The sequence below is a fragment of the Sphaerotilus mobilis genome, from assembly GCF_004216565.1.
In the GTDB taxonomy this organism is placed as follows: Bacteria; Pseudomonadota; Gammaproteobacteria; order Burkholderiales; family Burkholderiaceae_C; genus Sphaerotilus; species Sphaerotilus mobilis.
On the sequence record NZ_SGWV01000011.1, the window covers coordinates 225,833 to 340,316 of the forward strand.

Here is a 114,484-nt window from a genome sequence, read left to right on the forward strand (position 1 = left end):
TGGCGTTGCCAGGCGCTGCCGTCGAGCTTGAGGCGGCCGGCCTGCCACAAGGCGCCGGCCTGCCAGCCGCCGTAGTTGCCCACGCTCGTGCCAGCCTTGCCGGCCTGCTGACGCCAGCCCAGCACGTCCAGGCCGCCGTTGGCCGCGTCGCGGGCCAGCGTGAAGGTCAGGCCGGTCGATCCGGCGGCGCGCAGGCCCGCCGGGCCGTTGTCGGCGCTGACGAGCGCGTCCAGCGGTGCGGCTTGGGCCGCGCCGCTGAGCGCGAACGACGCCAAGGTCGCACAGGTCGCACAGGTCACACAGGTCGAGACAGCCGCCAGGACCGCGCCGACCGTGCGCAGGCGGGCGTTCAGAACGTCAGGCGGCCGGTGACCGCCGTGCCGCGCACACGCTCGGCGATGCCGCTGGCGCCCGGGATGGACACGGCGACATTGCCGCGCGGGAAGGGCGTGCCATCGGCCAGGCGCAGGTCGACCTCGCTGACCACCAGCGTGACCTCGAAGGTGCCGGTGCCCGAGAGCATCTGGTCGATCAGGGCGGTGTTGGCCGGGAACTTGCCCTTCATGCCGGCGGCCAGCCGGCTCAGGTCCAGCGAGGCGCCGCCCTCGGGGTTGCTCAGCAGGCTGGTGTCCATGTCCTCGAAACCGTTGCGGCCGGTGCCAAATTCGACCCCGCTGGACGAGCGGGCGTAGAAGTACAGCTCGGAGTTGCGCGACAGCGTCAGGCGGACCTGGCCGGTGCCGGCGTCGCGGCTCAGGCGCAGGTCGTCCAGCAGGAACTGCAGCGTGCGGCCATTGGGTGCCGCGACGTCGCGCACCGACAGGCCGACCGCGACCTTGCGGCCATTGCCGGGCAGGGCGCGCACGTCGGCCGTCAGCGGCAGGCGCAGGGCGGTCAGGTCTGCAAGGCGCAGGCCGCGCAGGTCGACGCCGCTGGCGAACTGGCTCAGCGTGATGCTGCGCGAGCCGCCTTCGAGCGTCGGGCCGACCAGCTCGAAGGTGTCGTCCCGTGCGGCGATGTGGCGGGCCCGGCCCATGCCGTCGTCGTCGCGGCACTCGTTGCGGGCGCCGTCGTAGGCGGCGTCGTCGTCCAGGTCGGTGCCGCTGACGATGGACGTCACGACGCCGTTGTTGAAGTCGTCGCGGATGTCGTCGTAGCGGGTCTTGGCGGCGATGCGCGCGGTGATGCGCTGCAGGCCTTCGGCCAGCAGGTCGGCCGCGCGTGTCTTCGCGGTGCCGGTCAGCGTGCCGACGGGCAGCGTGTCCAGCGCGGCGACGGCGGCCGCGCGGATGGCGGCGTTGCGGGCCACCGCGTCAGTGGCGAGGTCCGTGCCGGCCGGCGTGTCCTGCACATTCGCGACCAGGGCACTCACAGCGGCACTGAAGGCCGTGGCGGGGTCACCGCCCAGCGACTCCACCGCATCGGCGATCTCGTTGAGGATCTTGGCGATGGCGGCGGCCTTGGGGCCGCGTGTGTTGTCGGTGGGCTCGAAGCTGTGGGCGTCCACGCCGGACAGGCCGAGCTTGGCCAGCACGGCGGGGAAGGCGGTGTCGTCCAGGCCGCTGGCGAGTTGCAGGGTCGTGAAGGGCGAGACCACCGAGCCGCCGCGGCGGGCCTTGAACGAGCCCTTGGGCGCGCGCAGCGTGGTGCGGTCGTAGCCGGTGCCGGCCACCGAGGTCAGCGTGCCGCTGCTGCAGCCGGCGATGTCGTAGCGGCCGTTGTCGTCGGTCGTCGCGCTGGCCTCGCCGCTGTCGAGCTGGCTGTCGCCGTCGAGGTCGCAGAACACCGTGGCGCCGATCACCAGGTCGTCGATCAGCACACCCTGGGCGGACGCGCCGGTCCCGCCGGTGCCGATGCCACCACCGCCGCCACAGGCGGCGAGCCCGAAGGCGAGCAGGAGTGACAGGGCCAGCGGGCGCAGTTGGGGACGGGTCATGCAGGAAGCTCCAGGTTCGGGGGGGATGGCCGGCACTCTACGAAGCCGGGCCGAGGCTGTCGTGTGAAGGAAGGGCGCAATTCCGGCCTTGCTCGGGCGATGTGCAAGCAGATTTGTCGGACCTGAATGCCCGCTGCTGGTGCGGAAATTGCAAAGGTCATCGATCCGCCCCGTCGATCCGATCCCGCCCGCCCGCCAGCCCTGCCGCCGCCGATGTCCGCACCGCCCCTTGCCGACCTGGATGACGCCGCCGCCCCGCCGCAGCGCGTCATCAAGGTCCGGCGCGACTACAACAGCTGGGTCGCCAGCGAGACGCTGGAGGACTACGCGCTGCGCTTCACGCCGCGCAGCGCCCGGCGCTGGGGCATCGGCCGGGTCGCCAACACCGCCTTCGGGGGCGCGTCATCCTTTCTGGTGCTGGAGGCGGTCGGCGCGACCCTGCTGGTGCAGCACGGCTTCGTCAACGCGGCGCTGGCCATCCTGGCGACCGCGCTGGTGATCGCGCTGGCCGGCATCCCCATCAGCGTCTACGCCGCCCGCCACGGCCTGGACATGGACCTGCTGACCCGCGGCGCGGGCTTTGGCTACATCGGCTCGACGTTGACCTCGTTGATCTATGCGAGCTTCACCTTCATCTTCTTTGCGCTCGAAGCGGCCGTCATGGCCTATGCGCTCGAACTGGCCTTCGACATCCCGCCGGCCTGGGGCTACCTGATCTGCGCGCTGGTGGTGATCCCGCTGGTCACGCACGGCGTCACGCTGATCAGCCGGCTGCAGGTCTGGAGCCAGCCGATCTGGTTGCTGATGCTGCTGCTGCCCTATGCCTACGTGTTCGCGCGCAACCCCGGCCTGCTTGACGAGCTGCGCGCCTACGGCGGAGAGCGCGGCCTGACCCACTTCGACGGCCTGGCCTTCGGCTCGGCCATGACGGTGGGCATCGCGCTGATCACGCAGATGGGCGAGCAGGCCGACTACCTGCGCTTCATGCCCGAGCGCACGCGCGAGAACCGCGTCCGCTGGTGGGCCGGCACGCTGGTCGGCGGCATCGGCTGGATCGTGCCGGGCGTGCTCAAGATGCTGGGCGGTGCGCTGCTGGCCAGCCTGGCGATCGGCCATTCGGTGCCGACCGAACGGGCGGTCGACCCCAACCAGATGTACCTGGCGGCCTATGAATACGTCTTCCCGAACTACGCCTGGGCGGTGGCCGCCACGGCGCTGTTCGTGGTGGTGTCGCAGCTCAAGATCAACGTCACCAACGCCTATGCCGGCTCGCTGGCCTGGAGCAACTTCTTCTCGCGCGTGGCGCACAGCCACCCGGGGCGGGTGGTCTGGATGCTGTTCAACATCCTGATCGCGCTGGTGCTGATGGAGCTGGACGTCTTCCAGGCGCTCGGCGGCGTGCTGGGGCTCTACAGCAACCTCGCCATCAGCTGGCTGATGGCGGTGGTCGCCGACCTCGTCATCAACAAGCCGCTGGGCCTGTCGCCGCGCGGCATCGAGTTCCGGCGGGCCTACCTCTACGACATCAACCCGGTGGGCGTCGGTGCGATGGTGCTGGCCTCGCTGCTGTCGGTGGCGGCCTACCTGGGTCTTTTCGGGCCCTGGGCGCAGGCCTGGTCGGCGGCGATCGCGCTGGTGACCGCCTGCCTCGCCTCACCGCTGATCGCCTGGGCGACCGGCGGTCGTTATTACATCGCCCGGCCGCAGCCCGCCTCGTGTGCCGGGGCCTGCGGCGGCGAGGCCTGTCCGGCCGGGTCTTACCAGCGACTCGCCAGCATCGCCCGCTGCAGCATTTGCGAGCGTGAATACGAGGGCGACGACATGGCCGCCTGCCCGGCCTATGGCGGGCCGATCTGCTCGCTGTGCTGCACGCTGGACGCGCGCTGCAACGACCTGTGCAAGCCCCACGCCCGCCTGTCGGTGCAATGGAGCGCGGCCCTGCGGCGCCTGCTGCCGCGCAGCATCTGGCCCTATCTGGACAAAGGCCTGGGCCATTTCGTGCTGCTGATGGTGGTCGTCGTGCCGCTGCTCGGGCTGATGTTCGGCGTGCTGTACCACCAGGAGCTGCGCTCGCTGGAGGCTCAGGGCCTGAGCCTGTCGACCGACCTCTGGACGGGTCTGCGCGACGGTCTGCGGGCCGGCTACGTCAAGGCCTATGCCGCCCTGCTGCTGGCCGCTGGCGTGGTGGCCTGGTGGCTGGTGCTGGCGCACCAGAGCCGCGTGGTGGCGCAGGAAGAATCGAACCGCCAGACCGAGGCCCTGCACCAGCAGACCGTGGCGCTGCAGCGCGAGATCGCCTCGCACCGCCAGACCGATCTGGCCTTGCAGGACGCCAAGGCCGTGGCCGATGCGGCGCGCGCCCAGGCCGAGGCCGCCAACGGTGCCAAGACCCGCTACATCACCGCCATCAGCCATGAGCTGCGCACGCCGCTGAACTCCATCCTCGGCTATGCCCAGTTGCTCGAAGAGGACGAGGCCATGCCGGCGCACCGGCGTCAGGCGGTGGGCGTGATCCGGCGTGGTGGCGACCATCTGCTGTCGCTGATCGAGGGCACGCTGGACCTCGCCCGCATCGAAGGCGGCAAGCTCGCGCTGCAGTCCCGGCCGATGCGCTTTGCCGACACGCTGGGCGAGATCGCCCGGCTGTTCGAGCTGCAGGCCGCCTCCAAGGGCATCGCCTTCCGCAGCGAGTTCGACGCCCACCTGCCGGCCGTCGTGCGGGCCGACGAGCGACGGCTGCGCCAGATCCTCATCAACCTGGTCGGCAATGCCGTCAAGTTCACGAGCCGCGGCCAGGTCGTGCTGCGGGTCCAGCATGCCCGCGAGATCGCCCGCTTCGAGATCATCGACTCCGGCCCCGGCATGGACGCGGCCGAGCTGGAGCGGGTCTTCGAGCCCTTCGAGCGTGGCTCGGCGGCGGGTGCCACCTCGGGCAGTGGCACCGGCCTGGGCCTGACCATCAGCCGCATGCTGACCGCCTTGATGGGCGGCGAGATGACGGTGCAGAGCACACCCGGCGTGGGCACCACCTTCCGGCTGACCCTGTTCCTGCCGGCGCTGGCCGACGATGCCGCGCTGCCGCGCGAGCAGGTGCCACAGCGCATCGGCCAGCGCGGCCGGCCGCGCCGCATCCTGGTGGTCGACAACGAGGAGGCCGACCGCGGCCTGCTGCTGTCGATGCTGGCGCCGCTGGGCTTCGATCTGCGCCAGGCCGCCAGTGGCGAGGACGCGCTGGCGCTGCTGGCCACGCTGGCGCCGCATGAGCGGCCCGAGGCCGTTTTCATGGACCTCGCCATGCCTGGCATCGACGGCTGGGAGACGCTGCGCCGGCTGCAGCGCGACTGGCCGGTGGGCACGCCGCTGCCGGCTCGCGCCATCGTCTCGGCCAATGCCTTTGACCAGGCGCTGGACAACGACGTGGGCATCACGCCGGCCGACTTCTTCGTCAAGCCGGTGCGCCTGCACGAGCTGCTCGACTGGCTGGGTCGCCAGCTGGCGATCGACTGGGTCGACGCACCCAAGCCGACCGGCACACCGGTCTTGGCTGGCTCATCGACAGAGCCCGCTGCCGCTGCGCCGGCCTTGGCGCCCGACGCCGACCTGAGCACCTTGCGTGAAGCCTTGACGCTGGGCTACCAGCGTGGCGTGCTGCGCGCGCTCGATGCCCTGCAGCAGGCCCAGCCGCAGGCCGCGCCGCTGATCGAGCGCTGGCGCAGCCTGACCCGCAGCTTCCAGCTCGACACGCTGGTGCGAGAGGTGTCGTCCACCACCCCCAACCTGGAAGACGCCCGCCGTGCTTGACCGCAACGCCAGCGACATCGTGCTGATCGTCGACGACGTGCCCGACAACCTCGCCGTGCTGCACGATGCGCTTGACGAGTCCGGCTACACCGTGCTGGTGGCGACCAATGGCGCGGACGCCATCGCGCGCGCCGTGCAGGCGCGTCCGCATGTCGTGCTGCTCGATGCGGTCATGCCTGGCATGGACGGCTTCGAGGTCGCCCGCCGCCTCAAGGCCGATGCGGCGACCGCCCACATCCCCATCGTCTTCATGACCGGTCTGACCGAGACCGAACATGTGGTGGCCGCGTTTGCGGCCGGTGGCTGCGACTACGTCACCAAGCCGATTCGAGCCCGCGAGGTGCTGGCCCGCATCGCCGCCCACCTGCACACTGCGCGCGAACAGCGGCTGGCGCGCAATGCGCTCGATGCCTTCGGTCATGCCAGCCTGGTGGTGCGCCTGGTCGACGGCCGCATCCTCTGGCAGACCGCGCTGGCGCGGCAGATGCTGGCCGATGCGGCCGATGTGGCCGATCCCGCCAGCGGCGAGGCGCGCCGTGCACCCGTCGACCTGCTGGCCTGGCTGCAGCGCGAGGCTCATCGGGTGAGCCAGACCGATGCGGCCGGCAACGTCCCGCAGGCCCTCCCGCTGGATCTTGAACTCGGTGCCCGACGGCTGCGCTGCAGCCTGCAGGAGGCCACCGGCGACGGCGAGTGGCTGGTGGTGCTGCGCGAGTCCGACGACGCCGCCGCGCTGGAGGCGCTGGTGCTGGCCTTTCGCGTCACCCGGCGCGAGGCCGAGGTGCTGCTGTGGCTCTGCCGGGGCAAGACCAACCGCGACATCGGCGAGATCCTCGGCGCCAGCGCGGCGACGGTGAAGAAGCACCTGGAACACGTCTACGAGAAGCTGGGCGTGGAGACCCGCAACGCCGCAGCGGCGGTGGCGATCGGCAAGGTGCCGCAGCTGGGGCGGTGAACGGCCGTCGCCCGATGGCGACGGATCACCCGCTCACCCGCTCACCCACTCACCCACTCACCCACTCACCCACTCACCCACTCACCCACTCACCCGCCGCGAGGCTTTGCGCCGGGCTGTGCGGCGTGTTTGGCGGCGTGTCGGGCGGCGTGTCGGGATGCGCCCACCTACGCCATCCGGCGTATGGGCGCCAAGCGTGACGCTGAGCACACTTCATCTCAGTCGCCGAAGACCTCGGTGCACGGATTCCTTCCCCAGCCCTCAACGCCCTCAACGACCCGGAGCTACTCCCATGCAAACCACCCGTCGCACGTTCGCCAAGACGCTCAGCGCTGTGTCGCTCGGCGTCGCCGCCCTGAGCCTGCCGCTGTTCGCGCAGGCCGCCGACACCATCAAGGTCGGCATCCTGCACTCGCTGTCGGGCACGATGGCCATTTCCGAGACGGTCCTCAAGGACGTCGCCCTGATGACCATCGACGAGATCAACGCCAAGGGTGGCGTGCTCGGCAAGAAGCTCGAACCCGTCATCGTCGACCCGGCCTCGAACTGGCCGCTGTTCGCCGAGAAGGCCAAGCAGCTGATCGACCAGGACAAGGTCGCCGCCGTGTTCGGCTGCTGGACCTCGGTGTCGCGCAAGTCGGTGCTGCCGGTCTTCGAAGAGAAGAACTCGCTGCTGTTCTACCCCGTCCAGTACGAAGGTGAAGAGCTGTCCAAGAACGTGTTCTACACCGGTGCCGCGCCCAACCAGCAGGCCATTCCGGCGGTCGAATACCTGATGAGCAAGGACGGCGGTTCGGCCAAGCGCTTCGTGCTGCTGGGCACCGACTACGTCTACCCGCGCACGACCAACAAGATCCTGCGCGCCTTCCTGAAGGCCAAGGGCATCCCCGAGTCCGACATCATCGAGGAGTACACCCCCTTCGGCCATGCCGACTACCAGTCGATCATCGCCAAGATCAAGAAGTTCGCCTCCGAAGGCAAGAAGACCGCCGTCGTCTCGACCATCAACGGCGACTCGAACGTGCCCTTCTACAAGGAACTGGGCAACCAGGGCCTGAAGGCGACCGACGTGCCGGTGGTGGCCTTCTCGGTGGGTGAGGAAGAGCTGCGCGGCGTCGACACCAAGCCGCTGGTCGGCCACCTGGCCGCCTGGAACTACTTCATGAGCGTCAAGAGCCCGGCCAACACCGAGTTCGTCAAGAAGTGGAGCGAGTACGCCAAGGCCAAGGGCATCGCCGGCCACAAAGACAAGCCGCTGACCAATGACCCGATGGAGGCCACCTACATCGGCCTGCACATGTGGGCCCAGGCCGTCGCCAAGGCCAAGACGACCGACACCGACAAGGTCATCGCCGCGATGGCTGGCCAGACCTTCCAGGCGCCGGGCGGCTTCGTCTCGACGATGGACAAGGAAAACCACCACCTGCACAAGCCGGTGTTCATCGGCGAGGTGAAGGCCGACGGCCAGTTCAACGTCGTGTGGAAGACCAAGGGCCCGGTCCAGGCCGATCCGTGGAGCGACTTCATTGCCGAGAACAAGGGCAAGAAGAACGTGCCGGAAAAGAAGTAACCCCCCCTACCGCAGCGCAGCTGCGGCCCCCCCAAGGGGGGGCGGGATGAGTGGACCGGCGGAGCCGGATCCACCATCCCCGCTGGTGGAGCGCCAGGGCCTTTGGGCCCGGCGCCTTTTTTCGGTTGTTCGATTTTGCGCTGGGTGGATGGCGCTCAAGGTTGATTCATGGTGCTGCGCAAGCTGTTGTCGGTGGCTCAGGTGCTGAGCCTGTGGCTGGTGCTGTCGGGAGGCTCGCATGCCTTGACGGCGCAGCAGGCTTTGACGATCGCGGCGGGGGAGACCGATGAGCGGATCGCGGCACTGAATGCGGCGGCTGGCGAGGGTGATCCGGCGCTGGCGGCGTTTGTGCAAGCGATGCTGGACGATGGCGTCAAGGTCGATGCGCAGCAGGCCTATGTCGTGCGCGAGGGCAAGACCTTCGTGGCTGGCACCGACACCGAGGCGACGCCGCCGGTCGATGCCGAGGATGTCGTCAACAACAACCGCATGCGTGGCGCGCTGGAAGCGGCGCTGGGCGTGCTCAAGCTGGTCTCGCCGGACGTGACGGTGCGCGCCGCTGCGCTGACGGAACTGGCCCGCAACCCGCTGGACGAGGCGCAGCTGCCGATGATCGAGAAGGCCTATGCGGCCGAGACCGATGCGGCGCTGAAGGCCCGTCTGGAGAACCTGCGTGCGACGCTGCTGGTCAGCGTCGCCGATCCGGCCCGCCGGCTGGAGGCCGCGACCGCGCTGGGTGCCAGCGCCGAGTCGGGCGTCAAGAGCCTGTTGCAGGAACGCCTGGCCGCCGGGGTCGAGACCGATCCCGCCGTGCGTGTGGCGCTGCTGAAGTCGCTCGCATCGGTCGAGTCCCGGCTGGCCTGGGGCGAACGGCTGGGCGTCGTCTTCACTGGCATCAGCCTGGGCTCGATCCTGCTGCTGGTGGCCCTGGGTCTGGCCATCACCTATGGCCTGATGGGCGTCATCAACATGGCCCACGGCGAGCTGATGATGATCGGCGCCTATGCCACCTATGTGGTGCAGAACGCCTTCCGGGCCTGGCTGCCCGATCTCTTCGATGCCTATGTGCTGGTCGCCATTCCGGTGTCCTTCCTGAGCGCCGCGCTGGTCGGTGCGGTGCTCGAGCGCAGCGTCATCCGCTGGCTATATGGCCGGCCGCTGGAGACACTGCTGGCGACCTGGGGCATCAGCCTGATGCTGATGCAGGCGGTGCGTTCGCTGTTCGGGGCGCAGAACGTCGCGGTCGAGAACCCGGCCTGGCTGTCGGGCGGCGTGCAGGTGGCGTCCAACCTGATCCTGCCCTTCAACCGCCTGGCCATCGTCGCCTTCGCGTTCCTGGTGCTGGGCGGCGTGGCGCTGATGATCTCGCGCACCCGGCTCGGCCTGTTCGTGCGCGGCGTGACGCAGAACCGCCGCATGGCGTCCTGCATGGGCGTCAACACCGCCCGCATCGACACCTATGCCTTCTCGCTCGGCGCGGGCATCGCCGGTCTGGCCGGCTGCGCGCTGAGCCAGGTCGGCAACGTCGGCCCGGACCTGGGTCAGGGCTACATCGTCGACGCCTTCATGGTGGTCGTCACCGGCGGTGTCGGCCAGCTCGCCGGCACGGTCTATGCGGCCCTGGGCCTGGGTGTGCTCAACAAGTTCCTCGAAGGATTTGCCGGCGCGGTGCTGGCCAAGATCATGGTGCTGGTGTGCATCGTGGTGTTCATCCAGAAGCGTCCGCAAGGCCTGTTCGCGATGAAGGGGCGGTCGGCCGAGGCGTGACATGACCCACCCCCTACGCGCCGCGCGCGCCCCCTCAAGGGGGCACCACCGGTGGCCCGGCGAAGCCGGATCCACGGTGGTTGCTGGACAAGAACGAGGACTGTGAGCCGGGATCGGCCATGCGAGACGGAGTGAATGACGTGACGACGATGACTTTGGGATTGCCCAGCCCGCGACGCGGCCTGCTGCTGGGCGTGCGCGGCTGGACCGCCGTGCTGACCGCGCTGATCGTCGTGGTCGTGCTGGTGCCGCTGCTCAATCTGGTGGTGCCCGAAGGCAGCCTGTTCCACCTGAGCGAGTTCCACGTCCAGCTGGTCGGCAAGATCATGTGCTACGCCATCTGCGCGCTGGCGATGGACCTGATCTGGGGCTACACCGGCATCCTGTCGCTGGGCCATGGCCTGTTCTTCGCGCTCGGCGGCTACGGCATGGGCATGTACCTGATGCGCCAGATCGGCCGCGACGGCAACTACCAGAGCGACCTGCCGGACTTCATGGTCTTCCTCGACTGGAAGGCGCTGCCCTGGCACTGGACCTTCAGCGACAGCTTCCTCGCCCAGCTCATCTTGCTGCTGCTGGTGCCGGGCCTGCTGGCCTTCGTGTTCGGCTTCTTCGCCTTCCGCTCGCGCATCAAGGGCGTGTACTTCTCGATCATCACGCAGGCGATGACCTTCGCCGCGATGCTGCTGTTCTTCCGCAACGAGACCGGCTTCGGTGGCAACAACGGCTTCACCGACTTCAAGCGCATCCTGGGCGTGCCCATCGCGCTGCCGGGCACGCGGGTCTTCCTGTTCGTGCTGACGGGGCTGACGCTGATCGGCTTCTTCCTGATGGCGCGCGCCATCGTCAACAGCAAGTACGGCCGGGTGCTGCAGGCCATCCGCGACGCCGAGTCGCGGGTGATGTTCACCGGCTACGACCCGCTGGCCTACAAGCTGGGCATCTGGACCTTGAGCGCGGTGATGTGCGCGGTGGCCGGTGCGCTCTATGTGCCGCAGGTCGGCATCATCAACCCCGGCGAGATGAGCCCGGCCGCATCGATCGAGATCGCGATCTGGGCGGCGGTCGGTGGCCGCGCGACGCTGATCGGCCCGATCGTCGGCGCCTTCTTCGTCAACGGCGCGAAGAGCTGGTTCACGCAGGTCTTCCCCGAGTTCTGGCTCTACTTCCTGGGCGCGCTGTTCATCGCGGTGACGCTGTTCCTGCCACAGGGCATCGTCGGCCTGTTCAACAAGATCAAGGAGCGCCGCGCATGACGCCGGACCTGATGGAGGACCGCGCGCTGGCGCGTGTCGAACACGCGGCCAAGCTCGCCTCGACCAGCGGCAAGACCGAGTCCGGTGGCCGCAGTGCCTCGTATGGTCGTCTGCACCGCGCCGGCTCGGTGGACTTCACGCACGGCGTGGCGCTCTACCTGGACGACATCACGGTCAGCTTCGACGGCTTCAAGGCCCTCAACAACCTGAGCCTGAGCATCAACGTCGGCGAGCTGCGCTGCATCATCGGCCCGAACGGCGCGGGCAAGACGACCATGATGGACGTCATCACCGGCAAGACCCGGCCGGACGCGGGCCGCGCGTCCTTTGGCTCGACCATCGACCTGCTGCGTCTGCGCGAGAACGAAATCGCCCAGATCGGCATCGGCCGCAAGTTCCAGAAGCCCACGGTCTACGAGGAGCTCAGCGTGTTCGAGAACCTCGAACTCGCCCTGGCCGCAGACCGTCGCGCCCGCGCCAGCCTGTTCCACCGCCTGAGCGGCGAGCAGCTCGACCGCATCGGCGAGGTCATCACGCTGATCCACCTGAAGACCGAGGCCCAGCGCACCGCCGGCCTGTTGAGCCACGGCCAGAAGCAGTGGCTGGAGATCGGCATGCTGCTGATGCAGGACCCCAAGCTGCTGCTGCTCGACGAGCCGGTCGCTGGCATGACCGACGAGGAGACCGAGCGCACCGCCGAGCTCTTCCTGTCGCTCGAAGGCCAGCATTCGCTGGTGGTGGTCGAACACGACATGAAGTTCGTCGACCAGCTCACCGAAGGTCGCAAGACGGTGACGGTGCTGCATGAGGGCAGCGTGCTGGCCGAGGGCAAGTTGGCGGACGTGCAGGCCAATGAGAAGGTCGTCGAGGTCTACCTCGGCCGATGAGAGAACACACATGCTGAAGGTCGAAGGACTCAACCAGTACTACGGCGGCTCGCACATCCTGCGCGGGCTGGGCTTCGAGGCGAAGCTGGGCGAGGTCACCGTCGTGCTCGGCCGCAACGGTGTCGGCAAGACGACCTTGCTCAAGAGCCTGATGGGCGTCGTGCCGATCAAGACGGGCTCGGTGTCGCTCGACGGCGCCGACATCTCGCGCGACACGCCCTACGAGCGGGTGCGCAAGGGCGTTGGCTACGTGCCGCAAGGCCGCGAGATCTTCGGCCGGCTGACGGTCGAAGACAACCTGCGCATGGGCCTGGCCTACAAGAGCGGCAGCACGCCGATCCCGGCCGAGCTGTTCGAGCTGTTTCCCGTGCTCAAGCAGATGATCCACCGCCGTGGCGGTGACCTGTCGGGCGGCCAGCAGCAGCAGCTGGCCATTGCGCGGGCGCTGGCGGCGGGGCCCAAGCTGCTGATCCTCGACGAGCCGACCGAGGGCATCCAGCCCAGCATCATCAAGGACATCGGCCGCGTCATCCGCATGCTGGCCGACCGTAAAACCATGGCCATCGTGCTGGTCGAACAGTTCTACGACTTCGCCGCCGAACTGGCCGACCAGTACCTGGTGATGGAACGCGGCGAGATCATCGCCAGCGGCCGTGGCCACGAGATGGAAGCCAAGGGTGTGCGCCAGCTGATGTCGATCTGACGTCCCTTTGACGTCGCTTTGACGTCGATCCGATCGGCCTTCCTGCGCGTTCGGGGTGTGTCAGCTGACAGGCGGCGCGTAGACTCGCGCGCCTCATGAGCCCAGCGACAGCACCCCCTTCCACCGCCCCGGCACCTGCTGCCCTGGCGCCCCGCGTGATCGTCGTCGGCGCTGGCCCGGCCGGCCTGATGGCCGCCGAGGTCCTGGCCGCCGCCGGCCTGCAGGTTGACGTCTACGACGCCATGCCCTCGGTTGGCCGCAAGTTCCTGCTGGCCGGCAAGGGCGGTCTCAACCTGACCCACGCCGAACCGGCCGCTCACTTCATCGCCCGCTACGGCGCCCACGCCGACCAGGTCGAGCCCTGGCTGCAGGCCTTCGATGCCGACGCCATCCGCGCCTGGGCCGCCGGCCTGGGCATCAAGACCTTCGTGGGCAGCTCCGGCAAGGTCTTCCCGGCGGAGATGAAGGCCGCGCCGCTGCTGCGCGCCTGGCTGCACCGGTTGCGCCTGGCGGGTGTGCGCTTCCACATGCGGCAACGCTGGCAGGGCGAGCTGAAGGCACGTGAGCCACAAGCTGGCGGCGGCTGGACGCTGGCCTTCCAGGGCCCGGACGCCCTCACCACCGTCGACGCGGATGCCGTCCTGCTCGCCCTGGGCGGCGCGAGCTGGGCACGGCTCGGCAGCGACGGCGCCTGGCTGCCGTGGCTGCAGGCGTCCGGCGTGGCCTGCGCACCGCTGCTGCCGTCCAACTGCGGCTTCGACATCGGCTGGAGCGCCCACCTGGCCGAACGCCATGCCGGCACGCCGCTGAAGAACGTGGTGCTGCGTGTGCCCGGTCCGGACGACGACAGCCCGGCCTTCGAGCGGATGGGCGAGGCGGTCATCTCGGCCACCGGCCTCGAAGGCTCGCTGGTGTACGCCGCCAGCAGCCTGCTGCGCGATCGCATCGGTGCCCACGGCCATGGCGACTTCAACCTGGACCTGCTGCCACACCGCCGCGAGGCCGACCTGGCCCAGGCGCTGGCCAAGGGGCGGGGCAGCCGCTCCTGGCCCAACCACCTCAAGGAACAGACGGGCCTGAGTGGCGCCCCTGCCGCCTTGCTGCGCGAGGGCCTGGACGCGGCCGGCTGGGCCGCGCTGTGCGCCGACCCGGCGGCGGTGGCACAGCGCATCAAGCGCCTGCCGCTGCGGGCCGTGGCGACCCGCCCGATCGACGAGGCCATCAGCACGGCCGGTGGCGTGCGGGTGGGGCCCGATGCCGACCACGGCGCCGATCCCACCCTGATGCTGCGCGCGCTGCCCGGCGTCTACGTGGCCGGCGAGATGCTCGACTGGGAAGCGCCCACCGGCGGCTACCTGCTGAGCGCCTGCCTCGCCAGCGGCCGCTGGGCTGCCACGCATCTGTCGCAACGCCTGGCGCAACGCCAGTCGCCTGCGCCCTGACCTCCCCCAATGAGAAAGGCCTCCCGAAGGAGGCCTTTCACCACGCGGGGACCGGTGTCGATCAGGCCGTGCGGGCGCGGCGGCGACGCGACATGAAGCCGATGGCACCCAGGCCGGCCAGCAGCATGGCGTAGGACTCGGGTTCCGGGACGGCGGTGGTGATGGTGTTGGACATCACGCTGACGTTGTCGACCCAGGGGTTGAAGCCCTTGTATTCGATGCCGGCCATGCCTTCGAAGGCGACGCGGACGCGGGCGCCGTTGGCGTCGAAGCTGTAGATCGCCTGACCGCCGTTGCCGCTCAGCAGGCCGGGGGCAGAGTTGGACCACAAGGTGTCGGAGACGGCCCAGTCCCAGCCGATGCCCTGGGTGAAGGTCTGGAAGCCGAACTTCAGCAGTTCGACGTTGCCGACGGCGCCGGTACGCAGCGTGCGGTCGATGCCGTAGACGAAGTCCAGGTCGAGCAAGGTGCCCAAGGCGAAGGTGCCCAGGTTCTGCGAGAGGAAGCTGACGCCGGTGCCGGTGCCAGCCGTGCCGACGTCGAAGCGGGCGGCTAAGTTGGTCGCGCTGCGATTGAAGACCGAGATGTTGCTGTCGTTCCAGCCGCGCAGCGGGTCCGAGTTGGTGGTGCTCGGCGCGAACGTGCGGTTACCGACTTCCTGGTTCTGGTTGACGACGACCTGTGCCGATGCCGTCGTGGCCGACGAAGCCAAACCGATCAGCGCAATGGCCAGGGCCAGCGCGCGGTGCTTGATGTGAACTGCCATGTTGATGATCCTTGATTGCTGTTGGAGTCGGTCCGCGGGGACCGGCCTGTCGGGTTGTCGACAGGTTCCTGAAGAAACTGAAGGTCATCGTAGGAAGGCAGGTCTGGACCGACCATCACCTGAACAGGGTGTGCGCCGGCCGAGGTGGCCGGAAAACGAGACTTCCTGGGCACCGGACACACCATGAAAAACGGCGCCTCAGGCGCCGTTCAGCTTGGATCAGGTGGCGCGTGTCGCGCCGGGCCTCCGATCAGTCGTGCGACTGCTTGCGGCGGCGGGTCATGAAGCCGATCGCGCCGATGCCAGCCAGCATCATGGCGTAGGTGCTGGGCTCGGGCACGGGTGCGGTCTGGCCCTGCACCTGCAAGGTGGACACCGCGACGCTCTGCGCCGCCGCGCTCTCGCGGCCATAGACCAGCAACACCCGGTTGTAGGTCAGGCCCGTCAAGGCCGGATTGGCCGTCATCGTGAAGGATCGCGGCAACGAGCTCTGCGTGCCGCCGATGTTGAAGCTCATGCTCCCCACATAGGTGCCGTCCTTGGCCTTGTCATTGCCCGTGGCGACGGGCGTGGCGCTGTTGCCGTTGTAGAACTCCAGCCAGCCGTCCTGCGAGTCGCTCTGGCCACCGTTGAAGACGACGGTGACCGAGCTGAGCACGAAGCTGTCACGCGAGTAGAGGAAGGCGTAAGTGCCGTTGTCCGCTTCACCCGTTCCCAGCACGAAACGGCGCGGCGCGCTCGTCGTGGCTTGGACGGCGTGCCAGTTCGGGTTGTTGAAGCTGCCAAAAAACACCTGATCGACGATGGCCTGGCTGACCACCCCGGTCGCAAAGGTCTCGGCCGACACCGTGGCAGCCTGGCTGGCACCCGCACCGAACAAGGCCCCGGCGATCAGAAGTCCGGCGCCGGCGCGCTGCAGGGCCGTGGACATCCGGCGGGTGGTGTGCGGGGTGGTGGCGATCATGGTGTTCTCGTGGTTCTGCAGGTCATTTGCAAGTGCCGGTCGGTCTTGTTTCGGCCCTGCATCGGAAGAGGTCGGGTGGCCGGTCGGGCTGTCGGAACACTTCCTGGTCCCCGAGATTGCCTGCCACCGTGAAGCAACGATACACCTGATTACGGGGGTGATTTCCCATTTTTAAGGGGTGGTCAGACAGCAAAATGAATGCTTAATGAACCCGAAACCCGCAATGGGGCTACTCGCCCGTAGGGGCCGGGGGGGTGGGGGATCAGCACCGAGCGTGCGGGGCAAATCCCCCGATTGCGACTTTCAGCACAGATTCAGGTGGACCACACCCGTGGCGGGCTGGCGACGCGACCCCAGGCCAGCTCGCGCCAGATCGCCCAGACGGCTGCCAGCCGCTTCATCGCCGGCTCGACCCTGGGTGCGAGCACCCGCAAGACCAGGCAGGACGGCTGGGCAGCGCTGACGCCCGCTTGCAGCGCCAGGCCGGGCTCGTCCGGCCACTCGGCCAGACGGGTGCGGGCGGCGTCCAGCGCCTGATCGATCAGCGCCTTCGGGAAGGCCGTGCCAGACGCCAGCCAGAAGGTGCCCAGCACCCGCTGGCCGGCCCAGCCCAGGGGGCTGTCCAGCAGCGCGTGGTCGTCGGCCGACAGGCGGGCCTGTTCCAGCCAGACGCCGGGCAACTCGATGCGCTGCTCATAACTGCCGCGTCGCCAGGCCAGGTCAGCGGCCGGCAGGCCCAGGGCGAGCAGGTCCCAGCCCATCATCTGGGCGCCGGGGGCCAGTTCGAAGCGCATCTGGTTGTGGGCGATGCAGGCGTCGTAGGCGATGGTTTCGAGCGGCAACCATTCCAGCCGGGCGCCGTCGGCCAGCCGGGCCACCACACGCTGGGTCGCCGGCTCGCCGCCGCTGCGGTAGTAGCGGGTCGCGCCGGGCGTGGTGATCAGCGCGTGGCTGCCTTCGGCCAGGTCCAGGGCGACGTCCAGCGTGTCGCCACCGACCAGGCCACCGGGCGGGTGGACCAGCACGTGGTGGCAGACGGCGTCGCCCTCGGGATAGAGCCGCTGCAGCACCCGCAGCGGGCCGTCGTGGCGGTCGTGGGCCATCGTGCGCGGGGCGCTCGCGTGGGGGTCGAGGCGGTAATCGAGCCTCAGGTGGCCATGCCAGCTCATCGGAAGACTTTCACAGGACGGCGCACGCCGGGTGGCCGCGCGGGCCGGCAGTGTAGGCAGCCGGTGAGCGGTCGCGGGTCTGTAATCGAGTTACGGAACTCATGACGTCATGGTTACAAGGGCCTGTGGACAAGCCCCGTTCCAGGCCTGTGGATCAAACTTGTCCACAGGCTGTGTGTATCCCCATCGGACAGGGACAAGCATGTGGACAGCACCCGGTACAGCGTGCGGGAAGGCCGATCAACACGGGGCCGATAACGGATTGCCTCCGTTTTGAGCAGCACCCGCCGAGGGCGCTGAAAAAACGGTATGCGTCCATTTGTCAATGACTTGCACAAGTCAGTTCGAGCGATTGAAACCCGTGGGCCTGTGGACGACCGACGGGCCGGCCCGAGGCCGATCCGCCCTCCACACCGGGCAGGGACAAGCCTGGGGACAAGCGCAGGGTGGCGCGTGCAAGTGCTTGTCCGGCATGGGTTTTCCCTGGGTTGCCCGGGAAAGAGGCAGGTCCGGCACCGCACCGCGAAAATCTGCAAATGCGGCAAAAGTCAAGCGTGTCGGCCGCCGGTCAACCGGCCTTCACGGCCTTCAGAACGTCGGCAGCGTCGCCAGCACCGGCACCGTGGTGTCGGGCAGATCAACGCTCAGCAGGCGCTCACGTTCATCCCAGCCGCGCAGCTTGCCGGGGTTGAGAAGGCCCTGCGGATCGAAGCGCGCCTTGGTGGCGACGATCTCGGCGTTGATCGCCCCCTGCTTGCCGTCCTCGACCCGCCAGACATGCGGGTTGGCGATGCCCACGCCGTGGTCGCGGTGGACCTGCATGACGGCATCGAGCTGCGCGTCGTCGCGGTAGCGCAGCATCTGCAGGCCCGAGCAGGTCGGCAGGCCGTCGCGGTTGCGGATGAACTCCAGGTGCACCAGCAGCTCGTCGCCGAAGTGGCGCCGCAGCGCCCGCACTTGGTCCAGATGCCCGCCGGCCGGGAAGCCGCTCTGGATGTAGGTGATGGCCTTGTCGACCTTCAGCGCATGCAGCGTGGTGTGGTTCCAGGTCGTTTCGACCAGCGTGCGCTTGCTGGCGACAACCTCAGCGGCGCTCTGGCGCCAGCGGATGACGCCACCGTGCGCGGCGGCCAGTTCCTGCAAGGCCTGCTCACCCCACTCGGCCACCAGCACCGGTACGGCATGGCAGCCGGCCGGCAGGGCGCTGGACAGGTAGGGCAGGGCCTGGGCCAGCAGGGCGCAGACGGCGCTGTCGAACAGCGTGACGCTCTTCTTGACGATGCCCGGCTGGGCCGCGAAGGTGTCGGCGAAGACCAGCGCGGCGTCGAAGTCGTCGAAGCTGACGATGGCCTCCAGCCACGGGTGAGCCGGCGCCAGCGCCACCTCCAGCTCCAGCACGATGCCGTTGGTGCCGTAGACGTGGTGCAGCAGCAGGGCCTCGGGGGCGCGCAGCTCGATCAGGCGCGGCGTGGGCTCGATGGTGAGTGTGCGCACACCCAGCACGTTGCCGGTGGCCGCCAGCGGGCCGTGGTTGATCGAGCCGACACCGCCGAAGCCGCCGCCGTAGAGCCCGCCCAGCGTGGCCGAGCGGAAGGTGCTGGGCACGCAGCGCAGCTCCCAGCCGGACGGCCGCAGCTGGTCGTCCATCGCCCCCATGCGGATGCCGGCCTGGGCCCGGGCGACGCCGCCGCGCTGCCACAGCAGGGCGTTGAAGCCCGAGAGGTCCAGCAGCACGCCGCCACGCACCGGCGTGCACTGGCCGTAGTTGCCCGTCGCGCTGCCGCGCGGCGTCAGGGCCACGCCGTGGCGGGCACAGGCAGCGACCACGGCGACCACGCCCGCCTCGTCGGTCGGTCGGGCGACGGCTTCTGCGGTCTTGCCGGCCAGCTCGCGCGTCAGCACCGGGCTGAACCAGGCGAAGTCACGCGACAGGCGCTCGCGCCGGCCGGCGTCGGTCACCCAGTCGATGCCGGGGGTTTCGGCGATGACGGCCGACAGCGCGGCGGGGAGGTCGGTGGCAAGCTCGTTCATGGGTGCGTGTCCTTGGCGTTTCATGTCGGCCGGTTCAAGCCAGCCGTGTCTTGAGCGCGGCGACTTCGGCGGCGGCCTGCGCGCGCAGCTCGGCCAGGTCCAGGCCAGGGATGGCGCCGTCCTCGACCACCACCCGACCGCCGACCAGCACCGCGCGGGCACGGCCCCGGCCGCTGACGACCGGCGCGACGGCCGGGTCGTGCAGGCCGAAGTGGGCGGGCTCGTCAAGGTCGTAGATGACCAGGTCGGCGGCCTGCCCCGGCCGCAGCGTGCCGACCGCGTCCAGGCCCAGCACCCGCGCACCGCCGGCCGTGCCGACGTGGATGACGTCGGCCACCGGCAGCGCGCCCGCGCCGTGCAGGGCGCGGTGGATCAGCCAGCAGGCATGGGCCTCGCTGAGCATGTCGGCCGCCTCGTTGGAGGCCGCGCCGTCGACCGCCAGCGAGACCGGCACGCCGGCCGCCAACGCCGCCACCAGCGGTGCGACGCCGGAGCCCAGCCGGCCGTTGCTCTGCGGGCAATGGGCGATGCCGGTGCCGGTCTCGGCGCAGCGCTGCACCTCGGCCGGGCTGAGGTGGACCATGTGGGCATACCAGACGTCCGGTCCGACCCAGCCGTGGCGCTCGACGAACTCAAGCGGCGTGCAGGCGTGCACCTCGCGGCAGTAGCGCACGTAGTCAACCGTCTCCGACAGGTGGCTGTGCAGCTGCACGCCCAGCGCACGGGCCTCGCGGGCGATCACGTCCAGCTCGTCGGGCAGCACCGACCAGGTCGGCGTGGTGGGGGCGCAGACCACCCGCCGCATCGCGTCCGGGGCCGGGTCGTGGAAGCGTTGCACGTCACGCGCCAGGCCGGTCAGCAGCTGGTCCAGCGTCTCGGGTTGGACCTGCGGTGACGGCGTGGTGTCGACCATGCGGCTGACGGTCTGCCCGCCGCGTGCCAGCACCATCCGCACGCCCAGGCGTTCGGCCTCGTCGAACACCGCCGCGCTCGGGTCCCAGGGCATGCCCGGCCAGAGGTGGTACTGGTGGTCCGAGACGGTGGTGCAGCCCGACAGCAGCAGCTCGACCAGGCCGACCCGCGCGGCCAACCGCAGCGTGTGTTCTTGGTCGAAGCCGCGCCGCCAGCGCACCGGCACGGCGCTGAGCCAGCCCATCAGGTCCAGGTCCAGACCCTCGGGGATGCCCTTGAGCAGGCTCTGGAACAGGTGGTGGTGGGTGTTGACCCAGCCGGGCATGACGACGCCGCCGCGGGCGTCCAGCACCCGCTCACCGGGCTCGGGCGACAGATGCCCGGTGGCGGCGATGCGGCCGGCGCGGATGCGGATGTCCTGCCCGCCTGCCAGACGCGCCTCGGCGCCGCGCAGGCCGGTCCAGACGGCGCAGGCGCCGGTGATGAGCAGGTCGTGACCGGCGGTCATGTCTGCCCCTGTTCGCTCTCGTGCCAGCCGCCCAGCACCGCGCGGGTCAGCAGGGCCAGCGCGACGAAGAGCAGCACGCCGGTCACGCTGATCAGGAAGAGCGCGGCGAACATGCGCGGGATGTTGAGCTGGTAGCCCGACTGCAGGATCTGGTAGGCCAGACCCGTGCCGGTGCCGCCGGTGCCGGCGACGAACTCGGCCACCACCGCACCGATCAGCGCCAGGCCGGCGCTGATGCGCAGCCCGGCGAAGAAGTAGGGCAGCGCGCTCGGGATGCGCAGGCGCACCAGCGTCTGCCAGCGGCTGGCCCGGTTGAGCTGGAAATAGGCCGCCAGCCCCGGGTTGACGCTGCGCAGGCCCAGCGTGGTGTTGGCGATGACCGGGAACAGGGCGACCAGCGTGGCGCAGATCACCAGCGAGGCGGTCGGGTCCTTGACCCAGATGATGATCAGCGGCGCGATCGCCACGATGGGCGTGACCTGCAGCAGCACCGCATAGGGAAACAGCGCCGTCTCGATCCAGCGGCTCTGCACGAACAGGAAGGCCACCGCGACCCCCACCACGCAGGACGCCAGGAAGGCCAGCAGCGTGATCTTCAGCGTGGTCCACAGCGCGCCGGTCAGCAAGGCGAAGTCCTCGACCAGCGTGGCCGCGATGCGGGTCGGCGAGGGCACCAGGTAGGCCGGTACGTTGGCCATCACCACCCAGGCCTGCCACAGCGCCAGCAGCACCAGCGCGACCAGCAGCGGCAGCAGCGCGCGCTGCACCGCCGGCAGCGCCAGCCAAGGCGTGCGGCGGGTCGGGCGCGGACGGCGCTTCGGGGCGGTGACGAAGCCGGTGGTGCGGATCGGGGTGGGCGGCGCCTCGACCGTGCCCAGGTCCTTCATGTCGATGTGGGCGGTGGCGGTGTTCATGCGGGGCGTCCTTCGGTGGCGAGACGGTCCTCGTCCTGACTGGCTCGCAGCAGGCTGTCTTGCAGGTGGGCCGCGATCTGGGCGTAGCGCTGGCTGACCCGCCAGGCGGGGCCGCGCGGGTAGGGCTGGTCGATCTCGACCTGTTCGACCACACGCCCGGGCCGCGCGGCCATCACCACCACCCGGCTGGACAGGAAGACCGCCTCGTGGATCGAGTGGGTCACGAACACGACGGTCAGCTTCTGGCGTTGCCAGAGTTCGAGCAGGTCGCCGTCCAGCCGATTGCGGGTGATCTCGTCGAGCGCGCCGAAGGGCTCGTCCATCAACAGCAGCTGCGGTTCGGTGACAAGGCCGCGCGCGATCGACACCCGCATCTGCATGCCGCCGGACAGCTCGCGCGGGCGTTGGCCGGCAAAGCGTGTCAAGCCGACCAGGCTCAGCGCCTGAGCCACCTTGGGGTCGGCCTCCGCCGGCGCCACGCCCTGCAGGTCCAGCGGCAGGCGCACATTGCGGGCGACCGTCGTCCAGGGCATCAGCGTGGCCTCCTGGAACACGAAGGCCAGGCGCTTGCCGACGCTGGCGAGCTGCTCGACCGGCCGGTGCCACAACTGGATGCGGCCATCGGTGGGCGCCAGCAGGCCGGCGATCATCTTCAGCAGCGTGCTCTTGCCGCAGCCTGAAGGGCCCAGCAGCGTGACGAACTCGCCTTCGCGGATCGACAGGTCAACCGGCAACAGCGCCCGCGTGCCATTGGGGTAGACCTGCTCGGCCGACATGATGTCGATGGCCGGGACCGTGGGCGGGTCCGCGTCGGTGGCGGTCATGCGGTGTTCTCCGTGAGCGTGGTGCGGCGGTACATCTCGACGATGTGCTCGCCAGCGGTGATGGGGGCATGGCGCGCCGGGTTGTCGGCGCTGCAGCAGGTCGGCAGCACCTCGACGCGGGCGTGGTAGTCGATGTCGAAGAAGTAGGCGATCGAGTGCCGGTCCCGGCCGCTCTGGGCGTTGACCACCCGGTGCAGCGTGGAGCGGTAGGCGTCGTTGGTCCAGCGCTGCATCAGGTCGCCCAGGTTGACGACGAAGCTGCCCTCGATCGGCCGCGCGTCCAGCCAGCGGCCGAGTTCGTCGCGCACCTGCAGGCCGCCGGCATCGTCTTGCGCCAGCAGCGTGATGCCGCCCCAGTCGGTGTGTGCGCCCGAGCCGATCTGGTCATCGAGCTGGCTGGCCTGCTGCGGCGGGTAGTGCAGCAGCCGCAGGATCGGCATGGGGTCGTGCAGGAAGGGCTCGAAATGCGTGCGCGGCAGGCCCAGGCCGAGGGCGATCAGGCCCATCAGGTGACGGCCCAGCCGCTCCATCGCGGCCGCATAGGTCTCGCAGGCCTGCCGAAAGCCGGGCGCATGGGCCTCGTCCGGCCACAGGTTGGGGCCGTGGTTGGGCGTGCCGGCGCGCACCAGCGGGTCGTCCAGGCCACGTTCGGCGCCGAGGTAATAGCTCTCCTTGAGATCGGCGGGCCGACCGGCTTCGAGCGCCTGCCAGCCGATCGGGTCATAGCCGCGCTTGAGGCCGCCGGAGCGTTCGATGTGGCAGGCGTTCTTGATGGCCTCGGGCAGCTCGAAGTAGCGCCGATTGACCATGAACAGGTGGCTGATCAGGGCCAGCGGCACGCCGTGGCCGACCACGTAGAAGAAGCCGTGGCGGCGGCAGGCCGCGTCGATCTGGCGGGCCACGGCGCGCGGGCCGTCGGGATCGGTGCCGAAGCTCGGCGCAAGGTCGATGACGGGCAGGTTGGCTTGCATGCGGGTCTCCGTGTGGCCTGGGCGCGCGGCTTCTCGGGGAGGTCGCAGGCGCCCAGGCTGATAGGGCATGGCGACCTCAGGGCATGATCTTCAGGTCCTTGACGAACTCGGTGGTGTAGACCGTCTTGAGGTCGACCTTCGAGGCATCCAGCAGCTTGTTGGCGACCATCATGTCGTAGGTCTTTTTCATGCGCTCGTCGGTCATGATGCCGATGCCGAGCTTGGCGGCGTCCCCGCCCATGACCATGCCGGTCTCCTTCATCTTGGCGATGCCGTTGGCGATGACGTCGTCGGTCATGTTCGGGTTGTCCTTCTTGATCAGCGCATTGGCCGGTGACGGGTCCCCCGTGAGGTAGGACTTCCAGCCTTCCATCGTCGCCTTGACGAAGGCGGCCACCACGGCCTTGCGCTCCTTGACGGTCTTCTCCATGCAGACCACCGAGGTCGAGTAGGGCGGCCAGCCGAAGTCCGACAGCAGGAAGACGCTGGGCTTGAACTTGCCTTCCTTCTCGATCTTGAAGGGCTCGCTGGAGAGGTAGCCCTGCTGCGCGATCTCCTTGTCGGCCATGAAGGGCTGCACGTTGAAGGTGTAGGGCTTGGCCATGTCGTCGGTGTAGCCGTAGGTGGTCTTCAGCCACGGCCAGAAGGTCGAATGGGCCGACGAGGAGATCAGCACCGTCTTGCCCTTGAGGTCCTCCAGCTTCTTGACATGGGGGTGCGCCAGCAGCACCTGCGGGTCCTTCTGGAACGAGGCCGCGACCGTCATGGCCGGCACGCCCTGCTCGCGCGCCTTCATGGTCTGCGTGTCGTAGCCCATGTAGCAATCGGCCGCGCCGGCGGCGATCAGCTGCAGGCCGTTGACCTGCGGGCCGCCCATCTTCACGGTCACGTCCAGGCCGGCCTTCTTGTAGAGGCCGGTGGCGAGTGCCTGGTAGAAGCCGCCGTGTTCGGCCTGTGCGTACCAGTTGGTCAGGTAGGTGAACTTCTCCTGCGCCTGGGCTTGCGTGTGCGTGGCAAGGGCCACAGCACCGATCAGCATGAGACGGCCGAGGGTGCGCGACGAACGAAGGAACGTGGGCATGGCGAGGCTCCGGGGTTGAGGTTGGGGACGGTGAATGTGTGGGTCTGCGGGGATGTGTGCGTGAGCGTGTTCTGGGGGAGCGCGCATCAATCGACCTCCCGCGCTGGCCAGTCCAGCCGGTGCAGGTCGGTGATGGCAGCGGCCCAGCTGTCGGCCAGCGAGTCGAGGATGGCGAGGCCCTGCTCGCGCGTGGCCGGGTGCGGGTCGCCGATGACGCCGCTCGGGCCGAAGTCGCGGGCGACCCAGGCGGCGGTGGGCCGGCCGTCGGGTGACAGCGAACGCGGGAACTCGCGCGGGTAGTGCGCCACCGCCCGGTCCATGTGGACCGTCTCGGGCGCCAGCGCCAGGATCAGCGCGGTCTCGGCATGGCCAGCGTGCATGGCCAGGCGGCGCTCGCGTTCATCGAGGTAGCGGTGGGCCACATTCGGCACGCGCCAGGTGAAGTGCGGCACGACCACGAAGTCGCCGTGGCGCAGCCGCAGCGCACGGGCTGCCATGTCCATCACCTGCGGCTGGCCGCCGTGGGCATTGACGATCAGCAGCTTGCGAAAGCCCGCCCGCCAGACCGACTCGCCGATGTCCTCGACCAGGGCCTGCAGCGTCGCGCCACTGGTCGTCAGCGTGCCCGGGAAGTGTGTGTGTTCATCGGACTTGCCGTAGGTCAGCGGGGGCAGCGCATAGGCCGGCACGGCCGCATCCAGCCGCTGCAGCGCCGCGCCAACGACACCGGCGGCGATCAGCGCATCGACCGCGCAGGGCAGGTGCGGGCCATGCTGCTCGATGGTGCCCGCGGCCAGCACGATCACCGTGTTGGCACGGTCGGGCAGGGCCTCGATGGCCGTCCAGCTCAGATAGGGCAGGAAGCGGTGCGGGGGGATGTCGCCATGCAGCATCGGGTCACTCCTGGGTGGGGCTATGCATCGGGCGTGCCGAGCCAGACGGTGGCCTCGACCTCGACCAGGATGTCCGGCGACGGCAGCATCGCGCTGACCTCCACCACGGTCGACGCGGGCGGCAGGCCGGGGAAGAAGAGCTTGCGCACGCGGCTGTAGTTCGGGAAGTGGTCCAGGTCGCGGAAGTACTGCACCAGCTTGACGACCTGGTCCATGCGCGCACCGGCGCTCTCCACCGTGGCGCGGATGCGGTCCAGCACATACCAACTCTGCGCCAGGATCGGCCCCTCGCGCCAGTCGGTCGAAAACTCGTGGCTGCGCCCGAGCAGCGCCTGGGCCTCGGGCGGGATGTCGTCATAGCCGCGCACGATGCGGCCGGCGGCCGGATCGACCGCGATCACGCCCGACAGCAGCAGCCAGTCGCCACAACGCCGATAGGCGCTGTAGCGGGCCAAGGGTTGGGCGATGTCCTGCGTGTTCATCGGCATCCTCCTCAGGCGCGCACCCGCGACAGCGTGTGGCGCACACGCGCCAGGAAACGGCTGCGGTCCGCGTGACTGGCATAGTTCATCGCATGCAGCTGCAGCCAGGTGGTGCGGCAGCCACGGGCATACAGCGGCTTCAGGCCGCGCAGGAACAGGCGCCGGCCCGGGTCGCCGATCCAGCGCAGCCACCACCACGGCGAGCCCGAGGTCGTGATGCCGCAGAACCAGCGGATGTTGGTCAGCGCGCCGACGATCGGCCGGTGCCGCGAGCCGCCCAGGCCGAAGCTCACGCCCGGCAGGAAGACCCGGTCCAGCCAGCCCTTGAGCAGGGCCGGCGGGCCGTACATCCAGGTCGGGTAGACGACCACCCAGCCCTCGGCCCAACGCAGCGCGTCCACATGGGGCTGCACCGCCGCGATGTTGCGGTCGGTGTCGACCAGGTAGCTGCGCTTCTCATCCGGGCTCAGCACCGGGTCGAACTGGCCTTGCGCATGCAGGGCGTAGAGGTCGACCTCGCGCAGCTCGTGGCCAGCCTCGCGCAGGGCGTCCGCTGCCGTCTGCCGCAGCGCGGCGCTGTAGCTGTTTGGATCGGGGTGGCACCAGAGCAGCAGGATCTTCACGGTGGACGTGCGTCGGTTCTTGATCAGGTCGATGCCGCACCCGCGCGCTGCGCGGCCACTGCCGCGACGGGTCACGCCGGGTGCAACACCAGAACTTGGCGTGGCTCACGCGATGAGCCACACCGGCTGGTCAAGAGCAATTTCCTGCCACCCGAGGCGGGTGGCTGAACGCTTCTACTCTTGTGCGAGATCAATGCATGGGCCGTGCCAGCCGTGTATCGCGGGGATCGTGGCCTTCATGCACCGGCGACAGGCGCGGTGCACCGGGACACATCGCCGCGACCAACCTCAGCGGTGCACCTCGGACTCGCCGTGGCGCGCCAGCAGTTCCATCAGGTGCTTGCGGATCAGCATGCCGGGCCGGTCGCTGTCCATCGAGAACTCGACGCCGCGCCGGCGTGTGTCGACCAGCGCGTCCGGATCGGTCGACTCCAGGATGGCCTTGTCCTCGCGCGTGATCTCGGCATCGAAGTCGATCAGCAGTTGCGCCGGGCAGTCTTCCTCGGTGTCGTTGCGGAACAGCCATTGGCAGAGCTGGATGTGGCCGTCGTCGATGGGCGTGAAGCAGTTGATGATGACGTGGCGCACCCCGCCGGGGTACTCGATGTCCAGCCGGCGCGAGAAGGGCAGGTAGTAGGCATTGCGCATGTGGCGCGTGGTGATGGGCTCGCTCACGCCGCTGATGCGCTGAAAGGCGGGCGGGTTGACGGCGGCGATCACCGTCTCGGCATGGAAGCCGGCCTCGGTCGTCACCAGCTCGTAGCGGCTCGGCGCCGGCTGGGCCGCGACGCCGAAGGTCGCGCGGTGCACGAAGCTGAAGTGCGAGTTGTCGAAGCTGTTCTCCAGCGCCCGCAGCGGGCTGCAGGCCCAGGTCTCGTGGAACTGGAAGATGGTGCGCCAGCCCGGCGCGCCGAACTCGGGGATGTCGGGGATGTCGGCCAGCGGCGCCTCGTCCGGGCCGACCAGCGCGACCCAGGCATAGCCGTGGCGGGCCACGCAGCGATACGCGGGCGTGCAGTAGTCGGGCGGGATGGCCCGCTCGGGCGGGTACTGCGGGATCTCGATGACACGACCGCTGCGGTCATAGCGCCAGCCGTGATAGCCGCACTGGATCGTGCCGCCCTTGCACCAGCCCAGGGACAGCTTGGCGGTGCGGTGGCAGCAGCGGTCCTTCAGCGCGGCGGGTTGGCCGTGTTCATCGAGGAAGAGCACGATCGCCTCGCCCAGCAGCGTGAACGGACGCGGTCCGTCGGCCAGGTCGGTCAAGGGCATCACGGCGTGCCAGAAGCGGCGGAAGACGGCTTGTTGCGCGGTCAGCATGGGGTCTCCTTCCGGTCGGGTGGACCAGCGTGGTGAAGGGAACCGAGCAATTTCCGGCCGCACGCAGCACCGGCCTCGGGCCAGGTGCGGGGGTGAACGCTTCTACTCGACGTGCAGCGGTCTTTGCAGGTCGCGTGCCAGGCATGAAAAAAGCCGCCCGAAGGGGCGGCTTTCGCATCAGGCTCATCGACTGAGCCACCCGCAGCGCGGGCGGCTGGTCGTGGGCTGATTACATCGGCTTGATGTTCGCGGCTTGCAGGCCCTTCGGGCCTTGCTTGACTTCGAACTCGACCTTCTGGTTTTCCTGCAGGCTGCGGAAGCCGCCGCCGTTGCGGATTTCGCTGTGGTGGGCGAACAGGTCCTTGGAGCCGTCAGCCGGCGTGATGAAGCCGAAGCCCTTGCCGTCGTCGAACCACTTGACCGTGCCTTGTTGAGTCGTGCTCATGGGAGTTTCCTTTGTGTGTGTCGGAAAAAACAAAAACACCCGCCGGCAAACGCCTGCGGGGACAGCAACACTCAAGAAACGTCAAACCGGGAGTTGGAAGACTTGGCCGGCGGTGATCGGTGCAACCTGCGAGAGGTTGTGAACCACTGCGGAAGAGGAGCAAGACCTTGAAGAAACGGCCTTGGTGCATGTCTGTGGCTGCAGGATAGCCTGTTTGTGCGGGGTAGCACCCATTTATTTATGGCGAGCACACATCAGTGGGTGATGCGGCCTCAGCGCAGGCGCCAGAAATCACGGTGCAGCGCGGCGATCTCGTCTTCGACCTCGGGCACCGGGCCCCAGACGCCGATGGCCTTCTGGCCGCGTGCGAAGACATCGCGGCAGGGCAGGTCCAGCGTCGGGTTCTCGGCGTGGTTGCCGGTCAGGTGGAGCAGGCGGGCCTCGGACATGCCGTAGACCAGCCGGCCGATGTGGGCCCAGTACTGCGTGCCGGCACACATGCAGCAGGGCTCGACGGTGGTCACCAGCGTGCTGCGCCAGAGCGTGTGGGCATCGAAGCGGCGGGCCGCCTCGCGCGCCAGCACCGCCTCGGCATGGTTGACGCTGTCGACGTTGCCCTGCGTGAGCAGCACCGTCTCGCCGTCCGGCCCGATCAACAGCGCACCGAAGGGGTGATGGCCTTGTGCCAGTGCCTGTGCGGCGATGTCGTTGGCGGCGCGCAGCCAGCGCGCCAGCTGGGCTGGAGTAGGAGCGGGCGTAGGGGCGGCAGTAGGGTCGTCGGGTGTCGTCATGGCAACAGTCTGCCGTCTCGCTCGTCGCGCTTCAATGCCCCTGCGACCCCCGATGTGCCCAGCCCGTCGTGCGGCGCTCGACCACCGAGAACAGCTCGTACATGGCCATGGCCATGGCACCGACCACCACCAGGCCGGCGAAGGCCAGGCCCATCTGCATGGAACTGCCGGCGCTGATCAGGAGGTAGCCGATGCCCTCGTTGGCAGCGGTCATCTCCGAGACCGTGGTGCCGACGAAGGCGAGCGTGATGGCGACCTTCAGCGAGCCGTAGAAGTAGGGCATCGAGCGCGGCAGGCCGACCTTGATCAGCACGTCCCAGCGCTTGGCGCCCAGCACGCGCAGCACGTCTTCCAACTCGGGCTCCAGCGTTGCCAGACCGGTGGCGATGTTGACCATGATGGGGAAGAAGCTGATCAGGAAGGCGGTCAGCACGGCCGGGCCAACCCCGATGCCGAACCACACCACCAGGATGGGCACGAAGGCGGCCTTGGGCAGGGCGTTGAAGGCCGTCATCAACGGGTAGACGGCGGTGTAGGCCATGCGCGAGCTGCCGATCAGGAAGCCCAACAGCACGCCCACGACGATGGACAGGCCGAAGCCGGCCATCGTCACCCAGAAGGTGCGCCAGGCGTGGCCGGCGATGGTCTTGCCGTGTTCGGCGATCGCCTGCGCGATCGCCCAGGGGCTGGGGAAGATGAACTCCGACACGCCCAGGCCGCTGCACAGCAGCTGCCAGATCAGCAGCGTGGCGACCAGCAGGAGCCAGGGCGAGGCTTGTTCGAGGCGGCGTGCGCGTGTCGTCTGCAGGCTGCTCATGGCGTGGCCTCCGTGCGGTTCTGGCGGATCGCGCCGATGTGGCCGCGCAGCTCATGCACGATGGCGGTGAACTCGGGTGTGTAGGTCAGCTCCAGGTCACGCGGACGCGGCAGGTCGATCTCGCGGCGGACCACGAAGCGGCCGGGGCTCTTGCTCATGACGTAGACCGTGTCGGCGAGGAAGACGCTCTCGCGCAGGTCGTGCGTGACCAGGATGACGTTGAACTTCTGCGTCGCCTGCAGGTCGCGCAGCACGCACCACAGCTCTTCGCGGGTGAAGGCATCGAGCGCGCCGAAGGGCTCGTCGAGCAGCAGCATCTTGGGCTCGTGGATCAGCGCGCGGCAGATCGACGCGCGCTGCTGCATGCCGCCGGAGAGCTGCCACGGGAACTTGTCCTCATAGCCGCCCAGGCCGACGCGCTGCAGCAGCGCGCGGGCTTTTTGCTCGTATTCATCGCGCTTCTGGCGAAACGAGCTGCGCCAGGGTTCGACGATCTCCAGCGGCAGCATGACGTTGGCCACCGTCGTGCGCCAGGGCAGCAGGCTGGGCGCCTGGAAGGACATGCCGGTGATCTTCAGCGGACCGTCGACCTCGCGGCCGTCGATCACGACCGTGCCGCGACTGGGCCGCCTGAGGCCCGTCGCCAGCTTCATGAAGGTCGACTTGCCACAGCCCGACGGGCCGACGATGGCGATGAACTCGCCCTCGTGGACCTTCAGGTTGATGTCCTCGACGGCGTAGTGGCCGGCGGCTTCCAACTCGTCGTTGTAGGCGAGCCAGACGCCATCAAAGTCGACGAAGGCGCTCACTTCTTCTTGGCCCCGAAGATGTCGCGCTCGGCCGCGCTCGGCAGGAAACTGCCGTTCCAGATCGCGGCAACGTTGACCCGTTCCTTGGTGGCAAACGCGTCCGAGACCTGACTGGCCATCAGCGCCAGGCGCGGGCCCTTGACCTCGCCGAAGCCTTCGGCGCGCGCGTCCGGCGTCAGCACGGTGGCGTCCAGCGCCAGCTGCAAGCGGCGGGTCTCCAGCGCGGCATTGACGATGCCATCGCGTTCCTTGACGGTGGCGACCGCTGCAGCCGGGTCGGCGATGACGTCCTTCAGGCCCTTGGTGAAGGCGCGCAGGAAGGCCTTCACCGCGTCCGGGTTCTTCTTGAGGAAGTCCTCGCCGACGATGATCGCGTTGCCGTAGAGCTTCACGCCGTGCTGCGGGTAGGGCAGCACCACGATGTCCTCGGTCTTGACGCCGCGGGCTTCGAGGTTGAGCAGCGAGGTGAAGGAAAAGCCGGTGATCGCGTCGATGTCGCCGCGCACCAGCATGGTCTCGCGCAGCGGCGGGTCCATCGCGGTCCAGGCCACGTTGGTGATCTTGTTCTCGGCCGCGAAGATCGGCCAGGCCTTGCGGCCGGCGTCGAAGACCGGCGCACCGAGCTTCTTGCCGCTGAGGTCCGAGGGCTTGCTGATGCCGCTCTTCTTCAGGGCCAGCACCGCCGCCGGCGTGTTGTTGTAGACCATCATGACGGCGACCGGCTTGTTGGGCACCGTCGGGTTGTTGGCGTGGAACTCCATCAATGCGGCCAGGTCCGCAAAGCCCATGTCATAGGCACCCGAGGCCACGCGGGTGACGGTGCCGCCCGAGCCGTTGCCGGCGTCGACGGTGACGGTGAGCTTCTCGGCCTTGTAATAGCCCTTGGTGGCCGGCACCAGGAACAGTGCGGCCGGACCCTCGAAGCGCCAGTCGAGCTGGAACTTGATGGCGGTCTCTTGCGCCAGCGCCGGGCTGACGGCGGCCAGTGCCATCGATGCGCCGGCGGCGAGGCTGCAGATCAGGCGGATGGACAGGTCCAGTGCGCGGCGGCGGGGCAGGGCTTGCGAGCGGTCATCGTGGTGCATGGTGGCGTCCTGGCTGGGGGTTTGGAGTGAGCCCAGTCCAGGGTGCAAGAACCATGCGCACGGTCGACGCGCCAAAGCGGTGCGTCTGGGCGTGCCTTGAGGCACGCCCCGCGCCAGATCAGCGCAGCAGGTCCAGCAAGGTGCGCGCGACGACCTTCGTGGCACGTCGCAGGTCGTCCAGCACGATGTGCTCATCGGCCCGCTTGGCGTTGGACTCGCGCACGGTGCGCGGGCCGGCGCCGTAGATCACCGCCGGGATGCCGCGCTCGCAGTACAGCCGCACATCGGTGTAGAGCGGCGTGCCGGACTCGGGGATGGGCTCGCCGAAGACCTCCTCGCCGTGGCGCTGCAGGGCCTCGACCAGCGGCCGGTTGCCGGCCAGCGGCTTGAGCGCGTGCGCCATCAGCATGCGCTTGATGTCGACCGTGACGCCGGGCACCGTGGCCGCTGCCGCGCGGATGACGGCGTGCAGCGTGGCCTCGACCTCGTGCGGGTTCTCCTCGGGGATCATGCGGCGATCGAGCTTGATCACGACCTTGCCGGGGATCACGTTGGTGTTGGTGCCGCCCTGGATCAGGCCGACGTTGAGGTAGGGGTGGGTGATGCCCTTGACCGACGAGCGCACCTGCTTGTAGAGCACGTTCTGCGCATACAGCGCGTTGAGCACGGCGGTGGCGCCCTGCAGCGCGTCGACGCCGCTGTCGGGAATGGCGGCATGGGCCATCACGCCGTGCACCGTCACCTCCATCTGCAGACAGCCGTTGTGGGCCGTCACGACCTGGTAGCTGAAGCCGGCGGCGATCTCGAAGTCGGGCTTGGTGAGGCCGTGGTCCAGCAGCCAGCCGGGGCCCAGCTCGCCGCCGAATTCCTCGTCGTAGGTGAAGTGCAGCTCTACGCCGCCCTTGAGCGGGTTCTGGCTCGACGGGCTCATCGACTGAGCCAGTGCCTCGACCGCCCGCACCGCGTAGGTGAAGGTCGAGAAGTCGCACTTGCTGACCGCTGCGGCGCGGCCATAGAGCTTGCCGTCGGCGACGTCGCCGCTGTAGGGGCCATGTGTCCAGCCTTCGCCCGGCGGGACCACGTCGCCGTGGGCGTTCAGGGCGATCACCGGGCCGCCCTCGGCATAGCGGCGGCGCACGATCAGGTTGGTGATGGATTCGAGCCCGGCGGCGCGCACGGCCTCGGCCGGCACGGCGTGTTTCTCGGCGACCAGGCCCATGGCGGCGAGCAGCTCGGCGGTGCGTTCCGCGTGGGGCGCGTTGTTGCCGGGCGGCGTGTCGGTCGGCACGCGCACGAGTTCCTGCAGGAAGCGCACCTGCTCGTCGAAGTGCTCGTCGATCCAGCGGTCGAGGGCGGCGTAGGAAGGGGTGGCGCTGGCGGTGGGAACAGCGTGGTCAGGCGAGTCGCTCATGTCGGGCTTTCCGGGCGGTTGAGGCGGTCGGTTGAGGCGGGGGGATGTGGTTCGATCTCAGGCGAGGTGTTCGAGCAGGTGCAAGAAGGCCCGCACGCTCAGATCGATGTCGTCGTTGGTGCTCGATTCGAGCGGGTTGTGGCTGATGCCCGCGTTCAGGCCGCGCACGAACAACATGGCCTGTGGCATGACCTCGTGCAGCTTCATCGCGTCGTGGCCGGCCCCGCTGGGCATGCGGTGCAGCGGCAGGCCGAGGGCGGCAACGGCGGCTTCCCAGCGCGCCTGCCACGCCGGTGCGCTCGGGGCGGCCGAGGCGCGCATGGTTTCTTCCAGCGTGAACTGCAGGCCACGTCGCTCGCAGATGCGGGCCAGTTCGGCGCGCACGTCGTCGGCCAGCGCGTCGCGGGCGGCGTTGGTGGTGGCGCGCAGGTCCAGGCTGAACGCGCAGCGACCGGGCACGACGTTGATCGAGCCTGCCGGCACGGCCAGCATGCCGATGGTGCCGACCACGTCGGGGACCGAGGCGGCGCGGCGCTCGACATAGAGCGCCAGTTCGGCGACCGCCACGGCGGCGTCGCGGCGCCGGTCCATCGGCGTGGTGCCGGCGTGGCTGGCCATGCCGATGACCTCGCCGGTGTAGCGCACGCTGCCGTTGATCGAGCGCACGATGCCCAGCGGCAGGTCCAGCTCGCTGAGCACCGGGCCCTGCTCGATGTGGACCTCGACGAAGCCGAGGTAGCGCGTCGGGTCGCGCGCCACCTTGCCGATGTCGTCGACGCACAGGCCGGCGTGCTGCATGGCCTGGCGCATCGTGATGCCGTCGGCATCGGTCTGGTCCAGCCATGTGCTGTCGAAGTGGCCGGTGACGGCGCTGGAGCCCAGGAAGGTGGCCTTGTAGCGCTGGCCTTCCTCTTCGGCGAAGCCGATCACTTCGAGCCCGTGGGGCAGGCGCCGACCGGCGCGGTGCAGCTCGCGCACGCAGGCCATGGCCACCAGGATGCCGAGCCGGCCGTCGTACTTGCCGCCGTTGCGCACGGTGTCGTAGTGGCTGCCGGTCAGCAGGCGTGGCGCTGAAGGATCGCTGCCGTGGTAGATGCCGACGACGTTGCCGACCGCATCGATCGAGACCTCGTCGAAGCCGCAGTCCTCGCGCATGCCGTGCGCCAGGCGCTGGGCGCAGGCGCGGTGGGCATCGGTCAGGTAGGTGACGGTCAGGGCGCCGTCGACGTCGCTGTGCTGTGCCAGCTTCTCGGCCCAGTCCCACACCAGGTTGCCCAGCGTGGGCTCGACGCCGAACTTGTCGTTCAGGCGGATCTCGGCGATGCGGTGGATGTTGCGCAGCGCCTCGGCACGTTCGATGTCGACCGGGTGGCGCAGGCGGCGCTCGAAGGTCGCGATGATCTCGTGGCGGTTCAGCCCCAGGCCACGCGGACCGCGCACCGCGAGGATGAAGGGAAAGCCGAACCTCGCGTTGTAGTCGGCATTGAGCTGCTGGATGTGGGCGAACTCGGCCGGCGTGCAGTCGGTCAGGCCGGCCTTGCCCTGTTCGTTCGTCGACTCGGCCGTCAGGCTCTTGCTGACCATGGCCTTGCCGGCGAGCTCCGGGTGGGCTCGGATCAGCCGCAACTGGGCCTCGACGCCGGCTTGTGCGAGCACCGTGACCATGGCGTGCTTGAGGGCCCCCAGCGACACGAAGGGCCGCTGCGCCCAGGCCGCTTCGGCGATCCAGGGCGAGTGTTCGTAGGTGCCGTCCAGTGCCTGCGTGAAGTCGGCCTGCGACAGGCCGTTGAGGTGATCGAGGGTCAGCATGTCGAAGCGGTCCTCATTCCCAGATGAACGCGGTGGACGCGTCGAAAGGGTGGGTCTGGCGCCAGTGATTGGCGATGTCGATGCGGCGCGTGACCCAGACGCGGTCGTGCGCCTGCACATGGTCCAAGAAGCGCTGCAGCGCTTTCATGCGGCCGGGCCGGCCCAGCAGGCGGCAGTGCATGCCGATCGACATCATCGACGGCCGTTCGTCGCCTTCGGCCCAGTGCACGTCGAAGGCGTCCTTGAGGTATTGGAAGAACTCGTCGCCATGCGAATAGCCCTGCGGCAGCGCGAAGCGCATGTCGTTGCAGTCCAGCGTGTAGGGCACGACCAGGTGCGGGGCCAGCGCGCCGTCGGTCTTGCGCACCTGCAGCCAGAAGGGCAGGTCGTCGCCGTAGTAGTCGCTGTCGTAGGCGAAGCCGCCGTGATCGGCCACCAGGCGGCGGGTGCGGGGGCTGTCGCGGCCGGTGTACCAGCCCAGCGGACGCTCGCCGGTCAGGCGCTCGATGATGTCCATGCCGGTGCGCAGGTGGGCGCGTTCGGTCTCGGCGTCGACGTTCTGGTAGTGGATCCAGCGCCAGCCGTGGCAGGCGATCTCGTGGCCGAGTTCGACGAAGGCCTGGGTCACGTCGGGGCAGCGTTCCAGCGCCATCGACACGCCGAAGATGGTCAGCGGCAGGCCACGCCGCTCGAACTCGCGCAGGATGCGCCAGACGCCCACGCGCGAGCCGTATTCGTAGATGCCCTCCATCGACAGGTGACGGTCCGGGAAGGCTGGCGGGTTGAACATCTCGGAGAGGAACTGCTCGCTGCCGGCGTCGCCGTGCAGCACGCTGTTCTCGCCACCTTCCTCGTAGTTCAGGACGAACTGGACGGCCACGCGGGCCTGGCCCGGCCATTGCGCATGGGGCGGGTGGCGGCCGTGGCCGCGCAGGTCGCGGGGATAGCGCGGGAGGCTGGCGGGGGTCGGTTCGGTCATGGTGTCGGCGGGGTTGGGAGGGAAGGGGGGCGCAAGGCGCTGGCCAGATCGGGCACGCGCGGGTTCAGGCGCAGGTTGCGCTCGACGTTGCCCAGGTGCTGCTGCATCAGGCGCACGGCGGCGCGGACGTCGCGCTTCTCGAGCGCATCGACGATCTCGACGTGCTCGGCCTGCGAGTGCTCGGCCGAATGGGCGCTCTGGTACATCAGCGAGATCAGCGAGGAGCGCGACAGCAGGTCGGCCAGCAACTGGGCCAGCACCTCGTTGCCGAGCAGCCGGGCCAGCTTGACGTGGAAGTCGGCCAGCAGCCGGGTGCGGCCGGAGACGTCGGTGCGCACGACCGCATTCGCCTCGTCGCGCAGGTGGCGGCGCAGCTCGGCGATCTGGGCGTCGGTGATGACGGCGCACAGCTCGCGCACCATCGCCGCTTCCAGCATGCCGCGCACCGCGAAGACCTGCTGGGCCTCCTCGACGCTGGGCTGGGCGACGTGCGCACCGCGCGCCGGCTCGAGCGTCACCAGATGGTCGCGGCTGAGCTGGTTGAGGGCCTGGCGCACAAGGGTGCGCGAGACCTGGAAGATGTCGGCGATCTGCTGTTCGGCCAGCTTGGTGCCGGGCATCAGGCGGCGCTCGATGATGGCCGTGGTGATGGACTCGACGATGCGGTCGGTGACGCTGGCCGAGCCTGGCTTCCCATCGGTCTGGGCTGCTTCGGCGAGGCCCTCGTCGACCTCGGCGGCGCTGCTGCTGCGGGGCTTGCGGACGGCGGGCATCGACGTGGCTTCCGGGGTCTGGTGGGTTGACGTGTGTGCTCAAGTGTATACACTTTTGTACACCGCGCAAGCGTTCCAACCCGACAGGACACCCGATGGGAAAACTCACCACCCACGTGCTCGACACCGCCCACGGCTGCCCCGCCGCCGGCATGGCCGTGACGCTCTTCCGCCTGGACGATGACGGCCGGGCGCAGCCGCTCAAGGCCATCACGCTGAACCACGACGGCCGTGCCGACGGCCCGCTGCTCGAAGGCGACACGCTGCAGGTCGGCCGCTACCGCCTGGTCTTCGCCGTCTCGGCCTACTTCGCCGCGCGCGGCACGGTGCAGGCCGATCCGCCCTTCCTCGGCGAGGTCCCGCTGGACTTCGGCATCGCCGACACGGCGGCGCACTACCACGTGCCGCTGCTGGCGAGCCCGTGGAGCTACAGCACCTATCGGGGCAGTTGATCAGGCGGCGACCGGCGCCGTCAGACGAGCCACGCCGCTGCGATGCTGGCGCAGCCAGTCGACGAAGTCGGTCGACGACAGCGGTCGGCTGTAGAGATAGCCCTGGGCCTGGTCGCAGCCGAAGGCGCGCAGGCGCTGGCTGACGGCCTCGGTCTCGATGCCCTCGGCGACCACGCTCAGGCCCATGTGATGGGCCATGTCGATGGTCGAGCGCACGATGGTGACGTCGGCCTCGTCGCGGTCCAGGCTGCTGATGAAGGAGCGGTCGATCTTCAGCTCCTGCACCGGCAGCTTCTTCAGGTAGGCCAGCGAGGAATAGCCGGTGCCGAAGTCGTCGATCGCCAGGCGCACGCCCAGGCGGTTCAGGGCCTGCAGGCAGTCCATCGCCAGCAGCGGGTCGTCCATGATGGCGCTCTCCGTGACCTCCAGGCAGAGGTGGCCGGCCGCCACGCCGGCATGGCGCAAGGCGCGTTCGACCTGGGCCGGGAAGTCCGGCTGCATCAGGTCACGGGTCGACACGTTGACGTTCAGCGACAGGCCCGCCCAGCCCTCGCGGTGCCACTGCGCCAGTTGCAGCAAGGCATGGCCCAGCACCCAGCGGGTGATGGCCTTGATCGCGCCGGTCTGTTCGGCAAACGGGATGAAGCGGTCCGGCGGCACGATGCCGCGCTGCGGATGACGCCAGCGCACCAGCACCTCGGCGGCGTCGCAACGGCCATCGTCCAGGCGCAGCTTGGGCTGGAAGAGCAGGAAGAACTCGTCGGCCTCGGCCGCCCGGCGCAGGTCGCTCAACAGCGTCAGACCGTGTTCGATGTGGCGCTCCATGCCGGGCTCGAACAGACGCACGCCATGGTTGGCCGACTTGGCCTCGTTCATGGCCAGGTCGGCGCGCGCCATCAACTGGGCCGGGTTGAGCCCCTCGCGGTCGGCACAGGCGATGCCGATGCTGGCGCTGACATCGACGCGCTGGCCCTGGACCGGCACGGGCGCCTCCAGCGCGGCCAGCACACGACGGCCCAGCGCCAGGGCGGCCTGCGGGTCGCGGGTGGGCAGCAGCACGCCGAACTCGTCGCCGCCGAGGCGGGCGATCGCGTCGGTGGTGCGCGAGAGCGTGTCGCGCAGCCGGATGGCAACCTCCGCGAGCACCTCGTCGCCAAGCCGGTGGCCCAGCACCTCATTGACCTGCTTGAAGCGGTCGAGGTTGAGCACCAGCACCGACAGCGCATTGCCCTGCTGGCTGGACTGCTGCAGGGCGGTCTCCAGCCGGTTGCTGAACAGCGTGCGGTTGGCCAGGCCGGTCAGCTCGTCGCGGAAGGCCAGCTCGGCGATGCGGGCCTCGCGGCGCGCCAGGCTCAGGCGCATCTGGTCCATCGCGGCGGTCAGGCGACCGACCTCGTCATCGGCCGCTGGCGGCAAGGCGGTGTCGAGCCGACCGGCCGAGATCGCATCGGCCAGCGCGACGACCTCGCGCAGCGGCCGGGCGATCGAGCGGGTGATCAACAAGGCCGAGGCCAGCGCGAGCAGCACGGCCGCCGCGCCGATCGCCAGCAGGCGCAGCCGCACGGCCTCGTGCAGCGCGCGCAGCCGGGCGATGTCGTCCCCGGCGCGGCGGGCGCGCTGCTCGATCAGGTCCTCCAGCGCGAGTTGCAGTTCGTGTAGCGCCGGCATGGTCCGGTGGACCATCACCGGGCGGGCATGGGCGGTGTCGACCGCCAGGCTGGCGAGCGCCTCGTCGAAGGCCTCGATGTAGTGGCTGCGGGCCTGCACGACACGGCCGAGCCCATCGCCCTGCAGGCCACTGGCGAGGCTGCCGTCGAGCAGTGCGTCATAGGCGACCTGTTGGGCGCGGGCACTCGCGTCGACATGCTGACGCAGCGCGGCGCGGGCCTCAGGCTGGTCGACGACAAAGAGCGCGTAGAGGTGCTCGGCGCCGATCTGCGCGGTGTTCTGGGTCCGCTGGGCCAGCATGACCTGGTGCAGCGTGTCCTGGGTGATGGTGTCGACCGCCCGCTGCGTGGCGGTGGTCTGCGCCAGCGCCTGCGCCAGCACGATGCCCAGCACCAGCAGCACGAGCGCGAATGCCGCGCCCAGGCGTGCGGCAATGGGGATGCGCCGGATCTGGCGGATGAGGAGGGGCTCGACGGGCGACACGTGACGGGGTGGAAGGCCGTGGAGACCTTGCGCAGGCTGTGGTTGACCTGTGCTTATCGGCCGCGTCGTGTCGACCTGAACCTTGACATCGATCCAGTTGGTGCGGAGCCGGCGGCCTTGCCAGATCGGTCACGCTCGCAGGTCCGCAAGCCGCTCGCGATGCGAGCGCAGCGGCCAGGGTGGGACGCGATTTCCAGGTCCGAAAACGGCGAGCCTGCGGCTGGGCGCTGAGTATGATCGTGTCGCATGGACCCCCGGATCGAGCCACCTCAACGCGCCCAAGCCATCGATCGGCTCGATCCCGAGGCCTGTCACGCCGCCTTGCTGGCGCGTGATGCGCGCTTCGACGGGCAGTTCTTCGTCGCGGTGCGATCGACCGGCATCTATTGCCGACCGGTCTGCCGGGTCCGCTCGCCACGGCCTGAGAACTGCCGCTACTACCGCCATGCGGCTGCGGCAGAGGCGGCCGGCTTCCGACCCTGTCTGCGCTGCCGGCCGGAACTGGCGCCGGGGCTGGCCGCGCTGGACATGCCGTCGCAGCTGGCCTGGGCCGCAGCCCGGCGCATCGAGGCCGGTGAACTGGATGACGGCGACCTGCCGCAGCTCGCCGCCCGGCTGGGCATCACCGACCGGCATCTGCGGCGGGTCTTCCAGGCGACCTGGGGCGTCAGCCCGATCGACTATGCCCAGACGCAGCGCCTGCTTCATGCCAAGCGCCTGCTGGCCGACACCGACCTGCCGATCGGCGAGGTCGCGCTGGCGGCGGGCTTTGGCAGCCTGCGGCGCTTCAATGACCTGTTCCGACAGCGCTACCGCCTCGCGCCGCAGGACCTGCGCAAGCGCCGTGACCGTGCTGCCCGCGACGTTGAGGTCGACACCCCACACGACGGCCCACACGACGGCCCACGCGACACCCCCGGCCGCTGGAGCTTCGAACTGGCCTGGCGTCCGCCGTGTGACTGGTCCGGCTGGCTGGACGACCAGGCGCTGCGCGCGGTGCCGGGGCTGGAATGGCTGGACGGCGAGCGCCCGGCGCTGGCTGCAGGCGATCGCCGTGTCTATGCCCGCACGCTGCGCCTGACGGCGCGGGGTGGTGAACACCTCGGCTGGATCGCCCTGCAGCGCGCCGCGCCGGACCGTGAGGCGCTGCGCCTGACGCTGTCGCCCAGCCTGGCCGGCGCCTTGCCGCAGGCGCTGGCCGCTGCGCGCCGGCTGGCCGATCTGGGCGGCGACCCGCGGGCGGTGGCCGCCGTGCTGGGCGACCTGTGCGCCGCCGCGCCCGGCTTGCGCCTGCCCGGCGCGGCCGATCCGTTCGAGATGGCCGTGCGCGCGGTGCTGGGCCAGCAGGTCAGCGTGGCGGCGGCGCGCACCGTCGCGTCCCGGCTGGCACGGGCCTTCGGCGATGCGATCGAGACGCCCTGGCCGGCGCTGGACCGGGTCTTCCCGTCGGCACAGCGGCTGGCGGCCTGCACGCTCGACGACATCGCCGGGCTGGGCATCGTGGCCCAGCGTGCACGCGCCGTGCTGGCGCTGGCCCAGGCCGTGGCCGATGAGCGCATCAGCCTGGCGCCGAGCGCCGACCTTGCGGCGACACTCGCCGCCCTGCAGGCCTTGCCCGGCATCGGCGCCTGGACGGCACAGACCATCGCGCTGCAGGCGCTCGGCTGGCCGGATGCCTGGCCCAGCGGCGACCGGGTGCTGTTGCAGGCGCTGGCGCAGCGCGGCGACCTGCAGCCCGAAGACCCGGCGCGGTTCAGCCCCCGCGATGTGCGCGCCGCCGACGCCCGGGCCGAGGCCTGGCGACCCTGGCGCGGCTACGCCACCTTGCACCTCTGGCGACAGGCGCTGGCTTCCCGCAGTGCCCCGCCGAGCGAACCGACCGCATCACCCGATGCTCAGGACACCCGATGAACACGCATGAATTCCTCGACGTGGCCGCCACGTCAGCCGTCCGCTGGACCCGTCACGAGATCGCGCTGGGTCCGTTGGTGCTGGCCGCCAACGAGGCCGGGCTGGCCGGCATCTGGTTCGAGGGCCAGCGCCATTTCGACGGCCCCTTGGCCGGCTGGCGGCGCGACGATGCAGACGCCCTGCTGCATGAGACCGCCCGCCAGCTCGACGCCTGGTGTGCCGGCCGGAGACGCGATTTCGCGCTGCCGCTGGCCCCTGTCGGCACCCCTTTCCAGCGCGCCGTCTGGCGTGGTCTGTGCGAGATCGACCATGGCCAGCGCCTGAGCTATGGCGAGCTGGCGGCGCGGCTGGGCAAGCCGCAGGCCTCGCGGGCGGTCGGCGCGGCGACCGGGCGCAACCCGATCTCGCTGGTGATCCCCTGCCATCGCCTGGTCGGCGGCCAGGGCGCGCTGACCGGCTATGCCGGCGGGCTGCACCGCAAGGTCGCGCTGCTGGCCTTCGAGGCCGGGCAGGCCGACCTGCTGCTCGATCCGTTGGACGAGGTGGCGGGCCAGGCGGTGCCGGCATGACGGCGGTGGCGCGCATGACGCCGCGCGACATCGCCGAGATGGTGCTGCTGGCGGCGCTCTGGGGCGCGTCCTACCTGTTCATGCGCCATGCCGCGCCGGCCTTCGGCGCGGTGCCGCTGATCTGGCTGCGGGTGACGCTGGCCGCGTTGGTGCTGGTGCCGCTGCTGTGCTGGCATGGCGAATGGGCCGAGCTGCGGCGCGAGATCCGGCCGGTGGCCGTCGTCGGCATCCTCAACTCGGGCCTGCCCTTCGTGCTGATCGCCTGGGCGACGCTGTCGGTGACGGCCGGCTTCGCGGCCATCGTCAATGCGTCGACGCCCATCTTCACCGCGCTGGTCGGGGCGCTCTGGCTGGGCGACCGGCTGGACCGCAGCCGCAGCCTGGGTCTGGCGATCGGCTTTGGCGGGGTGTTGATGCTGTCGGCCGACAAGGCCGACTTCCGTCCTGGTGGCAGTGGCTGGGCGGTGGTGGCGCTGATGTCGGCTGCGCTGTGTTACGGCTTCGCGGCCAACATCGCCAAGCGTCACCTGGCCGGCGTCAGCGCGCGGGTCGGCGCCGGTGGCACGCAGGCGGTCTCGGGGGTGCTGCTGGCACCGCTGGCCTGGTGGCTGTGGCCCGAGACGCCGCCGCCGACCAGTGCCTGGGGCGCGGCGGTGTCGCTCGCCTTGCTGTGCACCGCCGCAGCCAACCTGCTGTTCTTCAGGTTGCTGGGCCGGCTCGGGGCGTCGCGGACGGTCACCGTCACCTTCATGATCCCGGTGTTCGGCAGCCTGTGGGGCGCGCTGTTCCTGGGCGAGTCGGTGACCGGCGCGATGTGGCGAGGCGGTGCGGTGATCCTGCTGGGCACCGCGCTGGCCACCGGCATCTTGCGGCTGCGCTGGCCGGCTCCGTCACGCTGAACCTGGTCCAGGCCCAGGCCCAGGCCTTGTGCTTGGCCGTGACGCGGCTGCTCAGAGCGCCGGGCGCACGCGCACGTTGTCCATCGCCAGCTGGTCCCAGTCGCCACCCTTGCCGGTTTTGGCGAACACGATCGCGACATAGTCGACCGGGCCGGTGTAGCTCGGGCGGATCAGCGTCTTCGCGCCGCTGAATCGCATCTTGCCGCGCTTGTCGGTGCGGCCGTCGTAGACCACCTTGCCCTTGAGTTGCAGCACGTAGTGGAAGGTTCCGCCGGCATCGACGCCACGGCGGCTCCAGAAATCGGCGCCGTCAAACAGGAAGGCGCTGCCGTCGGCCTTGCGCAGCGTGGCGGCACCGCCCGACAGGGCCAGGAAGACCTCGCTCGGCGCGCTGGCCAGCGTCATGAAGTGCCAGTTGCTGTTGGCGTACGACAGGCCCGCGTGGGGCGACGGCATCGGCGTTCCACCGGTGGATGCGCCAAGCTCGTTGTAGTTGATCGCCGTTTGGGCCGACGCCTGCCCGGTCAGACCGAACATCGCCACGCCCAGCCCGATGGCCAACACGGTGGCACGGCCACGTCCCGTCCAGGTGCGATGAGCGGTGTCGATCAGGCGGTGGTTCGGTTGGGCGGGGTGGTGACGGGTCATCTGCAAGGCTCCTGGCTCGACGGGTGGGTGGTGACATGCGCTGCGGCTGATTCCGGATGGCGCGAAACCAGTCTAAGGATCGGCAAGGTGCGGTCGCCGTGCAGATGGCACGGTCTGCCCATCACATTCGTCACAAGTGGGTAAATTCCCCCATGTTTGAGGGGGCGCGCAAAAAAGCCCGGCCGGACAGGCAGGCCACCCGAAGGTCGCCGCCGTCCGGCCGGGCCGGTTGGGCGAGGTCGGCGGTCGTGCGACCGCCGAACCGATCAGCCGCGCTGGACGTCGTCCGTGCCACGGCCGCGGTTGCGGCGCAGCAGGTCGTCTTCGGTGGTGCTGGGCGTGTCGTCGGCGCTGCCGTTCGGGCGCTGACCGCCCTTGTCGTCGCCTGCGGCGTCATCGGTGCCGCGACCTTGACGGACATGGCCCGGGGCGTCGTCGGTGCCACGACCCTGGCGGACATGGCCCGGGGCGTCATCGGTGCCGCGACCTTGGCGAACGTGGCCCGGGGCGTCATCGGTGCCACGACCTTGGCGGACATGGCCGGGAGCGTCGTCCGAACCACGGCCCTTGCTCGTGCGGCCGGCGCTGTCGTCGCTGCTGGACGAGGAACTGCTGGAGGACGAGCCGCTCGACGACGAGCTGCCCGACGACGAGCTGGAGCCGCTCGACGAGGAGCTGGAACCGCTCGACGAAGAGCCCGACGACGACGAACCCGACGACTTGCCGCTGGACGACGAACCGCTGTTCGACGACGAGCTCTTGGACGAGCCGCCCGACGAGGAAGTGCCGCTCTTGCTGGCCAGCAGCATGACCGGACGCTCGGCATCGGCGCTGCCGACGACGACCGGGGCGGCGCTGAAGCTCAGCGGGCCGGCCGGCAGGTGGGCCGCTTGGGCGACGGAACTGGCGAAGCCGAGGGCGGCCAGGGCAAGGGCGATGGGCAGGTGGCGGGTGGTCATGGTCATGGTGTTTCTCCGTTAGAGATGGGAACGTTTCCCATGTGTTGAAGTATAGAGAGGTCTTCAGGCTTGTGAAGCCTTCTTCAGGAAAAGTTCTGATGGCTGAATTGGGTGTGAACCTTCAGGGTCGAGGCGTGGGCAAGGCCCAGGGCGAGGCCTGAAATGGGAAAGGGCCGCAGATGCGGCCCTTTCGGGGGGAGATCGGAGCGACGACGCGTCGGTGCCGGTCCTTGGCTCAGGTCACGGGCGCCGGGTTGAACAACACCAGCGCGTTGTGCAGCTTCCAGCGCTCGGCCCAGGTGGGGCGGCCGCTGGCGGTGGCGAGGATCTGCTCGAACAGCGCCTCGCCGGTCGACTCGACGGTGGCCTCGCCGCTGGCGATGGCGCCGGCGTCCAGGTCCATCAGGTCGTGCCAGCGGCGTGCCAGCTCGCTGCGGGTCGCCACCTTGATGACCGGGCAGGCCGCCAGGCCGTAGGGCGTGCCGCGGCCGGTGGTGAAGACGTGCACGTTCATGCCGGCGGCCAGTTGCAGCGTGCCGCAGATGAAGTCGCTGGCTGGCGTGGCGGCGTAGACCAGGCCGCGCTGGTCGGCGGCCAGCTTCTCGCCGGGTGCGAGCACCGACGAGATTGGCGCGCGCCCGCTCTTGATCACCGAGCCCATGGCCTTCTCGACGATGTTGGACAGCCCGCCGGCCTTGTTGCCCGGCGTGGTGTTGGCGCTGCGGTCGACCCGGCCGCGATCGAGGTAGCGGTCGTACCAGGACAGCTCGCGCACGATGGCCTCGGCCACCTGCGTCGTGGCGGCGCGGGCGGTCAGCTGCTCGACGGCGTCGCGCACCTCGGTGTTCTCGCTGAACATGACCGTCGCACCGGCACGCACCAGCAGGTCGGCGGCATGGCCGACCGCCGGGTTGGCGGTGACACCGGAAAACGCGTCGCTGCCGCCGCACTGCACGCCGACCACCAGCGCACTGGCCGGCACGGTCTGGCGGCGGCGCTGGTTCAGCCGTTCGAGATGCGGCCGGGCGCGCGCCACGATGGCGTCGACCATGCTCATGTAGCCGACGTGGGCAGCATCCTGCAGGCAGACGGTGTCGGGGCCGCTGGCCGGCAGGCCTTCGGGCTGGATGCCGAAGGAGCCCGGCGGCAGCAGGCGATCGGGCTGCAGCTTCTCGCAACCGAGGCTGACGACCAGCACCTCGCCGCCGAAGTTCGGGTTCAGGCTGATGTGGCGCAGCGTGCGGATGGGGATGACGGCATCGGGCGCGTCGATCGCGACGCCGCAGCCGTAGCTGTGCTCCAGGCCGACGACGCCGTCGACGTTCGGGTAGAGCGGCAGCAACTCGGCCTCGATGCGCCGCACCGCATGGCTGACCACACCGGCGACGCACTGCACCGTCGTCGTCACCGCCAGCAGGTTGCGGGTGCCGACGCTGCCATCGGCGTTGACATAGCCCTCGAAGCTGCGGCCTTCCAGCGGCGGCATGTCGGGCCGCGGTGCGCTGGCCAAGGGCAGGCCGTCAAAGCCGCGGGCCTCGGGCATGCGCAGCAGGCGCTCATGGACCCAGCTGCCAGCGGCGATGTCGCGCAGCGCGTAGCCGATCGCCACGCCGTAGCGACGCACCGCCGCACCTTCGGCGAGGTCGACCAGCGCCACCTTGTGGCCCTGCGGCACGGTGTCCTTGAGCGTCAGGCCCGCGCCGGGCACACCCGCAGGCAGGACGGTGCCGGCGCGCAGGCCGCCGTCGTTGGCGACGATGGCGACGTCGTCGTCCGGGTGGATGCGCAGGGTCAGCGGCGCGCGGGTCTCGGTCATGGCGGGGACTTCCTGGGCGGCCTCAGACGGCGCCAGCGGTGTTCACGTAAAGGGCGTAGAGCGAATGGCTGGCCGCCATGAACAGGCGGTTGTGGCGCGCGCCGCCGAAGCAGACGTTGGCGCAGCGTTCGGGCAGGTGGATGTGGCCGATGGCCGTGCCATCGCTGGCGTAGACCCGCACGCCGTCCAGCGTGGTGGCATCCGAGGCCGGCGCGCCGGTGCTGCCGTAGCCGCACCAGAGGTTGCCGTCGCGGTCGACCGCCATGCCGTCCAGCGCGCCGTGATCGCTCGCCTCGATCAGCAGGTGACGCGGGCCGAGCGTGCCGTCGGCCTGGTGCGCATAGGCCCAGATGCGGCGTGGCGTGGCCCGGCTCTCGATCACGTAGAGCAGCGATTCGTCCGGCGAGAAGGCCAGGCCGTTGGGCGCCGCCAGGTCGTCGATGACGCAGCGCAGCGCCCCCGTCTGCGGGTCGATGCGGTAGACCGCATGCGGCCGCTCGGGCGTGGCGCGTTCGCCTTCCCAGTCGCTCTCGATGCCAAAGCTCGGATCGGTGAACCAGATGCTGCTGTCGCGGGCCACGGTGATGTCGTTGGGCGAGTTCAGCCGCGCGCCCTCGAAACGCTCGGCCAGCACGCTGATGCGGCCGTCGTGTTCGGTGCGGGTGATGCGCCGGCCCAGGTGTTCGCAGCTGACGAGCCGGCCTTGACGGTCCCGCGCATGGCCATTGGCATGGCCGGCCGGTTGGCGGAACACGCTGGTGCCGCCGGTGGTCTCGTCCCAGCGCAGGATGCGGTCGTTGGGGATGTCGCTGAGCAGCAGGTAGCGCCCGTCGCCGAACCACACCGGGCCTTCGGCCCAGCGCAGCCCGCTGGCCAGTTGCTCGACGCCGGCACTGAACAGCCGCAGCGGTCGCATGCGTGGATCGAGGATCTCGATGGCCGGATCGGGGTAGCGCGCGCTGGGCTGGAAGGGGATGGCCGGGCCGGTGGTTGCTGGCATGTCAGGTCACTTCAGGTCGATTCGTGTCGGTTCACTTCAGCAGCAGGTTGGGCAGCCACATCGCGAAGCCGGGCACATAGGTCACCAGCATCAGCGCGGCGACCAGGGCGCCGTAGAAGGGCCAGATGGTCTTCATGACCTCGCCAACCGAAATCTCGCCGATGGTGCAGCCGACGAACTGTGTTGTGCCGACCGGCGGCGTGTTCAGGCCCAGCGCGCAGTTGATCAGCATGACGATGCCGAACTGCTCGGTGCTCATGCCGTACTGCTGGCAGATGGGCAGGAAGATGGGCGTGCAGATCAGGATGGTCGCGGCCATGTCCAGAAAGGTGCCCAGCACGAACAGGATGATGTTGACCCACAGGAAGATCACCCACGGTTCACTGCTCAGGCCCGACAGCATCTTGCCGGTCAACTCAGCCACGCCGTACAGGCCGATGAGGTAGCCGAACATCGAGCTGATGCCGATCAACAGCAGCACCGTGCCGGTCGTCTTGACCGCCTTGGCGGCGGCCTTCAGGAACTGCTCGCGCGTCAGCCGGCGGTAGACCACGGCCGACAGGAACAGCGCCCACAGCACCGCCACCGAGGCCGACTCGGTCGCCGTGAAGGCGCCCGACAGGATGCCCACGACGATGATGGCCACGATGGCCAGGCCCGGCAGCGACTGCAGGAAGCTCTGGCCGACGATGGCCCAGCCCGGGAAGGTGCCGGCTGGGTAGCCGCGCTTGACCGCCACGGCATAGGCGGCGACCAGGTTGCAGACCGTCAGGATGGCCGCCGGCACCAGGCCGGCGAGGATCAGCGCGGCGATGCTGACCTTGCCGCTGGCGGCCAGCGTGAAGATGATGAGGTTGTGCGAGGTCGGCATCAGCGCACCGACGAGCGAGGCGTGGGTCGTCACGTTGACCGCGTAGTCAGCGTGATAGCCCTCCTTCTTCATCTGCGGGATCAGCACCGCGCCCATCGCCGAGACGTCGGCCACCGGCGAGCCGGAGACGCCGCCGAACAGCGTGCAGGCCAGCACGTTGCTCATGCCCAGTCCCCCGCGCACATGGCCGGCCAGGGCCTTGGCGAAGGCGACGATGCGGTCGGCGATGCCGCCGTACATCATGATCTCGCCGGCAAAGATGAAGAAGGGGATCGCCAGGAAAGAGAACGGGTTCATCCCGGAAATCATCTGCTGGAAGCCCACCGCCAGCGGCAGGCCTTCGTAGAGCAGCGTGGCCAGCGAGGACAGGCCAATCGAGAACGCCACCGGGACGCCCAGCAGCAGGAGGAGCGTGAAGCTCACGCAAAGGATGGTCAGGGCCATGGTGTCGTGTGTCTCTTGGTCGTCGTCGTCGGCGGCGGCGGCGAGGCGTCAATGCCAGGCGGGCTCGACCTCGGTGCCGCGCAGCAGGGCCAGGATGTGCTCGAAGGAAAACAGCGCCACCAGGGCGCCGGCGACGGCCGGCGGCGCGTACTTGAAGGCCTCGGACAGGCCCAGCGTGGGGATCTTGTAGTCCCACACGCTGAGCGCCAGCAGGCTGCAGTTCCAGGCCATCACCAAGCCGAAGAGCAGCACCAGCGCATGGATCAGCAGTTCCATGCGCAGGCGCACCCGCTCGGGCACCAGCACCAGCATCGACTCCAGGCCGATGTGGCCCGCATCGCGCACGCCCACGGCCATGCCGAGCATGGTCACGTAGAGGACCAGCAGCACCGCGCCGCTCTCGGCCCAGGTCGGCGTGTCGTTGAAGACGTAGCGGCCGATGACTTGGTAGAGCACGGCGACGATCAGCAGCACCAGCCCGGCCACGCCGAAGCCCATGCACAGCCGCGCGAGGGCGGCGCAAAAGCGTGTGTACATCGTGGGATTGCGCACGTGGTTGTCCGGGCCGTCGGCTTACTTGACCTCGCCGATGCGGCGGACCATGTCCTGCAGCTTCGGGTCCTTCAGGAACTTGTCGTAGACCGGCCGGGCAGCGGCCTGGAAGCTGGCCTTGTCGACGTCGATCACCTGCGCGCCACCGGCCTTGACCAGGGCCAGCGACTTTTCCTCGCGCTCGTCCCACAGCTTGCGCATGTAGACCACGCTCTCCTTGGCGGCGGCGCGGATCTGCTTCTGCTCGTCGGCCGACAGCGTGTCCCAGGTGCGCTTGGAGAACAGCAGGATCTCCGGTGCCATCGAATGTTCGGTCTTGTTGTAGTACTTGGCGACCTCGAAGTGGCGGGTGCTCTCGTAACTCGGGTAGTTGTTCTCGGCGGCATCAACCAGGCCGGTCTTCAGCGCGGTGTAGACCTCGCCGAAGGGCATCGGCGTGGCGTTGGCGCCCATCGCCTCCATCAGCGAGACCCACAGGTCCGACTGCTGCACGCGGATCTTCATGCCCTTGGTGTCGGCCACGGTCTTGACAGGCTTCTTGACCGAGTAGATCGAGCGCGCTCCGGAGTCGTAGAAGGCCAGGCCGATGAAGCCCTGGGCTTCGCAGTCCTTGAGGATCTCGTCGCCGATCGCGCCGTCCAGCACCTTGCGCATGTGCTCGGTCGAGCGGAACAGGAAGGGCATGGTCGGCACCATGGTGGCCGGGCAGATGTTGTTCATCGGCGCGACGTTGACGCGGGTCATCGCCAGCGCGCCGAGCTTGGTCTGCTCGATGGTGTCCTTCTCGCCGCCCAGGGCCGACTTGGAGAACACCTTGATGCTGTGCTTGCCGCCACTGCTCTTGGCCAACAGCTCGCCCATGTGGCGCACCGCCTGCACGGTCGGGTAGTCATCGGGGTGGATGTCCGACGAGCGGAATTCGGTCGCCTGGGCCGACAGGCCGGTGGCGGCCAGCAGCGCGGCGGCGGCCAGGCGGGTCAGGGTGCGGGTCGGGATGCTGAGGCGTGTCATGTCGGTGTCTCCTGGGTGTGGGTCTGGGGGGCGGTCAAGGAAAGGGGTAAAGGGACGGAAGGGGTGTGGGGACGTGGACGGACGGGTGGGGGATCGGGCCGTCAGTCGAACGGCCCGGTGCGCACGAAGGGGCCGCCTTGGTAGAGGACGGCCGGGTCGTTGCGATCGAGCACCGCTTCGGCCGCCTCGACGGCCGGGCGGAAGGGCTCGGAACTGTCCTGCGGCCGCCAGCCCAGATGGCGCGCCGAGGTGTTGTCCCACCAGGTGGTGGTGTTGTCGCCCATGCCGTAGACGACGGTGTGGCCGACCACCGGTGCGGTCAGGCTGGCCATCACCAGGCGTTCGAGGTCGTCGAAGCTCATCCAGGTGGCCAGCATGCGGCGGTTCTTCGGTGCGGGAAACGACGAGCCGATGCGCACGCTGACGGTCTCGATGCCGTGGCGGTCGAAGTAGAGCTGGGCCAGGTTTTCGCCAAAGGCCTTGGACAGGCCGTAGAGGCCGTCCGGGCGGACCGGGTCCTTCGGCGAAATCACCTCGTCCTGCCGGTAGAAGCCGGTGACGTGGTTGGAGCTGGCGAAGACGATGCGGCGCACGCCGTGGCGGCGGGCCGCTTCGTAGAGGTTGTAGGCGCCGACGATGTTGGCCTGCAGGATGGGCTGCCACGGCTGCTCGGTCGACACGCCGCCGAGGTGCACGACCGCGTCGACCCCGGCCAGCAGCGCATGCACGGCGGCGGCGTCCTCCAGCGCGGCGCGCTGCAGTTCCTCACCGGCGGCGGCGGTGCCGAGATCGGCGACGTCCGACAGCCGCAGCGTGTCGCAATAGGCTTTCAGGCGCGGGCGCAGCGCCTGGCCGAGGCCACCGGCAGCGCCGGTGAGCAGCAGGCGGCCAAAACGCAGAGGGGTCGGGTGTGCGGGCATGGTGCGGGTCGGTGCTTCTGGACGTCGCGACGGGGACGTCGTGGGGGCTGGAGCCGAGGGGCTGGACTTGATAAAGTCCGAGCTCATTGCTTGTGCGTCATCGGTTGTCGTACAACATGGAGCGGAATGTAGCCCCAGGCTTGCCGCGATGACCTAGGGAAACCACCAAGACCATGCCCACCGACCTCACCCCCGCCAGCACCGATCTGGCGCGCCGGCGCAAGCCCCGTTCGCTGGCGCTGGAACTGGTCGAGTCGCTCGGCGACCGCATCCGCGAAGGCCGCCTGGCGACCGGCGACAAGCTGCCGACCGAGGCGGCCATCATGGCGGAGTTCGCCGTCAGCCGGACCGTCGTGCGCGAGGCCATCTCCAAGCTGCAGGCCGCCGGGCTGGTCGAGACGCGGCACGGCATCGGCACCTTCGTGACCGGTGTGGGCGAGGCGCCCGGTTTCCGCATCGCGCCCGAGCAGTTCAACACCCTGCGCGACGTCATCGCGGTGCTGGAGTTGCGCATCGGCATCGAGACCGAAGCCGCCGCGCTGGCCGCGATGCGCCGCAGCGACGGCAATCTGGCCCAGATGCGGCTGGCGCTGGACGCCGTTGCGCTGGCCGTCGAGCAGGGCCGCGATGCGGTCGCCGCCGACTTCCAGTTCCACCTCGAAATCGCCCGCGCGACCCAGAACAGCCACTACACCGAGCTGATGGGCACGCTCGGCAGCGGCATCATTCCGCGCGCCCGGCTGGAGGCCGTCGAGTCGCTGGACGACGAGCGCCGGCAGTATCTGCGGCGGGTCAATGGCGAGCACGAGAGCATCTACGACGCCATCGTCAACCAGGATGCGGACGCGGCCCGCGCGGCGATGCGCACCCACCTGGCCAACAGCCGCGAGCGGCGTCGACGGGCCCAGGCCGAGGCCGGCTGAGGCGGCGCGGGGACGTCGCGAGGGCCGGGCGTCCGGCGCGGAGGCGGTTGCGTTGGGCATCCGTTTGGTTGTACGATGACCTACAACATAACGGCGATGACCCACGGGTCGATCCGCTGCTGACCTTCACGCCCCACCCACGCCAGGAGACCCGATCCATGTCGCCCCAAGAGCTCAAGCACGTCATGCAGGCTGGCCTGCTGTCTTTCCCGCTGACCGACTTCGATGCCCAGTTGCGCTTCGCGCCGCGGCCCTATGCCGAGCGGCTGGAGTGGCTGCAGCCCTATGGCGCGACGGTGCTGTTCGCGGCCGGGGGCACGGGCGAGTTCTTCTCGCTGACGCCGGCCGAATACAGCGAGGTCATGAAGGTCGCGCTCGACACCTGCCGGGGCCGCACCCCCATCGTCGGCGGGGCCGGTGGTGGCACGACGCTGGCGATCCAGTACGCGCAGGAGGCCGAGCGCCTGGGCGCACAGGGCGTGCTGCTGCTGCCGCACTACCTGACCGAGGCCAGCCAGGAGGGTCTGGTGGCACACGTCGAGGCGGTCTGCGCCAGCGTGAAGATCGGCGTCATCGTCTACAACCGCGGCGCCTGCCGCCTGACGCCGGCCAGCCTGTTGACGCTGGCCGAGCGCTGCCCGAACCTGGTCGGCTTCAAGGACGGGCTGGGCGACATCGAGCGCTTCGTCTCGATCCGCCAGACGCTCGGCGACCGGTTTGCCTACCTGGGCGGTCTGCCCACGGCCGAGGTCTTCGCCGGTGCCTACAAGGCGATGGGCTGCCCGGTCTATTCGTCGGCGGTCTTCAACTTCATCCCGCGCACGGCCATGGACTTCTACAACGCCCATGCCGCCGGGGATGACGCCACCTGCAACCGGCTGATCCGCGACTTCTTCCTGCCCTACATCGCGCTGCGCAACCAGGGCGAGGGCTATGCCGTGTCCATCGTCAAGGCCGGCGCGACGCTGGCCGGCCACGGCGCCGGTCCCGTGCGCCCGCCGCTGTCGGACCTGAAGCCGGCCGAGGTCGAGCAACTGGCCGCGCTGATGGCCCGGCTTGGCCCGCAGTGATCGCCGTGATTGCAGCGCCACGACATTCAGCAGGACCGTCCCGATGATCCAGAACCTCATTGCCGGCGAGTGGGTCGAAGGCCCGCGCGCCAGCCGCAACATCAACCCGTCGGACACGCGTGACGTGATCGGCGAATACGCCCAGGCCGACGCCGCCCAGGCCCGCGAGGCCGTGGCTGCCGCCCGCGCGGCCTTCCCCGCCTGGTCACAGAGCACGCCGCAGCAACGCTTTGACCTGCTCGATGCGGCCGGCAGCGAGATCCTGGCGCGCCGCGCCGAGCTGGGCGACCTGCTGGCACGCGAGGAGGGCAAGACCCTGCCCGAGGCCATCGGCGAGGTCGCCCGCGCCGGCAACATCTTCAAGTTCTTCGCCGGCGAGGCCTTGCGCGTGGGCGGCGAATCGATCCCGTCGGTGCGGCCCGGCATCGGCGTGGAGGTCACGCGCGAGCCGCTCGGCGTGGTCGGCCTGATCACGCCGTGGAACTTCCCCATCGCCATCCCGGCCTGGAAGCTGGCGCCCGCGCTGGCCTTTGGCAACACGGTGGTGATGAAGCCGGCCGAACTGGTGCCGGCCTCCGCCTGGGCGCTGGCCGACATCCTGCATCGCCACGGCTGTCCCAAGGGCGTCTTCAACCTGGTGATGGGCCGTGGCTCGGAGGTCGGCGCGGTGCTGCTGGACGACCGCCGGGTCGACGCCATCAGCTTCACCGGCAGCGTGGCCACCGGCCAGAAGATCGCCCAGGCCTGCGTCGCCCGCATGGCGAAGTTCCAGCTGGAGATGGGCGGCAAGAACCCGATGGTGGTGCTCGATGATGCCGACCTGGACGTGGCGGTGGCCGCCGCCGTCAACTCGGGCTACTTCAGCACCGGCCAGCGCTGCACGGCATCGAGCCGGCTGATCGTCACCCGTGGCATCCACGACCGCTTCGTCGCCGCGCTGACCGAGCGTCTGCGCTCGATCAAGGTCGACGACGCCCGCAAGGCCGGCACCGAGATCGGCCCGGTGGTCGACGCCAGCCAGCTGGAGCAGGACCTCGCCTACATCGCCATCGGCGAGGCCGAGGGCGCCCGGCGTGTCGTTGGCGGCGAGGTCATCGCCCAGAGCAGCGACGGCGCCCCCGGCCACTACCTGCGCCCGGCGCTGTTCGTCGACACCACGCCGGAGATGCGCATCAACCGCGAGGAGATCTTCGGCCCGGTCGTCAGCGTGATCGCCGTGCGCGACTACGACGAGGCGCTGGCGCTGGCCAACGACACGCCCTTCGGTCTGGCCGCCGGCATCGCCACGACCAGCCTGAAGCACGCCACCCACTTCAAGCGCCACGCCCAGGCCGGCATGGTGATGGTCAACCTGCCCACCGCCGGAGTGGACTACCACGTGCCCTTCGGCGGTCGCAAGGGCAGCAGCCACGGCCCGCGCGAGCAGGGCCGCTACGCGGCGGAGTTCTACACCACGGTCAAGACGGCCTACACACAGGCATAAACGCAGGCATTAACGTTGGCATCAACGCTGGCCTGAGCCGCAGCACCTCAGCTACTCAGCGCTCGACCAGCGACTCCGACAGCGTCTTGAACACCGGCTTGACCAGGTAGCCCAGCACGGTGTTGGTGCCGGTGATGACCTCGACCGTGGCGGTCATGCCGGGCTGGATCTCGACCTCGCGGGCCTTGTCGCCCTTGAAGCGCTTGGCGGTGATCAGGATGTGGGCGCGGTAGTAGGCCTGATCGCCCTGCGGCGTCTTCTCGACCAGCGCGTCCGGGCTGATGTAGTGGACCCGGCCGTCCATCGAGCCGTAGATGCTGTAGTCGTAGGCATCGAGCTTGATCGAGGCGGGCAGGCCGGTGCGCACGAAGCCGATGTCGGCGCTGCGCACCTTGGCCTCGACGATCAGATCGTCTCCGGTGGGCAGCACCTGCATGATCTCGTCGCCCGGGCGCAGCACCGCGCCGATGGTGGTCTGGTTGATCAGGTTGACCACGCCGTCGGTGGGCGCGCGCAGCTCGGTGTGTTCGAGTTGCGCGCTGCGATCGGCCAGGACCTGCTCGACCGAGGTCAGGTCTTCTTCGGCCTTGGCCATCTCGGCCTGGGCATCCTGGAAGTACTTGTTGCGCAGCTTGGTGACCATGGCCTGCGCCTCGTTGACGGCGCGGCGCAGGCGCAGCACCTCGGAGGCGCTGATGTCGCCGCTCTGTTCCAGCGGCAGGACCAGGGCCAGCTCGCGCGCGGCCAGGCGCTCGCTCTCGGACAGCGCGCGGATCTCGGACTCCAGCGCCTCGCGCCGGCGGTTGTAGAGCTGGCGCTGGTTGGTCGTGAAGGCGGTGTATTTCTCCACCTCGGGCGGGAAGACCAGCGGCGTGCCGTAGACCTCCGCGCGCAGCCGCGCCAGGGCGGCGCGCAGCGCGGCGGCGCGGCCTTGGGTCTCGGTCAGCGCGGCTCGGGCCTTGGCCTCGTCCAGCCGCACCAGCAGCTGGTTGCGGGTGACGCTCTGGCCTTCGCGCGCCAGGATCTCGCGCACCACGCCGCCGTCGGGCGCCTGCACGCTCTGCGTGCGCGACAGCGCGATCACCTTGCCGGGCGCACGCGTGACCTGTTCGAGTTCGGCCTGGGAGGACCAGGCGATGAACAGGGCGCCAAACAGCGCCGTGCCGATCAGGGCGTAGCGGGGACGGGCCACGCCGCCGCCGAGTCGTTTGCTGGAAGCCATGGGGGCTCGATTTCTGGTTCAGGGGTGTAGGGAATCGGCGTGGCCGGGCTCAGGCCGGCACCGAGCCGGCGGCGACCTGCGGAGCCTGGGAAGCTTGTTGGGACTGGGCGCTTTGTGCGTTCGCCGCCGGTGCCCGGGCCCGTGCGAGATGGGCAAGGACCTGGTCCCGCGGGCCGTCCAGCAGCACGCCGCCGCTGTTCGGGTCGATCACGACGATGCGTTCGACCAGGGCCAGCAAAGCCGGACGGTGCGTCACCAGCAGCATCGTCTGCCCGGCCTTCAGCGCTTCGGCCAGGATGCCGACGCAGTGCTGCTCCATGCCCTCGTCCATGCCGGAGGTCGGCTCGTCGAGCAGCCAGATGCGCTTGTCGGCCACCAGATGCCGTGTCAGCGCGACGAGCTGGCGCTGGCCACCGGAGAGTCCGCGACCGCCTTCGGAGATGGGCAGCTCCAGGCCCTTGGCGTTCTGACCGATCAGGCGCCAGAGACCGGTCTTGCGGCAGGCATCGATGACCGCCTCGTCGCCCAGGTCCGGTTGGCCCAGCAGCAGGTTGTCGCGCAAGGTGCCCGAACTCAGCCAGGAGGTCTGCGGCATGTAGGCGATGTGGGACGCGACCCAGCCGGCGTGCAACTGCGCGATGTCCATGCCGTCGAGGTAGACCGTGCCCTTGCTCGGCTTGAACTGCCCGCTGGCCAGACCCAGCAGCGTGCTCTTGCCCGCACCGATCGGGCCGATCACGGCCACCCGCTCGCCCGCCTTCAGATGGAGCTGCGCCAGGTTGAGCACGCTGTTGCGGCCGGGATAGGCGAATTCGACGCCTTCGAAGCGCAGCTCGCCGCGCACCGCGCCGGGCACGATCGGGCGTTCGACACCGTCGTTGTCGCGCTTGAGCTTGAAGACGGCGTCCAGGCCCTTCATGGCGGCGGCGGCGTGGGCGAGTTGCACCAGCAGGCCCGGGATCATGGCCGACGGACCCATCACCCGGCCCGACAGGATCGAGCAGGCGATCAGCGCACCCTGCGTGATGTGACCCTGGATCGTCAGGGTTGCCCCGAGCGCGACCATCGCCACGTAGCCGATCTGCTGGAAGGCAGCGGCCAGGTAGCCCGTGGCATCGGTCAGGTGCTTGATCTGCAGGGTCTGGCTGGCATTGGTCTCGACCAGTCCGGCCCAGCGGCCCTCGAAACGCCAGCCTGCGCCCAGGCCCTTGATGGTTTCCGCACCCTCGATGGACTCGACCAGCAGGCCGGTCTTGCGGTTGCCCGTGTCGACGCTGGAAGCGACCAAGCGGTTCATGCGCCGCCGCTGCAGCAGGCCGGCAAAGGTGGCCAGCGGGAACAGCACCAGCGGCACCGCCGCCATCATCGGCCCCGCGATAAAGGCGATCACGGTCACGAAGATCAGCGCCATCGGCAGGTCGAACAGCAAGAAGAGCGTCGACGCCGACAAGACGCCACGGATCATCTCGTAGCCTTGCAGCTGCGAGGCCAGCGTTCCGACGATGGGCGGGCGTTGGTCCAGACGCACCGCGCCCATGCGGGCGAAGATGGCCTTGGACAGGTTCAGGTCCATCTCTTTCAGGCGTGGTTCGATCAGGTGGGCCCGGGCGACCTTGATGAACCACTCCAGCACGATGCTGAAGATCACGCCCACGCTCAGCACCCACAGCGTCTGATAGCCCTGCGACGGGATCACACGGTCGTAGACCTGCATGCTGTAGAACGACACCAGCAGGCCGACGATGGTCAGCAGCAGCGAGGTCAGGCCGGCCTCGATGAACACGCTGCGGTTGTTCCTGAACTGTTCACGCACCAGTTGCGCGGCGCTGGCATGGCCCTCACGGCCTTCATCCATGACGATGCGGTGCAGGCAGGGCTGGCCGTCCAGCGGCAGGTCCAGACGTTTGCCGCTGGCGTCCTGGGCCAGCCACAGGCCCTGCGAGGCCCGCGACAGCACGACCAGCCAGCCGTGTTCGTCATGGCGGCTCAACAGCGGCAGGGCGGCCACGTCCGGTCCGTCCAGCTTGACGAAGTGGGCGCCAGGATCCAGTTCGATGGCGGCCTCGGCGACCAGCGCCGTCCAGTCATCGGTCGATCCCGGAAGGGGAATGGCCAGCCGACCCAGCACGTTCTTGATCTGGCCACGGGGCAGGGCGTGGCCCTTGAGCTGCAGCCAGCGGCCGAGCGTGGCGCCCAGCGCCTCATGTTCTGTCGTCATCGCGGGAGTTCCTGGCCGAAGCTGAAGTCGTTGTTGAGATCGGGTGCGCGCACCAGCAGCAGCACCCGGTAGGCGGCCACGCGCTGGTCGACCAGTGCGACGGCGGCGTCCAGGTCGGCCTGGTGGACCTCACGAACCATGTTGAGCAGTTCCATCCAGCTGCGCCGTCCGGCGTCGAACTGACGCCGGTAGGACGCCAGCACCGTCGAACTGGTCTGCGCATAGGCCTGGGTCAGGCGGGCACGCTGGTCGGCCGAGGCATGGCGGATGTGCTCCTGGGTGTACTGGTCGCGCAGCTCGTTGCGCAGCGTCTCCACCGCCAGGCGGGCCGACTGGATGCGGGCCTCCTGCACGTCCAGCGCGGCCAGCCCGCCGAGCCCGGCGCCGGTCGAACCCTGCAGCGCGATCGTCACCCGCTCGTCCTTGATGGCGCCCCACTGGCGGTCGAGCCGCAGATAGACCTGCGGGTGCAGGCCTGCGCGGCGCTGGGCCAGTTCGGCCCGGGCGATCTCGATCTCGACGGCCGCCCGGTTGAGCGCCGGCGCCGACTCGATCGCGTCGATCACCTCGGCCAGCGTCGGCACGTCCGGAAGCGCGCCATCGAGGTCGCGCAGGAGCGCGTCGTCGACCGTGCCGGCGGTGTTGCGTTCAAGCTGGGTGCGGCTCCAGGCCAGGTCGATGCGGGCCTGGGCCTGTTCGCCCAGCGCGCCTTCCAGCCGGGCCCGGGCGAGGGCCTCGTCGGACACCGTCGCCGAGCCTTGCGCATAGCGGCGGCTGATCATCTCCAGCAAGGCGGCCTGCTGTTCGACCAGCTTGCCCAGGCGCTCGACCCGCAGGCTGGCGCGGGCCCAGTCCGACCAGTTCGCGGTGATCTTCAGCGCCAGGTTGCGTTGCGCCTCGCGCAGCGCGTGGCGAGCCCGGGTGGCCTGATGCTGGGCCAGGTCGATGCCAGCGGTGATCTGCCCGCCGGTCCACAAAGGTTGCTGGACACGCAACAGATTCGAGTAGGTCTGGCTGGCGTACTTGCCCGCATATTCACGCGAGAAGGTCGCCGTCGGCGCCCGCTGCCAGCGCGCCGCGTCGGCGCCGGCCAGCGCGCCCGTCACCGAGCTGCGGGCTTCCAGGATGGATGGATGGCCGGTCGTGCCCCGGGCGATGTGCTGGCCCAGGGCCAGGCCCCAGGCCGAGGAGTCGCGCGGCGCGGTAGCGGGCGCATCCGAACCCAGCACGTCGGACAGGCGCAGCACCTGCCGCTGGCCCGGCGCCGGCACCGCCACGCCGCCGCCGGCCACCTCGCCCGCCGATGCCGGAGGGGCCGCCAAGGCCTGGCCGGTTACCAAGGCCAAAGCGATGCCGGCGCACAGATCGGTCAGCGAGCGGCTGCACATCCAGGTCAGTCCCCGGGCTGACGGGCGTGGGCATCGTGGGTGATGCGGACCTTGGGTTGAGTGAGACACGGGACCTCGGTTTGGGTGGATGTCCGGCAGTCTTCCTGCTCACCTGTGGAGCGGCAATTACATAAACATGTTGGTTTGCCAACATTAATAAGTAGATCGGCGGCTGTTTTTTCCAAAACTCGATCTGAAAATCGGATTCCTATGGGTTTATAGGTAGCTTTAATGGGTTTGACTACATATTTAGGTAGTGGTTTAAAAGAGTCCCACTTTTATACTGGCTTCATGCCTCGGCAATCTTTGGGTAGGTAATCAAGATTGTTGTAGGTCCTCATCCCACCGGAGCAAGGCTCAATGAGCAACAGCGCATACACGATTCGAGTGATCAAGGGCGGCATGACGGTCAGCCGCCTGGCGGTGCCACCGCAGGCCGGTGGCAAGGGCGAGGCGGTGACATTGCCCGCGCAGCCCGGTGCCAGCTACCAGCTCGCCCTGACCAGCAGCAACCAGGGGCCGACAAAGATTCGCACCCGCCGCGAGGGTGCTGACCTGTGGATCAGCGTCGACGGCACCGATCCGAACCAGCCCGACGTCGTCATCCGGGGCTACTACGACCAGCCGACCCCACCGACCCTGCTGGGTCTGGATGCGGCCGGTGAGGTCCAGACCTACCGCCTCGCCGATGTGTCGCCGCTGGCCTCGCTGCACGGCCTGACCGAGGGCGGTCCGCCGCCGAGCGACGACGGCCTGTACTTGGGCGGCAAGGCGGCCGCCTCGCTGATCGACGGCCTGTCCGACACGGCCCTGATGTGGGGTGGTGCGGCGGTGGGCGGCCTGCTGATCTACCAGTCGGTGTCGGGCAGTGGCAGCGACGACACGCCGCCCATCGACACGATCAAGGCCTATGCCGACAGCCCCCTGGCGACGGCGCCGACGGTGTCGACCTATGAAAAGGCAGGGGTGCAGGGCGTCACGTCGTCCAACCTGGAGGCCATCAACAGCGCGGTGTCGACGCTCAAGTCCAGCGGCATTCCGGATGTCGACGCGCTGCGCAAGGTCGTCACCGCCTACAACAAGATCCTCGCCCAGGCCGATGGCATCGCCAGCGCGGACCCAGCCCAGGAGGCGCTGGTGGCGGCGGACTACGCGACCCTGGGGGTGAAGGTTCACCTGCTGGAGAAGTCCGAGCTGGCCATCGCGCTGCTCAACGACGTGGTCGATGTGCGCACCGCCAGCTTCGTCGACACCATCAAGGAACTCAACGACATCGTCACCGCCGTCGACAAGGTCCAGGAGACGATCAACGGCACCAGCAGCACGCTGACCGTGGCGGATTTCGGCAACCTCGCGGTCGGCGCCAAGGAGGGTTCGATCGCCGTGACGACCGCGAACCTGCCCGGCGTGAAGTCTGCGCTGCTGGCGTCGAAGGACGCCGTCGGCGATGCCCGCATCGACCACGTCAGCGAGATCCAGACCATCGTCACGGCCTACGACAAGATCATCAAGTTCGCCGACGGCAGCGCCACCACCTCGACGGGCACGCTGCCCACGGTGCAGGACTATGCAGACGTGCGTGCCGACATCGGCATCGCCAAGGGCGGCGTCGCCGGCGCCAGCGCCACGGCGGCGGACAACGCGCTGAAGCTGCTCGGCGAGGTGGTCGGCGTGAAGTCAGCAACGGATGTCGATTCGGTCGACGAACTTGTCAAGATCGGTGCCGCCATCGATCACCTCATGGCGCTGGCGGGCATGGCGGCCGCGCCCACAAGCTCGCCCGACTTGACGATCGACGACCTCAAGCTGTTGCTGGGCGACAAGGACATGCCCAGCATCGATCCCGCCAAGCTGCCCAAGGTCTGGGCGGCGATCGCCGAGACCGTTGACAACGGATCGGGCGTCAACACGCGGACCCAGATCCGCAACCTCGTCACCGATGCGGTGTCCGGCCTCAGTGCCAGCGAGGCGCTGGAGGCCATCCGGGTCTGGACCACCACCGGTGGTACCCCGCCGTCGTACAAGACGTATGAAGCGGCCGGTGTGGCGGGGGTGTCGTCAAGCAACGTCGACGCCATCAACTCGGCGGTCCAGGCGCTGGAGCCGGTTGCCGTCAACAGCGTCGATGGCATCAACAAGGTGGTGCAGGCCTATGCGCGCATCCTGGACAAGGCCAACGGCCCGTTGCCGGACAGCACGCCCGACGTGGATCTGACCGTGAACGACTACCAGGCGGTCGGCACCGCTCTGCGCTCGCTCGAAACTCCGCGGGGCTTGGCCCTGCTCAACGACGTGATCGAGAACCGCCCGCAGTCGGCGGTGGATTCGGTCGACGCGGCCGGCCTCAACGGCATCGTGGCATCGGTCGAGCGGCTGATCGACACGATTGATGGCGGGCGTCTGGGCCTGAGCCTCACCGTGGCCGACTACGCCACGCTGGGGATGACCGACAGCGCAGGCAATGTCGTGACCGCGTCGACGGCGAACTTCAATGTGGCAGCCATCCAGTCCTCGCTGAGGGCGGCCCCGAAGACTGGTGACGCAGCCATCGACACCATTGGCGAATTGCAGGCGATCGTCAGTGGCTACGAGAAGATCCTCTCCTATGCCGACGGGCCGAGCGTGACCAACCAGCCTGCGGCCGGGCCGCAGGCGAGCGACTATGTGTCTGTCTGTGCGGACATCGGCCTGGCTGCGACGGGTGCCCTGGGCAAGGACGCGACCCTGGCCGACAACGCCCTGCGTCTGCTCAATGAATCGGTCGGCTACAGGTTCGCTGCGGGGGTCGACACGGTCAAGGAGATCAATGACATCGCCAAGGCCGTCGATCACGTCATGGCTTTGGCTGCGCTCACCAACCTGGACGGGTACACGAGGCAATTGACCGGAGCCGACCTCCGCCTCCTTGGCTTGTCGGTCAGTACCGACGAGCTGGGCAAAAAAGAACAGTTCGAAGCCTTCTGGACGTCCGTCGCCAACACGGCGAATACAGGGTACGAGGTTGCCAGCCTGAGCCAGTTGCAAGCGTTCTACAACGCGTCCCTGACGATTTGATCGGGCCGACGGCGGGCGACCCTCAAGTCGCCGCTGCCCTGGTCGATAGCGCATCCAACCACCTGTCCGACCTTCGGGGTCATGTCGGCAGCCTTTGTCCAACGGCGAGACCTCGTCAACGACCGAGTCCCAGCGATGTCCATCTCCGTAGCCATCATCGAAGACGACCCGCTCGTCAGCCAGCACGTGTCCGACCTGATCCTCCGGTCGATCCACTGCACGCTGGCGGGCACCGCGCGCAACAAGTCGGAGGCCATGGCGCTGATCGCCGACGACCGGGCCGACGTCTACCTGGTCGACCTGGGTCTGCCCGACGTCGATGGCGTCGACCTGATCGCCAACATCAAGTCGAACTGCCCGCAGGCGCAGAGCATGGTGCTGTCGACCTTCGGCGACGCCAAGCACATCAGCCGCAGCCTGAAGGCCGGGGCGACCGGCTACCTGCTCAAGGACGAGCGCGGACCGACGCTGATCGACAAGATCGTGGCCTTGCACAACGGCTATTCGCCGGTCAGCCCGCAGGTTGCCAAGGTGCTGGTTCAGGGCATGGCCGGTCAGCCGATCGACACCCGCAACGACGCCGACCGGGCTGAGGCGCTGGCCCGCTACCGACTGGTGCCGCGTGAGGTCGAGGTGCTCGGCCTGCTCGGCGAGGGCCTGCCGATCGTGACGATCGCGGACCGGCTGTCCATCTCGACCCACACCGTCAACCAGCACCTGCGTGGGGTCTACCGCAAGCTGTCGGTGCGATCGCGCGCGATGGCCGTGCACGTCGCCCGTGCCCAGGGCCTGCTCGATGACTGATCGTCTGCGTCCGGCCCTGCCAGCCTTGCTGCTGGCGGTGTTGATGGCAGGGGTCCTGGCCTGGCTCTGGACGGCCCAAGGTCCGCAGATGGTTGCCGTTCGCACGGCACAGCTGACACCCGATCAACAAGGCCGCGCCGCTTATGGCGAGCCGGGGGTGACCGTCGAGCTGCCGCACTTCACCGTGCGCAGCGAACGCCGCGAGGCTGCCTCCATCGCCTATGCCCTGACGCTGGATGGCGAGGCGGGGTCGATGCTGGCGTCGACCGCCACATCGGGCGCGGCCGGCGACGTGCCGCGTCATGCGGTCCTGTTCACGCAGGTGATCAACGGCGGCGACTTCTACCTCAACGGCCACTGGATCGCCGGCCTGCCTCGATCGACCGCGCAGGACCGCTACGTCTGGTACCGGCCCTTGCTGATCCCCTTGCCGCCGCGGCTGCTGAACCACGATGGTCGGCCTGACGTGTTGACGGTCGAGCAATCGACCCATGAGCCCTACATCCTGGTGTCGCCCGTGCTGGTCGGCCGCACCGGCGATCTCGCCCATGTCGAGGGCGTGATCGCCTTCCTCAGCGGCACGCTGGCCCATGCCTCGAACCTGTTCTGCCTGGTGGCTGGCCTGTTCATGATCGGCGCCTGGGTGGCTTCGCCGCGCGAGCGCATCTTTGCGCTGGCCGGCGCGGCGATGGTGCTCTGGGGCATGTTGTTCACGCTGGCGCTGTGGTCGCACGTCCCGATGGACATGTACCGGCTCTGGCGCACCTTGCTCTACGCGGCCGAAGGCGGGTTGATCGCGCTGATGTCGATGTTCGTGCTGTCCTTTGCGGGCGAGCCGATGGGTCGTCGTTCGACCCGCGTCTTCATCGGCTTCGCGGCAGTGGCCCCGGTCGTCTACCTGATCGGCGGCAGCCCGACCGAGAACCTGCTGGACCGGCTGTGGACCGGGCCGATGCTGGTCGTCTATGTCTACGCCAGCGCCAGGCTGGCTCGCCTGGCCATTCGGCCAGGGCAGGGCGCGGCCAAGGCGCTGCTGTTGCAGTCGGTGTTCTGCATCGTGCTGGCCTTCCACGACTATGGCGTGCTGACCGGCTTCCTGGTCCGGCTGATGCCTGAGGCCCCCGGTTGGCACTGGTACGCGCTGGCCTTCGAGCCCATCTACCTCAGCCACCTCGGTCTGCCGCTGCTCTTGCTGGTGGTCGGCTACATCCTGCTGGTGCAGCACCAGGGCAGCGTCGAGGGCGTCAACAACGCCAACGCGGTGCTCAAGCGCACGCTGGCCGAGCGCGAGGCCGAGCTGGCCGCAAGCTACGAGGAACAGCGCCGGCTGGCGCAGGTCGAAGCGGCCCGGCTCGAACGCGACCGCATCTATCAGGACATGCACGACGGCATCGGCTCGCGTCTGATCACGACGCTCTACAGCGTGCGTGCATCGACCCGAGGCGCTATGGACATCGAGGCCCAACTGCAGGCCTGCATCGACGACATGCGGCTGGTGCTCTATGCCCATCAGGACGAGGACAGCGACATCCAGTCCTGCGTCTTCGACTACTGCCTGAAGCTGGAGGCCCAGCTCGAGGGCAGCGGCCTGCAACTGGCCTACGACATCGCCGACGGCGAGCCCTTGCTCCTGGCCCCGGAGGTGCGCATCAACGTGTTGCGCATCCTGCAGGAGGCGGTCACCAACTGCATCAAGCATGCGGGCGCTTCGACGCTGGAGGTTAGCCTCAAGATCGACACCGACGAGCTCGTGCTCGACGTGCTCGACAACGGCCGCGGCCTGTCGGTGCGGCCTGAGCGTCATGCCGGCGGCAACGGCAAGGGCATGCCCGGGCTGGCCAGCCGCGCGGCGGCGATCGGCGGGCAGTGCGTCGTGGGCAATGCGTCGCCCGGCACGCGGGTGCGACTGAGCCTGCCGCTGACGCGTGGTCACGCCGAGGCGCACAGCCCATCGAACGAGGAGGTCTCTACATGAGGGCTCTCCTGACCGCTGTTGCCCTGACGGCGGGATTGGCCGGGGCTGCATCGGCGCAAGAAATCGACCGGCTGCGCGCGCTGGGTGCGCGGCCGGCAGTCGACCCGCTCGAAGGCCACTGGCTGGCGAGCGACCCGGACGGCGAGCTGTCGACGCGCTCGGTCGTCCACATCTACCGCCGCAATGGCCGGCTTTACGGCCGCATCGTGCGCACGCTGGACGCGCAGGGACGCGAGCTGTCGCCGGTATGCGAGCGCTGTGTCGGCGATCTCAAGGGCAAGCGCTACACCGAGATCGAGTTCATCCGCGACCTCAAGCCGACCAGCAAGGGCTGGACCGGTGGTTCGGTCATCGATCTGCGCCCAGGCGCCTTGCAAGGCGCCCTGGCCAACTGCGATCTGAGCTTGCAAGACGATGACAAGGCCGTGCTGCACGGCTACCTGGGCCTGCGCTGGCTCGGGCGTTCGAGCACCTGGGTGCGTCACGCCGAACCTTGACCGGTTGGCCGACAGGTCTGCCACCTGAATCGGACGCATAAAAGAACGCACAAAAGAAAAAAGCCGCAACACGTGCGGCTTTTTCTCGTCTTTGGGATGTGATCCCAGCAATCCTGGTCGGGGTGAGAGGATTCGAACCTCCGGCCTCTACGTCCCGAACGTAGCGCTCTACCAGGCTAAGCTACACCCCGATTTCTGCTGCTCAGCGACTTCTTTGAGTCATTTGGACCTCAAGAATTTCGCTCAACAGCCTGAACACATAAGTATAGGAGGGCTTCCTTGAATTGGGAAGGGGGGAGTGAAGAAATGTGGTCCTGTGCCTTTCGCGCCTCATCTTGCGCGGCCCGGCGGGTGGCCTCGATGGCGCCCGTGCTGCGCACGATCTCGACGATCTCGTCCAGGCGTTCAACCTCGCCGTGCTCGATGGCATGGCGAATGATCTGGCGCTGATCCTCGGTACCGGCCTGCATGGCCAGCAGCAGCGGCATCGTTGGCTTGCCTTCGCGTAGATCGTCGCCGACGTTCTTGCCCAGCTGTGCGGTGGCACCTTCGTAGTCCAGCAGGTCATCGACCAGCTGGAAGGCGGTTCCCAGGCAGCGACCGTAGGCGGCGCAGCTTTCCTCGCTCGACTCGTTGACGCCGGCCAACACGGCGCCCAGGCGGGCGCTGGCCTCGAACAGCTTGGCGGTCTTGTATCGGATCACGCGCAGGTAGGCGTCCAGCGTGATGTCGGGGTCGTGCATGTTCAGCAGCTGCAGGACCTCGCCCTCGGCGATCACGTTGGTCGCTTCGGCCAGCACGTCGAGCACGCGCATGCGATTGACCGACACCATCATCTGGAAGGAGCGCGAATAGAGGAAGTCGCCGACCAGCACGCTCGCGGCATTGCCGAAGATCGCATTGGCCGTCTTGCGTCCGCGACGCAGGTCGGACTCGTCGACCACGTCGTCGTGCAGAAGCGTCGCGGTGTGGATGAACTCCACAGTGGCGGCCATCTCGAATCGCTCGTGGCCCTGGAAACCCAGCGCGCGGGCAAACAGCAGCACCAGCAGCGGCCGGATGCGCTTGCCTCCGGCGCTGACGATGTAGTTCGAGATCTGGTTGATCAGCACGACCTCGGAGGCGAGGCGGCGGTGGATCACGGCGTCGACCTGGGCCATCTCGTCGGCCATCAGGGCCGCAGGCAGGGTCGGATTCGGTGCGGTGGCGAGGCTCACGGGGGGGCGGGTTGGACAGTCGGATCGCCGCCAGTCGTGGCGTCCCGGGACGCGGCCAGCGTGGCGCAGCAACCGTCGATTATAAGAAGCGCCTCCTTGACCTTGTGGACTCACCGTGCGCTGTGCCACATCTGCGCGACAGGGCGTGTGCTAGACTCGCGGGCTTCGCGTGGAGCGGGTGTGTGCCTTTTTGGGTGTGCCCTGCGGGTGTTCGACGAACGCCATGGTTGTCCAGCGAGCATCCTGCAAACGCTGGCGGGCCGCGCGAAGGTGTTCTTTGTATTTGAAAGGGCTGATATGTACGCGGTCATAAAAACCGGTGGCAAGCAATACAAGGTTGCTGCCGGCGAGAAGATCAAGGTAGAACAGATTGCTGCGGAAGTTGGCCAAGAGATCGTGATCAACGAAGTTCTCGCGCTCGGAAGCGGCGCAGAACTGAAGGTGGGCACGCCCTTGGTTGAAGGCGCAACGGTCACCGCCACGGTCGTGGCACAGGGCAAGCACGACAAGGTGCGCATCTTCAAGATGCGTCGTCGCAAGCACTACCAGAAGCGCCAGGGTCATCGCCAGACTTACACCGAGCTGCAAATCAGCGCGGTGCAGGGCTGAAGCAGACGTTGCACCTCACCAGGAGCTGATAAATGGCACAGAAAAAAGGCGGCGGTTCCACTCGGAACGGCCGTGACTCGCAGCCCAAGATGCTGGGCGTCAAGGCGTTTGGCGGCCAGGCTGTCAACGCTGGTTCGATCATCGTGCGCCAACGCGGCACGCGTTTCCACGCTGGCACCAATGTCGGCATGGGCCGTGACCACACGCTGTTCGCGCTGGTCGACGGCACCATCACGTTTGACGTGAAGGGCGCGCTGAACCGCAAGACGGTGTCGGTGACGCCGGCCTGAGCGAACGCTCTCGCCCGACAAGAGCCCCGGCCTGCCGGGGCTTTTTTGCTTGTTCGACGCAAGCGGCGCGAGCAGCAGAGCGCGTGACGGCGACACGCCCCACCCGGGGCGCATCGGCGTGGCGCCATCCAACGAAGGGGTATCCATGAAATTCGTCGACGAAGTCACCATCGACGTGACGGCCGGCAATGGCGGTGCCGGCTGCGCCAGCTTCCGGCGAGAGAAGTTCATCCCCTTCGGCGGTCCCGACGGCGGCAATGGCGGCCGCGGCGGCCACGTGTATGCGGTCGGTGACCGCAACCTGAACACGCTGGTGGACTTTCGCTACACCCGTCGCCACGAGGCCCGCAACGGCGAGGCCGGTCGCGGCTCCGACCAGTTCGGCGCCGCTGGCGAGGACGTCGTGCTGCGCATGCCCGTGGGCACGATGATCCTGGATGCCGAAACCGGCGAGAAGCTGGCCGAGCTGCTGGTGCACGGTGAGCGCGTGCTGATCGCCAAGGGCGGCGACGGCGGCTTTGGCAACCTGCATTTCAAGACCAGCACCAACCGCGCGCCGCGCCAGAAGACACCGGGCTGGCCCGGCGAGATCAAGTCGCTGCGGCTTGAACTGCGTGTGTTGGCCGACGTTGGCCTGCTGGGCATGCCCAACGCCGGCAAGTCGACGCTGATCGCCGCGATCTCGAACGCTCGGCCCAAGATCGCCGACTACCCGTTCACGACCTTGCACCCCAACCTCGGCGTGGTGCGCGTGGGTCCGAGCCAGAGTTTCGTGGTGGCCGACATCCCCGGCCTGATCGAGGGCGCCTCCGAAGGCGCCGGACTGGGCCACCTCTTCCTGCGGCATCTGCAGCGCACGCGCTTGCTGCTGCACGTGATCGACTTCGCGCCCTTCGACGAGAACGTTGACCCGGTCGCGCAGGCCAAGGCCATCGTCAAGGAACTGAAGAAGTACGACGAGTCGCTGCACGCCAAGACCCGCTGGCTGGTGCTCAACAAGCTGGACATGGTGCCGGCCGAGGAGCGCGCCGCCCGCATCAAGGACTTCGTCAAGCGCATGAAGTGGAAGGGCCCGGTCTTCGAGATCTCGGCGCTGACCCGCGAAGGCTGCGAGCCGCTGATCCGGGCGATCTACCAGCATGTGGCCTCGCTGCAGGATCACCCCCCTGAGGACGTCGACGTGCGCTTCCTGCCGACCGAAGACCTGAGCGAGGCGGCACCCCGGCCCGATGCCGACGATCCCCGCTTCCGTTGACCTGCTGAACCGCTGAACACCCGAGCCCTGCCATGAGCGATGTCCTGAAGAACGCCCGCCGCATCGTCGTCAAGGTCGGCTCCAGCCTGGTCACCAACGAGGGCCGCGGCCTGGATGCCGAGGCGATCAACGCCTGGTGCGTGCAGCTGGCCGCGCTCGTCAGGCAGGGTCGCGAGGTCGTGATGGTCTCGTCCGGCGCCATTGCCGAAGGCATGAAGCGACTGGGCTGGGCGACACGCCCGAAGGAGCTGCACGAGTTGCAGGCCGCCGCCGCTGTCGGGCAGATGGGGCTGGCGCAGATCTACGAGACCTCGCTGAGCCAGCAGGGCCTGGGCAGCGCACAGGTGCTGCTCACGCACGCTGACCTGGCCGACCGTGAGCGCTACCTCAACGCCCGCTCGACCCTGCTGACGCTGCTGGGCCTGGGCGTGGTGCCGGTCATCAACGAGAACGACACCGTCGTGACCGACGAGATCAAGGTCGGCGACAACGACACGCTCGGCGCGCTGGTGGCCAACCTGGTCGACGCCGATGCGCTGATCATCCTGACCGACCAGAAGGGCCTGTATTCGGCCGACCCGCGCAAGGACCCCGACGCGCGCTTCATCCACGAAGCCGTGGCCGGCACGCCCGAGCTGGAGCAGATGGCCGGCGGCGCGGGCTCCAGCATCGGCAAGGGCGGGATGATCACCAAGATCCTCGCGGCCAAGCGGGCGGCCGGCAGCGGTGCGTCCACCGTGATTGCCTGGGGCCGCGAGCCCAGCGCACTGCTGCGCCTGGTCGACGGTGAGTCGATCGGCACGCTGCTGGTGGCCACCACCGCCAAGGTCGCCGCTCGCAAGCAGTGGATGGCCGATCACCTGCAACTCAAGGGCTCGGTGGTGGTCGACGATGGCGCCGTCCTCAAGCTGCGCGAGGAGGGCAAGAGCCTCCTGCCCATCGGCGTGGTGGAGGTGCACGGCGACTTCGTGCGCGGCGACGTCATCGCGGTGCGCTCCAGCGCCGGTGCCGAGGTCGCCCGCGGCCTGGCCAACTACGCGGCCAACGAGACCCGCCTGATCATGCGCAAGCCTTCCTCACAGATCGAGGGCTTGCTGGGCTATGCGAACGAGTCCGAGCTGATCCACCGCGACAACCTCGTCCTCGCGTGACCTGAAGCAGGCACGGACCGGCAACTGGGCCGGTCCGCCATGACGCCGTGTCAGCCCAGCTGTGGCGCCAGCCGGCGACGGGCCTCGTCCAGCGCCACCTGCTGACGCGCGGCGTAGTCGGCCAGCTGGTCCTCGCCGATGCGGCCAACGTTGAAGTAGGTCGCCTCTGGATGGGCCAGGTAGAAGCCGCTGACGCTGGCCGCCGGTGTCATCGCCAGGCTGTCGGTCAGGGCCATGCCGATCTCGGGGGCCGCCAACACCTCGAACATCGCGCGCTTGACCGCGTGGTCCGGGCAGGCCGGATAGCCCGGTGCGGGGCGGATGCCGCGGTAGGCCTCTGCGATCAACTGTTCGTTGCTCAGGGCCTCGTCTGGCGCATAACCCCACAGCTCGGTGCGCACGCGCTGGTGCAGGCGCTCGGCGCAGGCCTCGGCCAGACGGTCGGCCAGGGCCTTGAGCATGATGGCGCTGTAGTCGTCGTGATCGGCCAGGAACTGCGCTTCCTTCTTCTCGATGTTCAGGCCGGCGGTGACGGCGAACAGGCCGATGTGGTCGGCCTTGACGCCCTTGGGTGCGATGAAGTCGGCCAGTGAGCGGTTCGGCCGCTTGATGCCGTCGATCACCGGACGCTCGGTCTGCAGTCGCAGCGGCTGCCAGCGCAGCAGGACCTCGGTGCGGCGCTCGTCGGCGTAGACCTCGATGACGTCGTCGTCGACCGTGTTGGCCGGCAGCAGCGCGATCACGCCGTTGGCCTGCAGCCAGCGGCCCTCGATGATCCGCTGCAGCATGCGCTTGCCGTCGCTGAACACACGCACAGCCTCGGCGCCGACGATCTCGTCGCGCAGGATCTCGGGGTACTTGCCGGCCAGGTCCCAGGTCTGGAAGAAGGGCGTCCAGTCGATGCACTGGGCCAGTTCGGCCAGGTCGAGGTTGCGGAACACGCGCCGGCCGATGAACTTCGGCGCGGGCGGCATGTGGGCCGACCAGTCGATCGCGTGCTTGTTGGCGCGCGCCTGGGCCAGCGTCACCAGCGGCGTGGCCTTCTTGTTCGCGTGCAGGATGCGGACCTGTTCATAGTCGGCCTTCAGCTCGTCGATGTAGCGCGTCGCACGCTCGTCGCTCAGCAGGTCCGAGCACACGCCGACGCTGCGCGAGGCATCGGGCACGTAGACCACCGGGCCCTCGTAGTGCGGGGCGATCTTGACGGCGGTGTGCACGCGGCTGCAGGTCGCGCCGCCGATCAGCAGCGGCGTGGCGCGGTCGCGGAACCAGCTGTCGCGCTGCATCTCGGCGGCGACGTGCTGCATCTCTTCGAGGCTCGGCGTGATCAGGCCGGACAGGCCGATGATGTCGGCGCCTTCGGCCTTGGCGCGCGCCAGGATGTCCTGGCAGGGCACCATCACGCCCATGTTGACGACCTCGAAGTTGTTGCACTGGAGCACGACGGTGACGATGTTCTTGCCGATGTCGTGCACGTCGCCCTTGACGGTGGCGATGACGATCTTGCCCTTGGGCTTGACGTCGCCACCGGCGTCCGCGAGGGCCTTCTTCTCGGCCTCGATGTAGGGCAGCAGATGCGCAACGGCCTGCTTCATCACGCGGGCGCTCTTGACCACCTGCGGCAGGAACATCTTGCCCGCGCCGAACAGGTCGCCGACGATGTTCATGCCCGCCATCAGCGGGCCTTCGATGACGTGCAGCGGCCGGCCGCCGCCGGCCTCGATCGCGCGCCAGGCTTCTTCGGTGTCGACGCTGATGAAGTCGGTGATGCCATGCACCAGCGCATGGCTCAGTCGTTGAGCCACCGTGACCGGCTGCTCGGGCGTGCCGCGCCAGGCAAGCCGGGTCGACTCGTCGCGGGCGGCGCCCTTGGCGCTCTCGGCAATCTCGATCAGGCGTTCGCCGGCATCGGGGCGGCGGTTGAGCACCACGTCCTCGACCCGTTCGCGCAGCTGCGCGTCCAGATCGTCGTACACGCCGACCATGCCGGCATTGACGATGCCCATGTCCATGCCGGCGCGGATCGCGTGGTACAGGAAGACGGTGTGGATGGCCTCGCGCACCGGCTCGTTGCCGCGGAAGGAAAAGCTGACGTTGGACACGCCGCCCGAGACTTTGGCGCCGGGCAGGTGGGCCTTGATCCAGCGCGTGGCCTCGATGAAGTCGACCGCGTAGTTGTCATGCTCCTCGATGCCGGTGGCGATCGCGAAGATGTTCGGGTCGAAGATGATGTCCTCGGGCGGGAAGCCGACCTGCTCGACCAGCACCCGGTAGGCGCGCGCGCAGATCTCGGTCTTGCGCTGGAAGGTGTCGGCCTGCCCCTTCTCGTCGAAGGCCATGACGACGGCGGCCGCGCCGTAGCGCCGCACCAGACGGGCCTGTCGCATGAACTCGGCCTCGCCTTCCTTGAGCGAGATCGAGTTGACGATGCCCTTGCCCTGGATGCACTTCAGGCCGGCCTCGATCACGTCCCACTTGGACGAGTCGATCATGATCGGCACCTTGGCGATCTCGGGCTCGCCCGCGATCAGGTTGAGGAACCTCACCATCGCGGCCTTGCTGTCGAGCATGGCCTCGTCCATGTTGATGTCGATGACCTGGGCGCCGTTCTCGACCTGTTGGCGCGCGACGCTCAGCGCGTCTTCGAAGCGGCCTTCCAGGATCATGCGGGCGAAGGCCTTGGAGCCGGTCACGTTGGTGCGTTCGCCGATGTTGACGAACAGCGTGCCGGTGCCGATCTCGACCGGCTCCAGGCCGGACAGGCGCATCGGCGGCGGGGCAGGGCGGTCGGTGGGGACAGTGGCGGTCATGGGGTTCGCGGGCATGGGCTGAAGGTCACGCGTTGATCAACGTGCTGAAGGGCGCGTGCTGTGCGCAGCGGGGCTGGTAGCGGCCCACGCGCTGCGCGATCTCCGCGATGTGGGCGGGGGTGGTGCCGCAGCAGCCGCCGGCGATGTTGAGGAAGCCAGCCGCCGCGAACTCCTCGACCAGCCGGCCGGTGACCTCGGGGGTCTCGTCGAAGCCGGTGTCGCTCATCGGGTTGGGCAGGCCGGCATTCGGGTAGCAGGAGACAAAGGTCTCGCCGGCGATGCGGGACAGCTCCTCGATGTAGGGCCGCATCAGCGTCGCGCCCAGGGCGCAGTTCAAGCCGATGGCGAGCGGGCGCGCGTGGCGCACGCTGTGCCAGAAGGCGCCGACCGTCTGGCCCGACAGGATGCGCCCGGAGGCGTCCGTGACGGTACCGCTGACGATCACCGGCAAGCGTTCGCCGGTGGACTCCATCAGCTCGTCGAGCGCGAAGATCGCAGCCTTGGCATTGAGGGTGTCGAAGATGGTCTCGACCAGGAACAGGTCGACGCCGCCATCGAGCAGGCCGCGGGCCTGTTCGAGGTAGGCAGCCCGCAGCGCGTCGAAGTCGACGTTGCGGGCACCCGGGTCGTTGACGTCCGGGCTGATGCTGGCGGTCTTGGGTGTGGGGCCGAGGGCGCCGGCCACGAAGCGCGGCCGGTCGGGCGTGCCGTGGCGATCGCAGCATGTGCGCGCCAGTCGGGCTGCGGCCACGTTCATCTCGTAGGCGATGTGACCCAGGCCGTAGTCTTCCTGCGCGATCGAGGTGGCGCCGAAGGTGTTGGTCTCGATCAGGTCGGCACCGGCGGCCAGGTACTGGTCGTGGATCTCGGCGATCACGTCCGGCCGGGTCAGCACCAGCAGGTCGTTGTTGCCCTTGAGGTCGCTCGGGTGATCGGCGAAGCGGGTGCTGCGGAAGGCGGCCTCATCGAGCTTGTAGCGCTGGATCATCGTGCCCATCGCGCCGTCGAGCACCAGGATGCGACGGGCGAGCAGCGCGGGCAGGGCGCCACCACGGGTGTAGGCGATGGCCGGGGTGATGGCCGGGACGATGTCGGGGGCGCGGGCAGGCGCGGAGGGGGCAGCGGTCATCCCGCGATTCTAGGGAGGCACCGATGGCCTCGCCGGTCCCCGTCCACCGCGTGGAACGATCAGTGCAGCACGACGGGTTGCTGGGCCAGCACGGTGTAGCCGGCCAGGTACTCGTCGACGTCGTCGTCGTTGGGCGAGGCCGAGATCAGCGCCTGCACGCCTTCCTTGAAATGCTCGGCGAGGGCGCCCTCGATGAAGATCTCGCGGCGCGCGTGCTTGTCGACGATCTCGTAGCCCGCGCGGGTCAGCGAGATGCCTTCGGCGACGTCGGGGCGCATCGGGAAACCGGTCGGCTCGTTGACGTCGACCTCGAAGTGGACGACCGCATAGTTCTCCGAGTTGTAGAGCATCTGCATGGCGTGTTCTCCGGTTCCGATGGGTGGCTGGTGTCTGGTCAGGGGCAGGTGCGACGCCTGTCGAGGCGTTGTGCAGGTCCTGCTGCTTGCCAACGTCATCGGCCCCCGGTCGGCGATCTGTAGGCCGGTGTGCGGCGTTCGTGACTTCCTGCCGCCGCGCAGACGACGCTCGTTCAGCGCTTGCGCAGCACCAGCTCGATCGGTTCGCCCTGCCGCTCGGTCAGGCGGACCCGGCGCGGCCAGTGGCCGGCCGTCGGATCGGTCCAGACCTCGGCCTGCGTCGCGTCGGGCTCGCCGGTGTCGCGCCGCCAGTGCCAGCTGCCGTCGGTGGCGCGGCCTTGAAGCACGAAGTGCCAGTCCTGCACGTCGCCACCGGCGCTGGCCACGTCCATCTCGATGCGGCTGCCGACGGCGGGCAGGGCGCTGTGGCCCGCGAGGCGCGCGGCCAGTTGGACCATCCAGCTGACACGATCCTGCGCGCCGCTGCGCAAGGGCGCCTCGCCGGTCGTGGCCGAGAAGGTGATGCGCCCGCCTTGGCCGTCGGCTGGCCGGTTGAAGTTGACGGCGCGCTCGCTGCGCCGCAATCGCCGCTCGGTGTAGCGCAGCGGCGCCAGTCCGGCGGCGTCGAAGCCGCCCTCGCTGTGCTGGTGCATCAGCGTGCCGATCAGCGGCAGCTGGCCGTCCAGGTCCAGCGTGTAGCGACGGCCGTCGTGGCGCCAGTCCAGCCGGGCCTCGCCGCCGATGGCGCCGCGCTGCAGCTTGTAGTCCAGCCGGATCGGTGCTGGCGCGGTGACCGGCGGCCGGTGGCTGGACGGGTCAGCGGGCACGCTCGCCTGTTCGGGGGCGGGCGCGGCCGATGTGGCTGCGCTGGCTGCTGCGTCGTTCAAGGCCACGACGTGGTGGATCGACGGGGTCGGTGCGGCCGGGCGCCGGGCCGGGGCGACTGCGCGGGTTGGCGTGACGTCGGCGACGGTGGCTATGGGGGCGGGTGCGGCAGGTGCGACATGTTCGGTCGGCACCGACATCGTTCGCGTCGACACGCTGCGGGGCGATGCGGGCACCTCGCTCGCGGCCTGGGCCGGTCGGGCCAGCCAGGACGGCGCCTCGCGCAGCGCCAGGCCATGCAGGCCCAGCACCGCCAGCAGGCACAGCCAGGGCGCACGACGCGGGCGTCGCAGGGCCAGGTTCGAGGGGGAAACGGGAATCTTCGAGCTCACGTGGGGAGGGTCCGGGTGAACCCGAAATCTACAATGACCGGTGCCCTTTGGCCGCTCCGGAACCTGCCCGAATTCATGAAACTTGCAAGCTACAAGGACGGCTCGCGCGACGGCCAGCTGGTGGTTGTCTCGCGCGACCTGACCCAGGCCCTGTACGCCACCGGCGTGGCCAGTCGACTGCGCGATGTCCTCGACGACTGGAACTTCCTCGCCCCGCAGTTGCAGGACCTGTCCCACACGCTCAACCACGGCAAGGCCCGCCACGCCTTCGCCTTCGACCCGGCGATGTGCCTCGCGCCCCTGCCGCGGGCGTCGCGGCGCATCGAGGCCTGGGCCTACCCGGCTGCGCGCGAGCGGCAATGCGGCGGTCTGGGCCTGCCCGTGCCCGAGAACTTGCGCAGCCAGCCCGTGCTGCGAGAACGGCCGGCCGACCTGGGCCTGGGCGCACGCCAGGATCTGGCCGTGCGCACCTTGGCCGGCGGTGTCGACCACGAGGTGCAATGGGCGGTGGTGACCGGCGACATCGCCTGCGCGGCCACGCCCGAACAGGCCCTCGAAGGCGTGCGCCTGGTCGGCCTGATGAATGCCTGGGCGTTGCGCGCGGTGAGCGATGACGCGTCGGCCTGCCTGCCGCCGGGCTGGGCGCCAACGCTGGTCACGCTCGATGAGCTGGACGGTGCCTGGATGCGTGGCCGGCTGGGCCTGCGCATCGACCTGAAGCTCGACGGCCGGCGGGTGGCCCGGCTGGCCAGTGGCGAAGGCCAGCACTGGCATGTCGGCCAGCTGCTCGCCCTGCTGGCCCGCGAGCGGCCAATCGCCTGCGGCAGCGTGCTGAGCTGCGGCCCGATCGGTGCGGCGGACGTGTCGGGTGGCGTCGCCAGCCGGGCCGAGCAGGTCCATGCGGCGGGCGATGTCGCCGCGCGTTGGCTCGACGATGGCGTGCGGGTCGAGGTCGACGCGGTCGATGCCCAGGGCCACCCGGTCTTCGGGACCCTCGACCAGTCGGTGGTGCTGCGTGCTTGAGCGTCAACGGCGGCGCGCCAGCCGCTTCCGGGCCTGCCTGCTGGCGCTGGCCTTCGGCGTGGGACACGTCGGTGCCAGCGCTTCGCCGCTGTTGCCGCAGGCCTTGTCGCTGTTGCACGCCGACGTGGCCGCCCGGGACGCCAGCGGCAACCCCCGCGAGGGCTGCCCGTCCCTGCCCGCCGCGCTCAGCGACGAGGCCTACGAGGCCTTGCTGGCCAGCACGCCCAGCCGTGGCGTGCTGCTGCGCATCACCCATCCGGATCAGCGCCTGGCGCCGGTCCCGGTGGCCACGGAGGTCGACGCCGACGCCGATGCGGAGGCTGGCGAGCCGCCTGTCGTCGATCCGGACGATGCCCCGATGCGCGAGTCCTACCTCTACGCCCTGCCGCCGATCGCGCTGCAGGCCTGGCTCGTGCCGGGTCCGGAGGTGCAGGCCGCGATGGCCTCGGTCGACCGGGTCGTGTTCGAACTGGACCTGGCCGATGCGGCGGTGTTCGACAGCATGGACGCGATGGCGCGCCGGCCGCTCGTGGCAGCGGACGGCAGCCGGACGGCCTTGCCGCGCCTGCCCGATGAGCTGGCGCTGCAACTGCAGCAGGCCCTGTCGGCAGCCTGCCTGGATCCGCCCACCGATTGGCGACCCGAGATCCGCGCGCTGGCCTTGCTGACGGGCCTGATGCGGCGTGACGGTCATGAGCCGGCGTATTCGATCGCTGGCTCGCTGGCCGATCTGGCCGTCGCCATGGGCAAGCCGACGGCCGGCCTGGAGACGCCCGAGCGCCAGCTCGCGCCGCTGCTGGGCGAAGGTCAGGATGACGTCGCCGAGCGTGTCCGCCTCGTGCTCGATGCCGCCACACGACCGGAGACCCTGGCCGCGCTGGCGCGTTTGCAGGAGGGCTACGACAGCGCCGTGCTGGGCGACCTGCGCCTGTTCGAACGGCGCTGCAACTGCCGCCAGACGGCCCTGGAGCAAAGGCTGTGGCGCGATCTTGAGGTCCGCAATGCCGCACTGGCCGAGCAGATCGCCGGCATCCACCAGCGCGGCAGCGCCGTGTTCGCCGCCATCGGCGCGCTGCAGCTGACCGGCAGCGGCGGCGTGATCGCGATGCTGGAGGCCCAGGGCTACCTGATCCAGTGGGCCTCCTATCCACGCCGCCCGCCCGAGCGTCGCGGCAGCGGTGGATGAGGTCGACACAAGCGCGCGGGGCGCCGCTACGATGAATGCGCTCCGCCACGACGAAGGCGGCCACCCGAAGACATCGACGGAGACACCATGACCGACACCAGCGGCTACGCCCAGGCCTACCAGCAGGCCAGCGAGGCTTTCGGCAAGTTCGTGCCCGGCTTCGAGTTCCTGCAGGGACTCGTCAAGAACGCCGGCAAGTCCATGCCCTCGATGGGCCAGTGGATCGCGCCGACCCTCGATCCCGAGGAACTCGAACGCCGCATCGAGGAGCTCAAGACGGTCCAGTTCTGGCTCGAACAGAACGCCCGGATGATCGGCGCGACCGTGCAGGCACTGGAGGTCCAGCGCATGACGCTCGGAGCGCTCAAGGGCATGAACGTCTCGATGGGCGACCTCACCGAGGCGCTCAAGGTCAAGGTGCCGGACATCTTCACGGCGGCTGCAGAAGCCGCTGCGGCGCCCGCGCCTGCGCCCGCACCTGCGACGAAAACGGCCCGAAAAGCCGCTGCACCGATCGACGACGCCCACAGCGATGACGCTCCCCCGGCCGGCAGTGCCGGGGCGGATGACGCTTCGCCGGCAGTTGATCCGATGCAGTGGTGGGGCGCCTTGACCCAGCAGTTCACCGCTTTGGCCGGTCAGGCCATGCAGGCCACCAGCGAGGCCGCTCGCCAGGCCACCGAGGCGGCACGTCAGGCCTCGGAGGCAACCAGCGACGCCACCGCGCAAGCGGTGCAGGCCGCACAGGCAGCGGCCGAAGCGGCGGCCGAAGCGGCGGCCGAGGTCGCCAAGCCGATGGCTGACGCGGTGCGCCAGGCCACCGCGCCGGTGCCAGGCAAGACCACGTCCACAACGGCCCCCAAGGCCAGCGCCAAGGCGACCTCTTCCGCCGCGTCCAAGTCTGCCGTTAAGAAGGCGCCCGCGAAGAAGGCGGCGAAGGCCGCCGCTGCGCCCCGCAAGGCCACACGGCGGACCGCCGGTTGAGGTCCGCCATGCAGCCAGGCGTCCTGCCATGAGCACCACGAAACCCTGCGTGGTACCGGCCTTCTGGCATGCCCATGCAACACATCCGGATCCGCACATGGCGCTGGCGCTGGCGGCCGCGCAGATCGACGCCCAGGCTGGCGCCGAACGCGGCCGGGCGACGCTCGGCTGGCTCTACTTCAGCGACCGTTACGCGCCCCATGCCGAAGGCCTGCTGGCCGAGCTGCGGCAACGCTGGCCGACGGTGGCCTGGGTCGGCACGGTCGGGGTGGCGATCTGCGCCAGCGGGGTCGAATACAGCGACGAGCCCGCGCTGGCGCTGATGCTGGCGGCGCTGCCACCGGGCAGCTTCACGCTCTACAGCGGCGAACACGGCCTGCCGTCTGGCGCGGGCGATGGCTCGGTCCACGCCGCGCTGGTCCATGCCGACGGCCACACGCCCGAGCTTGGCGAGCTGATCCATGAACTGGCCGGCCGGACGGCGAGCGGCTACCTGTTTGGCGGGCTGACGTCCTCGCGCACCCGCGCCGTCCAGCTGTGCGCCCCGGCACCCGGCTCGTCCTGGGGCGGCGGCGTCTACGAAGGCGGTGTCTCTGGCGTCGCCTTCGGGCCGGAGCTCGGGCTGATCTCGCGCGTGACCCAGGGCTGCCAGCCGATCGGGCCCAGCCATCGCATCACAAAGGCCGAACAGAACATCGTGCTGATGCTGGACGGCGAGCCGGCGCTGGACGTGCTGCTGCGCGAGCTGGGCATCACGCTGGACGAGCCGCGCCTGGCGCTGCCGGTCTTGCGCCAGACGCTGGCCGGCCTGAGCGACGCGGCCGATGAGAGCCTGTCGCGCGGCGGCCAGTTCGGTGCCGACACCCGCGTGCGCCACCTGATCGGGCTGGACCCGGGCCGGCTCGGCTTTGCGGTCGCCGACCGGGTCGAGGCCGGCATGCGGCTGGCCTTCTGCCAGCGCCATGTCGAGGCCGCCCGTCGCGACCTGGTGCGCATCTGCGCCGAGATCCGCGAGGAGCTCTGCCCGGACGACCCGGACACGCTGTCCGCACCGGCCGACCCGGCCGACCCGGCCGCTCACATCGCCGGGGCGATCTACGTCAGCTGCAACGGCCGGGGCGGGGCGCACTTCGGCGCGCCGTCGGCCGAGCTGCAGCTGATCCGCCATGCCCTGGGCGACGTGCCGCTGGTCGGCTTCTTCGCCGGCGGCGAGATCGCCCGCCATCACCTCTACGGCTACACCGGCGTGCTGACCGTGTTCACGCGCACGCCGTGATCCCGCCGATCCACTGCCTGCTGGCCTTCGAGACGCTGGCCCGGCTGCGCAGCGTGACCGCCGCTGGCGAGGCGCTGCACATCACCCCGAGTGCGGTCAGCCACCGCATCCGCCAGCTCGAAGGCCTGTTGGGCCGCCAGCTGTTCCGGCGTGACTTCAGCCTGACCGCAGAAGGCCAGGCCGCGCTGGTTCCCGTGCGCGAAGGCCTGCGCGCGCTGCAGCAGCTCGCCCCACTGCCGGCGGCGGCACCGTCGCCGACGCGGCTGCGGCTGGCGGTCACGCCGACCTTCTCGCGCCAGGTGCTGATGCCGCGCCTGCCGATGTTCCGCCACGCCTACCCGGACATCGAGCTGATCCTGCAGGTCGCCATCCCGCTGGCCGACGTCACCGCCGAGCAGGCCGACCTCGAGATCCGCTACGGCCCCGGCGGCTATGCCGGCGTCGAGCAGGTCTGCCTGATGGGCGACGCGGTCACCCCCGTCTGCAGCCCCGACTACCTGCATGAGCACGGCCCTTTCGACGGCTTCGAGCGGGCGGCGGACATCGACCGGGCGCGGCTGATCCGCAGCCCGCTGGAGCCCTGGTCGACCTGGTTCCGCGCCGTCGGCCTCGACCGGGCCGAGCCGGTGGTGGGCGCGCAGTTCAACGACGTCGGCCTGGTGCTGGACGCGGCCGCCGCCGGGTTCGGCGTCGCGCTGCTGCGGCTGCAACTGGGCGCGGCGTGGCTGGACAGCGGCCGGCTGGTCCGCCTGTCGCCGCGCAGCGTGGCCTCGCCCAACGGCCACCACCTGTGCTGGGCACCGGGGGCGCTGGCACGCTGGGAATGTGCGGCCTTCGTCGACTGGCTGACGGCCAGCCTGGACACCGGCCCGGCCGGCGCCTGAAACCTTTTCACGCCAGCCCGCAGCAGCTTTCACGCCGCCCGGCCGACGCCCGCCTACCCTGCGACCAGCGGGCCGGTTTACAGTGGCGGCCCGACCCTGCAGGCCCCCTGGCCTGTGCCTGCCTTCGAGTGGAGTGCCTGCACCGATGAACGCCCCCCTGTCGCGAGACGCGGCCAACGAATTCGCGCCGACCGAGGTTCTGCTGCAGCCCGACGCCGCCGCCCGTGCGCGTCGCCAGACCGAGGTCGTCAACGCGCTCGCACCGCTGCTGCCCAGCCATGCGTTGCTGTGGACGTCCGAGGACACCGTGCCCTACGAGTGCGACGGCCTGACCGCCTACCGCGAGCGCCCGCTGGTTGTCGCGCTGCCCGAAACCGAGGCCCAGGTCGCCGCCGTGCTCAAGGCCTGTCACCGACTCAATGTGCCGGTGGTCGCTCGCGGCGCCGGCACCGGCCTGTCCGGCGGGGCGATGCCCAATGCGCTCGGCGTGACGCTGTCGCTGGCCAAGTTCAACCGCATCGTCTCGATGGACAAGCGCAGCCGCACGGCGGTCGTGCAATGCGGCGTTCGCAACCTCGCCATCAGCGAAGCCGCTGCGCCCCTCGGCCTCTACTACGCGCCCGATCCGTCCAGCCAGATCGCCTGCACCATCGGCGGCAACGTGGCCGAGAACTCCGGTGGCGTGCACTGCCTGAAATACGGCCTGACGCTGCACAACGTGCTGCAGGTGCGCGGCTACACCATCGAGGGCGAGCCCGTCACCTTCGGCAGCCTGGCGCTGGACGCCCCTGGGCTGGACCTGCTGAGCATCGTCGTCGGCAGCGAAGGCATGCTGGCCGTCACCACCGAGGTGACCGTCAAGCTGGTGCCCAAGCCGCGCCTGGCGCGCTGCATCATGGCCAGCTTTCCGACGGTGCAGACGGCCGGCGAGGCGGTCGCGCAGATCATCGCCAACGGCATCATCCCGGCCGGTCTGGAGATGATGGACAAGCCCATGACCGCAGCGGTCGAGGACTTCGTGCACGCCGGCTACGACCTCGATGCCGCCGCCATCTTGCTGTGCGAGAGCGACGGCACGCCCGAGGAGGTCGAGGAAGAGATCGGCCGCATGCAGGCCGTGCTGTCGTCCTGTGGCGCGACCCGGCTGGAGGTCAGCCGTGACGAGGCCCAGCGCCTGCGCTTCTGGAGCGGCCGCAAGAACGCCTTCCCGGCGTCTGGCCGCATCAGCCCGGACTACATGTGCATGGACTCGACCATCCCGCGCAAGAAGCTGGCCGAGATCCTGCTGGCCATCGCCGAGATGGAGAAGCAGTACCAACTCGGCTGCTGCAACGTCTTTCATGCCGGTGATGGCAACCTGCACCCGCTGATCCTGTTCGATGCCAACGACCCGGACCAGCTGCACCGGGCCGAGCAGTTCGGCGCCGACATCCTCGAGACCAGCGTGATGCTGGGCGGCACCGTCACCGGCGAACACGGCGTTGGCGTCGAGAAGCTCAACTCGATGTGCGTGCAGTTCACGCCCGAGGAACGCGAGCAGATGTTCGCCGTCAAGCGGGCCTTTGACGCGCGCGGGCTGCTCAACCCCGGCAAGGTCATCCCGACGCTGCACCGCTGTGCCGAATACGGCCGCATGCACGTCAAGAAGGGCCTGCTGCCCTTCGCCGAGCTGCCGCGGTTCTGACGCTTCCGCCGTGAAGCCGTCCCCGCTGCAGCGTGTCCCCCTTCAACCGATTCCGGTCCACACATCACGATGAGCAAGGCATTGAACAGCCTGGTCGAGCGCGTGCGCGCCGCCCGGTCCGACGGCCGCACGCTGGCCATCCAGGGCGCTGGCAGCAAGGCCTTTTACGGCGAGGCCGTGCACGGCGACCGGCTCGACACGCGCGAGCTGTCGGGCATCAGCAGCTACGAGCCCAGCGAGCTGGTGCTGACCGCGCGTGCCGGCACGCCGCTGGCTGACGTCGAAGCTGCGCTGGCCGAACGGGGCCAGTGCCTGCCTTTCGAGCCCCCTCGCTTCCCCGATCCGGACCGGCCCGGCCAGCGCGGCGGCACGGTCGGCGGCATGGTCGCCAGCGGCTTGGCCGGGCCGAGCCGGGCCAGCGTGGGCGGCGTGCGCGACTACGTGCTGGGTGCGACGCTGCTCAATGGCCGGGCCGAGGTCCTGAGCTTCGGTGGCCAGGTCATGAAGAACGTCGCCGGCTACGACGTCTCGCGCCTGCTGGCCGGCTCGATGGGCATGCTGGGCGTGATCTGCGAGGTTTCGCTCAAGGTCCTGCCCGTGGCGCCCGCCAGCGCCACTTTGCGTTTCGAGTGCAGCGAGGCCGACGCCATCGAGCGCCTTCAGGCCTGGGGCGGCCAGCCGCTGCCGCTGCAGGCGAGCGCGTGGTGGCAGGGCGCGCTGGTGCTGCGGCTGGGTGGGGCCAAGGCAGCGGTCGACGCGGCCGTGGCGGCCTTCCAGGCACAGGGCGGCGATGTCATCGAGGCCACGCTGGCGCAACGCTTCTGGGGTGGCCTGCGTGACCAGACCGACGAGTTCTTCGACCAGGCCCGCCGCAGCCTGCTGGACGGTGCGGCCGGACTCTGGCGCATCAGCCTGCCGGCCGGTGCCGCACCGCTGGCCTTGCAAGGCGAGCAGCTGATCGAGTGGCATGGCGCGCAGCGCTGGTGGGTCAGCCGCGAGCCGGCCGCGCACATCCGCGCCATCGCGGCCCGCGCCGGAGGCCATGCCACGCTCTACCGGGCCCGCGACAAGGCTGCGCTGCTGGCCGGTGCCAGCGTGTTCGAGCCGCTGCAGGCACCGCTGGACCGCATCCATCGGGAACTCAAGACCAGCTTCGACCCCGACCGCGTGTTCAACCCCGGGCGCCTCTACCCGGACCTCTGAACCCGACCTCCGAACCGCTTCCCGATCCCATGCAAACCCATCTCGCCCCCGAATACGCCGGCACGCCCGAAGGCGAGGCCGCGCAGGCCATCCTGCGCAAATGCGTGCACTGCGGCTTCTGCACCGCCACCTGCCCGACCTACCAGCTGCTGGGCGACGAGCTGGATGGGCCGCGTGGCCGCATCTACCTGATCAAGCAGGTGCTTGAAGGCGAGACGCCGACCCGCAAGACCCAGCAGCACCTGGACCGCTGCCTGACCTGCCGCAACTGCGAGACCACCTGCCCATCAGGCGTGCAGTACGGCCAGCTGGTCGAGATCGGCCGCGCGGTGGTCGAGGCCAAGGTCGAACGACCGGCCGCCGAGCGCCTGGTGCGCAGCGCCTTGCGCGAGGGCATGACCTCGGCCCTGTTCGCGCCGGCCCTCAAGCTCGGCCAGATGGTCAGGCCGCTGCTGCCGCCGTCGCTGCGCAACAAGGTGCCGCCCAAGCCGTCGGACGACCAGCAGGCCCGCGCCCACCGCTGGCCGACCCGCAGCCATCCGCGCCGTGTGCTGATGCTGATGGGCTGCGTGCAGCCGGCGCTGGCGCCCAACATCAACGCGGCGACTGCGCGTGTGCTCGATGCCTGCGGCATCCAGACCCTGGTGTCCGACGAGGCCGGCTGCTGCGGCGCGATCCGCGCCCACCTGAACGACCACGACGGCGCGCTGGTCGACATGCGCCGCAACATCGACGCCTGGTGGCCGCTGGTCGAGGGCATTGGCGACAACCAGCCGGTCGAGGCCATCGTCTTCAACGCGTCCGGCTGCGGCGTCACCGTCAAGGAATACGGCCACGCGCTGCGCCACGACCCGGCCTATGCCGACAAGGCCGCGCGCATCAGCGCGGTGGCGCGCGACCTGTCGGAGCTGCTGGTCGACCTGCTGCCGGCACTGAAGTCGCGCCTGGGCCTGCGCCCGGCCGGCTCGCCCAGCCGCGGCAAGCTGGCCTACCACCCGCCGTGCACGCTGCAGCACGGTCAGAAGCTGCGCGGCGGCGTCGAGACGGCCTTCACCGAACTGGGCTATGAGGTCCACCTCGCCACCCAGGACCCGCACCTGTGCTGCGGCTCGGCCGGCACCTACTCGGTGCTGCAGCCGGAGATCGCCTACCAGCTGCGCGACCGCAAGGTCGGCACGCTCGATGCGCACCGGCCGCAGGCCATCATCAGCGCCAACGTGGGCTGCATCCAGCACCTGCAGACCGGCACCGACACGCCGGTGCGCCACTGGGTCGAGGTGCTGGACGAGGCGCTCGAGCGCTGAGCCGGTCGCCCGGGCTCACTCGATCACGAGCCGATCCAGCCAGCGCACGCCCGGCGCGATGTCGTCGCGCAGCGCCGGCCGGTACGGTGGCTCGCCGGGCCGATCCGGCGGTGCGCTGATGCGGTTGAGGTCGACGGCCTGAGGCTTGCCGACCAGCCGGTCGCCATCGACCTCGAAGCGGTAGTACAGCCCGTTCCACAACTTGGCCCCGAACTCGCGCGGCTGCTTGTAGAGGAACAGCAGGCTGTGCTCCAGCCACCGCCAGTCGCCCGGCTTGACGCTGGCTGGCTGGGCATAGGGGTAGGGCACATGGCAGGCCAGCTCGACCGCGCCGCCGATGCACTTGAACTCCTTCATCGACAGGAAATGGTCGGTGAAGACGGCAGGTTCCAGTGTCAGCGTGAAGCGCGCACTGCCGTCGCCTTGCGGCTCGAAGCGGACCCGGCCGAGCACGACCGGCTCGCCTTCGCCAGCGCGCGGATGAGCCGTCAGCGTGCGCTCACCTTGCGGTTCGAAAGCGGCATGCGCAGGGGCCAACGCGGCCAGCCCGGTGAGGCCCAGGGTGGCCAGCGCGGCCCGTGCGCCCCTTGCGCCGGGTCGCCTTGCTGGCGTGATCAGGTGAGGTCCTTGACGCTGGTGGTCGGCCCGTTGGTCTGCACCGAAGCGATGCCGTTGTCGCGCCCGTCCTCGGACTTGTAGAGCTGGCTGCTGCCGATGACCTGGTGGTTGCCGGCCTTCAGGTTGAAGTGGAAGCGGCCGTCGCTGGCGGTCTTGCGCTCGTAGCGGGCCTCGTCCGGGCTGTTCTTCTGCACCGAGGCGATGCCATTGCTGGCCGACGCCTTGCTGTCGTACTGCTCGCTGCGCAGGATCGTTTCGGCGTTGCCCGCCTTGAGCACAAACGAGAACTGTCCCTTGTCGTTCTTGCTGAGTTCATACCAACCGGCCATGAGGTTTGCTCCACCTTGCATCGATGCAGGCGGCGCCCGTCGCCCCTGCTTGGGTTCGATGCTATCGGCCGCTCGTGCGGGTGCGGATCAGGGCCTGCCCAGGGCTGACCGTTCTGGCGCGGCACGCCGTGCCAGCAGCAGGTAGATCAGCAGCCCCGTCAGCAGGGCGGCGATCGCGCTCAGCAGGGACACGGTGAAGCCGTCATGCGGCGTCGCGCTGCGGGCCAGCACGGCGGCGACCACCAGCGGACCGGCGATCTGGCCCAGGCCATAGCTGGCGGTCAGCAGACCGATGAAGGCCGAGGCGCCGTGCGGGCGCAGCCGGCGCGCCTCCTGCAGCGCGAACAGCGTGATGGCGGTGAAGGGCAGGCCCAGCAACAGGCTGCCAAACGCGAAGCCCGCCAGCGTCGGCAGCAGCACGCTCAGCGCCACACCGAGCGCCTGCAGGGCATAGCAGCTGGCCAGCAGGTGACGGCGGTCCCAGGCCATCGGCAGGCGCAGCGTCAGCAAGGCGCCCAGCGACACGCCCAGGCCGAACAGCGGCCAGAACAGGTCCAGCCAGACGGATCCCGGCAGGGCCTGCCGCGCGATCACCGGCAGAAAGGTGGCCGTGACGATGTAGCCGTAGCCGGCCAGTCCGTAGGCCAGCGCGAAGGCGGCCAGCGCGCCGCGCCGGGGCGGGTCGTCGGCCTGCGCGGCGCCGCCGGTCACGCCGACGCTGCCCTGCAGGCGCGGCCAGGCCAGCGCCATCAGCACGACGGCCAGCGCCGCCATCGCCAGCCAGCCCTGTGCCGCGCGCCAGCTGTGCGCCACCATGGCACTGGCGGCCAGGCCGCTGACGCTGATGCCCAGGCCCGGCCCGATGTAGATCACCCCGGCCAGCGCGGGCGCACCCAGCGCCGTCAGCCGGGCCAGGCACCAGCCCGAGGTGTAGACAAACACCAGCGCGCTGGCCAGCCCGGCCAGAAAGCGCCACCAGGGCCAGGCCGCCGGCCAGGGCAGGGCCATGCCGGCGGTCAGCAGCAAGGTGGCGACCAGCCCGAAGCGGATCGCCCGGGTGGGCACCACCGGCCCTTGCCAGCCCAGCCGGCGCCACAGCCAGGGCTGCAGGGCACACGCCAGCGCGCCCAACCAGTAGCCCAGGTAGTTGGCGGTGGCCAGCAGGCTGCCACCGCGCAGGTCGACCAGGCCATCGGCCAGCATCATCGGCAGCAGGGGGGTGAAGGCAAAACGGCCGATCCCCATGGCCGTGGCCAGGCAGAGCAGGCCGGCCAACGCGGTGGGCCAGGGGCTGATGCCTGGGGTGGGCAAGGGCTGGGCGGACGGCTGGGGCAAGGGCGGTGACGAGGGCGGTGACAAGGACGGCATCGGCGGATTGTCGAGGCGGGCGGCGAGCCTGTCCCGGGCTGGCATGGCTCGTGCGTACAAACGTTGCATACAAGCGCTTCAGCACCGATGCGGTGCAGACCGCCGTCGATTCCTTGCCACCCGCACCGCCACGCACCCACCCGGAGCCCTGCCCATGCAACGTCGTTCACTCATCGGCCTGACGCTGGCCGTCGCCACCCTGTTCTCGACCGGCGCGCAAGCCCAGGCCGCGCTTGATGAGGTCATGGCCCGCAAGGTCATCAACATCGCCGTGCCGACCGACTTCCCGCCGTATGGCTTTGTCGGCATCGACCTGCAGCCGCAGGGTCTGGATGTCGACATGGCCCGGCTGATCGCGGCCAAGCTGGGTGTCAAGGTTGAACTGGTGCCGGTGACGAGCGCCAACCGCATTCCCTACCTGCAGACCAAGAAGGCGCATCTGGTGATCTCCACGCTGGGCAAGAACCCGGAGCGCGAGAAGGTGATCGACTTCACCGCCGCCTATTCGCCCTTCTTCCAGGCGGTGTTCGCCGCCAAGTCGCTGCCGCTCAAGTCCTTTGCCGATCTGGCCGGCAAGAGCGTGGGCGTGACCCGCGGCGCGATCGAGGACATGGAGCTGACCAAGCTCGCGCCCGCGACGGCCGACATCAAGCGCTTCGAGGACAACAACGCGACCGTCTCGGCCTTTGTCGCCGGCCAGGTCCAGGTCATCGCCACCGGTGCCTCGGTGGCCGGCAACATGATGCAGCGCAACCCGCAGCTGGGCGCCGAATACAAGCTGCTGATCAAGGACTCGCCCAACTTCATCGGCGTGGCCAAGGGCGAAGACAAGCTGCGCCTGAAGGTCAACGAGGTGATCGCGGCGGCCAAGGCCTCGGGCGAGATCGACAAGCTGGCGCTCAAGTGGCTCGGCCGCCCCGCTGGCGAGCTGCCCAACTGACACGCGCACGGGGACGACGCCATGCCTGACGCGGGGTGGCTCAGATGCTGAGCCTGAGCCTGGACTTCGCGGCCGTCCTGGTCGAATGGCCGCTGCTGCTGCGCGGCATCGGCGCGACCGTCGTGCTGACCGCCATCGCGGCGGTGGCCGGCATGGCGCTGGGCGTGGCCTGCGCCTGGGCCCGCACCTGGGGCCCGCGGCCGCTGGGCATGCTGGTGTCGGCCTATGTCGAGCTGATCCGCAACACGCCCTTCATCGTCCAGCTCTTTTTCCTGTTCTTCGGCCTGCCCAGCCTGGGGCTGCGCCTGAGTCCGGAGGCGGCGTCGGTGCTGGCCATGGTGATCAACCTGGGCGCCTACGCGGCCGAGATCGTGCGGGCCGGCGTGCAGGCCACGCCCAAGGGCCAGATCGAGGCCGGCCTGAGCCTGGCGCTGAGCCGCACACAGGTCTTTCTGCGCGTGGTGTTGCCGCCGTCGCTGTCGCGGGTCTGGCCGGCGATGGTCAGCCAGATCGTCATCGTGATGCTGGGCTCGGCGGTCTGCGGCCAGATCGCCACGCAGGAGCTGTCGTACTACGCCAACCTGATCCAGAGCCGCAACTTCCGCGCCTTCGAGGCCTACATCGTCGTCACCGCGCTCTACCTCGCGCTGGCGGTGGGTCTGCGCGCGTTGCTGCGCTGGGTCGGCCCGCGCTTCCTGTTCGGTCGTTGAGCGACGCCGATCCCTTCCAACGCAAAGCCCGCCGACCATGGTCGATTTCAGCCTCTGGGACATCGTGCGCAACCTGCTGCTGGCCGCGCGCTGGACGGTGGCGCTGTCCTTGATCGCCTTCATCGGCGGCGGCGTCGTGGCGCTGGCCTTGCTGCTGGCGCGCATCGCCCGGGTGCGGGGCGCCGAACGGGGCGTGGGCCTCTATGTGCAGGTCTTCCAGGGCACGCCGCTGCTGATGCAGCTCTTCCTCGCCTACTTCGGCCTGGCGCTGCTGGGGCTGGACGTGTCGGCCTGGCTGTCGGCGGCGCTGGCGCTGACGCTCTACACCAGCGCCTTCCTGGTCGAGATCTGGCGCGGCTGCGTGCTGGCGATCCCGAAGGGCCAGTGGGAGGCCGCTGCCAGCCTGGCGCTGACCCTGGGCGAGCAGCTGCGCCACGTCATCGCCCCGCAGGCGCTGCGCATCGCCGTGCCGCCCACCGTCGGCTTTCTGGTGCAGGTGGTCAAGGGCACGGCGCTGGCCTCGGTGATCGGCTTCATCGAGCTGACCAAGGCCGGCACCATGATCACCAACGCGACCTTCCAGCCCTTCACCGTCTATGCCTGCGTGGCGCTGATGTACTTCGTGTTGTGCTACCCGATCTCGGCCTGGAGCCGGGTGCTTGAAAGAAGGATGGCCCGTGCTCACTGACCCGTCGGCGCAGTCCGCCCCTGTCCTCTCCGTGGCTCCCGTTGCAGCCGTTGCACCCGTTGCACCCGTTGCCGCAGGCCCGATCGTCGAGATCCACGCGCTGCGCAAGCGTTATGGCGAGCATGAGGTGCTCAAGGGCATCGACCTCGTCGTACAGCCCGGCGAGGTCATCGCCATCATCGGCAAGAGCGGCTCGGGCAAGAGCACGCTGCTGCGCTGCATCAACGGCCTGGAGGAATTCCAGGAAGGCACGCTGCAGGTCGCAGGACAGGCGCTGCGCCACGGCAACGCGGCCGCCTTGCGCGCGCTGCGCCAGCAGGTCGGCATGATCTTCCAGAGCTTCAACCTGTTCCCGCACCTCGACGTCGGTCACAACGTCATGCTGGCCCCGGCACTGGTCAAGGGCCGTCGCGGCGCGCCGGCCGAGGCGCGTGCGCGTGAGCTGCTCGAACGGGTCGGTCTGGGCGAGAAGTTCCAGGCCTGGCCGGACCAGCTCTCCGGCGGACAGCAGCAGCGCGTGGCCATCGCCCGCGCGCTGGCGATGGACCCGGCCGTGCTGCTGTGCGACGAGATCACCTCGGCGCTCGACCCCGAACTGGTCGGCGAGGTGCTCAAGGTCGTTGAATCGCTGGCCGACGAGGGCATGACGCTGCTGATGGTCACGCACGAGATGAACTTCGCCCGCAAGGTCGCCGACCGGGTTGTCTTCATGCACGCCGGCCGCATCCACGAGATGGGCCCGCCCGCCGACCTGTTCGGCGCGCCGCAGACACCGGAGCTGCGGCAGTTCCTGTCGGCGCTGCATTGACGAAGCCGCCGATGCGTTGATGTCCGGATGTGGTGAAGATGGTGGCCCCGCCACTGCCCAAGCCTTGCCGTGACCGCTGACGCCCGCCCCCAGCCCACCGAACGCAGCCGCTACCGCCACTTCAGCGCCATCCCTACGCGCTGGGCCGACAACGATGCCTACGGGCATGTCAACAACGTCGTCTATTACGCCTGGTTCGACACGGCGGTGAACCAGCACCTGATCGAGGCGGGCGTGCTCGATGTCGTCGCCAGCCCGGTCATTGGCCTGGTGGTCGAGACACGCTGCAACTACTTCTCGTCGATCGCCTTCCCGGACACCGTGCACGCCGGTTTGCGGGTCGTGCACCTGGGCGGCGCCAGCGTGCGTTATGAAATCGGTTTGTTCCGCGAGGACGCCCCGCTGGCCTCGGCGGTCGGCGAGTTCGTGCATGTCTACGTCGACAGGGCCACACAACGGCCGGTGGCGATCCCTGAAACGGTGCGTAATCTGTTGTCAACGCTGCGTTGACTGGCGACGGTGTTAACCCCGGAAGCGGGCGGGACCTCGGGTTTGCTCGGATGTCTGAACGTTTAAAGACTGATTAAATTCAGCCAATGGAAACGGTTCCATTTGTTCCATCGTGAGCGTTGAACCGGTTCCAACAACGCTTCAGTGAGGTGGCCGCTTTGGGTCACTTCCGGCCCCCGACACAGCCCGAGACCGACCCGACGTGACTTCGCCCGCTGTTCCGAACCCGATCGCGCCGCCTGCCGACTCCGTGATGTCGCAGCCCGGTTTCACCTGGGGCGTGGCCACGGCCTCGTTCCAGATCGAAGGTTCGACCCAGGCCGATGGCCGCCTGCCCAGCATCTGGGACACGTTCTGCGCGACGCCCGGCAAGGTCCTCGGTGGCGACACCGGCGAGCCCGGCTGCGACCACTACCGGCGCGCCGACGCGGACCTCGACCTGATCGCCGATCTCGGTGTTGACGCCTACCGCCTGTCGATCGCCTGGCCGCGTGTCATGCATGCCGACGGCACGCCCAACGAGGCCGGCATCGCCTTCTACGTGCGCCTGCTCGACGGCATGGCGGCGCGCGGCGTCAAGGCCATGGTCACGCTCTACCACTGGGACCTGCCGCAGCATCTGGAAGACGCTGGTGGCTGGCTCAACCGCGACACCGCCTACCGCTTCGCCGACTACGCCGACCTGATGAGCCGCCGCCTGGCGGGCAAGGTCCATGCGTGGGCGACCCTCAACGAGCCGTGGTGCTCGGCCTTCCTGGGCTATGGCAATGGCCACCACGCGCCGGGCCTGTCCGACCCGAAGCTGGCGACCCAGGCGATGCATCACCTGCTGCTGGGCCATGGCCTCGCGCTGGCGCACCTCGAAGCCAACGACCCCGGCGCCCAGCGCGGCATCGTCGCCAACATCGGCCGTGGCGGCACGCCCGGCGAAGGCCCGGGCGGCGGCACGAGCGGCTCGGCCGAGGACCTCGATGCGGTCAGGCTGTTCGAGATGCAGCACAACGACTGGGTGCTGCAGCCGCTGCTGCAAGGCAGCTATCCGCAAGAGCTGTTCGACCGCCTGTGGCCGGGCAGTGCGCCGGTCATGCACGACGGCGACCTGGCGGTGATCTCGCGCCCGATCGACTTCCTGGGCATCAACTACTACTTCCGCAGCACCGTGAAGGCCGATGGCCGCGGCGGCTTTGACATGGTTGAGCGGCCTGGCATCGAGCGCACGCAGATGGGCTGGGAAGTGCATCCGCAAGGGCTGGACGAGCTGCTGGTCGGCTTCAAGGCCCGCTACGCCAACCTGCCGCCCATCCACATCACCGAAAACGGCATGGCCAGCGACGACCAGGTGGTCATCGAGGCCGATGGCCCGCGTGTCCACGATGTCCAGCGCACCGCCTACCTGCGTCGCCACTTCGAGGCCATCGACCGCGCCATCCGCGCCGGTGTCGATGTGCGTGGCTACTACGTCTGGTCGCTGATGGACAACTTCGAATGGGCCTTTGGCTACGAGCGCCGCTTCGGTCTGGTGCACGTCGACTACACGACCCAGGTCCGCACCCTCAAGGACAGCGCCCGGCACTTCCGGGACTTCCTGCACCGACGCCGCGAGGGCTGAGCGCCAGGCTGATCCAGACACCGGTTTTCCCCGCCTGACGCAGCGGCAGGCTCAACGGGGCCACGACCCCACCGCTGCACGTCCTGCAAATCTGCAAACCTGCATCCCGCAGTTCCGTTCCCATCCAACAGGAGACTCCATGATCGTTCGACCCACTCAACTTGTCGCCGCGCTCATCGCGGGCTTTGCCATGGTCGGCGCCGCTCAGGCGCAGAAGGCCGAGGTCATCCACTGGTGGACCTCCGGTGGCGAAGCTGCCGCGATCAAGGAATTCGCCAACATGTACAACAAGATGGGCGGTTCCTGGCAGGACAACCCCGTCGCCGGTGGCGGCGGTGGCGCTGCCCGCACCGTGATCATCAACCGCATGCAGGGTGGCGACGCCCCGACGGCGGCCCAGTTCAACTACTCGAACCAGTATCGCGAAGCGATCACGGCCGGCCTGCTGAACAACCTGGACGACCTGGCCAAGAAGGAAAACTGGGACGCCGCGCTGCCCGAGTCGATCAAGACCTCGATCAAGGTCAACGGCAGCTACTACGCCGTGCCGGTGAACCTGCACATGCCGCACTGGGTGTGGTCCAACAAGGCTGTGCTGGCCAAGGCTGGCGTGACCAAGGATCCGCAGAACCTGGCCGAAGTCATGGCTGCGATGGACCAGGTCAAGGCCAAGTTGCCTGGCGTCGTGCCGCTGGCCCTGGGTGGTCAAGGCTGGCAGGAAGCCATCCTGTTCCAGGACGTGCTGCTGGCCAACGGCGGCAAGGACCTGTGGCTGAAGGTCTTCAAGGACAAGGACCTGTCGAGCAAGGAATTCCGCAAGACGCTGGAAGACTTCCGCAAGCTCAAGGGCTATGTCGACGCCGGCTCGCCGGGCCGCGACTGGAACCTGGCCACCGGCATGGTCATCGAAGGCAAGGCTGCTTTCCAGTACATGGGTGACTGGGCCAAGGGCGAGTTCATCAACGCCGGCAAGGTGCAGGGCAAGGACTTCGGTTGCGCCCTGGTGGCCGGCCCGAACACGCCTTACATCATCGGCGGCGACGTGTTCGTCTTCCCGAAGAGCGACAAGCCTGGCGTGAAGGAAGCTCAGGCCAAGCTGGCAGCCATGATGTATTCGAAGGACGGCCAGGTCGCCTTCAACAACAAGAAGGGCTCCATCCCCATCCGCACCGACGTGGACCTGACCAAGGTCGACGCCTGCGCAGCCATCGGCGTGAAGGCGCTGAAGGAGCGCCGTCTGCTGGAAAGCCAGGACCAGCTGATGTCGCCGGACGCCAACGGCGCGATGAACGATGCCATCAGCAAGTTCTGGAACTCTGACCAGTCGGTTGACGACGCGCTGAAGGCCATGCAGGTCGCTGTGAAGCGCTGAGGCGCTGCGCGGCGGATCGTTTGAGGCTGGGCGTCTCGCCCAGCCCACGAACCGGTCCGTCGCACCGGACGGCGCGCCGCGTGCGCGCCGTCCTCTTTCTCTTCCCCGATTTCTGCCCTCAGGCGCCCAAGCGGGCCAGCCTGCGGACATCGTGTTGCCGATGGAGTGCCCAACGATGGCGGCGAACAAGCGACCCCGACGGTTGAACCTGGCCGTGCACATGGCCCTGCTGCCGATGGCGATCACGGCCCTGCTGGCCTATGTCGGCTCGGTGCTGTGGAGCATCCGCATCTCCTTCACCTCGTCGAAGATGTTCACGTCATCCGACTTCGTCGGCATGGCCCAGTACACCCGCCTGTGGGAGACCGACCGCTGGACGGCGGCCGTGCAGAACATGGGCGTGCTGGTGTTTGTCTACATCGTCGCGGTGATCGTGCTGGGCACCCTGATGGCGATCTTCATCGACCAGCAGGTCAAGGCCGAGAGCTGGTTCCGCACCATCTTCCTCTACCCCTACGCGATGAGCTTCGTGGTCACCGGCCTGATCTGGCAGTGGCTGTTCAACCCGACCATGGGCCTGCAGAACGTGGTCGTCGGCCTGGGCTTCGAGAGCTTCCGGCTGGACTGGACGGTGAGACCCGAGACCGCGATCTACGCCATCGGCCTGGCCATGGTGTGGCAGGGCAGTGGCACCACCATGGCGATCATCCTCGCGGCGCTGCGTGGCGTCGATGAAGAGCAGTGGAAGGCCGCCCGCCTGGACGGTGTCTCCAAGCCGCGCTATTACTTCAACGTCGTGCTGCCCCAGCTCGGCCCGGCCTATGCGACCGCGCTGGTGCTGCTGGCCGTGGCGCTGGTGCGCACCTATGACATCGTGCTGATCATGACCAGCGGCGGCCCCGGTGATGCCAGCGAGGTGCCGGCGAAATTCATCATCGACCACCTCTTTGGACGCAACAACATCGGCCTGGCCTCGGCCGCCTCGGTGGTGCTGCTGCTGACCGTGTTCTCGGTGCTGGCACCGCTGCTGTACTGGCGCTCGCGGGTCGAGGCTCGCCAGAACGCCGGCCATTGAAAGGGTTCCCCATGACCACCCATCAGAACCTGTCGTCCCCCGCCGCCAAGCCGGCGGTGGCCCAGCGGCCGCGCAAGCCGCTGTTCACGCCGGCGCGCATCGGCATCTACGCCTTCCTGATCAGCGTCTCGGCCTTCTTCCTGCTGCCGCTCTACGTGATGCTGATCACGTCGCTGAAGACCACGGACGAGGTGCGCCAGGCCATGCTGTTCGGCTGGCCGGCCATCCCGCAGTTCGGCAACTGGGTCGAGGCCTGGTCGACTGCCTGCATCTCGATCGCCTGCGAGGGCATCCAGGGCGGCTTCTGGAACTCGGTGCGCATCGTCGTGCCGGCCACCCTCATCTCGGTGCTGCTGGGCGCGCTCAACGGCTACGCGTTGAGTTTCTGGCGCAACAAGTGGGGTGACCTGCTGTTCGGGATCATCCTGCTGGGTGCCTTCGTGCCCTTCCAGATCATGATCTTCCCGCTGGTGACGTGGTTCCGCATGGGCGGCTTCTACAACACCTACTGGGCCATCGTGCTGACGCACTGCATCTTCGGCATGCCGGTGCTGACCATCCTGTTCCGCAACTACTACGTCGCCGTGCCGCAGGAGCTGTTCAAGGCCGCGCGCATCGACGGCGGCGGCTTCTGGCGCATCTTCTTCCAGCTGATGCTGCCCATGGCCACGCCGATGCTGATCGTCGCGGTGATCCTGCAAGTGACCGGCATCTGGAACGACTTCATGTTCGGCCTGATCTTTGCCGGCAAGGACAACTACCCGATGACGGTGCAGCTCAACAACCTGGTCAACACGACCCTGGGCGAGCGTCGCTACAACATCGACATGGCCGCCACCATCCTGACCTCGCTGGTGCCGCTGGCGGTGTACTTCTTCTCCGGTCGCTGGTTCGTGCGCGGCATCGCCGCAGGCGCGGTCAAAGGCTGAACCCTCCAAACCTCTAGCACCTACACATCATGGCCAGCGTCACCATCGACAACCTCGACATCGTGCTCGGGGGCAACACCATCCTCAAGGGCATGAACCTGGACATCGCGCACGGCGAGTTCCTGGTCCTGCTCGGGCCTTCGGGCTGCGGCAAGTCCACGCTGCTGCACACCATCGCCGGCTTCAACGAGGTTGCCGAGGGCAGCATCCGCATCGGCGACCGCGACGTCACCTGGGCCGACCCGAAGGACCGCGAGATCGGCATGGTGTTCCAGTCCTACGCGCTCTACCCGACGATGAACGTCGAGAAGAACATGTCTTTCGGTCCGCGCGTGGCCGGCATCCCCAAGGACGAGATCGAGCGCCGCGTCAACAAGGCCGCCGAGATGCTGCACCTCACGCCGCTGCTCAAGCGCCGTCCGGCCCAGCTCTCGGGCGGTCAGCGTCAGCGCGTGGCGATCGGCCGTGCGGTGGTGCGCGATGCCAAGGTCTACCTGTTCGACGAGCCGCTGTCCAACCTCGACGCCAAGCTGCGCGCCGAGCTGCGCCGCGAGTTGAAGCAGCTGCACCGCACGCTCGACGCGACCATGATCTACGTGACCCACGACCAGGTCGAGGCCATGACGCTGGCCGACCGCATCGCGGTGATGAAGGCCGGCGTGATCCAGCAGATCGGCGCGCCCGACGAGATCTACAGCCGCCCGGTCAACCTGTTCGTGGCCGGCTTCCTCGGCTCGCCGACGATGAACGTGCTGCGCGGCAAGCTCAACACCAGCGGTGGCCTGCGCTTCGAGAGCAAGGCCTTCAGCACCGACGTGTCGGCCTACCCCTTCCAGAAGGCGGCGGTGGCTGGCGATGTCGTGCTGGGCGTGCGTCCCGAGCAGGTCCGCCTGGCTCACGCGGTGAGCCCGGAGACGCCGCACGCCGGCACGATCTCGGTGGTCGAGCCGCTCGGCCCGCAGAAGATCATCTGGTTCACGGTCGGCGAGAACACGCTGTCGGCCATCGTCGACGACCAGTGGCAGGGCGAGCCCGACGACACGGTGTACTTCGGCTTTGACCTGCCGCGTGCGTCGATGTTCGACGCGGGCAGCGAAGACCGGCTCTGAACGGAGCCCGCCCCCGCGACGGCGCCCGCTGGCGACGTCGACGGGGGTTTTCTTGGAACGCCGACGAAACCGGTTCCACTGTCCGCCCCGCGCGGACCTGGGAGGACGGACATGCACGACCAGGCATCCCCATCGATCGCCCGTTGCCTGCACCAGGGCTGGCAGCTGCGTGAGGTCGATCCCGCCCAGGATCTCGCCACGCAGGCCGCGTCCGGCGAGGGCTGGATCGCGGCGCAGGTGCCCGGCACCGTCTACCGCGACCTGCAGGACGCCGGCCGCATCCCCGATCCCTACATCGCTCGCCACGAGGCCGAGGTGCAATGGGTGGCCGAACGCGACTGGCTCTGGCGGCTCGACTTCCAGGTCGATGCCAGCGAGGTCCGCCGCCACATGGCCTTGTGTTTCGACGGTCTGGACACCATCGCGCAGGTCTGGCTGGACGGCCGGCTGATCGCCCGCAGCGAGAACATGTTCGTGCCGCTGCAGGTCGACCTCGACCCGGCCCGTGACCTCACCCCCGGCCCGCACCGGCTGTTGATCCGCTGCGACAGCGCCCTGAACCACGGCCGCATGCTGCAAGCCCGGCTGGGCACGCGCCCGCTCTGGAACGGTGACAGCAGCCGCCTCTATGTGCGCAAGGCGCCCTACCACTACGGCTGGGACTGGGGTCCGACACTGTTGACGGCCGGCCCCTGGAAGCCGGTGCGGCTGCAGGCCGACGACGTCCGTCTGGTGTCGCTGCACAGCCCCGTCTGGCTGGCCGACGACCTGGGCCGCGCCCGCATCGACGTGGCGCTCGAACTGGCCGGGATGCTCGATGGCATCGAGGTCGAACATGTGCTGGTCGATGCCGACGGTGCCGAGGTGGCACGCCAGCGCAGCCCGGCCAGTGGCTCGCACCAAGCCGGTCTGGCCATCGCCCAGCCGCGCCTGTGGTGGCCGGCAGGGCAGGGCGGCCAGCCGCTCTACACCTTGACGACGCGCTTGTGGCGCGGCGAGGTCGAACTCCGGCGTGAGCAACGTCGCATCGGCCTGCGCCGCATCCGGCTGGTGCAGGAGCCTGTCGCTGGCGAGGCTGGCCTGAGCTTCTACTTCGAGGTCAACGGCCGCGCCTTCTTCTGCGGCGGCGCCAACTGGATTCCGGACGACCTGCTGCTCGAACGTGTCAGCCCGGCGCGCTACCGCGACCGCGTGCTGACCGCCGTCGACGGTGGCCACACGATGCTGCGTGTCTGGGGCGGCGGCATCTACGAGGACGAGGCCTTCTACGACGCCTGCGATGAACTCGGCGTGCTGGTCTGGCAAGACTTCCTGTTCGCCTGCGGCCTCTACCCGGCGCATGACGCCTACCTGGCCAGCGTCGAGGCCGAGGCGCGTGCCGCCATCACCCGGCTGCGCCACCGCGCCAGCCTGGCGATCTGGTGTGGCAACAACGAGGACTACACGCTGGCCGAATCGGTCGGCGCACACGGCCCCGGCAGCGACACGGTGCGCTTCGAAGCCCGCCGCATCTACGAACAGCTGCTGCCCACGCTGTGCGCCGAGCTCGACCCGCTGCGGCCCTACTGGCCCGGCAGCCCCTACACGCCCGGTGTCGACGGCTTGCAGAACTCGCAGGACAAGACCGCCGGCGACCGTCACAGCTGGGAGGTCTGGCACCAGCTGATGCTGCCCTACCAGCGTTATGCCGAGGTCGGCGCGCGCTTTGTCAGCGAGTTCGGCCTGCAGTCGCATCCCTCGCTGGCGGTGCTGCATGCAGCGATCCCCGATGAGGCCGAGCGTCGACCGGGCAGCCGCACGCTGCAGTGGCACAACAAGGCCTCGTCGGTGGTCGGCGCGGACGGCCATCGCCGCCTGGCCGTCTACCTGGCCGACAACCTGCCGCCGGTGACGACGCTGGCCGCCGAGGTGCAGGCCACCCAGTTCATCCAGGCCGAGGCGATGCGCCATGCCTACGAGGCCTTCCGGCGCCGCTGGCAGCGCCCGGGCGCTCGTGCCTGTGGCGGGGCGCTGGTCTGGCAGCTCAACGACTGCTGGCCGGTCTCCAGCTGGGCCATCGTCGACAGCGCCGGCCAGCGCAAGCCCGCCTGGCATGTGATCCGCCGGGCGCTGGCGCCACTGGCTTGTGCGGTGCGGCGCGATGCGGCCGGGGTGAGCGCCTGGGCGATGTCGTCGCTGGACGTTGAGATTGAGGTTCAGGCCACCTGGGTGATCCAGCGATTGAATGGATTGCCTTTGGGTGAGCACGACGAACTCGTCCGCTTGGCTCCGAACGGAACCACCGAACTGAGTCCACCCAAGCGGTGGTGCGACGGGCTTGACGTGCCACTGATCGCTGGCTTGCGCCTGAACCATGCTGGGCATGAGGTGGGTGCCACGTCATGGCCCGAGCCGTTGCGCTGGCACACGCTCAGGGATCCCCACGTCGAAGTTGTCCAGTCGTCTGATGGGTTTGTGACGGTCAGCGCGAGTCGCCCCGCCAAGGGCATCTGGCTCGATGCGCCAGGCGCCACCTTCGCCGACAACTTCATCGACCTGCTGGCCGGCGAATCGCGCGAGATCCGCGTCGAAGGCCCCATCGACGACCTGCGTGTCGTCAGCCTGTTCGACCTGCAGGCTGCGGCTTGACGCCATGAGCACCATCCGCGACGTGGCCAGGCTCGCCGGCGTGGGCGTGGCCACCGCCAGCCGCGCACTGTCGGGCAACGGATCGGTCGCCGAGGACACCATCCTGCGGGTGCGCGACGCCGCTGAGCGGCTGGACTACCGGCCATCGAGCATCGCGCGGGCGCTGTCGCTGCGGCGCTCCGGCGCCATCGGCGTCTATGTGCCGAGCTTCGATGCGGCGTTCTACTCGTCCATCCTGAGCAGCGTCGACGAGGTGCTGCGCGCCGCCGGCCGCCACATGATTGCCTCCAACGGCTGCGGCCATGGCTCGCTGCGCCAGGAGGCGCTCGACGGCATCGACTTCCTGCTCGAACGCGACTGCGACGGCCTGCTGATCGCCAGCCACAGCCTGACCGATGACGACCTGGCCGGGCTGTTGCAGCGCCGCCCCCGCACCGTCGTCGTCAACCGCATGGTCGCCGGCCATGAGGACCGCTGCTTCTCGGTCGACCACGAGCAGGCTGGCGTGCTGGCCGCACGCACGCTGATGAGCCAGGGCCACCGCGAGATCGCCACCATCGCCGGCCCGGACGATGCGCCCGACAACGTCGCCCGCATGCGCGGCTTCTATGCCGAGCTGGCCCGCCACGACATCCTCGTGCGGCCCGAGCACCAGGGCGGCGGCACCTTCATGTTCGCCACCGGCGACCAGGCCACCCGGCGCCTGCTGCCCGCCCTGTGTGGCGAGGTGCCAGGCGCCGCCCGCGTCACCGCCATCTTCATCGCCAACGACCTCATGGCCATGGCCTCGATCAGCTGCTTGACCCAGGCCGGGCTGCGCGTGCCCGAGGACGTCTCGGTGCTCGGCTACGACGATTCGGCCTTTGCCCGCTACACCTCGCCGCCGCTGACCACCGTGCGCGTGCCCATCACCGTCGTCAGCGCCGATGGCTGCCGCATGCTGCTCAACGAGTGCTACGACGCCCGCCTGCCGGTGCAGCGCGGCCACCTCGCCGAGGTGGTCTGGCGCGGCACCGTGGCGGCCGGGCCTCACCCTCCGACCGGCGTGAGGCCCTGACGCCGCGCGCCCCGTCCTTGCACGTCACCTGACACCCCGTTCACGACCTGCCCCAGGTCTCCCCACCACCGTCCCCTTCGGACCGCCCTCATGACCACCACCCTCGGCATCATTGGCACCGGGAACATCTTCCCGGCCTATCTGCGCAACATCCTGCGCGCCCAGCGCAGCGGCAAGCTGCGACTCGTCGGCGTGGCCGATGGCGACATGGCGGCAGCCGAGCGCCGCGCGGCCGAGTTCGGCATCGTCGCGATGACGGTCGACGAGCTGCTCGCCAGCGAGGCCCAGGTCATCCTCAACCTGACCCCGCCGCTGGCCCACCACGCCATCGGCATGAAGGTGCTCGGCGCCGGCAAGCACCTGTTCTCCGAGAAGCCCATGGCCGCGACTTTCGCGCAGGGCCTGGAACTGGTCGAGACCGCCCGCAAGGCCGGCCTGCGACTGGGCTGCGCGCCCGACACCTTCCTGGGTGCCGGCGCGCAGACCGTGCGGGCCCTGCTGGACGCCGGCACGATCGGTCCGGTGCGGCATGGCTACGGCTTCTTCATGAACCACGGCCCGGACCACTGGCACCCGAACCCGGCCTTCTTCTACCAGCCCGGCGCGGGCCCGCTGTTCGACGTCGGTGTCTACCACCTGACCCACCTGGTCAACCATTTCGGCCCGGTGCAGGCGGTGCGTGCCATCGCCCACAAGACCCATGCCGTGCGCACCATCCCGCTGGGTGAACGGGCAGGCCAGAAGCTGCCGGTGGACGTCGCCACCCACGTCATCGCCCACCTCGACTTCGCCAGCGGTCCGCAGATCGTGCTGACCAGCAGCTTCGACGTCTGGAAGCACGACCACGAGCCCTTCGAGTTCTATGGCGACGACGGCACGCTGCTCGGCCCGGACCCGAACAAGTTCGGCGGCAAGGTGCGCTGGAACGTCCAGACCGGCGACTGGCAACGCGCCACCGACAAGCGCCCCTACCACGCCAATGCGCGTGGCCTGGGTCTGGTCGACATGATCCGCGCCATCTCCGAGCAGCGCCCGCACCGCTGCAGCGCCGAGCTGGCCCTGCATGTGCTGGAGGTCATGGAGAGCACCTTGAAGGCGGCCGACCAGGGCGGCGCCGTCACGCTGTCCACCACCTGCGATCGTCCGGCCCCGCTGGACACCAAGCTGTTCTGAGCCGGGCGTTCACGCCCCGCTTCATTCCCACCCGCATAGCCCAGGAGACGTTCCATGAAGGCTTCCGTCCAGATCTATTCCATCCGTGAATCCGGTGACCTCGACCAACAGTTGGCGCTGCTGCGCAAGACCGGTTTCGACTGGGTCGAGAGCGTCGCCACGCACGGCCTGTCGGCCGTCGACTTCGCCGCCAAGCTCGATCAGCACGGGCTGAAACTCTCGTCGATGCACGTTGGACTGGCCCTGCTGGAGAGCGCCGACGAACGCGCCCGCCTGATCGAGGCCTGCCGCCTGACCGGCTGCCGCCTGATCATCATGCCGTGGCTGCCGATGGGCGAACGCCCGGCCACGGGTGCCGGCTGGGTCGCGCTGGGCCAGCGCCTGGCCGGCCTGTCGGACCTGCTGCGCGCGGCGCTGCCCGACCTGCGCGTGGCCTATCACAACCATGAGTGGGAGCTGCTGAGCTACGACGGCCGCCCGGCGCTGGACTGGATCTTCTCGGCCGCCACGCCCGCACAACTGGGCTGGGAAGCCGACCTCGGCTGGGTGCGCCGCGCCGGTGCCGACCCGCTCGAATGGGCCACCCGGCACGGCGAGCGCCTGCTGGCGGTCCATGCCAAGGACATCGCCGCGCACGGCACGGCGGTCGCTGAAGACGGCTGGACGGTGCTGGGTCAGGGCATCGTCGGCTGGCCGGCGCTGTTCGCCGCGCTGAAGTCCAAGGTCGACCTGTTCGTGTTCGAGCACGACAAGCCGGTCGACTTCGAGGCCACCTTGCGTGGCAGCCGCGCCTGCCTGCGCGAGCACCTGGGTGTCTGACGCCGACCTGTTCCTTGACGACCTGCATCGAGGAGAGACCCGATGAACACGAACCATTCGGCCCTGAGCCCGATCCGCGGCCCCGGCATCTTCCTGGCCCAGTTTGCCGGCGATGCCGCGCCGTTCAACTCGCTGGACAGCATCGGCCGCTGGGTCGCCTCGCTCGGCTATGTCGGCGTGCAGATCCCCAGCTGGGACGCGCGGCTGTTCAACCTGGCGTTGGCCGCCGAGAGCCAGACCTATTGCGACGAGGTGCGTGGCACGCTGGCCCAACACGGCCTGCAGGTCACCGAGCTGTCGACCCACCTGCAGGGCCAGCTGGTGGCGGTGCACCCGGCCTATGACCTGCCGATGGACGGCTTTGCGCCCGAAGCGCTGCGTGGCAAGCCGGCCGAGCGCACGGCCTGGGCGGTCGAGCAGCTCAAGCTGGCGGCGAAGGCCTCGCAGCGCCTGGGCCTGAGCGCGCACGCGACCTTCTCCGGCGCACTGGCCTGGCCCTACCTCTACCCGTGGCCGCAGCGGCCGGCGGGCCTGATCGAGACCGCCTTTGACGAGCTGGCGCGGCGCTGGCGGCCCATCCTCGATGCCTTCGACGCGGCCGGCGTCGACGTCTGCTACGAGGTCCACCCCGGCGAGGACCTGTGCGACGGCGCGAGCTATGAGATGTTCCTCGAACGTGTGGGCAACCATCCGCGCGCCAACCTGCTCTACGACCCCAGCCACTTCGTGCTGCAGCAGCTCGACTACCTCGCCTACATCGATTGCTACCACGAGCGCATCAAGGCCGTGCACGTCAAGGATGCCGAGTTCAACCCGACCGGCCGGCAAGGCGTCTACGGCGGCTTCCAGGGCTGGAAGGACCGCGCCGGGCGCTTCCGCTCCCTCGGCGATGGCCAGGTCGACTTCACCGCCATCTTCAGCAAGCTCACGCAACACGGCTACAAGGGCTGGGCGGTGTTGGAGTGGGAGTGCTGCATCAAGCACCCGGAGCAAGGCGCGGCCGAAGGCGCGCCCTTCATCCGCGACCACCTGATCCGCGTGGCCGAGAAGTCCTTCGACGACTTCGCGGCGGCAGGCACCGACGAGGCCGCCAACCGCCGCATGCTCGGCATCGGCTGAGGAGGATCACGCGATGAGCCAGTCAAGCGATCCGCGCGGCGAGCTTCGCCCGATCCGTCTGGGCATGGTCGGTGGGGGCCAGGGGGCCTTCATCGGCGCGGTGCACCGCATCGCGGCCCGGCTCGATGGGCAGTACGAGCTTGTCGCTGGCGCCTTGTCCTCGGACGCCGCACGGGCCTTGGCCAGCGGTGCCGAACTCGGCATCGGCGCGGCGCGCTGCTACAGCGACTACCGGGACATGGCGCGTGCCGAGGCGGCGCGGCCCGATGGCATCGAGGCCGTCGCCATCGTCACGCCCAACCACCTGCACCACCCGGTTGCCTGCGCCTTCATCGATGCGGGCATCCACGTCATCTGCGACAAGCCGCTGACCACCACGCTGGCCGATGCGCTGGACCTGCGCCAGCGCGCCGCCGCACGCGGCGTGCGCTTTGCGCTGACGCACAACTACAGCGCCTACCCGCTGATCCGCGCGGCCCGCGCGATGGTCGCGGCCGGCCAGCTCGGCAGCGTGCGCATCGTGCAGGTCGAATACGCGCAGGACTGGCTGGCGGCCGACCTCGAAGCCACCGGCCATGTCAACGGACACAAACAGGCCGCCTGGCGCACCGACCCGGCGCTGGCCGGCCCGGCCGGCTGTCTCGGCGACATCGGCACGCATGCGGCCCAGTTGGCCGAATACGTCAGCGGCCTGAGTCCGGCCGAGATCAGCGCCGACTGCACGACCTTCGTGCCCGGCCGCCGGGTCGATGACCATGTCCAGGTCCAGCTGCGCTATGCCCAGGGCGCGCGCGGCCTGCTGTGGGCCAGCCAGGTCGCCTGTGGCGAAGAGAACCACCTGCGCTTGCGGGTCTACGGCACCCAGGCCGCGATCCACTGGGACCAGGACCTGCCCAACGAACTGACCTGGCACCCGGCCGGCGAGCCGGCGCGTCGCCTGACACGCGGCATGGCCAGCCTGCCCGATGTCGCCGCCGCCGCGACCCGCACGCCACCGGGCCATCCGGAGGGCTACCTCGAAGCCTTCGGCAACCTCTACCGCGACTTCGCCGAAGACCTGCGCGACGCCCGCGCCGGTCGCCTCACGCCCGCCCGGGTGCCGGGCCTGGACGACGGCGTGCGCAGCCTTGCCTTCGTCGAAGCCGTGCTGGCCAGCAGCCGCGCCAACGCCGCCTGGACGACGCTGTCCGTGCCGGCCTGAACACCTGTCAGAACACCCTTCACTCCACCGATACCGAATCCACCATGACCGAACCGATCGACCTCGACGCCCTGCTCGACGCCATGACGCTGGACGAGCAGGCCAGCCTGCTGTCCGGCGCCGACTTCTGGTCCACCGTCGCCATTCCGCGCCTGGGCGTGCCCGCCGTCAAGGTCACCGACGGCCCCAACGGCGCGCGGGGCGGCATCTTCAAGGACGGCCCCAGCACCGCCTGCTTCCCGGTCGGCATCGCGCTGGCCGCGACCTGGCATCCTGAGCTGATCGCCGACGCCGGCGCCGCGCTCGGCACCGAGGCTCGCCTGAAGGGCGCGCGGGTGCTGCTGGCACCGACCGTCAACCTGCAGCGCACGGTCTACAACGGCCGCAACTTCGAATGCCATTCGGAGGATCCGTGGCTGTCCTCCGAGATGGCCGTGGCCTACATCAACGGCCTGCAGTCGACCGGCGTGGCCGCGACCATCAAGCACTACGTCGGCAACGAGAGCGAGTTTCAGCGCATGTCGGTCAGCTCGGACATCCCCGAGCGGCCGCTGCGCGAGCTCTACCTCCTGCCTTTCGAGCGTGCCGTCAAGGAAGCCAAGGTCCAGTGCGTCATGACCGGCTACAACCGCGTCGACGGCACCTTCATGGCCGACCACCACCGCCTGGTCACCCAGGTGCTGCGTGACGAGTGGGGCTTTGACGGCCTGGTGATGACCGACTGGATGGCCCACCACGACACCGTCCAGAGCGTGCTGGCCGGCTGCGACCTGGAGATGCCCGGCCCGGCCCGCGAGCGTGGCGACAAGCTGGTCGCCGCCGTGCGCGAGGGCCGCCTGTCGGCCGACGCGATCCGCGCCTGCGCCCGCCGCGTGCTGCAGCTGGCCGAGCGTGTCGGCAGCTTCGCCGACCCGGTGATCCCGGCCGAACGCGACGACGACCTGCCGGCCCACCGCGCGCTGATCCGCCGCCTCGGCGCCGAGGGCGCCGTGCTGCTGAAGAACGATGCCAACGCCCTTCCGCTGGCGCCGCAGGCCGGCCAGACCGTCGCGCTGATCGGCCATGCCGCCGTGACGCCGCAGATCATGGGTGGCGGCAGCGCCAACGTGAACGCGCACTACCGCGTCTCGCCCCTGGCCGGCTTGCAGGCCGCCTGCCCGGGCGTGAAGCTCGTGCACCGGCCGGGCGCCGACAACCACCGCTACACGCCGCTGATGCCGGTGCCGATGACGGTGTCGTTCTGGGCCAATGACCACTTCGACGGCGAGATCGTCGCCACCCAGACCTCGCCCAACACCGAGATCATGTGGTTCGGCAGCCTGCCGGCCGGGCTCGACCCCTACAACTTCTCGGCCCGCACGACGCTGCGCTTCGTCGCCGAGGCCGACGGCCAGCACGCCTTCTCGCTGATCTCGACCGGCCTGGCGCGCGCCACGCTCAACGGCGAGGCGGTGCTCGATGCCTGGACGAACTGGCAACGCGGCGACACCTACTTCACCTTCGGCTGCGACGAGGTCGTGCACCACCGCGCACTGAAGGCCGGCGATGTGGTCGACCTGCAGGTCGAGTTCAGCACCGCCGTCGCGGGAGGCGGCTTCGGCGTGCACGCGCTGCGGGTCGGTGCCAGCCGCCTCATGGGCGAGGCCGACATCGCCGCCGCCGTCGACGCGGCCCGCGCGGCCGACGTCGCCATCGTCTTCGCCGGCCTGAACGCCGAATGGGACAACGAAGGCCTGGACCGCCCCGGCATCGCCTTGCCGCATGCCCAGAACGAGCTGATCGCCCGCGTCGTTGCCGCCAACCCGCGCACCGTCGTCGTGCTGCAAAGCGGCTCGCCGCTGCTGCTGCCGTGGCTGGACGCGGTGCCCGCCGTGCTGCAGGCCTGGTATCCCGGACAGGAATGTGGCAACGCCATCGCCGACGTGCTGACCGGCGCGGTCGCGCCCGGCGGCCGCCTGCCGCAGACCTGGCCGCTGCGCCTGGACGACACCGTCGCCTTTGGCGACCCGGCGCAATACCCCGGTGTCGACGGCCATGTGCGCTACGGCGAGGACGTCTTCATCGGCTACCGCCACCATGAGGCACGCGGCCATGCCGTGTTGTTCCCCTTCGGCCATGGCCTGGGCTACACGAGCTTCGAGCAGACCGGCCTGACGCTCGATCGCACCGTGTTGCAGCCCGGCGAGGTGCTGAGCGCCAGCGTCACCGTGCGCAACACCGGCACGCGTGCGGGCAGCGAGGTGGTGCAGCTCTACGTGCACGACGCCGCCAGCACGCTGGCCCGTCCGCCGCAGGAGCTGAAGGCCTTTGCCAAGCTCAGCCTGCAGCCCGGCGAATCGCGCACCGTCCGCCTCACGCTGGACATGCGCGCCTTTGCCGCCTACGACGTCGACCGCGCCGCCTGGTGGGCCGAAGCGGGTGACTTCGAGATCCGGGTGGGCAGCAGCTCCGCCCGCATCCACCAGCGGGCCACGGTTCGTCTGTTGGCCGACTGGCGCGAGCCGGTCGGGCGCTGACGCGAGCGGGCCCGGCGCCGGCGGCGCTGGAGGCTCGGACGACGGCGACTCAGTCCGTCGCCAGGCTCTTCAGATCCAGCGCCGCATCGCCCACCTGGGCCGGGGAGGGCGAGCGGCCGGCGTCGAGCCACTGGCGCGCCAGCAGGTGGGTGCGCGGGTCGTTGACGGTGTCGACACCGATCAGACGGCCGGCGCGGAAATGCCAGAGCGAGAAGGGCGCGCCGCTGGCCATGTCGCCGCGCAGGACGGCGTCATCGGCCGCCTGGGACAGCCCGGCCATCTGCAGCTTGCGGTCGTACTGGTCCGACCAGAACCAGGGCGTCGCGGTGAAAGGCCGGTCCTGACCCAGCAGCGCCGCCGCCGCGCTGCGGGCCTGTTCGGTGGCGTTCTGGACCGACTCCAGCCGCAACAGCGAACCGTCGTCCAGCCGCCGGGCGGTGCAGTCGCCGGCCGCGACGATGCGCGGGTCGTCGGTGCGGCCGCAGGCGTCGACCACGATGCCGCGGTCGCAGGCCAGGCCCGCCGCGCGGGCCAGCGCGTCGTTGGCGGCCACCCCCACACCCAGCAGCACGCAGGCGCAGGGCAGCGAGCGGCCATCGGCCAGAGACACGGCGCTGACCTGTCCGGCCGCGTCCGCCTCGATCGCCACGATGCGGGCATCCAGCACCAGCTCGACGCCGTGCTGGCGGTGCAGCGTGGCAAACCAGGCCGACAGCTGCGGCGTCAGCACCCGGCCGAGCAGGCGCGGCGCGGCCTCCATCACCGTCACCGCCACACCGTGCTGGCGGGCGGTGGCGGCCACTTCCAGGCCGATGAAGCCGCCGCCGATGACCACCAGCGGCAAGCCCCGTTTGCGGCAGTCGGCCAGGCCGGCGGCCAGCGCCGCCGCATCCGCATGGCTGCGCAATGGCAGCACGCCGGCCGCGTCGATGCCGGGGATGGGCAGGCTGCGCGGGCTGGCGCCGGTGGCCAGCACCAGGCCAGCCCAGGGCAGGGTCTCGCCGTTGGCGAGCGTGAGCGTGGCGCGTTCGCGGTCGATGGCCTCGACCCGGGCGCCGGTGCGCAACGTGATCTGCTTCTTGGCCAGCATCTCGGGCGTGCGCAAGGCCAGCGCGATGGGTTCGGCCGTGCCGGCCAGCTCGCCCGCCAGCCAGGCCTTGGACAGCGGCGGCCGGTGGTAGGGGCCTACGGACTCGTCGCCCAGCAAGGTGATGTCGCCGCTGTGGCCGCCGCTGCGCAGCGCCTCGGCGGTGAAGGTGGCGGCCTGACCCGCGCCGACGATCAGGATCGGACCATCGGCCGGGACGGTCCTGTCTACCGGGGCGGTGTGGGCTGCGGGGGAGGGGTTGGGCGTCGTGTTCATCCCCCGATGATTCCCGATGTGCGCTGAACCGGTGCCGACCGGGCCGTTCATCGATCCGACAGGATGTGGGTGGCGGCGCTTCAGGACGTCGCCAGCGTGACCTCGGCGGGCGTGCGGCGCATCACCACGCGGCCTTCCCGCATCGACAGCAGCGCATGGCCCTGGGTGCGCAGCAGCTCGACGTCGCTGTCGGCCGACAGGATCAGCAGATTGGCCGGGCGGCCCACCGCGAGGCCGTGGCGCTCGCCCAGGCCCAGCAGCCGGGCCGGATGGTCGATGACGAAGTCCAGGCAGCGCTGCAGGTCGTCGTAGCCCAGCATGTGGCAGATGTGCAGGCCGGCTTCGAGGATGCGCAGGATGTTGCCGTTGCCCAGCGGATACCAGGGGTCCTGAATCGAGTCCTGCGCGAAGGCGACCGTCATGCCGGCGCGGTCCAGTTCGGGCACGCGGGTCAGGCCGCGGCGCTTGGGGTAGCTGTCGAAGCGGCCCTGCAGGTGGATGCTCTCGGTCGGGCAGCAGATGAAGCCGATGCCCGACAGCTTCAGCAGCCGGAACAGCTTGGCGCAGTAGGCGTTGTCGTAGGAGCCCATCGCGGTGGTGTGGCTGGCGGTCACGCGCGCGCCCAGGCCGCGCTGGCGGGCGGATTCGGCCAGCACTTCGAGGAAGCGCGACTGCGGGTCGTCGGTCTCGTCGCAATGCACGTCGATCAGGCAGCCGCTGCGCTCGGCCAGGTCCATCAGGAAGTGGATCGAGGAGACGCCCTGGTCGCGCGTGTTCTCGAAGTGCGGAATGCCGCCGACCACGTCCGCGCCGACCGCGAGCGCCTCGGTCATCAGCTGGCGGCCGTTCGGGAAGGACTCGATGCCCTCCTGCGGAAAGGCCACGATCTGCAGGTCGATCAGGTGGCGGATCTCGTCGCGCACCTCGACCAGCGCGTGCAGGGCGGCCAGGCTCGGGTCCGTCACGTCGACATGGGTGCGCACATGCTGGATGCCGTGGCGGGCCAGCATCTGCAGGGCGACATGGGCGCGCGACTTGGTGTCCTCGTGCGTGACCATCGCCTTGCGCTCGGACCAGCGCTCGATGCCCTCGAACAGGGTGCCGCTCATGTTCCAGGCCGGCTGGCCGGCGGTCATCACCGCGTCCAGGTGGATGTGCGGCTCGATGAAGGGTGCGACGACCAGGTGGCCGGCCGCGTCGATGTCGGCCAGGCCGGCGCTGATGGGGGCCGGATCGGGCTGCGCCTCGATCGCGGCGATGCGGCCGGCCGAAAAGCGCAGGGTGTGCAGGCCAGCGCGGTCGCGCAGGCGGGCGTTCAGGATGCGGGGCATGCTGGGTGTCCGTTCTGGAAGCTGGGGTGGCGTCGGTGCTTGCATCAAGCATGCCGCAAGGCCGTGACAGGCCGCCGGCGCTACCATCTCCTCGCCTGGGTTTTCGCCTTGGCGGAAACCTGACCGTGAACCTGACCCTCGTCCCGCCAGCCACTGCCGTCGACCGCACGCCCCCGGGCCAGGCGCAACGCACCCTCAGCCGCACCGCAGGCATGGCCGGTCTGGTGCTGCTGCTGCTGATTTGGATCGCCACCGGCCTGTTCTTGCAGTACGAGCGGCGCGAAGCCATCGACAGCCGCTCGCGCGAGAACATGAACCTCGCCCGTGCGCTGGAGGAAACCAGCGTTCGGGTGCTGGCCACCGTCGATCAGGCAACCCGGCGGGTCAGTCAGGCGGTGCTTGCTGGCGACGAACCCTTGCGCCAGCTCGGTCAGTTCGCCAAGGAAACCGGCCTGACGCCGGGCATCCTGGTGCAGCTCTCGCTGGTCGGCCCGGACGGCCGCTTCATGGGCAGCAACCTGGATCCAGACGGCAGCCGCACCGGTCATGTCGACCTGAGCGAGCGCGAGCACATCCGCGTGCACCTCGCACCTGGGCTGGTCGACAGCGCCGCGCAGGGCTTGTTCGCGCAGGGCCTGTTCATCGGCAAGCCGGTGCTGGGCAAGGTCTCCGGGCGCTGGACGATCCAGCTGTCGCGCCGCATCGATGGGCCCGACGGCCGTGCGCTCGGCGTGGTCGTGGCCTCGGTCGATCCGAGCTACTTCGAGTCGGTCTACCGCAGCGTCAACCTGGGCGGTGCCGGCGTGGTGACGCTGCTGGGCGAGGACCTGACGGTGCGCGCCCGCGTGGTCGATGGTCAGAGCGTGGGCATGGGCCAGCGCATCAGCACGCGGGGTCCGCTGGCGCAGTCGGTCGTGCCCGAGAGCGGCAGCTACATCGCCCCCAGCGGCGTCGACGGCGTCGACCGGCTGTTCGCCTTCCAGCGCGTCAGCGGCTTTCCGCTGTTCGTGCTGGTGGGTTCGGCCACGTCGGTCGCTCTGGCCGACTGGGTGGTCATGCGCAACGTGCTGATGGCCTTGGTGGCGCTGTTGAGCGTGGCGGTCGCCGTGGGGCTGCGCGTGTTCACGCAGGGCTTGCGGCGGCTGGAGGCCAGCAACCGTGAACTGGCCGAAAGCGAGGCCCGGGCGCAGTCGGCCAACCAGGCGAAGTCGGAGTTCCTCGCCGCCATCTCGCATGAATTGCGCACGCCGCTGACCAGCATCCGCGGCTTTGCCGAGCTGATGGAGCTGCGACTGCCCGAGCCGCGTTTCCGTGAGCAGGCCGGGCTGATCCGCAAGTCGGCCGAGCACCTCAATGCGCTGCTCAACGAGATCCTGGACCTGGCCCGGGTGGAAGCCGGTGCGATGCCCTTGCGCAGCGCGCCGGTCGATCTGACCGCGCTGATCCGCGGGGTCACCGAGCTGTTTGCGGTGACCGCCAACGAGAAGGGGCTGGCGCTGAACGTGCGGCTGGCCGACGGCCTGCCAGCGACGCTGGACTGCGACGAGCTGAGGCTCAAGCAGATCCTCAACAACCTGATGTCCAACGCGCTGAAGTTCACCGTGGCGGGCAGCGTCTCGGTCGAGGTCGAGACGGTGCCGGGCGTGGACCAGATCCGGGTGCATGTTGCCGACACCGGACCGGGCATCGCCCCCGAGCTGCATGAGCTGATCTTCGAGCGCTTCCGCCAGGCCGACGCCCGCGTCAGCCACCAGCACGGCGGCACCGGCCTGGGTCTGGCGCTGGCGCGTGCGCTGGCCGAGTTGATGGGCGGCACGCTGACGCTGGCCTCGGCGCCCGGCGAGGGCGCGCGTTTCACGCTGACCTTGCCGATGCAGCCACCGGCGCTCGGTTGAGGACTGGGTCAGGCTGAGGTCACGCCTTCTTGGCCCAGGCGCTGCACCAGCCCGCGCCAGCGACCTGCTTGCCGGCAAACAACGCGCAGTTGCCGGCCTTGTCGCCCGCCTTGCCCTGGAAGACGGCGCAGTTGCCGCAGGACTGACCGGCGGCGTACTTCGGGAACTTCGCCGCATCGGCTCGGGTGGCATCGGCCACATAACCCAGCGCGGCGGCCTGGGCGTCCTTCTCGTCGACCATGGTCTGGGCGCGCGCGCCCAGGGCGACGGTGGCGCAGGTGGCGGCGGTGGTGATCAGGAAGACGCGGCGTGGCAGGGTCATGGTGAAGGCTCCGGCAGATGGAAGGTTGGGTACCGTGAGGAATTCACGGCCTGAGCGCAGTCTCCGGTCCGCGCCCGTCGTGGCTGGCCTGCCGATGTTGCCGATGCAAGCGTTCGTGTCAGCGCCCCATCGCGATCCCGACCAGCGTCGCGCCCAGCAGCGCCAGGATCGGCAAGGCGCTCAGCGCGAAGCCCAGCGAGCGGCTGCCCGGCGCACGCAGGTAGGCCTGCCGATAGATGAGGCGCCCGACCAGGTAGACCGCACCCACGCCCGCGACGACGTCGGCGGGCCAGTAGCGCGCGGCCAGGTAGAGCGCCGGCAGCAAGGCCACCAGCAGCTCCAGCGTGTTCATCTGGACACGGTAGTTGCGTTCGAACATCGGGTCGCCGGTGACGGCCGGCGCGTGCACGCCGTAGCGGGCGCGGGCTTTGCCCACCAGCACGCCAAAGGCGATGAATTGCAGCACCGCGAGGGTGGCGACCAGGTCGATCCAGTTCATGGCTTCGTGTGACTCGGGTTGGGGTTGAGGTTGGTGGATGTGGGCGTGGCGGTGGCCGTGGGGATGGCCGTGATCTATCGCGGTGCCGAGCCCTTCAGCGCGGTCACCTCGATCTCGATCTTCATGCGCGGGTCGGCCAGCCCGGCGCTGACCATCATCGCCGCCGGCCTGACCTCGCCAAAGGCCGTGCGCAAGGCCGGCCAGCAGGCCGGGAAGTCGCCACCGTCGGGCAGCACATAGGTCACCCGCACAACCTCGCGCAGGCTGCTGCCGGCCTGGTCGAGCGCGTGGGCGATGTTGCGCAGGCACTGCGCGGCCTGCTCGGCCACGTCGTCGCTGATGGCCATGGTGGCGTAGTCGAAGCCGGTGGTGCCCGAGACGAACACCCAGTCGCCGACGACGACGGCGCGCGAGTAGCCGATGTCGGCCTCGAAGGGGGAGCCGGAGGAGATGAGCTGGCGGGGCATCGCGTCGTCCTCAGTAGGGTGAACCGTCCTTGTGGGCGAAGACCCAGCGGCCGTCGACCATCACGGCCTGCAGGTCGTCATCCGGGTAGCTGCCCTCGTCGCCGGGCGTGCGGTCACCGACCTCCAGGTAGAGCACGTCCGCATCCGACTCGTTGACCAGGCAATGCCCGTCGCCACTGCCAGCCCGGAAGCCAGCACACATGCCCGGCGACAGCAGCGTGCGCCCGGCATCGGTCAGCAGCGTCGGCCGGCCTTCGAGGATGTAGACGAACTCGTCCTGCCGGCTGTGCGCATGCCGCAGCGACGACACCGCACCCGGCGCCAGCCGCGTCAGGTTGACCCCGAAGTTGCTCAGCCCGAACAACTCGCCCAACACCCGCTTCTGCCGCCCCGACATGCGCGCGGCATAAGGCTGCGGGTAGTTCGACGGCTTGCTGCGCAGCGGGGCGTCGGTGGCGAGCAAGGCGATGGGGGGTGGTGGGGCAGGCATCTTGTCGGTCATGGTCATCGCGGGTGGTTGGAGGGGGGCAGAAGAAGTGGGCGCGTCATGGTCACTCCCGCCCGATCACCCGCTCCAGATACACCACGTCCAGCCAGCGGTCGAACTTGCGGGCGACCTCGTGGAAGTGGGCGCAGCGGGTGTAGCCGACGCGTTCGTGCAGGCGGATGCTGGCGAGTTGTTCGGTGCAGGCGCCGGCGATCAGGCTGTGGTGGCCGATCTGTTTGGCGCTGGCGATCAGTTGGGTCATCAAGGCGGTGCCGTAGCCGCGGCCGAGGTGCTCGGGGTGCAGGTAGATCGAGCTTTCGGCCGTGTGGCCGTAGGCGCTGCGGGGCTGGTGCAGGGACAGGGCGGCCCAGCCGATGCATTGGCCGTCGAGTTCGGCGACCCAGATCGGCAGGTCGGCACTGCGTTCGCCGAT

100 protein-coding genes and 1 tRNA gene (2 of these 101 cut by a window edge) are annotated in these 114,484 nt (G+C 69.3%); 49 read left to right on the forward strand and 52 right to left on the reverse strand.

From position 1 onward, the window contains the following. Together EV685_RS16260 and EV685_RS16265 are read right to left on the reverse strand one after the other, a co-directional pair. A protein-coding gene (locus EV685_RS16260; RefSeq protein ID WP_130483096.1) for a hypothetical protein crosses the window boundary here: on the reverse strand, positions 1–275 show its beginning. 823 nt of this gene lie to the left of the window's left edge; only the first 275 of its 1,098 coding nucleotides appear in the window; its start codon is at positions 273–275; the stop codon falls past the left edge of the window. A gap of 74 nt (positions 276–349) precedes the next feature. Beyond that, positions 350–1,936, reverse strand: coding sequence for a hypothetical protein (locus tag EV685_RS16265; protein WP_130483097.1), 1,587 nt, complete (start codon positions 1,934–1,936; stop codon positions 350–352). Between the two features lie 213 nt (positions 1,937–2,149). Here EV685_RS16265 and EV685_RS16270 point away from each other — a divergent pair, with 213 nt between their 5' ends. The 8 genes from EV685_RS16270 (at position 2,150) to EV685_RS16305 (ending at position 14,317) form a co-directional block, all read left to right on the forward strand. Beyond that, positions 2,150–5,737: a hybrid sensor histidine kinase/response regulator gene (locus EV685_RS16270; protein WP_130483098.1), complete on the forward strand. Its 3,588-nt coding sequence runs from the start codon at positions 2,150–2,152 to the stop codon at positions 5,735–5,737. Then, a complete protein-coding gene (locus tag EV685_RS16275) occupies positions 5,730–6,692 on the forward strand; it encodes a response regulator transcription factor (RefSeq protein ID WP_130483099.1) in 963 nt (320 codons plus the stop codon). Before EV685_RS16270 ends, EV685_RS16275 begins: the two co-directional genes overlap by 8 nt. Before the next feature lie 292 nt (positions 6,693–6,984). Continuing rightward, positions 6,985–8,262 carry an urea ABC transporter substrate-binding protein gene (gene urtA / locus EV685_RS16280; protein WP_242615628.1) on the forward strand — a complete coding sequence of 426 codons (1,278 nt, stop codon included), beginning with the start codon at positions 6,985–6,987 and terminating at the stop codon, positions 8,260–8,262. A 168-nt stretch (positions 8,263–8,430) separates the two neighbouring features. Continuing rightward, the gene (gene urtB, locus EV685_RS16285; RefSeq protein ID WP_130483100.1) at positions 8,431–10,029 is read left to right on the forward strand and encodes an urea ABC transporter permease subunit UrtB; all 1,599 of its coding nucleotides are present in this window, start codon (positions 8,431–8,433) and stop codon (positions 10,027–10,029) included. Between the two features lie 149 nt (positions 10,030–10,178). Further along, positions 10,179–11,285, forward strand: coding sequence for an urea ABC transporter permease subunit UrtC (urtC, locus tag EV685_RS16290; RefSeq protein WP_130483381.1), 1,107 nt, complete (start codon positions 10,179–10,181; stop codon positions 11,283–11,285). Then, a complete protein-coding gene (gene urtD, locus EV685_RS16295) occupies positions 11,282–12,172 on the forward strand; it encodes an urea ABC transporter ATP-binding protein UrtD (protein WP_130483101.1) in 891 nt (296 codons plus the stop codon). The genes urtC and urtD overlap by 4 nt, the downstream gene beginning before the upstream one ends. A gap of 10 nt (positions 12,173–12,182) precedes the next feature. Next, a complete protein-coding gene (gene urtE / locus EV685_RS16300; RefSeq protein ID WP_130483102.1) occupies positions 12,183–12,875 on the forward strand; it encodes an urea ABC transporter ATP-binding subunit UrtE in 693 nt (230 codons plus the stop codon). Between the two features lie 95 nt (positions 12,876–12,970). Next, positions 12,971–14,317 carry a BaiN/RdsA family NAD(P)/FAD-dependent oxidoreductase gene (locus EV685_RS16305; protein ID WP_130483103.1) on the forward strand — a complete coding sequence of 449 codons (1,347 nt, stop codon included), beginning with the start codon at positions 12,971–12,973 and terminating at the stop codon, positions 14,315–14,317. A gap of 61 nt (positions 14,318–14,378) precedes the next feature. Here the strand turns inward: EV685_RS16305 and EV685_RS21055 are convergent, their stop codons facing one another. From EV685_RS21055 to EV685_RS16415, 22 genes are all read right to left on the reverse strand, one after another. Next, positions 14,379–15,083: a PEP-CTERM sorting domain-containing protein gene (locus EV685_RS21055; RefSeq protein WP_242615629.1), complete on the reverse strand. Its 705-nt coding sequence runs from the start codon at positions 15,081–15,083 to the stop codon at positions 14,379–14,381. Between the two features lie 250 nt (positions 15,084–15,333). Continuing rightward, entirely contained in the window at positions 15,334–16,047 is a 714-nt protein-coding gene (locus tag EV685_RS16315) for a PEPxxWA-CTERM sorting domain-containing protein (protein ID WP_207224850.1), read from the reverse strand. 314 nt (positions 16,048–16,361) lie between these two features. After that, positions 16,362–17,216, reverse strand: coding sequence for an urease accessory protein UreD (locus EV685_RS16320; RefSeq protein ID WP_130483104.1), 855 nt, complete (start codon positions 17,214–17,216; stop codon positions 16,362–16,364). A gap of 588 nt (positions 17,217–17,804) precedes the next feature. Further along, positions 17,805–19,247, reverse strand: a complete 1,443-nt coding sequence (locus EV685_RS16325; protein ID WP_130483105.1) for an FAD-binding oxidoreductase — start codon at positions 19,245–19,247, stop codon at positions 17,805–17,807. 34 nt (positions 19,248–19,281) lie between these two features. Continuing rightward, on the reverse strand, positions 19,282–20,667 hold the full coding sequence (locus tag EV685_RS16330) for an amidohydrolase family protein (RefSeq protein ID WP_130483106.1): 1,386 nt from the start codon (positions 20,665–20,667) through the stop codon (positions 19,282–19,284). Further along, entirely contained in the window at positions 20,664–21,581 is a 918-nt protein-coding gene (locus EV685_RS16335; RefSeq protein WP_242615630.1) for an ABC transporter permease, read from the reverse strand. Before EV685_RS16335 ends, EV685_RS16330 begins: the two co-directional genes overlap by 4 nt. After that, entirely contained in the window at positions 21,578–22,405 is an 828-nt protein-coding gene (locus EV685_RS16340) for an ABC transporter ATP-binding protein (protein ID WP_130483107.1), read from the reverse strand. Before EV685_RS16340 ends, EV685_RS16335 begins: the two co-directional genes overlap by 4 nt. Then, positions 22,402–23,376, reverse strand: coding sequence for an isopenicillin N synthase family dioxygenase (locus tag EV685_RS16345; protein ID WP_130483108.1), 975 nt, complete (start codon positions 23,374–23,376; stop codon positions 22,402–22,404). Before EV685_RS16345 ends, EV685_RS16340 begins: the two co-directional genes overlap by 4 nt. A gap of 76 nt (positions 23,377–23,452) precedes the next feature. After that, the gene (locus EV685_RS16350) at positions 23,453–24,457 is read right to left on the reverse strand and encodes an ABC transporter substrate-binding protein (protein ID WP_420820836.1); all 1,005 of its coding nucleotides are present in this window, start codon (positions 24,455–24,457) and stop codon (positions 23,453–23,455) included. An 86-nt stretch (positions 24,458–24,543) separates the two neighbouring features. Continuing rightward, positions 24,544–25,350: a creatininase family protein gene (locus EV685_RS16355; RefSeq protein WP_130483109.1), complete on the reverse strand. Its 807-nt coding sequence runs from the start codon at positions 25,348–25,350 to the stop codon at positions 24,544–24,546. Between the two features lie 20 nt (positions 25,351–25,370). After that, complete coding sequence (locus EV685_RS16360) at positions 25,371–25,832, reverse strand: RidA family protein (RefSeq protein ID WP_165396829.1); 462 nt, start codon at positions 25,830–25,832, stop codon at positions 25,371–25,373. Positions 25,833–25,843: 11 nt separating this feature from the next. Then, entirely contained in the window at positions 25,844–26,455 is a 612-nt protein-coding gene (locus tag EV685_RS16365; RefSeq protein WP_165396830.1) for an NAD(P)H-dependent oxidoreductase, read from the reverse strand. 288 nt (positions 26,456–26,743) lie between these two features. Continuing rightward, entirely contained in the window at positions 26,744–27,775 is a 1,032-nt protein-coding gene (locus EV685_RS16370; RefSeq protein WP_130483112.1) for an aromatic ring-hydroxylating dioxygenase subunit alpha, read from the reverse strand. Between the two features lie 229 nt (positions 27,776–28,004). Then, complete coding sequence (locus tag EV685_RS16375; RefSeq protein WP_130483113.1) at positions 28,005–28,220, reverse strand: cold-shock protein; 216 nt, start codon at positions 28,218–28,220, stop codon at positions 28,005–28,007. Between the two features lie 272 nt (positions 28,221–28,492). After that, positions 28,493–29,011 carry a nucleoside deaminase gene (locus EV685_RS16380; RefSeq protein WP_130483114.1) on the reverse strand — a complete coding sequence of 173 codons (519 nt, stop codon included), beginning with the start codon at positions 29,009–29,011 and terminating at the stop codon, positions 28,493–28,495. 31 nt (positions 29,012–29,042) lie between these two features. Further along, positions 29,043–29,828 carry an ABC transporter permease gene (locus tag EV685_RS16385; protein WP_130483115.1) on the reverse strand — a complete coding sequence of 262 codons (786 nt, stop codon included), beginning with the start codon at positions 29,826–29,828 and terminating at the stop codon, positions 29,043–29,045. Further along, a complete protein-coding gene (locus tag EV685_RS16390; RefSeq protein WP_130483116.1) occupies positions 29,825–30,637 on the reverse strand; it encodes an ABC transporter ATP-binding protein in 813 nt (270 codons plus the stop codon). Before EV685_RS16390 ends, EV685_RS16385 begins: the two co-directional genes overlap by 4 nt. Beyond that, positions 30,634–31,629, reverse strand: coding sequence for an ABC transporter substrate-binding protein (locus EV685_RS16395; RefSeq protein ID WP_130483385.1), 996 nt, complete (start codon positions 31,627–31,629; stop codon positions 30,634–30,636). The genes EV685_RS16390 and EV685_RS16395 overlap by 4 nt, the downstream gene beginning before the upstream one ends. A 211-nt stretch (positions 31,630–31,840) precedes the next feature. Next, positions 31,841–33,133: a M20/M25/M40 family metallo-hydrolase gene (locus EV685_RS16400; RefSeq protein ID WP_130483117.1), complete on the reverse strand. Its 1,293-nt coding sequence runs from the start codon at positions 33,131–33,133 to the stop codon at positions 31,841–31,843. A 57-nt stretch (positions 33,134–33,190) separates the two neighbouring features. Further along, the gene (gene uraD / locus EV685_RS16405; protein WP_130483118.1) at positions 33,191–34,942 is read right to left on the reverse strand and encodes a 2-oxo-4-hydroxy-4-carboxy-5-ureidoimidazoline decarboxylase; all 1,752 of its coding nucleotides are present in this window, start codon (positions 34,940–34,942) and stop codon (positions 33,191–33,193) included. Positions 34,943–34,955: 13 nt separating this feature from the next. After that, positions 34,956–35,921 carry an allantoinase PuuE gene (gene puuE / locus EV685_RS16410; protein ID WP_130483119.1) on the reverse strand — a complete coding sequence of 322 codons (966 nt, stop codon included), beginning with the start codon at positions 35,919–35,921 and terminating at the stop codon, positions 34,956–34,958. Beyond that, positions 35,918–36,694 carry a GntR family transcriptional regulator gene (locus EV685_RS16415; protein ID WP_242615631.1) on the reverse strand — a complete coding sequence of 259 codons (777 nt, stop codon included), beginning with the start codon at positions 36,692–36,694 and terminating at the stop codon, positions 35,918–35,920. The genes puuE and EV685_RS16415 overlap by 4 nt, the downstream gene beginning before the upstream one ends. Positions 36,695–36,789: 95 nt before the next feature. Here EV685_RS16415 and uraH point away from each other — a divergent pair, with 95 nt between their 5' ends. Beyond that, complete coding sequence (gene uraH, locus EV685_RS16420) at positions 36,790–37,146, forward strand: hydroxyisourate hydrolase (RefSeq protein WP_130483120.1); 357 nt, start codon at positions 36,790–36,792, stop codon at positions 37,144–37,146. Here the strand turns inward: uraH and EV685_RS16425 are convergent, their stop codons facing one another. Further along, a complete protein-coding gene (locus tag EV685_RS16425) occupies positions 37,147–39,297 on the reverse strand; it encodes a putative bifunctional diguanylate cyclase/phosphodiesterase (protein ID WP_130483121.1) in 2,151 nt (716 codons plus the stop codon). 246 nt (positions 39,298–39,543) lie between these two features. Between EV685_RS16425 and EV685_RS16430 the strand changes: the two genes are divergently transcribed. The 3 genes from EV685_RS16430 to EV685_RS16440 are packed head-to-tail and all read left to right on the forward strand — an operon-like array spanning position 39,544 to position 42,676. Continuing rightward, positions 39,544–41,208, forward strand: coding sequence for an Ada metal-binding domain-containing protein (locus EV685_RS16430; protein ID WP_130483122.1), 1,665 nt, complete (start codon positions 39,544–39,546; stop codon positions 41,206–41,208). Continuing rightward, positions 41,205–41,777 carry a methylated-DNA--[protein]-cysteine S-methyltransferase gene (locus EV685_RS16435; RefSeq protein ID WP_130483123.1) on the forward strand — a complete coding sequence of 191 codons (573 nt, stop codon included), beginning with the start codon at positions 41,205–41,207 and terminating at the stop codon, positions 41,775–41,777. Before EV685_RS16430 ends, EV685_RS16435 begins: the two co-directional genes overlap by 4 nt. A 14-nt stretch (positions 41,778–41,791) precedes the next feature. After that, positions 41,792–42,676 (forward strand): DMT family transporter, encoded by an 885-nt coding sequence (locus tag EV685_RS16440; RefSeq protein ID WP_130483124.1) that lies wholly within the window; start codon positions 41,792–41,794, stop codon positions 42,674–42,676. A 51-nt stretch (positions 42,677–42,727) separates the two neighbouring features. On the opposite strand, the gene EV685_RS16445 is transcribed toward EV685_RS16440, so the two are convergent. The 8 genes from EV685_RS16445 to EV685_RS16480 form a co-directional block, all read right to left on the reverse strand. After that, entirely contained in the window at positions 42,728–43,324 is a 597-nt protein-coding gene (locus EV685_RS16445) for a PEP-CTERM sorting domain-containing protein (RefSeq protein ID WP_130483125.1), read from the reverse strand. Positions 43,325–43,590: 266 nt separating this feature from the next. Beyond that, positions 43,591–44,289, reverse strand: coding sequence for a hypothetical protein (locus EV685_RS20815; protein WP_207224852.1), 699 nt, complete (start codon positions 44,287–44,289; stop codon positions 43,591–43,593). Positions 44,290–44,518: 229 nt separating this feature from the next. Then, complete coding sequence (garD, locus tag EV685_RS16455) at positions 44,519–46,099, reverse strand: galactarate dehydratase (RefSeq protein ID WP_130483126.1); 1,581 nt, start codon at positions 46,097–46,099, stop codon at positions 44,519–44,521. A 22-nt stretch (positions 46,100–46,121) separates the two neighbouring features. Further along, a complete protein-coding gene (locus EV685_RS16460) occupies positions 46,122–47,099 on the reverse strand; it encodes an SMP-30/gluconolactonase/LRE family protein (protein ID WP_130483127.1) in 978 nt (325 codons plus the stop codon). A gap of 31 nt (positions 47,100–47,130) precedes the next feature. Continuing rightward, positions 47,131–48,414, reverse strand: a complete 1,284-nt coding sequence (locus EV685_RS16465; protein WP_130483128.1) for a TRAP transporter large permease — start codon at positions 48,412–48,414, stop codon at positions 47,131–47,133. A gap of 48 nt (positions 48,415–48,462) precedes the next feature. Next, positions 48,463–48,951 (reverse strand): TRAP transporter small permease, encoded by a 489-nt coding sequence (locus EV685_RS16470; RefSeq protein WP_130483129.1) that lies wholly within the window; start codon positions 48,949–48,951, stop codon positions 48,463–48,465. A gap of 36 nt (positions 48,952–48,987) precedes the next feature. Then, positions 48,988–49,977, reverse strand: a complete 990-nt coding sequence (locus EV685_RS16475) for a TRAP transporter substrate-binding protein (protein ID WP_130483130.1) — start codon at positions 49,975–49,977, stop codon at positions 48,988–48,990. A 101-nt stretch (positions 49,978–50,078) separates the two neighbouring features. Continuing rightward, entirely contained in the window at positions 50,079–50,897 is an 819-nt protein-coding gene (locus EV685_RS16480) for an NAD-dependent epimerase/dehydratase family protein (RefSeq protein ID WP_130483131.1), read from the reverse strand. A gap of 173 nt (positions 50,898–51,070) precedes the next feature. On the opposite strand from EV685_RS16480, the gene EV685_RS16485 reads away from it, so the two are divergent. The 3 genes from EV685_RS16485 (at position 51,071) to EV685_RS16495 (ending at position 54,373) form a co-directional block, all read left to right on the forward strand. After that, complete coding sequence (locus EV685_RS16485) at positions 51,071–51,820, forward strand: FadR/GntR family transcriptional regulator (protein WP_130483132.1); 750 nt, start codon at positions 51,071–51,073, stop codon at positions 51,818–51,820. A gap of 158 nt (positions 51,821–51,978) precedes the next feature. Continuing rightward, complete coding sequence (gene kdgD / locus EV685_RS16490; protein WP_130483133.1) at positions 51,979–52,890, forward strand: 5-dehydro-4-deoxyglucarate dehydratase; 912 nt, start codon at positions 51,979–51,981, stop codon at positions 52,888–52,890. A gap of 43 nt (positions 52,891–52,933) precedes the next feature. Further along, on the forward strand, positions 52,934–54,373 hold the full coding sequence (locus EV685_RS16495) for an aldehyde dehydrogenase family protein (RefSeq protein WP_130483134.1): 1,440 nt from the start codon (positions 52,934–52,936) through the stop codon (positions 54,371–54,373). Positions 54,374–54,428: 55 nt separating this feature from the next. Here EV685_RS16495 and EV685_RS16500 read toward each other — a convergent pair whose 3' ends face one another. From EV685_RS16500 to EV685_RS16510, 3 genes are read right to left on the reverse strand one after another with little or no spacing between them, the layout of a single operon-like run. Beyond that, positions 54,429–55,595, reverse strand: a complete 1,167-nt coding sequence (locus EV685_RS16500; RefSeq protein ID WP_130483135.1) for a beta-barrel domain-containing protein — start codon at positions 55,593–55,595, stop codon at positions 54,429–54,431. 49 nt (positions 55,596–55,644) lie between these two features. Continuing rightward, on the reverse strand, positions 55,645–57,813 hold the full coding sequence (locus EV685_RS16505; protein WP_130483136.1) for an ATP-binding cassette domain-containing protein: 2,169 nt from the start codon (positions 57,811–57,813) through the stop codon (positions 55,645–55,647). Further along, the gene (locus tag EV685_RS16510) at positions 57,810–59,201 is read right to left on the reverse strand and encodes a TolC family protein (RefSeq protein ID WP_130483137.1); all 1,392 of its coding nucleotides are present in this window, start codon (positions 59,199–59,201) and stop codon (positions 57,810–57,812) included. Before EV685_RS16510 ends, EV685_RS16505 begins: the two co-directional genes overlap by 4 nt. A gap of 360 nt (positions 59,202–59,561) precedes the next feature. Here EV685_RS16510 and EV685_RS16515 point away from each other — a divergent pair, with 360 nt between their 5' ends. From EV685_RS16515 to EV685_RS16530, 4 genes are all read left to right on the forward strand, one after another. Next, positions 59,562–62,255, forward strand: coding sequence for a hypothetical protein (locus EV685_RS16515; protein ID WP_130483138.1), 2,694 nt, complete (start codon positions 59,562–59,564; stop codon positions 62,253–62,255). Positions 62,256–62,390: 135 nt separating this feature from the next. Beyond that, complete coding sequence (locus EV685_RS16520; protein WP_165396831.1) at positions 62,391–63,059, forward strand: response regulator transcription factor; 669 nt, start codon at positions 62,391–62,393, stop codon at positions 63,057–63,059. Continuing rightward, positions 63,052–65,034, forward strand: a complete 1,983-nt coding sequence (locus EV685_RS16525) for a sensor histidine kinase (protein WP_130483140.1) — start codon at positions 63,052–63,054, stop codon at positions 65,032–65,034. Before EV685_RS16520 ends, EV685_RS16525 begins: the two co-directional genes overlap by 8 nt. Continuing rightward, positions 65,031–65,531, forward strand: coding sequence for a DUF2147 domain-containing protein (locus tag EV685_RS16530; protein ID WP_130483141.1), 501 nt, complete (start codon positions 65,031–65,033; stop codon positions 65,529–65,531). Before EV685_RS16525 ends, EV685_RS16530 begins: the two co-directional genes overlap by 4 nt. Positions 65,532–65,645: 114 nt before the next feature. On the opposite strand, the gene EV685_RS16535 is transcribed toward EV685_RS16530, so the two are convergent. After that, positions 65,646–65,722, reverse strand: a tRNA-Pro gene (locus tag EV685_RS16535). 39 nt (positions 65,723–65,761) lie between these two features. Beyond that, complete coding sequence (gene ispB, locus EV685_RS16540; protein WP_130483387.1) at positions 65,762–66,703, reverse strand: octaprenyl diphosphate synthase; 942 nt, start codon at positions 66,701–66,703, stop codon at positions 65,762–65,764. Positions 66,704–67,045: 342 nt separating this feature from the next. Here ispB and rplU point away from each other — a divergent pair, with 342 nt between their 5' ends. The 4 genes from rplU (at position 67,046) to proB (ending at position 70,053) form a co-directional block, all read left to right on the forward strand. After that, on the forward strand, positions 67,046–67,357 hold the full coding sequence (gene rplU / locus EV685_RS16545; RefSeq protein ID WP_130483388.1) for a 50S ribosomal protein L21: 312 nt from the start codon (positions 67,046–67,048) through the stop codon (positions 67,355–67,357). A 32-nt stretch (positions 67,358–67,389) separates the two neighbouring features. Beyond that, entirely contained in the window at positions 67,390–67,647 is a 258-nt protein-coding gene (gene rpmA, locus EV685_RS16550; RefSeq protein ID WP_130483142.1) for a 50S ribosomal protein L27, read from the forward strand. A 145-nt stretch (positions 67,648–67,792) separates the two neighbouring features. Further along, on the forward strand, positions 67,793–68,902 hold the full coding sequence (gene cgtA / locus EV685_RS16555; RefSeq protein WP_130483143.1) for an Obg family GTPase CgtA: 1,110 nt from the start codon (positions 67,793–67,795) through the stop codon (positions 68,900–68,902). A gap of 32 nt (positions 68,903–68,934) precedes the next feature. Beyond that, entirely contained in the window at positions 68,935–70,053 is a 1,119-nt protein-coding gene (proB, locus tag EV685_RS16560; protein ID WP_130483144.1) for a glutamate 5-kinase, read from the forward strand. Positions 70,054–70,103: 50 nt separating this feature from the next. Here proB and metH read toward each other — a convergent pair whose 3' ends face one another. From metH to EV685_RS16580, 4 genes are all read right to left on the reverse strand, one after another. Then, positions 70,104–72,863, reverse strand: a complete 2,760-nt coding sequence (gene metH, locus EV685_RS16565; protein WP_130483145.1) for a methionine synthase — start codon at positions 72,861–72,863, stop codon at positions 70,104–70,106. 25 nt (positions 72,864–72,888) lie between these two features. After that, complete coding sequence (locus EV685_RS16570; protein WP_130483146.1) at positions 72,889–73,992, reverse strand: homocysteine S-methyltransferase family protein; 1,104 nt, start codon at positions 73,990–73,992, stop codon at positions 72,889–72,891. 59 nt (positions 73,993–74,051) lie between these two features. Further along, complete coding sequence (locus EV685_RS16575) at positions 74,052–74,348, reverse strand: BTH_I0359 family protein (RefSeq protein ID WP_130483147.1); 297 nt, start codon at positions 74,346–74,348, stop codon at positions 74,052–74,054. A 173-nt stretch (positions 74,349–74,521) separates the two neighbouring features. Further along, complete coding sequence (locus EV685_RS16580; RefSeq protein WP_165396832.1) at positions 74,522–75,565, reverse strand: DUF3108 domain-containing protein; 1,044 nt, start codon at positions 75,563–75,565, stop codon at positions 74,522–74,524. Between the two features lie 75 nt (positions 75,566–75,640). Here EV685_RS16580 and EV685_RS16585 point away from each other — a divergent pair, with 75 nt between their 5' ends. The 8 genes from EV685_RS16585 to glcF all read left to right on the forward strand — a co-directional run bounded on the left by EV685_RS16585 (position 75,641) and on the right by glcF (position 85,109). After that, positions 75,641–76,588 (forward strand): fumarylacetoacetate hydrolase family protein, encoded by a 948-nt coding sequence (locus EV685_RS16585; protein ID WP_165396833.1) that lies wholly within the window; start codon positions 75,641–75,643, stop codon positions 76,586–76,588. Further along, on the forward strand, positions 76,581–77,774 hold the full coding sequence (locus EV685_RS16590) for a TraB/GumN family protein (protein WP_165396834.1): 1,194 nt from the start codon (positions 76,581–76,583) through the stop codon (positions 77,772–77,774). The genes EV685_RS16585 and EV685_RS16590 overlap by 8 nt, the downstream gene beginning before the upstream one ends. Positions 77,775–77,861: 87 nt before the next feature. Continuing rightward, complete coding sequence (locus EV685_RS16595) at positions 77,862–78,758, forward strand: PhaM family polyhydroxyalkanoate granule multifunctional regulatory protein (protein WP_130483151.1); 897 nt, start codon at positions 77,862–77,864, stop codon at positions 78,756–78,758. Positions 78,759–78,786: 28 nt separating this feature from the next. Next, the gene (locus tag EV685_RS16600; protein WP_130483152.1) at positions 78,787–80,034 is read left to right on the forward strand and encodes an FIST signal transduction protein; all 1,248 of its coding nucleotides are present in this window, start codon (positions 78,787–78,789) and stop codon (positions 80,032–80,034) included. Beyond that, positions 80,031–80,918 (forward strand): LysR substrate-binding domain-containing protein, encoded by an 888-nt coding sequence (locus EV685_RS16605; protein ID WP_130483153.1) that lies wholly within the window; start codon positions 80,031–80,033, stop codon positions 80,916–80,918. Before EV685_RS16600 ends, EV685_RS16605 begins: the two co-directional genes overlap by 4 nt. 145 nt (positions 80,919–81,063) lie before the next feature. Further along, complete coding sequence (locus EV685_RS16610; RefSeq protein WP_130483154.1) at positions 81,064–82,602, forward strand: FAD-linked oxidase C-terminal domain-containing protein; 1,539 nt, start codon at positions 81,064–81,066, stop codon at positions 82,600–82,602. A gap of 69 nt (positions 82,603–82,671) precedes the next feature. Continuing rightward, a complete protein-coding gene (gene glcE, locus EV685_RS16615) occupies positions 82,672–83,805 on the forward strand; it encodes a glycolate oxidase subunit GlcE (protein WP_130483155.1) in 1,134 nt (377 codons plus the stop codon). Positions 83,806–83,834: 29 nt separating this feature from the next. Then, positions 83,835–85,109: a glycolate oxidase subunit GlcF gene (gene glcF / locus EV685_RS16620; RefSeq protein ID WP_130483156.1), complete on the forward strand. Its 1,275-nt coding sequence runs from the start codon at positions 83,835–83,837 to the stop codon at positions 85,107–85,109. Positions 85,110–85,124: 15 nt separating this feature from the next. Here glcF and EV685_RS16625 read toward each other — a convergent pair whose 3' ends face one another. The 3 genes from EV685_RS16625 to EV685_RS16635 form a co-directional block, all read right to left on the reverse strand. Then, a complete protein-coding gene (locus EV685_RS16625; RefSeq protein WP_207224853.1) occupies positions 85,125–85,646 on the reverse strand; it encodes a hypothetical protein in 522 nt (173 codons plus the stop codon). Between the two features lie 77 nt (positions 85,647–85,723). Further along, the gene (locus EV685_RS16630) at positions 85,724–86,056 is read right to left on the reverse strand and encodes a YegP family protein (RefSeq protein ID WP_130483158.1); all 333 of its coding nucleotides are present in this window, start codon (positions 86,054–86,056) and stop codon (positions 85,724–85,726) included. Positions 86,057–86,143: 87 nt separating this feature from the next. Continuing rightward, positions 86,144–87,424, reverse strand: a complete 1,281-nt coding sequence (locus tag EV685_RS16635) for a YbfB/YjiJ family MFS transporter (protein WP_130483159.1) — start codon at positions 87,422–87,424, stop codon at positions 86,144–86,146. Positions 87,425–87,578: 154 nt separating this feature from the next. Here EV685_RS16635 and EV685_RS16640 point away from each other — a divergent pair, with 154 nt between their 5' ends. From EV685_RS16640 to EV685_RS16720, 17 genes are all read left to right on the forward strand, one after another. After that, on the forward strand, positions 87,579–88,364 hold the full coding sequence (locus tag EV685_RS16640; RefSeq protein WP_130483160.1) for a transporter substrate-binding domain-containing protein: 786 nt from the start codon (positions 87,579–87,581) through the stop codon (positions 88,362–88,364). A 44-nt stretch (positions 88,365–88,408) separates the two neighbouring features. Further along, positions 88,409–89,074, forward strand: a complete 666-nt coding sequence (locus tag EV685_RS16645; protein WP_420820838.1) for an amino acid ABC transporter permease — start codon at positions 88,409–88,411, stop codon at positions 89,072–89,074. A 37-nt stretch (positions 89,075–89,111) separates the two neighbouring features. Continuing rightward, positions 89,112–89,762 carry an amino acid ABC transporter permease gene (locus tag EV685_RS16650; RefSeq protein ID WP_130483161.1) on the forward strand — a complete coding sequence of 217 codons (651 nt, stop codon included), beginning with the start codon at positions 89,112–89,114 and terminating at the stop codon, positions 89,760–89,762. 31 nt (positions 89,763–89,793) lie between these two features. Then, positions 89,794–90,570 carry an amino acid ABC transporter ATP-binding protein gene (locus EV685_RS16655; protein WP_130483162.1) on the forward strand — a complete coding sequence of 259 codons (777 nt, stop codon included), beginning with the start codon at positions 89,794–89,796 and terminating at the stop codon, positions 90,568–90,570. Between the two features lie 69 nt (positions 90,571–90,639). After that, positions 90,640–91,080, forward strand: coding sequence for an acyl-CoA thioesterase (locus tag EV685_RS16660; protein ID WP_130483163.1), 441 nt, complete (start codon positions 90,640–90,642; stop codon positions 91,078–91,080). A gap of 253 nt (positions 91,081–91,333) precedes the next feature. Beyond that, on the forward strand, positions 91,334–92,689 hold the full coding sequence (locus EV685_RS16665; protein WP_130483164.1) for a GH1 family beta-glucosidase: 1,356 nt from the start codon (positions 91,334–91,336) through the stop codon (positions 92,687–92,689). Positions 92,690–92,828: 139 nt separating this feature from the next. Next, positions 92,829–94,061: an ABC transporter substrate-binding protein gene (locus tag EV685_RS16670; protein WP_130483165.1), complete on the forward strand. Its 1,233-nt coding sequence runs from the start codon at positions 92,829–92,831 to the stop codon at positions 94,059–94,061. 175 nt (positions 94,062–94,236) lie between these two features. After that, positions 94,237–95,136, forward strand: a complete 900-nt coding sequence (locus EV685_RS16675; RefSeq protein WP_130483166.1) for a carbohydrate ABC transporter permease — start codon at positions 94,237–94,239, stop codon at positions 95,134–95,136. Between the two features lie 11 nt (positions 95,137–95,147). Continuing rightward, positions 95,148–96,065 carry a carbohydrate ABC transporter permease gene (locus tag EV685_RS16680; protein ID WP_130483167.1) on the forward strand — a complete coding sequence of 306 codons (918 nt, stop codon included), beginning with the start codon at positions 95,148–95,150 and terminating at the stop codon, positions 96,063–96,065. 29 nt (positions 96,066–96,094) lie between these two features. Beyond that, positions 96,095–97,174: an ABC transporter ATP-binding protein gene (locus EV685_RS16685; RefSeq protein WP_130483168.1), complete on the forward strand. Its 1,080-nt coding sequence runs from the start codon at positions 96,095–96,097 to the stop codon at positions 97,172–97,174. Positions 97,175–97,285: 111 nt separating this feature from the next. Then, entirely contained in the window at positions 97,286–99,802 is a 2,517-nt protein-coding gene (locus tag EV685_RS16690; protein ID WP_130483169.1) for a beta-mannosidase, read from the forward strand. A gap of 4 nt (positions 99,803–99,806) precedes the next feature. After that, complete coding sequence (locus EV685_RS16695; protein ID WP_130483170.1) at positions 99,807–100,859, forward strand: LacI family DNA-binding transcriptional regulator; 1,053 nt, start codon at positions 99,807–99,809, stop codon at positions 100,857–100,859. A 90-nt stretch (positions 100,860–100,949) separates the two neighbouring features. Then, positions 100,950–102,032: a Gfo/Idh/MocA family protein gene (locus EV685_RS16700; protein WP_130483171.1), complete on the forward strand. Its 1,083-nt coding sequence runs from the start codon at positions 100,950–100,952 to the stop codon at positions 102,030–102,032. 54 nt (positions 102,033–102,086) lie between these two features. Then, positions 102,087–102,851 (forward strand): sugar phosphate isomerase/epimerase family protein, encoded by a 765-nt coding sequence (locus EV685_RS16705; protein ID WP_130483172.1) that lies wholly within the window; start codon positions 102,087–102,089, stop codon positions 102,849–102,851. 63 nt (positions 102,852–102,914) lie between these two features. Continuing rightward, positions 102,915–103,970, forward strand: a complete 1,056-nt coding sequence (locus EV685_RS16710; protein ID WP_130483390.1) for a sugar phosphate isomerase/epimerase family protein — start codon at positions 102,915–102,917, stop codon at positions 103,968–103,970. Positions 103,971–103,983: 13 nt separating this feature from the next. Further along, complete coding sequence (locus EV685_RS16715; RefSeq protein ID WP_242615632.1) at positions 103,984–105,171, forward strand: Gfo/Idh/MocA family protein; 1,188 nt, start codon at positions 103,984–103,986, stop codon at positions 105,169–105,171. Between the two features lie 44 nt (positions 105,172–105,215). Then, the gene (locus tag EV685_RS16720) at positions 105,216–107,687 is read left to right on the forward strand and encodes a beta-glucosidase (RefSeq protein WP_130483173.1); all 2,472 of its coding nucleotides are present in this window, start codon (positions 105,216–105,218) and stop codon (positions 107,685–107,687) included. A gap of 49 nt (positions 107,688–107,736) precedes the next feature. Here EV685_RS16720 and EV685_RS16725 read toward each other — a convergent pair whose 3' ends face one another. Together EV685_RS16725 and codA are read right to left on the reverse strand one after the other, a co-directional pair. After that, a complete protein-coding gene (locus EV685_RS16725) occupies positions 107,737–109,050 on the reverse strand; it encodes an NAD(P)/FAD-dependent oxidoreductase (RefSeq protein ID WP_130483174.1) in 1,314 nt (437 codons plus the stop codon). Between the two features lie 80 nt (positions 109,051–109,130). Further along, complete coding sequence (gene codA, locus EV685_RS16730) at positions 109,131–110,381, reverse strand: cytosine deaminase (protein ID WP_130483175.1); 1,251 nt, start codon at positions 110,379–110,381, stop codon at positions 109,131–109,133. Positions 110,382–110,506: 125 nt separating this feature from the next. Here codA and EV685_RS16735 point away from each other — a divergent pair, with 125 nt between their 5' ends. Continuing rightward, the gene (locus EV685_RS16735) at positions 110,507–112,276 is read left to right on the forward strand and encodes a sensor histidine kinase (RefSeq protein WP_242615633.1); all 1,770 of its coding nucleotides are present in this window, start codon (positions 110,507–110,509) and stop codon (positions 112,274–112,276) included. A 19-nt stretch (positions 112,277–112,295) separates the two neighbouring features. Here the strand turns inward: EV685_RS16735 and EV685_RS16740 are convergent, their stop codons facing one another. From EV685_RS16740 to EV685_RS16760, 5 genes are all read right to left on the reverse strand, one after another. Further along, the gene (locus tag EV685_RS16740; protein WP_130483176.1) at positions 112,296–112,598 is read right to left on the reverse strand and encodes a high-potential iron-sulfur protein; all 303 of its coding nucleotides are present in this window, start codon (positions 112,596–112,598) and stop codon (positions 112,296–112,298) included. A 118-nt stretch (positions 112,599–112,716) separates the two neighbouring features. Then, the gene (locus EV685_RS16745) at positions 112,717–113,097 is read right to left on the reverse strand and encodes an MAPEG family protein (protein WP_130483177.1); all 381 of its coding nucleotides are present in this window, start codon (positions 113,095–113,097) and stop codon (positions 112,717–112,719) included. 74 nt (positions 113,098–113,171) lie between these two features. Next, positions 113,172–113,564, reverse strand: a complete 393-nt coding sequence (locus EV685_RS16750; RefSeq protein ID WP_130483178.1) for a RidA family protein — start codon at positions 113,562–113,564, stop codon at positions 113,172–113,174. A gap of 10 nt (positions 113,565–113,574) precedes the next feature. Next, entirely contained in the window at positions 113,575–114,072 is a 498-nt protein-coding gene (locus EV685_RS16755; RefSeq protein WP_338054458.1) for a cupin domain-containing protein, read from the reverse strand. A gap of 43 nt (positions 114,073–114,115) precedes the next feature. Further along, positions 114,116–114,484, reverse strand: partial view of a GNAT family N-acetyltransferase gene (locus EV685_RS16760; RefSeq protein ID WP_165396835.1) — the 3' portion only. Its footprint extends 147 nt past the window's final position; the window shows 369 of its 516 coding nt (coding positions 148–516); its start codon lies off the right edge, out of view; it ends in the stop codon at positions 114,116–114,118.

Bases quoted from the DNA above. Each gene is read 5' to 3' on its own strand.
- EV685_RS16265 (WP_130483097.1), bottom strand. From the start codon at position 1,936: ATGACCCGTCCCCAACTGCGCCCGCTGGCCCTGTCACTCCTGCTCGCC.
- EV685_RS16270 (WP_130483098.1), top strand. From the start codon at position 2,150: ATGTCCGCACCGCCCCTTGCCGACCTGGATGACGCCGCCGCCCCGCCG.
- urtA (WP_242615628.1), top strand. From the start codon at position 6,985: ATGCAAACCACCCGTCGCACGTTCGCCAAGACGCTCAGCGCTGTGTCG.
- urtB (WP_130483100.1), top strand. From the start codon at position 8,431: ATGGTGCTGCGCAAGCTGTTGTCGGTGGCTCAGGTGCTGAGCCTGTGG.
- urtC (WP_130483381.1), top strand. From the start codon at position 10,179: ATGACTTTGGGATTGCCCAGCCCGCGACGCGGCCTGCTGCTGGGCGTG.
- urtD (WP_130483101.1), top strand. From the start codon at position 11,282: ATGACGCCGGACCTGATGGAGGACCGCGCGCTGGCGCGTGTCGAACAC.
- urtE (WP_130483102.1), top strand. From the start codon at position 12,183: ATGCTGAAGGTCGAAGGACTCAACCAGTACTACGGCGGCTCGCACATC.
- EV685_RS16305 (WP_130483103.1), top strand. From the start codon at position 12,971: ATGAGCCCAGCGACAGCACCCCCTTCCACCGCCCCGGCACCTGCTGCC.
- EV685_RS21055 (WP_242615629.1), bottom strand. From the start codon at position 15,083: ATGGCAGTTCACATCAAGCACCGCGCGCTGGCCCTGGCCATTGCGCTG.
- EV685_RS16315 (WP_207224850.1), bottom strand. From the start codon at position 16,047: ATGATCGCCACCACCCCGCACACCACCCGCCGGATGTCCACGGCCCTG.
- EV685_RS16320 (WP_130483104.1), bottom strand. From the start codon at position 17,216: ATGAGCTGGCATGGCCACCTGAGGCTCGATTACCGCCTCGACCCCCAC.
- EV685_RS16325 (WP_130483105.1), bottom strand. From the start codon at position 19,247: ATGAACGAGCTTGCCACCGACCTCCCCGCCGCGCTGTCGGCCGTCATC.
- EV685_RS16330 (WP_130483106.1), bottom strand. From the start codon at position 20,667: ATGACCGCCGGTCACGACCTGCTCATCACCGGCGCCTGCGCCGTCTGG.
- EV685_RS16335 (WP_242615630.1), bottom strand. From the start codon at position 21,581: ATGAACACCGCCACCGCCCACATCGACATGAAGGACCTGGGCACGGTC.
- EV685_RS16340 (WP_130483107.1), bottom strand. From the start codon at position 22,405: ATGACCGCCACCGACGCGGACCCGCCCACGGTCCCGGCCATCGACATC.
- EV685_RS16345 (WP_130483108.1), bottom strand. From the start codon at position 23,376: ATGCAAGCCAACCTGCCCGTCATCGACCTTGCGCCGAGCTTCGGCACC.
- EV685_RS16350 (WP_420820836.1), bottom strand. From the start codon at position 24,457: ATGCCCACGTTCCTTCGTTCGTCGCGCACCCTCGGCCGTCTCATGCTG.
- EV685_RS16355 (WP_130483109.1), bottom strand. From the start codon at position 25,350: ATGCTGCATGGCGACATCCCCCCGCACCGCTTCCTGCCCTATCTGAGC.
- EV685_RS16360 (WP_165396829.1), bottom strand. From the start codon at position 25,832: ATGAACACGCAGGACATCGCCCAACCCTTGGCCCGCTACAGCGCCTAT.
- EV685_RS16370 (WP_130483112.1), bottom strand. From the start codon at position 27,775: ATGCTGACCGCGCAACAAGCCGTCTTCCGCCGCTTCTGGCACGCCGTG.
- EV685_RS16375 (WP_130483113.1), bottom strand. From the start codon at position 28,220: ATGAGCACGACTCAACAAGGCACGGTCAAGTGGTTCGACGACGGCAAG.
- EV685_RS16380 (WP_130483114.1), bottom strand. From the start codon at position 29,011: ATGACGACACCCGACGACCCTACTGCCGCCCCTACGCCCGCTCCTACT.
- EV685_RS16385 (WP_130483115.1), bottom strand. From the start codon at position 29,828: ATGAGCAGCCTGCAGACGACACGCGCACGCCGCCTCGAACAAGCCTCG.
- EV685_RS16395 (WP_130483385.1), bottom strand. From the start codon at position 31,629: ATGGCACTGGCCGCCGTCAGCCCGGCGCTGGCGCAAGAGACCGCCATC.
- EV685_RS16400 (WP_130483117.1), bottom strand. From the start codon at position 33,133: ATGAGCGACTCGCCTGACCACGCTGTTCCCACCGCCAGCGCCACCCCT.
- uraD (WP_130483118.1), bottom strand. From the start codon at position 34,942: ATGCTGACCCTCGATCACCTCAACGGCCTGTCGCAGGCCGACTTCACG.
- puuE (WP_130483119.1), bottom strand. From the start codon at position 35,921: ATGACCGAACCGACCCCCGCCAGCCTCCCGCGCTATCCCCGCGACCTG.
- EV685_RS16415 (WP_242615631.1), bottom strand. From the start codon at position 36,694: ATGCCCGCCGTCCGCAAGCCCCGCAGCAGCAGCGCCGCCGAGGTCGAC.
- uraH (WP_130483120.1), top strand. From the start codon at position 36,790: ATGGGAAAACTCACCACCCACGTGCTCGACACCGCCCACGGCTGCCCC.
- EV685_RS16430 (WP_130483122.1), top strand. From the start codon at position 39,544: ATGGACCCCCGGATCGAGCCACCTCAACGCGCCCAAGCCATCGATCGG.
- EV685_RS16435 (WP_130483123.1), top strand. From the start codon at position 41,205: ATGAACACGCATGAATTCCTCGACGTGGCCGCCACGTCAGCCGTCCGC.
- EV685_RS16440 (WP_130483124.1), top strand. From the start codon at position 41,792: ATGACGCCGCGCGACATCGCCGAGATGGTGCTGCTGGCGGCGCTCTGG.
- EV685_RS16445 (WP_130483125.1), bottom strand. From the start codon at position 43,324: ATGACCCGTCACCACCCCGCCCAACCGAACCACCGCCTGATCGACACC.
- EV685_RS20815 (WP_207224852.1), bottom strand. From the start codon at position 44,289: ATGACCATGACCACCCGCCACCTGCCCATCGCCCTTGCCCTGGCCGCC.
- garD (WP_130483126.1), bottom strand. From the start codon at position 46,099: ATGACCGAGACCCGCGCGCCGCTGACCCTGCGCATCCACCCGGACGAC.
- EV685_RS16460 (WP_130483127.1), bottom strand. From the start codon at position 47,099: ATGCCAGCAACCACCGGCCCGGCCATCCCCTTCCAGCCCAGCGCGCGC.
- EV685_RS16465 (WP_130483128.1), bottom strand. From the start codon at position 48,414: ATGGCCCTGACCATCCTTTGCGTGAGCTTCACGCTCCTCCTGCTGCTG.
- EV685_RS16470 (WP_130483129.1), bottom strand. From the start codon at position 48,951: ATGTACACACGCTTTTGCGCCGCCCTCGCGCGGCTGTGCATGGGCTTC.
- EV685_RS16475 (WP_130483130.1), bottom strand. From the start codon at position 49,977: ATGACACGCCTCAGCATCCCGACCCGCACCCTGACCCGCCTGGCCGCC.
- EV685_RS16480 (WP_130483131.1), bottom strand. From the start codon at position 50,897: ATGCCCGCACACCCGACCCCTCTGCGTTTTGGCCGCCTGCTGCTCACC.
- EV685_RS16485 (WP_130483132.1), top strand. From the start codon at position 51,071: ATGCCCACCGACCTCACCCCCGCCAGCACCGATCTGGCGCGCCGGCGC.
- kdgD (WP_130483133.1), top strand. From the start codon at position 51,979: ATGTCGCCCCAAGAGCTCAAGCACGTCATGCAGGCTGGCCTGCTGTCT.
- EV685_RS16495 (WP_130483134.1), top strand. From the start codon at position 52,934: ATGATCCAGAACCTCATTGCCGGCGAGTGGGTCGAAGGCCCGCGCGCC.
- EV685_RS16500 (WP_130483135.1), bottom strand. From the start codon at position 55,595: ATGGCTTCCAGCAAACGACTCGGCGGCGGCGTGGCCCGTCCCCGCTAC.
- EV685_RS16505 (WP_130483136.1), bottom strand. From the start codon at position 57,813: ATGACGACAGAACATGAGGCGCTGGGCGCCACGCTCGGCCGCTGGCTG.
- EV685_RS16510 (WP_130483137.1), bottom strand. From the start codon at position 59,201: ATGTGCAGCCGCTCGCTGACCGATCTGTGCGCCGGCATCGCTTTGGCC.
- EV685_RS16515 (WP_130483138.1), top strand. From the start codon at position 59,562: ATGAGCAACAGCGCATACACGATTCGAGTGATCAAGGGCGGCATGACG.
- EV685_RS16520 (WP_165396831.1), top strand. From the start codon at position 62,391: ATGTCCATCTCCGTAGCCATCATCGAAGACGACCCGCTCGTCAGCCAG.
- EV685_RS16525 (WP_130483140.1), top strand. From the start codon at position 63,052: ATGACTGATCGTCTGCGTCCGGCCCTGCCAGCCTTGCTGCTGGCGGTG.
- EV685_RS16530 (WP_130483141.1), top strand. From the start codon at position 65,031: ATGAGGGCTCTCCTGACCGCTGTTGCCCTGACGGCGGGATTGGCCGGG.
- ispB (WP_130483387.1), bottom strand. From the start codon at position 66,703: ATGGCCGACGAGATGGCCCAGGTCGACGCCGTGATCCACCGCCGCCTC.
- rplU (WP_130483388.1), top strand. From the start codon at position 67,046: ATGTACGCGGTCATAAAAACCGGTGGCAAGCAATACAAGGTTGCTGCC.
- rpmA (WP_130483142.1), top strand. From the start codon at position 67,390: ATGGCACAGAAAAAAGGCGGCGGTTCCACTCGGAACGGCCGTGACTCG.
- cgtA (WP_130483143.1), top strand. From the start codon at position 67,793: ATGAAATTCGTCGACGAAGTCACCATCGACGTGACGGCCGGCAATGGC.
- proB (WP_130483144.1), top strand. From the start codon at position 68,935: ATGAGCGATGTCCTGAAGAACGCCCGCCGCATCGTCGTCAAGGTCGGC.
- metH (WP_130483145.1), bottom strand. From the start codon at position 72,863: ATGACCGCCACTGTCCCCACCGACCGCCCTGCCCCGCCGCCGATGCGC.
- EV685_RS16570 (WP_130483146.1), bottom strand. From the start codon at position 73,992: ATGACCGCTGCCCCCTCCGCGCCTGCCCGCGCCCCCGACATCGTCCCG.
- EV685_RS16575 (WP_130483147.1), bottom strand. From the start codon at position 74,348: ATGCAGATGCTCTACAACTCGGAGAACTATGCGGTCGTCCACTTCGAG.
- EV685_RS16585 (WP_165396833.1), top strand. From the start codon at position 75,641: ATGAAACTTGCAAGCTACAAGGACGGCTCGCGCGACGGCCAGCTGGTG.
- EV685_RS16595 (WP_130483151.1), top strand. From the start codon at position 77,862: ATGACCGACACCAGCGGCTACGCCCAGGCCTACCAGCAGGCCAGCGAG.
- EV685_RS16600 (WP_130483152.1), top strand. From the start codon at position 78,787: ATGAGCACCACGAAACCCTGCGTGGTACCGGCCTTCTGGCATGCCCAT.
- EV685_RS16610 (WP_130483154.1), top strand. From the start codon at position 81,064: ATGAACGCCCCCCTGTCGCGAGACGCGGCCAACGAATTCGCGCCGACC.
- glcE (WP_130483155.1), top strand. From the start codon at position 82,672: ATGAGCAAGGCATTGAACAGCCTGGTCGAGCGCGTGCGCGCCGCCCGG.
- glcF (WP_130483156.1), top strand. From the start codon at position 83,835: ATGCAAACCCATCTCGCCCCCGAATACGCCGGCACGCCCGAAGGCGAG.
- EV685_RS16630 (WP_130483158.1), bottom strand. From the start codon at position 86,056: ATGGCCGGTTGGTATGAACTCAGCAAGAACGACAAGGGACAGTTCTCG.
- EV685_RS16635 (WP_130483159.1), bottom strand. From the start codon at position 87,424: ATGCCGTCCTTGTCACCGCCCTCGTCACCGCCCTTGCCCCAGCCGTCC.
- EV685_RS16640 (WP_130483160.1), top strand. From the start codon at position 87,579: ATGCAACGTCGTTCACTCATCGGCCTGACGCTGGCCGTCGCCACCCTG.
- EV685_RS16645 (WP_420820838.1), top strand. From the start codon at position 88,409: ATGCTGAGCCTGAGCCTGGACTTCGCGGCCGTCCTGGTCGAATGGCCG.
- EV685_RS16650 (WP_130483161.1), top strand. From the start codon at position 89,112: ATGGTCGATTTCAGCCTCTGGGACATCGTGCGCAACCTGCTGCTGGCC.
- EV685_RS16665 (WP_130483164.1), top strand. From the start codon at position 91,334: ATGTCGCAGCCCGGTTTCACCTGGGGCGTGGCCACGGCCTCGTTCCAG.
- EV685_RS16670 (WP_130483165.1), top strand. From the start codon at position 92,829: ATGATCGTTCGACCCACTCAACTTGTCGCCGCGCTCATCGCGGGCTTT.
- EV685_RS16675 (WP_130483166.1), top strand. From the start codon at position 94,237: ATGGCGGCGAACAAGCGACCCCGACGGTTGAACCTGGCCGTGCACATG.
- EV685_RS16680 (WP_130483167.1), top strand. From the start codon at position 95,148: ATGACCACCCATCAGAACCTGTCGTCCCCCGCCGCCAAGCCGGCGGTG.
- EV685_RS16685 (WP_130483168.1), top strand. From the start codon at position 96,095: ATGGCCAGCGTCACCATCGACAACCTCGACATCGTGCTCGGGGGCAAC.
- EV685_RS16690 (WP_130483169.1), top strand. From the start codon at position 97,286: ATGCACGACCAGGCATCCCCATCGATCGCCCGTTGCCTGCACCAGGGC.
- EV685_RS16695 (WP_130483170.1), top strand. From the start codon at position 99,807: ATGAGCACCATCCGCGACGTGGCCAGGCTCGCCGGCGTGGGCGTGGCC.
- EV685_RS16700 (WP_130483171.1), top strand. From the start codon at position 100,950: ATGACCACCACCCTCGGCATCATTGGCACCGGGAACATCTTCCCGGCC.
- EV685_RS16705 (WP_130483172.1), top strand. From the start codon at position 102,087: ATGAAGGCTTCCGTCCAGATCTATTCCATCCGTGAATCCGGTGACCTC.
- EV685_RS16715 (WP_242615632.1), top strand. From the start codon at position 103,984: ATGAGCCAGTCAAGCGATCCGCGCGGCGAGCTTCGCCCGATCCGTCTG.
- EV685_RS16720 (WP_130483173.1), top strand. From the start codon at position 105,216: ATGACCGAACCGATCGACCTCGACGCCCTGCTCGACGCCATGACGCTG.
- EV685_RS16725 (WP_130483174.1), bottom strand. From the start codon at position 109,050: ATGAACACGACGCCCAACCCCTCCCCCGCAGCCCACACCGCCCCGGTA.
- codA (WP_130483175.1), bottom strand. From the start codon at position 110,381: ATGCCCCGCATCCTGAACGCCCGCCTGCGCGACCGCGCTGGCCTGCAC.
- EV685_RS16740 (WP_130483176.1), bottom strand. From the start codon at position 112,598: ATGACCCTGCCACGCCGCGTCTTCCTGATCACCACCGCCGCCACCTGC.
- EV685_RS16745 (WP_130483177.1), bottom strand. From the start codon at position 113,097: ATGAACTGGATCGACCTGGTCGCCACCCTCGCGGTGCTGCAATTCATC.
- EV685_RS16750 (WP_130483178.1), bottom strand. From the start codon at position 113,564: ATGCCCCGCCAGCTCATCTCCTCCGGCTCCCCCTTCGAGGCCGACATC.
- EV685_RS16755 (WP_338054458.1), bottom strand. From the start codon at position 114,072: ATGACCATGACCGACAAGATGCCTGCCCCACCACCCCCCATCGCCTTG.